This is a genomic window from Streptomyces microflavus (genome assembly GCF_014650075.1).
Lineage (GTDB): Bacteria > Actinomycetota > Actinomycetes > Streptomycetales > Streptomycetaceae > Streptomyces > Streptomyces microflavus.
Genome location: NZ_BMUG01000003.1, coordinates 626,949 through 738,419 on the forward strand (window position 1 = coordinate 626,949; position 111,471 = coordinate 738,419).

At 72.9% G+C, this 111,471-nt stretch carries 113 protein-coding genes and 1 riboswitch (2 of these 114 running past the window's edge); of the genes, 80 read left to right on the forward strand and 33 right to left on the reverse strand.

Annotated features, from left to right (window positions below; genetic code table 11):
* Positions 1-365: the 5' end (the start) of a hypothetical protein gene (locus tag IE264_RS11690; RefSeq protein ID WP_032759201.1), read on the reverse strand. Its footprint begins 901 nt before the window's first position; only the first 365 of its 1,266 coding nucleotides appear in the window; its start codon is at positions 363-365; its stop codon lies off the left edge, out of view.
* A gap of 174 nt (positions 366-539) precedes the next feature.
* Here IE264_RS11690 and IE264_RS11695 point away from each other — a divergent pair, with 174 nt between their 5' ends.
* From IE264_RS11695 to IE264_RS11740, 11 genes are all read left to right on the forward strand, one after another.
* Positions 540-1,520 (forward strand): ABC transporter substrate-binding protein, encoded by a 981-nt coding sequence (locus tag IE264_RS11695; protein ID WP_032759199.1) that lies wholly within the window; start codon positions 540-542, stop codon positions 1,518-1,520.
* A 107-nt stretch (positions 1,521-1,627) separates the two neighbouring features.
* The gene (locus IE264_RS11700) at positions 1,628-2,680 is read left to right on the forward strand and encodes a FecCD family ABC transporter permease (RefSeq protein ID WP_032759286.1); all 1,053 of its coding nucleotides are present in this window, start codon (positions 1,628-1,630) and stop codon (positions 2,678-2,680) included.
* Entirely contained in the window at positions 2,677-3,732 is a 1,056-nt protein-coding gene (locus IE264_RS11705; RefSeq protein ID WP_032759198.1) for a FecCD family ABC transporter permease, read from the forward strand. The genes IE264_RS11700 and IE264_RS11705 overlap by 4 nt, the downstream gene beginning before the upstream one ends.
* Positions 3,733-3,793: 61 nt before the next feature.
* Entirely contained in the window at positions 3,794-4,657 is an 864-nt protein-coding gene (locus tag IE264_RS11710; RefSeq protein ID WP_078657571.1) for an ABC transporter ATP-binding protein, read from the forward strand.
* 65 nt (positions 4,658-4,722) lie between these two features.
* Positions 4,723-4,857, forward strand: a complete 135-nt coding sequence (amiA, locus tag IE264_RS38395) for a streptamidine family RiPP (RefSeq protein ID WP_015613003.1) — start codon at positions 4,723-4,725, stop codon at positions 4,855-4,857.
* 125 nt (positions 4,858-4,982) lie between these two features.
* Positions 4,983-5,825, forward strand: a complete 843-nt coding sequence (locus tag IE264_RS11715; RefSeq protein WP_032759197.1) for a hypothetical protein — start codon at positions 4,983-4,985, stop codon at positions 5,823-5,825.
* On the forward strand, positions 5,822-7,360 hold the full coding sequence (locus IE264_RS11720) for a CocE/NonD family hydrolase (protein WP_032759196.1): 1,539 nt from the start codon (positions 5,822-5,824) through the stop codon (positions 7,358-7,360). The genes IE264_RS11715 and IE264_RS11720 overlap by 4 nt, the downstream gene beginning before the upstream one ends.
* On the forward strand, positions 7,357-8,724 hold the full coding sequence (locus tag IE264_RS11725) for a YcaO-like family protein (protein WP_190167629.1): 1,368 nt from the start codon (positions 7,357-7,359) through the stop codon (positions 8,722-8,724). The genes IE264_RS11720 and IE264_RS11725 overlap by 4 nt, the downstream gene beginning before the upstream one ends.
* A 14-nt stretch (positions 8,725-8,738) precedes the next feature.
* On the forward strand, positions 8,739-10,157 hold the full coding sequence (locus tag IE264_RS11730; protein WP_032759194.1) for a nitroreductase family protein: 1,419 nt from the start codon (positions 8,739-8,741) through the stop codon (positions 10,155-10,157).
* Positions 10,154-11,893, forward strand: a complete 1,740-nt coding sequence (locus IE264_RS11735; protein WP_032759193.1) for an ABC transporter ATP-binding protein/permease — start codon at positions 10,154-10,156, stop codon at positions 11,891-11,893. Before IE264_RS11730 ends, IE264_RS11735 begins: the two co-directional genes overlap by 4 nt.
* The gene (locus tag IE264_RS11740) at positions 11,890-13,749 is read left to right on the forward strand and encodes an ABC transporter ATP-binding protein (protein ID WP_032759191.1); all 1,860 of its coding nucleotides are present in this window, start codon (positions 11,890-11,892) and stop codon (positions 13,747-13,749) included. The genes IE264_RS11735 and IE264_RS11740 overlap by 4 nt, the downstream gene beginning before the upstream one ends.
* On the opposite strand, the gene IE264_RS11745 is transcribed toward IE264_RS11740, so the two are convergent.
* The 3 genes from IE264_RS11745 to IE264_RS11755 form a co-directional block, all read right to left on the reverse strand.
* Positions 13,664-16,195: a SpoIIE family protein phosphatase gene (locus IE264_RS11745; RefSeq protein WP_032759284.1), complete on the reverse strand. Its 2,532-nt coding sequence runs from the start codon at positions 16,193-16,195 to the stop codon at positions 13,664-13,666. The two genes, IE264_RS11740 and IE264_RS11745, sit on opposite strands and share 86 nt — an antisense overlap.
* A gap of 266 nt (positions 16,196-16,461) precedes the next feature.
* Positions 16,462-17,703, reverse strand: coding sequence for a glycoside hydrolase family 26 protein (locus IE264_RS11750; RefSeq protein WP_032759190.1), 1,242 nt, complete (start codon positions 17,701-17,703; stop codon positions 16,462-16,464).
* 123 nt (positions 17,704-17,826) lie between these two features.
* Positions 17,827-19,107 carry a cytochrome P450 gene (locus IE264_RS11755; RefSeq protein ID WP_015613013.1) on the reverse strand — a complete coding sequence of 427 codons (1,281 nt, stop codon included), beginning with the start codon at positions 19,105-19,107 and terminating at the stop codon, positions 17,827-17,829.
* A 214-nt stretch (positions 19,108-19,321) separates the two neighbouring features.
* Here IE264_RS11755 and IE264_RS11760 point away from each other — a divergent pair, with 214 nt between their 5' ends.
* Together IE264_RS11760 and IE264_RS11765 are read left to right on the forward strand one after the other, a co-directional pair.
* On the forward strand, positions 19,322-19,795 hold the full coding sequence (locus IE264_RS11760; RefSeq protein ID WP_015613014.1) for a tyrosinase family oxidase copper chaperone: 474 nt from the start codon (positions 19,322-19,324) through the stop codon (positions 19,793-19,795).
* A 55-nt stretch (positions 19,796-19,850) separates the two neighbouring features.
* Positions 19,851-20,714: a tyrosinase family protein gene (locus IE264_RS11765; protein WP_015613015.1), complete on the forward strand. Its 864-nt coding sequence runs from the start codon at positions 19,851-19,853 to the stop codon at positions 20,712-20,714.
* 67 nt (positions 20,715-20,781) lie between these two features.
* Here IE264_RS11765 and IE264_RS11770 read toward each other — a convergent pair whose 3' ends face one another.
* The 13 genes from IE264_RS11770 to IE264_RS11830 form a co-directional block, all read right to left on the reverse strand.
* Positions 20,782-21,063, reverse strand: coding sequence for a chaplin (locus IE264_RS11770; RefSeq protein WP_032759189.1), 282 nt, complete (start codon positions 21,061-21,063; stop codon positions 20,782-20,784).
* A gap of 139 nt (positions 21,064-21,202) precedes the next feature.
* Positions 21,203-22,351 carry a GNAT family N-acetyltransferase gene (locus IE264_RS11775; RefSeq protein ID WP_032759188.1) on the reverse strand — a complete coding sequence of 383 codons (1,149 nt, stop codon included), beginning with the start codon at positions 22,349-22,351 and terminating at the stop codon, positions 21,203-21,205.
* Complete coding sequence (locus IE264_RS11780) at positions 22,348-23,070, reverse strand: YveK family protein (protein ID WP_015613018.1); 723 nt, start codon at positions 23,068-23,070, stop codon at positions 22,348-22,350. Before IE264_RS11780 ends, IE264_RS11775 begins: the two co-directional genes overlap by 4 nt.
* A complete protein-coding gene (locus tag IE264_RS11785) occupies positions 23,067-24,203 on the reverse strand; it encodes a glycosyltransferase (RefSeq protein ID WP_032759187.1) in 1,137 nt (378 codons plus the stop codon). Before IE264_RS11785 ends, IE264_RS11780 begins: the two co-directional genes overlap by 4 nt.
* The gene (locus IE264_RS11790) at positions 24,200-25,012 is read right to left on the reverse strand and encodes a polysaccharide deacetylase family protein (protein ID WP_032759186.1); all 813 of its coding nucleotides are present in this window, start codon (positions 25,010-25,012) and stop codon (positions 24,200-24,202) included. The genes IE264_RS11785 and IE264_RS11790 overlap by 4 nt, the downstream gene beginning before the upstream one ends.
* Positions 25,002-26,747 (reverse strand): murein biosynthesis integral membrane protein MurJ, encoded by a 1,746-nt coding sequence (murJ, locus tag IE264_RS11795; RefSeq protein WP_032759185.1) that lies wholly within the window; start codon positions 26,745-26,747, stop codon positions 25,002-25,004. The genes IE264_RS11790 and murJ overlap by 11 nt, the downstream gene beginning before the upstream one ends.
* Positions 26,744-28,108 (reverse strand): O-antigen ligase family protein, encoded by a 1,365-nt coding sequence (locus IE264_RS11800; protein ID WP_015613022.1) that lies wholly within the window; start codon positions 28,106-28,108, stop codon positions 26,744-26,746. The genes murJ and IE264_RS11800 overlap by 4 nt, the downstream gene beginning before the upstream one ends.
* 2 nt (positions 28,109-28,110) lie before the next feature.
* Positions 28,111-29,592, reverse strand: a complete 1,482-nt coding sequence (locus IE264_RS11805) for a sugar transferase (RefSeq protein ID WP_032759184.1) — start codon at positions 29,590-29,592, stop codon at positions 28,111-28,113.
* Positions 29,589-30,755 carry a glycosyltransferase gene (locus tag IE264_RS11810; protein WP_032759282.1) on the reverse strand — a complete coding sequence of 389 codons (1,167 nt, stop codon included), beginning with the start codon at positions 30,753-30,755 and terminating at the stop codon, positions 29,589-29,591. The genes IE264_RS11805 and IE264_RS11810 overlap by 4 nt, the downstream gene beginning before the upstream one ends.
* A 326-nt stretch (positions 30,756-31,081) precedes the next feature.
* Complete coding sequence (locus IE264_RS11815; protein ID WP_032759183.1) at positions 31,082-31,684, reverse strand: isochorismatase family protein; 603 nt, start codon at positions 31,682-31,684, stop codon at positions 31,082-31,084.
* A 95-nt stretch (positions 31,685-31,779) separates the two neighbouring features.
* Positions 31,780-32,829, reverse strand: coding sequence for a polyprenyl synthetase family protein (locus IE264_RS11820; RefSeq protein ID WP_032759182.1), 1,050 nt, complete (start codon positions 32,827-32,829; stop codon positions 31,780-31,782).
* Entirely contained in the window at positions 32,826-34,040 is a 1,215-nt protein-coding gene (locus tag IE264_RS11825) for a tetratricopeptide repeat protein (protein ID WP_032759180.1), read from the reverse strand. Before IE264_RS11825 ends, IE264_RS11820 begins: the two co-directional genes overlap by 4 nt.
* Positions 34,041-34,276: 236 nt before the next feature.
* Positions 34,277-34,642, reverse strand: a complete 366-nt coding sequence (locus IE264_RS11830) for a VOC family protein (RefSeq protein WP_015613028.1) — start codon at positions 34,640-34,642, stop codon at positions 34,277-34,279.
* A gap of 245 nt (positions 34,643-34,887) precedes the next feature.
* Between IE264_RS11830 and IE264_RS11835 the strand changes: the two genes are divergently transcribed.
* The 3 genes from IE264_RS11835 to IE264_RS11845 are packed head-to-tail and all read left to right on the forward strand — an operon-like array spanning position 34,888 to position 37,204.
* Positions 34,888-35,568, forward strand: coding sequence for an ABC transporter permease (locus IE264_RS11835; RefSeq protein ID WP_032759179.1), 681 nt, complete (start codon positions 34,888-34,890; stop codon positions 35,566-35,568).
* Positions 35,568-36,239, forward strand: a complete 672-nt coding sequence (locus IE264_RS11840) for an ABC transporter permease (RefSeq protein WP_015613030.1) — start codon at positions 35,568-35,570, stop codon at positions 36,237-36,239. Before IE264_RS11835 ends, IE264_RS11840 begins: the two co-directional genes overlap by 1 nt.
* Positions 36,236-37,204, forward strand: a complete 969-nt coding sequence (locus tag IE264_RS11845) for an ABC transporter substrate-binding protein (protein ID WP_032759177.1) — start codon at positions 36,236-36,238, stop codon at positions 37,202-37,204. Before IE264_RS11840 ends, IE264_RS11845 begins: the two co-directional genes overlap by 4 nt.
* Positions 37,205-37,216: 12 nt before the next feature.
* Here IE264_RS11845 and IE264_RS11850 read toward each other — a convergent pair whose 3' ends face one another.
* A complete protein-coding gene (locus IE264_RS11850; protein ID WP_190167630.1) occupies positions 37,217-38,113 on the reverse strand; it encodes a nitroreductase/quinone reductase family protein in 897 nt (298 codons plus the stop codon).
* A gap of 309 nt (positions 38,114-38,422) precedes the next feature.
* Between IE264_RS11850 and IE264_RS11855 the strand changes: the two genes are divergently transcribed.
* Together IE264_RS11855 and IE264_RS11860 are read left to right on the forward strand one after the other, a co-directional pair.
* The gene (locus tag IE264_RS11855) at positions 38,423-38,638 is read left to right on the forward strand and encodes a DUF2087 domain-containing protein (RefSeq protein ID WP_032759281.1); all 216 of its coding nucleotides are present in this window, start codon (positions 38,423-38,425) and stop codon (positions 38,636-38,638) included.
* Between the two features lie 38 nt (positions 38,639-38,676).
* Positions 38,677-38,880, forward strand: a complete 204-nt coding sequence (locus tag IE264_RS11860) for a hypothetical protein (protein WP_158706565.1) — start codon at positions 38,677-38,679, stop codon at positions 38,878-38,880.
* Positions 38,881-38,920: 40 nt separating this feature from the next.
* On the opposite strand, the gene IE264_RS11865 is transcribed toward IE264_RS11860, so the two are convergent.
* Positions 38,921-40,084, reverse strand: coding sequence for an ABC transporter ATP-binding protein (locus IE264_RS11865; protein WP_032759175.1), 1,164 nt, complete (start codon positions 40,082-40,084; stop codon positions 38,921-38,923).
* Between the two features lie 127 nt (positions 40,085-40,211).
* Between IE264_RS11865 and IE264_RS11870 the strand changes: the two genes are divergently transcribed.
* Positions 40,212-41,507, forward strand: a complete 1,296-nt coding sequence (locus IE264_RS11870) for an alpha/beta fold hydrolase (protein ID WP_032759174.1) — start codon at positions 40,212-40,214, stop codon at positions 41,505-41,507.
* 12 nt (positions 41,508-41,519) lie between these two features.
* Here IE264_RS11870 and IE264_RS11875 read toward each other — a convergent pair whose 3' ends face one another.
* Positions 41,520-42,095: a rhodanese-like domain-containing protein gene (locus IE264_RS11875; protein ID WP_032759173.1), complete on the reverse strand. Its 576-nt coding sequence runs from the start codon at positions 42,093-42,095 to the stop codon at positions 41,520-41,522.
* 152 nt (positions 42,096-42,247) lie between these two features.
* Between IE264_RS11875 and IE264_RS11880 the strand changes: the two genes are divergently transcribed.
* The 18 genes from IE264_RS11880 (at position 42,248) to IE264_RS11965 (ending at position 57,977) form a co-directional block, all read left to right on the forward strand.
* Positions 42,248-42,982, forward strand: coding sequence for a PIG-L deacetylase family protein (locus IE264_RS11880; RefSeq protein WP_032759172.1), 735 nt, complete (start codon positions 42,248-42,250; stop codon positions 42,980-42,982).
* A gap of 89 nt (positions 42,983-43,071) precedes the next feature.
* Entirely contained in the window at positions 43,072-43,671 is a 600-nt protein-coding gene (locus IE264_RS11885) for a helix-turn-helix domain-containing protein (protein ID WP_015613039.1), read from the forward strand.
* A gap of 125 nt (positions 43,672-43,796) precedes the next feature.
* Positions 43,797-44,762, forward strand: coding sequence for an NADPH:quinone oxidoreductase family protein (locus IE264_RS11890; protein WP_032759171.1), 966 nt, complete (start codon positions 43,797-43,799; stop codon positions 44,760-44,762).
* The gene (locus IE264_RS11895) at positions 44,759-45,952 is read left to right on the forward strand and encodes an acyl-CoA dehydrogenase family protein (RefSeq protein ID WP_032759170.1); all 1,194 of its coding nucleotides are present in this window, start codon (positions 44,759-44,761) and stop codon (positions 45,950-45,952) included. The genes IE264_RS11890 and IE264_RS11895 overlap by 4 nt, the downstream gene beginning before the upstream one ends.
* Positions 45,949-47,070: an acyl-CoA dehydrogenase family protein gene (locus tag IE264_RS11900; RefSeq protein WP_032759169.1), complete on the forward strand. Its 1,122-nt coding sequence runs from the start codon at positions 45,949-45,951 to the stop codon at positions 47,068-47,070. The genes IE264_RS11895 and IE264_RS11900 overlap by 4 nt, the downstream gene beginning before the upstream one ends.
* A 145-nt stretch (positions 47,071-47,215) precedes the next feature.
* The gene (locus IE264_RS11905; protein WP_032759168.1) at positions 47,216-47,731 is read left to right on the forward strand and encodes a hypothetical protein; all 516 of its coding nucleotides are present in this window, start codon (positions 47,216-47,218) and stop codon (positions 47,729-47,731) included.
* A gap of 158 nt (positions 47,732-47,889) precedes the next feature.
* Entirely contained in the window at positions 47,890-49,515 is a 1,626-nt protein-coding gene (locus tag IE264_RS11910) for an ABC transporter substrate-binding protein (RefSeq protein WP_032759166.1), read from the forward strand.
* Positions 49,516-49,538: 23 nt separating this feature from the next.
* A complete protein-coding gene (locus IE264_RS11915; protein WP_032759165.1) occupies positions 49,539-50,504 on the forward strand; it encodes an ABC transporter permease in 966 nt (321 codons plus the stop codon).
* Positions 50,497-51,354 carry an ABC transporter permease gene (locus IE264_RS11920; protein WP_032759164.1) on the forward strand — a complete coding sequence of 286 codons (858 nt, stop codon included), beginning with the start codon at positions 50,497-50,499 and terminating at the stop codon, positions 51,352-51,354. The genes IE264_RS11915 and IE264_RS11920 overlap by 8 nt, the downstream gene beginning before the upstream one ends.
* Entirely contained in the window at positions 51,351-52,355 is a 1,005-nt protein-coding gene (locus IE264_RS11925; protein WP_032759162.1) for an ABC transporter ATP-binding protein, read from the forward strand. The genes IE264_RS11920 and IE264_RS11925 overlap by 4 nt, the downstream gene beginning before the upstream one ends.
* Positions 52,348-53,022 (forward strand): ABC transporter ATP-binding protein, encoded by a 675-nt coding sequence (locus IE264_RS11930; RefSeq protein ID WP_032759161.1) that lies wholly within the window; start codon positions 52,348-52,350, stop codon positions 53,020-53,022. The genes IE264_RS11925 and IE264_RS11930 overlap by 8 nt, the downstream gene beginning before the upstream one ends.
* Entirely contained in the window at positions 53,006-53,239 is a 234-nt protein-coding gene (locus IE264_RS11935) for a hypothetical protein (protein ID WP_015613049.1), read from the forward strand. Before IE264_RS11930 ends, IE264_RS11935 begins: the two co-directional genes overlap by 17 nt.
* A 218-nt stretch (positions 53,240-53,457) precedes the next feature.
* On the forward strand, positions 53,458-54,363 hold the full coding sequence (locus IE264_RS11940) for a phosphatidylinositol-specific phospholipase C/glycerophosphodiester phosphodiesterase family protein (protein ID WP_032759160.1): 906 nt from the start codon (positions 53,458-53,460) through the stop codon (positions 54,361-54,363).
* A 117-nt stretch (positions 54,364-54,480) separates the two neighbouring features.
* Positions 54,481-54,675, forward strand: a complete 195-nt coding sequence (locus IE264_RS11945; RefSeq protein ID WP_015613051.1) for a hypothetical protein — start codon at positions 54,481-54,483, stop codon at positions 54,673-54,675.
* A gap of 55 nt (positions 54,676-54,730) precedes the next feature.
* Positions 54,731-55,477, forward strand: a complete 747-nt coding sequence (locus IE264_RS11950) for a hypothetical protein (RefSeq protein ID WP_032759159.1) — start codon at positions 54,731-54,733, stop codon at positions 55,475-55,477.
* A gap of 177 nt (positions 55,478-55,654) precedes the next feature.
* Positions 55,655-57,244 (forward strand): hypothetical protein, encoded by a 1,590-nt coding sequence (locus IE264_RS11955; RefSeq protein ID WP_032759158.1) that lies wholly within the window; start codon positions 55,655-55,657, stop codon positions 57,242-57,244.
* Between the two features lie 71 nt (positions 57,245-57,315).
* Entirely contained in the window at positions 57,316-57,708 is a 393-nt protein-coding gene (locus tag IE264_RS11960; RefSeq protein ID WP_015613054.1) for a hypothetical protein, read from the forward strand.
* Positions 57,709-57,797: 89 nt separating this feature from the next.
* Positions 57,798-57,977, forward strand: coding sequence for a hypothetical protein (locus IE264_RS11965; RefSeq protein WP_015613055.1), 180 nt, complete (start codon positions 57,798-57,800; stop codon positions 57,975-57,977).
* Positions 57,978-58,140: 163 nt separating this feature from the next.
* On the opposite strand, the gene IE264_RS11970 is transcribed toward IE264_RS11965, so the two are convergent.
* Together IE264_RS11970 and IE264_RS11975 are read right to left on the reverse strand one after the other, a co-directional pair.
* On the reverse strand, positions 58,141-58,809 hold the full coding sequence (locus tag IE264_RS11970) for an endonuclease (RefSeq protein WP_032759157.1): 669 nt from the start codon (positions 58,807-58,809) through the stop codon (positions 58,141-58,143).
* The gene (locus IE264_RS11975; protein WP_015613057.1) at positions 58,806-58,988 is read right to left on the reverse strand and encodes a DUF6480 family protein; all 183 of its coding nucleotides are present in this window, start codon (positions 58,986-58,988) and stop codon (positions 58,806-58,808) included. Before IE264_RS11975 ends, IE264_RS11970 begins: the two co-directional genes overlap by 4 nt.
* A gap of 136 nt (positions 58,989-59,124) precedes the next feature.
* On the opposite strand from IE264_RS11975, the gene IE264_RS11980 reads away from it, so the two are divergent.
* A complete protein-coding gene (locus IE264_RS11980; protein WP_015613058.1) occupies positions 59,125-60,330 on the forward strand; it encodes an FUSC family protein in 1,206 nt (401 codons plus the stop codon).
* 132 nt (positions 60,331-60,462) lie between these two features.
* Positions 60,463-60,654, forward strand: a complete 192-nt coding sequence (locus tag IE264_RS11985; protein ID WP_032759155.1) for a DUF6381 family protein — start codon at positions 60,463-60,465, stop codon at positions 60,652-60,654.
* 63 nt (positions 60,655-60,717) lie between these two features.
* On the opposite strand, the gene IE264_RS11990 is transcribed toward IE264_RS11985, so the two are convergent.
* Together IE264_RS11990 and IE264_RS11995 are read right to left on the reverse strand one after the other, a co-directional pair.
* On the reverse strand, positions 60,718-61,725 hold the full coding sequence (locus IE264_RS11990) for a PHP domain-containing protein (protein WP_032759154.1): 1,008 nt from the start codon (positions 61,723-61,725) through the stop codon (positions 60,718-60,720).
* A gap of 134 nt (positions 61,726-61,859) precedes the next feature.
* Entirely contained in the window at positions 61,860-63,167 is a 1,308-nt protein-coding gene (locus IE264_RS11995; RefSeq protein ID WP_373301914.1) for a helix-turn-helix domain-containing protein, read from the reverse strand.
* A gap of 147 nt (positions 63,168-63,314) precedes the next feature.
* Between IE264_RS11995 and IE264_RS12000 the strand changes: the two genes are divergently transcribed.
* Both IE264_RS12000 and IE264_RS12005 read left to right on the forward strand, forming a co-directional pair.
* Entirely contained in the window at positions 63,315-63,929 is a 615-nt protein-coding gene (locus tag IE264_RS12000; RefSeq protein WP_032759152.1) for a hypothetical protein, read from the forward strand.
* Between the two features lie 85 nt (positions 63,930-64,014).
* Positions 64,015-66,627 carry a SpoIIE family protein phosphatase gene (locus tag IE264_RS12005; RefSeq protein WP_051821958.1) on the forward strand — a complete coding sequence of 871 codons (2,613 nt, stop codon included), beginning with the start codon at positions 64,015-64,017 and terminating at the stop codon, positions 66,625-66,627.
* A gap of 89 nt (positions 66,628-66,716) precedes the next feature.
* On the opposite strand, the gene IE264_RS12010 is transcribed toward IE264_RS12005, so the two are convergent.
* Positions 66,717-68,108 carry an FAD-dependent oxidoreductase gene (locus IE264_RS12010; RefSeq protein WP_032759151.1) on the reverse strand — a complete coding sequence of 464 codons (1,392 nt, stop codon included), beginning with the start codon at positions 68,106-68,108 and terminating at the stop codon, positions 66,717-66,719.
* A 484-nt stretch (positions 68,109-68,592) separates the two neighbouring features.
* Positions 68,593-68,747, forward strand: a riboswitch (cyclic di-AMP (ydaO/yuaA leader).
* A 3-nt stretch (positions 68,748-68,750) separates the two neighbouring features.
* On the opposite strand from IE264_RS12010, the gene IE264_RS12015 reads away from it, so the two are divergent.
* Together IE264_RS12015 and IE264_RS12020 are read left to right on the forward strand one after the other, a co-directional pair.
* The gene (locus IE264_RS12015) at positions 68,751-69,599 is read left to right on the forward strand and encodes a transglycosylase SLT domain-containing protein (protein WP_032759149.1); all 849 of its coding nucleotides are present in this window, start codon (positions 68,751-68,753) and stop codon (positions 69,597-69,599) included.
* A 158-nt stretch (positions 69,600-69,757) separates the two neighbouring features.
* Positions 69,758-71,401, forward strand: a complete 1,644-nt coding sequence (locus IE264_RS12020) for a GMC oxidoreductase (protein WP_190167631.1) — start codon at positions 69,758-69,760, stop codon at positions 71,399-71,401.
* A gap of 85 nt (positions 71,402-71,486) precedes the next feature.
* Here the strand turns inward: IE264_RS12020 and IE264_RS12025 are convergent, their stop codons facing one another.
* The 4 genes from IE264_RS12025 to IE264_RS12040 all read right to left on the reverse strand — a co-directional run bounded on the left by IE264_RS12025 (position 71,487) and on the right by IE264_RS12040 (position 77,197).
* Entirely contained in the window at positions 71,487-71,966 is a 480-nt protein-coding gene (locus IE264_RS12025; RefSeq protein ID WP_015613067.1) for a carboxymuconolactone decarboxylase family protein, read from the reverse strand.
* Complete coding sequence (locus IE264_RS12030; RefSeq protein WP_015613068.1) at positions 71,963-73,042, reverse strand: NAD(P)H-dependent amine dehydrogenase family protein; 1,080 nt, start codon at positions 73,040-73,042, stop codon at positions 71,963-71,965. The genes IE264_RS12025 and IE264_RS12030 overlap by 4 nt, the downstream gene beginning before the upstream one ends.
* 122 nt (positions 73,043-73,164) lie before the next feature.
* A complete protein-coding gene (locus IE264_RS12035; RefSeq protein WP_032759146.1) occupies positions 73,165-76,116 on the reverse strand; it encodes a CARDB domain-containing protein in 2,952 nt (983 codons plus the stop codon).
* A 220-nt stretch (positions 76,117-76,336) separates the two neighbouring features.
* Complete coding sequence (locus IE264_RS12040; RefSeq protein ID WP_032759145.1) at positions 76,337-77,197, reverse strand: UbiA family prenyltransferase; 861 nt, start codon at positions 77,195-77,197, stop codon at positions 76,337-76,339.
* Between the two features lie 127 nt (positions 77,198-77,324).
* Between IE264_RS12040 and IE264_RS12045 the strand changes: the two genes are divergently transcribed.
* The 9 genes from IE264_RS12045 (at position 77,325) to IE264_RS38400 (ending at position 83,989) form a co-directional block, all read left to right on the forward strand.
* On the forward strand, positions 77,325-78,377 hold the full coding sequence (locus tag IE264_RS12045) for a type III polyketide synthase (protein WP_032759143.1): 1,053 nt from the start codon (positions 77,325-77,327) through the stop codon (positions 78,375-78,377).
* 66 nt (positions 78,378-78,443) lie between these two features.
* A complete protein-coding gene (locus tag IE264_RS12050) occupies positions 78,444-78,971 on the forward strand; it encodes an isoprenylcysteine carboxyl methyltransferase family protein (RefSeq protein ID WP_032759142.1) in 528 nt (175 codons plus the stop codon).
* Positions 78,968-79,981, forward strand: coding sequence for an NAD(P)/FAD-dependent oxidoreductase (locus IE264_RS12055; RefSeq protein WP_015613073.1), 1,014 nt, complete (start codon positions 78,968-78,970; stop codon positions 79,979-79,981). The genes IE264_RS12050 and IE264_RS12055 overlap by 4 nt, the downstream gene beginning before the upstream one ends.
* 158 nt (positions 79,982-80,139) lie before the next feature.
* Positions 80,140-81,747 (forward strand): MFS transporter, encoded by a 1,608-nt coding sequence (locus tag IE264_RS12060; protein WP_015613074.1) that lies wholly within the window; start codon positions 80,140-80,142, stop codon positions 81,745-81,747.
* Positions 81,731-82,186 (forward strand): VOC family protein, encoded by a 456-nt coding sequence (locus IE264_RS12065; RefSeq protein ID WP_032759140.1) that lies wholly within the window; start codon positions 81,731-81,733, stop codon positions 82,184-82,186. Before IE264_RS12060 ends, IE264_RS12065 begins: the two co-directional genes overlap by 17 nt.
* Before the next feature lie 140 nt (positions 82,187-82,326).
* The gene (locus IE264_RS12070; protein WP_015613076.1) at positions 82,327-82,725 is read left to right on the forward strand and encodes a DUF6221 family protein; all 399 of its coding nucleotides are present in this window, start codon (positions 82,327-82,329) and stop codon (positions 82,723-82,725) included.
* Positions 82,726-82,866: 141 nt separating this feature from the next.
* The gene (locus IE264_RS12075; RefSeq protein ID WP_015613077.1) at positions 82,867-83,244 is read left to right on the forward strand and encodes a DoxX family protein; all 378 of its coding nucleotides are present in this window, start codon (positions 82,867-82,869) and stop codon (positions 83,242-83,244) included.
* Between the two features lie 233 nt (positions 83,245-83,477).
* The gene (locus IE264_RS12080) at positions 83,478-83,681 is read left to right on the forward strand and encodes a cold-shock protein (RefSeq protein ID WP_015613078.1); all 204 of its coding nucleotides are present in this window, start codon (positions 83,478-83,480) and stop codon (positions 83,679-83,681) included.
* 179 nt (positions 83,682-83,860) lie between these two features.
* Complete coding sequence (locus tag IE264_RS38400; RefSeq protein WP_015613079.1) at positions 83,861-83,989, forward strand: LPFR motif small protein; 129 nt, start codon at positions 83,861-83,863, stop codon at positions 83,987-83,989.
* Positions 83,990-84,081: 92 nt separating this feature from the next.
* Here the strand turns inward: IE264_RS38400 and IE264_RS12085 are convergent, their stop codons facing one another.
* Positions 84,082-84,333 (reverse strand): hypothetical protein, encoded by a 252-nt coding sequence (locus IE264_RS12085; protein ID WP_015613080.1) that lies wholly within the window; start codon positions 84,331-84,333, stop codon positions 84,082-84,084.
* A 209-nt stretch (positions 84,334-84,542) separates the two neighbouring features.
* On the opposite strand from IE264_RS12085, the gene IE264_RS12090 reads away from it, so the two are divergent.
* The 11 genes from IE264_RS12090 to IE264_RS38640 all read left to right on the forward strand — a co-directional run bounded on the left by IE264_RS12090 (position 84,543) and on the right by IE264_RS38640 (position 94,057).
* Positions 84,543-84,770: a DUF5133 domain-containing protein gene (locus IE264_RS12090; protein WP_015613081.1), complete on the forward strand. Its 228-nt coding sequence runs from the start codon at positions 84,543-84,545 to the stop codon at positions 84,768-84,770.
* A gap of 7 nt (positions 84,771-84,777) precedes the next feature.
* Entirely contained in the window at positions 84,778-85,893 is a 1,116-nt protein-coding gene (locus IE264_RS12095; protein WP_032759139.1) for a glutamate--cysteine ligase 2, read from the forward strand.
* A gap of 75 nt (positions 85,894-85,968) precedes the next feature.
* Complete coding sequence (locus IE264_RS12100) at positions 85,969-86,532, forward strand: type 1 glutamine amidotransferase domain-containing protein (protein WP_032759138.1); 564 nt, start codon at positions 85,969-85,971, stop codon at positions 86,530-86,532.
* A gap of 194 nt (positions 86,533-86,726) precedes the next feature.
* Positions 86,727-87,809, forward strand: coding sequence for an NADH-quinone oxidoreductase subunit B family protein (locus tag IE264_RS12105; protein WP_032759137.1), 1,083 nt, complete (start codon positions 86,727-86,729; stop codon positions 87,807-87,809).
* A 78-nt stretch (positions 87,810-87,887) separates the two neighbouring features.
* Entirely contained in the window at positions 87,888-89,678 is a 1,791-nt protein-coding gene (locus tag IE264_RS12110) for a nickel-dependent hydrogenase large subunit (RefSeq protein WP_032759136.1), read from the forward strand.
* Between the two features lie 51 nt (positions 89,679-89,729).
* Positions 89,730-90,641, forward strand: a complete 912-nt coding sequence (locus tag IE264_RS12115; protein ID WP_032759135.1) for a NifU-related iron-sulfur-binding protein — start codon at positions 89,730-89,732, stop codon at positions 90,639-90,641.
* The gene (locus tag IE264_RS12120) at positions 90,638-91,288 is read left to right on the forward strand and encodes a DUF5947 family protein (protein ID WP_032759134.1); all 651 of its coding nucleotides are present in this window, start codon (positions 90,638-90,640) and stop codon (positions 91,286-91,288) included. The genes IE264_RS12115 and IE264_RS12120 overlap by 4 nt, the downstream gene beginning before the upstream one ends.
* Positions 91,285-91,935 (forward strand): DUF6084 family protein, encoded by a 651-nt coding sequence (locus tag IE264_RS12125; RefSeq protein WP_032759132.1) that lies wholly within the window; start codon positions 91,285-91,287, stop codon positions 91,933-91,935. The genes IE264_RS12120 and IE264_RS12125 overlap by 4 nt, the downstream gene beginning before the upstream one ends.
* Before the next feature lies 1 nt (position 91,936).
* Positions 91,937-93,382, forward strand: coding sequence for a hypothetical protein (locus IE264_RS12130; RefSeq protein ID WP_032759131.1), 1,446 nt, complete (start codon positions 91,937-91,939; stop codon positions 93,380-93,382).
* Positions 93,379-93,930 carry a hydrogenase maturation protease gene (locus IE264_RS12135; protein ID WP_032759130.1) on the forward strand — a complete coding sequence of 184 codons (552 nt, stop codon included), beginning with the start codon at positions 93,379-93,381 and terminating at the stop codon, positions 93,928-93,930. Before IE264_RS12130 ends, IE264_RS12135 begins: the two co-directional genes overlap by 4 nt.
* Before the next feature lie 22 nt (positions 93,931-93,952).
* Entirely contained in the window at positions 93,953-94,057 is a 105-nt protein-coding gene (locus IE264_RS38640; protein WP_373301915.1) for a DUF6893 family small protein, read from the forward strand.
* Here the strand turns inward: IE264_RS38640 and IE264_RS12140 are convergent.
* Positions 94,033-94,437, reverse strand: a complete 405-nt coding sequence (locus tag IE264_RS12140) for a helix-turn-helix transcriptional regulator (protein ID WP_051821956.1) — start codon at positions 94,435-94,437, stop codon at positions 94,033-94,035. The two genes, IE264_RS38640 and IE264_RS12140, sit on opposite strands and share 25 nt — an antisense overlap.
* Positions 94,438-94,469: 32 nt before the next feature.
* Between IE264_RS12140 and IE264_RS12145 the strand changes: the two genes are divergently transcribed.
* The 13 genes from IE264_RS12145 (at position 94,470) to IE264_RS12200 (ending at position 105,634) form a co-directional block, all read left to right on the forward strand.
* Positions 94,470-94,874 (forward strand): hydrogenase maturation nickel metallochaperone HypA/HybF, encoded by a 405-nt coding sequence (locus IE264_RS12145; RefSeq protein WP_031124940.1) that lies wholly within the window; start codon positions 94,470-94,472, stop codon positions 94,872-94,874.
* Entirely contained in the window at positions 94,858-95,619 is a 762-nt protein-coding gene (gene hypB, locus IE264_RS12150; protein ID WP_032759129.1) for a hydrogenase nickel incorporation protein HypB, read from the forward strand. Before IE264_RS12145 ends, hypB begins: the two co-directional genes overlap by 17 nt.
* Positions 95,616-97,988, forward strand: a complete 2,373-nt coding sequence (hypF, locus tag IE264_RS12155) for a carbamoyltransferase HypF (RefSeq protein ID WP_032759127.1) — start codon at positions 95,616-95,618, stop codon at positions 97,986-97,988. The genes hypB and hypF overlap by 4 nt, the downstream gene beginning before the upstream one ends.
* A gap of 14 nt (positions 97,989-98,002) precedes the next feature.
* The gene (locus IE264_RS12160; protein WP_032759126.1) at positions 98,003-98,338 is read left to right on the forward strand and encodes a HypC/HybG/HupF family hydrogenase formation chaperone; all 336 of its coding nucleotides are present in this window, start codon (positions 98,003-98,005) and stop codon (positions 98,336-98,338) included.
* The gene (gene hypD, locus IE264_RS12165; RefSeq protein ID WP_032759125.1) at positions 98,335-99,462 is read left to right on the forward strand and encodes a hydrogenase formation protein HypD; all 1,128 of its coding nucleotides are present in this window, start codon (positions 98,335-98,337) and stop codon (positions 99,460-99,462) included. The genes IE264_RS12160 and hypD overlap by 4 nt, the downstream gene beginning before the upstream one ends.
* A 73-nt stretch (positions 99,463-99,535) precedes the next feature.
* A complete protein-coding gene (hypE, locus tag IE264_RS12170) occupies positions 99,536-100,525 on the forward strand; it encodes a hydrogenase expression/formation protein HypE (protein ID WP_229887504.1) in 990 nt (329 codons plus the stop codon).
* Positions 100,526-100,747: 222 nt separating this feature from the next.
* Positions 100,748-101,629, forward strand: coding sequence for a siderophore-interacting protein (locus tag IE264_RS12175; protein WP_032759124.1), 882 nt, complete (start codon positions 100,748-100,750; stop codon positions 101,627-101,629).
* Positions 101,630-101,745: 116 nt separating this feature from the next.
* Positions 101,746-101,964: an MbtH family protein gene (locus IE264_RS12180; RefSeq protein ID WP_015613088.1), complete on the forward strand. Its 219-nt coding sequence runs from the start codon at positions 101,746-101,748 to the stop codon at positions 101,962-101,964.
* A 143-nt stretch (positions 101,965-102,107) separates the two neighbouring features.
* Positions 102,108-102,992, forward strand: coding sequence for an alpha/beta fold hydrolase (locus IE264_RS12185; protein ID WP_032759123.1), 885 nt, complete (start codon positions 102,108-102,110; stop codon positions 102,990-102,992).
* A 73-nt stretch (positions 102,993-103,065) separates the two neighbouring features.
* The gene (locus IE264_RS12190; protein ID WP_032759121.1) at positions 103,066-103,614 is read left to right on the forward strand and encodes a nitrobindin family protein; all 549 of its coding nucleotides are present in this window, start codon (positions 103,066-103,068) and stop codon (positions 103,612-103,614) included.
* 92 nt (positions 103,615-103,706) lie between these two features.
* The gene (locus IE264_RS12195; RefSeq protein ID WP_015613091.1) at positions 103,707-104,132 is read left to right on the forward strand and encodes a hypothetical protein; all 426 of its coding nucleotides are present in this window, start codon (positions 103,707-103,709) and stop codon (positions 104,130-104,132) included.
* 140 nt (positions 104,133-104,272) lie between these two features.
* Positions 104,273-104,350 (forward strand): 50S ribosomal protein bL37, encoded by a 78-nt coding sequence (locus IE264_RS38645; protein ID WP_373301916.1) that lies wholly within the window; start codon positions 104,273-104,275, stop codon positions 104,348-104,350.
* 138 nt (positions 104,351-104,488) lie between these two features.
* Positions 104,489-105,634: an AI-2E family transporter gene (locus IE264_RS12200; protein WP_032759120.1), complete on the forward strand. Its 1,146-nt coding sequence runs from the start codon at positions 104,489-104,491 to the stop codon at positions 105,632-105,634.
* 39 nt (positions 105,635-105,673) lie between these two features.
* Here the strand turns inward: IE264_RS12200 and IE264_RS12205 are convergent, their stop codons facing one another.
* On the reverse strand, positions 105,674-106,315 hold the full coding sequence (locus IE264_RS12205) for a TetR family transcriptional regulator (RefSeq protein WP_032759119.1): 642 nt from the start codon (positions 106,313-106,315) through the stop codon (positions 105,674-105,676).
* 330 nt (positions 106,316-106,645) lie between these two features.
* On the opposite strand from IE264_RS12205, the gene IE264_RS12210 reads away from it, so the two are divergent.
* The gene (locus IE264_RS12210; protein ID WP_032759118.1) at positions 106,646-107,560 is read left to right on the forward strand and encodes an AurF N-oxygenase family protein; all 915 of its coding nucleotides are present in this window, start codon (positions 106,646-106,648) and stop codon (positions 107,558-107,560) included.
* A 121-nt stretch (positions 107,561-107,681) separates the two neighbouring features.
* A complete protein-coding gene (locus IE264_RS12215; RefSeq protein WP_032759117.1) occupies positions 107,682-109,334 on the forward strand; it encodes an FAD-dependent oxidoreductase in 1,653 nt (550 codons plus the stop codon).
* A 198-nt stretch (positions 109,335-109,532) separates the two neighbouring features.
* Here the strand turns inward: IE264_RS12215 and IE264_RS12220 are convergent, their stop codons facing one another.
* On the reverse strand, positions 109,533-109,976 hold the full coding sequence (locus IE264_RS12220; protein ID WP_032759116.1) for an SRPBCC family protein: 444 nt from the start codon (positions 109,974-109,976) through the stop codon (positions 109,533-109,535).
* Between the two features lie 138 nt (positions 109,977-110,114).
* Here IE264_RS12220 and IE264_RS12225 point away from each other — a divergent pair, with 138 nt between their 5' ends.
* Positions 110,115-110,270, forward strand: coding sequence for a DUF6131 family protein (locus tag IE264_RS12225; protein WP_190167632.1), 156 nt, complete (start codon positions 110,115-110,117; stop codon positions 110,268-110,270).
* 151 nt (positions 110,271-110,421) lie between these two features.
* Positions 110,422-111,471, forward strand: the 5' portion of a protein-coding gene (locus IE264_RS12230; protein ID WP_015613098.1) for a WGR domain-containing protein. It continues 408 nt past the right edge of the window; 1,050 of the gene's 1,458 nt are visible here — the first part of the coding sequence; its start codon is at positions 110,422-110,424; its stop codon lies off the right edge, out of view.

Consider the following 111,471-nt stretch of genomic DNA (forward strand, 5'->3'; position numbering starts at 1 on the left):
TCGACGGCGGTCAGGAGCCCGGTCCAGGCCTCCTCGTTGCGCCCGAGTCCGGTGGTCACCGCGAGGTGCCGTCCGCCCGGCGCGGCCGCCAGGTGCTCGGCGGGTACGGCGACCGGTATCCGGCGCCGGACCAGGGGCCGGCCCGTGTCGGGGCCGTACGGATCGAGGACCAGCAGCTCGCCCGCCCGGTCGTCCACACAGGCGAGCAGATCGTCCGGGAGGGCGAGGAACCCCGCGTGCTCGGCGAGGTGCCGGTGGTGGAGTGCGGCCCGCTCGTCGCCGTCGGGGAGGTCCAACAGGCTGATCCGGCCCGCGACTTGGTCGGCGACCAGGAGGCGGGGCGGCAGGTGGGGCGGGTGGGGCATGGCGTTCTCCTGAAAACGGTCGGTGGGGTCCAAGGTGCGGCGGGAAGCCTTGGCCCGCTTTATTGGAAATGATAATCATGTGTAAGGTTCCGCTCTGTGGTGGGGATGGCTCCCGGGGCCCCGCCGTCGCACCTGCCTCCTCCCCGGGGCCGTACAGAATCTGAGAGACAGCCGATGCCACGAACCGCACTGAGAGTCCGCCGCTGGGCCGCGATCGCCGTACTGGGAGGGCTGCTGGCCGGCTGCGGCACCACGGACGACGCATCCGGGACCGCCGAACCGGCCGCCGGGGCCGGGCCGAGTACCAGCACCGAGGTGCGGCCCATCGAGGCGGCCACCCGGATCACCGACACCAAGGGCGTCACGGTCTCCCTGGAGAAGCCCCCGCAGAAGATCGTCTGCCTCGTCGCCCTCTGCGACGACATCCTCGTCGAGCTGGGCATGACCCCCACCGCCACCAACTCCGCGGTGCTCGCGAGCCCCGGATTCCTGGGCAAGGAGAAGGCGGCGAAGGTCCCCCTCGTCCCCGGCGGCTTCCTCAGCCCCGAGGTCGAGGCGATCCTCTCCCACCGGCCCGACCTGGTGATCGGCCTGGAGGACACCCACGGCAAGCTCGCCCCCGCACTGAAGGGCGCCACCACCTTCTGGCCCGTACAGCCCGGCTCCTGGCAGGACAGCGTCGGCTACCTGCGGGACCTGGCCGCGCTCACCGGCCGTACGGAGGAGGGGGAGAAGGCCGAGAAGACGTTCCGCACCCGGCTGGCCCGGGCCGAGCAGGCCAGGAGCGACAGGACCGCGCTCATCATCTTCGGCAGCGACGAGAACTTCGGCGTGGCCACCCCCGAGACCGACGTGGCGGCCGGACTCTTCCCGAAGATCTCCCACTACCCCTGGAAGAGCAGAGGAGTCGACGGCTCCTACAGCCTGGAGGAGATCCTCGCGCGGGACGTCGACGTCCTCTTCGTCGAGACGCTCTCCTTCGGCGCACCGGACGGCAGGCTCTCCGACAAGCTCGCCGACAACCCGCTCTGGTCACGGATCCCGGCGGTGAAGAACGGCAAGGTCATCGAGGTCGACTCCGAGGTCTGGGCCAAGGGGCGCGGCACCCGGTCCCTGGGCATCGTCCTCGACGAGGCGACGGCCGCACTGCGGTGAGGCGCCGCACCACGGCGGCGACCGGCCGCACCGCGATGACCGGTCATGGCGCGGAAGCCGGCCGCACATCGGTGACCGGTCGGGCAGCGGGAGCCGGCCGCACCGCGGTGCGGCGGCTGCCCGTGGCGCCGGTCTGCCTGACGGTGGCGGCGGTGGTGAGCGCGGTGTGCGCACTCAGCCTCGGCACGCCGTACGTCCCGCCCGGCAAGCTCCTCGCCACCCTGGGGTCCGACGGCCTCGCCGGGCTCGTCGTCACCGAACTGAGGCTGCCCCGGATGGTGTTGGCCCTGATCGCCGGCGCCTGCCTGGGTGCCGCCGGACTGGTCCTCCAGGAGGCGCTGCGCAATCCGCTCGCCGTCCCCGAGATGCTCGGTGTCTCCTCCGGGGCCGCGCTGGGGGTGGCGGCACCGCTGGTGCTCGCCCTCTCCGTACCGCTCGGCCTCCAGCCCTTCCTGGCCCTGGCCGGGGCCGCGTTCGGCGGGCTGCTCACCCTGGTCGCCGCCGGGTTCGGACGCACCCCGTCGTCCGTGCTGCTGGCCGGGGCCGCCGTCGCCGCCGCGCTCCAGGCCGGGCTGCTGGTGCTCATGGTGATGGCCGACCAGCTCGACCTCCAGCTCATCTACCGCTATCTGCTGGGCAGTCTGTCCGCCCGCACCTGGGACGACGTCACCGGTCTGCTGCCCTGGCTCGCCGTGGCAGTGCCGGCGCTCGTGCTCTGTGTGCCGGTGCTCGGTGTGCTGCGGCTCGGCGACGACGACGCCCGCGCACTCGGCGTACGCGTCGAACGCGCGCGGGTCGCCGCGCTCGGCATCGCCGTCGTCCTGATCGCCCCCGTCGTGGCGGTCTGCGGCCCGGTCGCCTGGGTCGGCTTCCTCGCCCCCCACCTCGCCCGACGGCTGCGCCCCGACGGCGGGGCCGCGGGCTGGCTCGTCCGGTCCGCCCTGTGCGGGGCGGTCGTGGTGCTCTGCGCCGACCAGCCCGCTCGGCTGGCGCTCGCCCCCGTCGAGACACCCGTCGGGGCGTGGACGGCCCTGGTCGGCGTGCCGGTCGGGGTGGTGCTGCTGAAGCGGGGGCGGCGGGCGGTGGCGGGCCGGAGACCCACCGTTGCCGCACCGCCGGTCGACGGGCCCGTGCCCCTCCCGCGGAAGGCGGAGCGATGAGTGTCCTGAAAACCGCGCCCGGCCCGGCCCGGCGGGCATGGCGCTCACCGGCCGTCCGGATGAGCGCCCTGGCGGCGCTGGCCGCACTGGTCGCCTGCGCGGACCTGTTCGCGGGGCGGGGTGTCACGGGCGAGGGGGTACGGGCCGTGCTCCTCGGCACCGGCGATCCGCTGGCCGAACACATCGTCCTCCAACTCCGCCTGCCCCGGCTGCTGGTGGCGCTGGTCGCCGGTGCGAGCCTGGGCGTCGCCGGGCTCGTCCTCCAGTCGGCCCTGCGCAATCCGCTGGCCGGGCCCGAGGTCACCGGTGTCACCCCCGGCGCGGTCCTCGGCGCGGTCGCCGCCACCGGTCTCGGCCTCGCCGGGTGGGACTCCCCGACGGCGGTCGTCGTGGCGGCCTGTCTCGGGGGCTTCGCGGGCGCGGGGCTGCTGTGGCTGCTCGCCGGGCGGGAGAAGGGCGACCCCGAGCAGACCGCCGTGTACGGCGTGCTGGTGTCGGCGGTCCTCGCCGGTCTCACCGCCGTCGTCCTCCTGGTGGCCCCCGGCGAACTCGGCAGCGTCGTCCAGTGGTTGATCGGCTCCACCGAGGGGCGGGTCTGGCAGCACTGGCACCTGCTCTGGCCGTGGGCGGCGGTGTGGGGCGCTGCCGCGTGGCTGCTCGCCGCGCCGCTGACCCTGCTGCGCTGCGGCGACGAACAGGCCTCCGCCGCCGGGCTGGACCCCGGGCGGGGCCGCGCCGCCGCGCTCGTGTGTGCGGTGGCCCTGACGGCCGGAGCGGTCTCGGCCGTGGGGGCGCTCGGATTCGTGGGCCTGCTGGTGCCGCATCTGGCGCTGGCCGTCTTCGGGGCCGACCTGCGCATCGCCCTGCCCGGTGCGGCCCTGCTCGGCGCGGTCGTGGTGTGCGGGGCGGACGCGGCGGCCCAACTGCTGTCCCGGCTGCTTGTGGTGGCGCTCGACGCGGACCGGCTGACCCTGCCGGTCGGCGCGCTGACCACCTTCGTCGGGGCCGGGCTGCTGCTGGTCGTGGCGCGGCGACGGACGGACGAACGATGACGCGGGAGGAGAGGCCGGCATGGCACGTACGAGAGCTGTCACGGCGGACGGGAAGAGCGGCATGACGGAGGCACCGGACGGGATGGACCCAGTGGCGGGACCACCCGACGTGGTCCGGGCGGAGGGGCTCGGCTTCGGATATCCGGGGCGCGAGGTGCTGCGCGGGATCGACCTGAGCATCGGTGCGGGCGAACTCGTCGCCCTCATCGGCCTGAACGGCTGCGGCAAGAGCACCTTCCTCAAGCTCGCCGCCGGACTGCTCACCCCGAGCGCGGGCCGGGTCCTGCTCGAAGGGGATGACGCGGCGCGCCTGCCCAGACGGGCCGCGGCCCGCCGGGTGGCGCTGCTCCACCAGTCGGCCCCGGCCGTACCGGCGCTGACTGTGCGGCAATTGGTCCGCCAGGGCCGTTACGCCACCAGGGGGCCGCTCGGGATGCTGCGGGACGGCGACGACGAGGTGACGGCCCGGGCGCTCGCCGACGTCGGCGTCACCGGCTGGGCGGACCGGCCGGTGGACGCGCTGTCGGGCGGTGAGCGGCAACGGGTCCGGCTGGCCATGGCGCTGGCCCAGGACGCCCCCGTCCTCTTCCTGGACGAGCCCACCACCTATCTCGACCTGCGGCACCAACTGGAGGTGCTCCAGACCGTCGTACGGCTGCGCGCCGAGCGACGGCTCACGGTCGTGATGGTCCTGCACGACCTCAACCACGCGGCGCGGTTCGCCGACCGGATCGTCGCACTGCGCGAGGGACGCGTCGCGGCGGACGGCCCTCCCGGGGAGGTGGTCACGGAGCGGCTGCTGGCCGAAGTCCTGGGCGTGCGGGGGCGGGTGGGGGCCGATGCCGTGGGCGGCTGGCCCGTCTGTTACCCAGATCACCCTCTCGATCCGCTCCAGCTATTGCGGAATGAAAATCATATTCATTAGTGTCTGTGGTGCGGCAAAGAACGGCGTCGCAACCACCCAACCGATCCGAATGGAGGCTTCAACTCATGGAGCACAACAAGGTGTTCAGCCCGATCGCCGACCAGGGCCAGCTCGCCCACCTCTCCGCCACCCACTCGAACGCCCTCGTCGAGAACCCCTTCGACGACGCCGTCGAGGCCGACACCGCGGACGAGAAGTAAGCGGCACCTGCCGCTGAGGCAGGCACCCGCACCTCGCGTGGCGGGCCCGTCCGGGCAACCCCCGGACGGGCCCGTCCCGTTCGCACCACCTGCTCACCCCCGTACCACGCCCAACGGAGGCCACCGTGAACCGCAGTCGACTCGCTCCCGGCGCCGGGATCGTCACCGTCCCCGGTGGCCTGCCCGTACTCCGCACCGCCGAAGGGGAGTTCCTGCGCATCGACACCGGTGGCACGGACCCCGGGGAGCTGGTCGCCCGGCTGACGCCGGGGGAGGGGGTGCACCCGGACCCGGCCGAACTGGTCCGTCTGGTCACGGCGTTCGAGGAGGCCGGGCACGCGGTGACCGAACCCCGCCGCCCCCCGCTCACCGGGCGTACCGTCCACCTCCTGGGCGACCCCCTGCTCACCGAACCGCTCTCCCGGTTCGCCGCGGCGGAAGGGGCCGAGGTCCACCCCGCCACCGCCGACGACGTGGCCGGTCTCGCCGGGCGGCGGGACACCGCCGTGGTCTGGTGCCTCGACTCGCCCGTACCCGACGGGCTCTGGGACACCGCCGACCGGCTGCCCGCCCGCCACACCGCCTGGCTGCGCTGCCACCGCGAAGGCGCCCACACCTGGATCGAACCCCTCGCCTCGGCCCCCGGCGACGTCACCGCCGCCCACGTACGCCGGCGCAGACTCGCGGCGACCGCCGCCCACCGCGAACTCGCCGCCTACTGGGCCGGCCACCGCACCCCCGACACCGGACCGCACCCCACCGAACCGTCCGCCGCCCTGATCGCCGCACTGCTCACCGCCGACCTGATCACCTGGGCGAACGGCGAGCCGCCCCAGGGAGCCGCCCTCCCCGCCCGCCGCCGACTGCGCCGGATCGACCTGCGCGACCTGACCGTCACCGAGCACCCCGTGCTCCCCGTACCGGAGGTCGCCCCGCTGCCCGCCCCCTCCGCGAGGGCCACCGCATGAACCCCGCGACCGCGTACGTCCCCGCCCCGGACGGCAGCCCGCTCGCCACCGACCTCTGCCTGCCGGACGCACCGGGCCCCCACCCCGCCGTGGTGATCAGGACCCCCTACGGCCGCACCGCCCACCACGCCGAGCTGCGCGGCTGGGCGGCCCACGGATTCGCCGCCCTCGCCCAGGACGTACGCGGCCGGCACGGCTCACCGGGAGCGTGGCACCCCTACGGGAAACACGAGGAGGGCGACGGCGCCGCGACCGTGGCCTGGGTGCGCGAGCAGGTGTGGAGCGGTGGCGGCCCCGTAGTCGCCGCCGGTTCCTCCTACGCCGCCCACTGCGCCCTCGTCACCGCGCTCGGCGCCCCCGGTGACGCACGGCCCGACGCCGTCATCGCCGCCGTCCCCGCCCTCGGCCTCGCCGAGACCGCCCGCGAACCTGCGGGGCCCGAACGGCTCCGGGCCCGGGCCGGCTGGTGGGCCGCGCACGGCGACCGCCCGGACTCCGTACCCGACGCCCTGGCCCACGCCCTCGCCGACGACCCCCGGCTCCTGGAACACCTCCCGGTCACCCGGCTGGCCGACCGCCTCGGCCGCGCCCTGCCCTCCTGGCCCGGCCTCTGGGACGAGGGCCCGCGCGGCCGGATCGTCCTGCGCGGCGCCGCCTCCCGCCTCCCGCTCCTCGCCGTCGGCGGCACCCGCGACCCCTTCGCCGAGGACACCGTGGCACTGTGGAGCGGCTGGGGCGGACCCGCCCGCCTGCTCCTCGGCCCGTGGGGCCACCGCCTCACCGCGGACCGGCCCGAGTTCGCGGCCGACCGCATCAACCTCGGTGCGCTGTACGTACGGTGGGCCCGCGCCGCCCTCGCAGGGGCGCTGGAGCCCGAGCGCCGAGGCGTGATCACCCTCGGCGGCAGCGGCCGGTGGCACCGCGTACGGCAGGGCGCCGCACGCGGGCCGGGGGAGGGCTCCACCCGCACCACCACCTGGGCCTTCGGCGCCCCGGCCGGCCTGCGGCTGCTGCACGGAGCCGAGTTCACCGCCGACCCGGCCCGCCCGGTGCGCTCCGACGACCTGGCCGTCCCGGCCGGCAGAGCCCCCGCCGACCGCTGCCTCCTCCTCTCCCCGCCCCTGCCCCGCCCGCTGGACCTGGCGGGGCCCGCCACCGCCCGGATCCACGCCGCCGCCGACACCCCCGGCGCCGACTGGGCCGTACGTCTCACCGCGCTCGACCCGGCCGGGCGTGCGGAGCCGCTCGCCTTCGGCATCGTCCGGCGCGCCGACCCGCCCGGGGAAGCCGTGGAGATCACCGTGCCGCTCGGCACGCTGGGCCGCCGGCTGCCCGCCGGGACCCGGCTGCGCGCGGAGATCGCCGGACACCACTTCCCCGCCCACGCCCGCAACCCGCACACCGGCGAGAACCCGGTGACCGCCACCCGCCTCGCCCCGTCCCGCAGAGCCGTCACGGCCCGGGGCAGCGCCCTGCACCTGACCGCCGTCGCCCGGCGTCGTTACGTCGAGCCCGTACCGGAGATATGCCGTTGACCAGCACCTTGCCCATCGAAGCCCTGGTCGACCCCGTCTGCGGGTTGATCCGCGGTGTCGAGCCCGTCGAGCACCCGGCCGGCGCGCCGCCCCGCTACACCGCCATGACCGCCGAGGTCGCCGACGCCCGACGCCTCGGGGCCTGGCCGGCCGACCGGGTCTCGCTCGGCACCACCTTCGGGGACGCCGAGGGCGCCAGGATCGCCGCCGTCGCCGAGGCCGTGGAACGCTACTGCGGCAACCGCGTCCCGCCGCCCGGCCACCCCGACGCACCCCGCAGGGCCACGGCCGCCGAGCTGACGGCGGAGGGCCTGCGGCTGTACGGGCCCGGGGCGGTGCCCTCGTACGCCTCCTGGCAGCACGAGCGCCCAGGATTCCCGTACGCCGAACTCACCCCCGACACGCCGGCACTCTGGACACCGGGCACGGAGGACGGACGGCCCTGCTGGGCGCCGGTCGCCCTCACCCACCTCAACTGGCGCCAGGGCGAGCTGCGTTCGCTGCCCCGCACCCACCACCTCAACTACGCGGGCATAGCCACCGGCCAGGGCTTCGACGACGCCGTCGAGCGAGGGCTGCTCGAAGTCGTGGAGCGCGACGCCCTGGAGCTCTGGTGGCACCTGGACGGGCCGACCCGGGGCATCGACCCGGCGAGCGTTCCCGGCCTCACCGAGGACCTGGCGGGCGCCGAACTGGACGTCCACATCGTGGAGATGCCCTCCGAGTTCGCCCCCTGCGTGGCCGCCCTGGTCCACGACCCCCGGCGGGGCATCCACGCCGCCGGGTTCGCCTGCCGGTACGACCCGGCGGAGGCGGCCCGCAAGGCGGTCCTGGAGGCCGTGCACACCTGGGTGTTCACACAGGGCGCGGTGGACGCCGACGGCTGGGTCCACCGCTCCGTGGAGGCCGGCCTCTTCGCCCGCGGCCTCTACCTGGACCACCGGGCCGACCGGCGCTACCTCGACGACTGCGGGCCGCAGTTCGCCGCCGTACGCGACCTCGGCGCCCATGTGCAGGTCTGGCTCGACGACCGGATGACCCCCTTGGCCCGACGCTTCACCGAACCCGCCGGAGGTGTCGTCCCCGTCACCGAGGTCGCGCCCGGCAGCAGGTCCACCCTGGACGCGGCGCTCGGCGCGGGCGGCCACCGCGTGATCACCGTGGACCTGACGACCGAGGACGTCGCCGAGACGGCCCTCCGCGTCGCCCGCGTCCTGGTCTCAGGACTGGTCCCCAACGCCCCTGCCGCCTTCGGCTACTTCGGCTGCCCGCGCTTCGTCCGGGCCGCGCTCGACCGGGGCTGGCGCGCCCAACCTCCCACCGGCCCGGCGGACTTCACCCTCGCACCGCCGCCGCACATGTGAAGGAGCGTGCCCGCATGACCCAGGCTCCTCCGGCAGCCGCCAGCTCCCTGCCCCGCGCCCTCGCGGACGCCAGATCACCCCGCGTGCCGAGCACCGCCCCGTACCTGCCGGAGCATCCCTTCCCCTGGGGCGGCCCGGCGCTCTCCCTGGACGGGGCCGGGTCCATGGGTGGAAGGACGGTGGACCTGGAACGTGCCCTGCGGCTGTCGCTCGCCGTACCCCATGGGACGCCGGGCCGGCTGCGGCCCGTCGCCTCGGCCGGCGCCCTCCACCCCGTGCGGGCACACCTGCTCCTCGGCCCGGGCTGCTCGCTGCCGCCCGGACGGTACGCCTACGACCCGCACACCCACCGCGTCCACCCGCGCGGCCCGGCCCCCACCGATGCTCCTCCGGGAGCCGTCGTCGTCCTCACCGTCACCGCCGCCCGAACCGTCGCGCACTACGGACACCGCGCCTGGCCGCTGCTCCTGCTGGACGCGGGCCATGCCGCGGCCGCCCTGGCGCTCGCCGCCGCCCCGGCCGGTGTACGGGTCTCGCTCGACGCGGACGGCGCCGAGCTCTCCGCGGCTGCGGGGCTGCCCCATGCGGCCGAATGGCAGGCGAGTCGGGCCGGGACCGAGCCCGAACTTCCCCTCGCAGCGCTCTGGTTGTCGCCCGCGTTGGGAGCCGTCCCACCGACTGCCGCACTGGCCGCATGGGCCGCGCTGCCCTGCGCCTTCGCCCCGGTGTGGCAGCCGGGCGCCGAGACTACCTCACCGCGTGAACTCGACTCCGCCCGAACCCTGTTGGCGCACATCACGGCAGGACACGGCTCCACCTGGCACCCGGCCCGCCGCCCAGCCCCGGTGACGGACGAGACCCTCCGTACGCGAAGGAGCGCGGCCCCCTCCGCGCTGGCGCACCCACCCGCCCCGGACCTGCTCGCCCGGGTCCTGGCCACCGCCGGGGACACCCGGCCGGACGGCCCCGCCTGGGCCGCAGCGATCGGCGGCGACACCCCGGGGCTCCTCACGGCCGCCGGTCCCCTCGCCTCCGGTGACGCGCGCCCCACCCTGGCCCGCTGGGCGGCGGGCCAGCAGTGGATCGGCACAGCGGGCGCGGTGCTGGTCGCCCACGGCTGCCCCGCCGACGCCCCACCGGCCCTGATCCGCAGCAGCCACCTGGCCGCCGGTTACGCCGCCGGCGTCGCCCAGGCCCACGCCACCGCCCTCGGACTCCGCTCCCGCCCCATCGGCTCCTGGCAACAGGCCGACCTCGGCGCGGCACTCGGCGACGCCCCCGGACACGACTGGATCGTCCACGGCCTGGCCCTCGCCGGAACCCCGGGGGAGGGCAGCCCACCAGGCCACGCCCCTCCAGCCACGTCCACACCACCGGCTCTACCGGCCCCCTCGGCCCCAACGACCCCGTCGGGCAAGGAAGAACACCCATGATGCTCCACCCCGAACTCCTGCGCGCCGCCCGGACCGCCCGCCGCCCCCTCGGCCGGGCGACCGCGCTGCTCGCCGCGGTCACCCTCACCCACCTCGCCCAGGCCGTCCTGCTCGCCGTCGTCCTCTCCCGGATCGCCCAGGGCGACACCTCCGGCCTCGCACCGCTCCTCCTGTCCGTGCTCGCCGTCGTCCTCGTCCGCGCCGCGCTCGGCCGCGCCCAGCGCCTGACCGCCGTCACGGCGGGCGCCGCCGTCCGGATCCGGCTCCGCGACACCCTGCTGGCCCGGCTCGGCGAACTCGGGCCCACCGCGGTCACCGGTGCGCGGGCCGGAGCCGTACGCGCCACGCTCGTGGACGGCGTCGAAGGGGTGGACGCGTACGTCTCCCGCTACCTGCCCCAGGCGCTCATCACCTCCGCCGTCCCGCCGCTGCTGCTCGTCGCCGTCGCGCTCATCGAGCCGTACGCCGCCCTCGCCCTCGGCCTCGCCCTGGTGCTGGCGCTCTTCGGACCGCGCTGGTGGGACCGGCTGCTCGCCCGGCGCGGCAAGGAGCACTGGGACTCCTACGAAGCCCTCGCCGCCGACTACCTGGAGGCACTGCAAGGCATGGCCACCCTGCGTGCGGCCGGGGCCGTGGGCCGGGTACGGGACAGGCTGGAGAAGCGTTCGGCGGCCCTCCACCGCGCGACCGTCGCCAAACTCCGGGTCTCGCTCGTCGACACCGGCCTCACCGACCTCGCCGTGCAGGGCGGCACTGTGGCCGCCGTCCTGGTGGCGTGCTCCTCGGCGGCCACCGGGCGCACCGCCGCCACCGGGACGTACCTCCTGCTCATGCTCGCCTCCGAGTGCTTCCGCCCCGTCCGTGACCTCTCCCGCGAATGGCACGCGGGCTACCTGGGGATCTCTGCCGCCGACGGCATCGCCGCCCTGCGCACCGCCGAACCCGCCGTCGCCGACCGGGGCACGGTGGACGCCCGCTGGGACACCGCGCCCGAAATCCGTTTCACGGACGTCCACTTCACCCACCCGTCGAGCGAGCGTCCCGCCCTGGACGGCATCACCTTCACCGCACCCGCCGGGCGCACCACGGCGATCGTCGGACCCTCCGGTGCCGGGAAGTCGACCCTGGTGAGCCTGCTGCTGCGCCAGCGCGACCCCGACAGCGGCCGCGTCACGATCGCCGGAACCGGGACCGCCGCGTACCGCCTCGCCTCCCTGCGCCGGGGGATCGCCGTCGTCTCCCAGGAGACGTACCTCTTCCACGCCACGATCGCCGAGAACCTGCGCATCGTCCGGCCCGCCGCCACCGACGAACAGCTGCGCGCCGCCGCCCGGACGGCGGGCATCGACCAGGAGATCAGCGCGTTCCCCCAGGGGTACGACACCCTCGTCGGCGAACGCGGCGCCACGCTCTCCGGCGGCCAGCGCCAACGGCTCGCCCTCGCCCGCGCCCTCCTGGCCGACGCACCGGTCCTGATCCTGGACGAGGCGACCAGCGCGGTGGATGAACGGGGCGAGGCCCGGATCGTCCGGGAACTGCTCGCGGCGAGCCGGGGGCGTACCTGCCTCGTCGTCGCCCACCGGCTCGACGCCGTACGCCACGCCGACCACATCGTCGTCCTCGACGGCGGCCGGGTCGAGGAATCCGGCGACCACAGCGGACTGCTGGCGGACGGCGGCGTCTACGCCTCGCTCGTCGCGGCGGGCCGCCCCGCCCAGGAGGAGCACGCCGCATGACACCACCCGAGCCCACGCCCTCCAGGGGGCGCACGCCGCTGTCCCCCCACGACACCGGTGCCCTCCGCTCCCTCCTCCCCGTCCTCGGCGCCCACCGCGCCACCGTCCTGCGCACCTGCCTCGCCGCCCTCGCCGACCAGGCCGCCCTCGTCGTCCTGGTCACCCTCGCCGCGCACACCGTGGGCACGGCGGTCATAGCCCACCGGGCCCCGTCGCCCGGGACCGTCGCCGCACTCATCGGGCTCGTCCTGCTCAGGGCGATCGCCACCTGGCGGGAGATGGACCTCTCGCACGACCTCGCCTACCGCGTCCTGGCCGAACTCCGGGTCCGGGTCTTCGACGGGCTCGCCCGCTCCGCCCCCGCCCGGATCGCGGGGCGCCGCAGCGGCGACCTCGCGGCGACCGCCCTCGGCGACGTGGAGGCGCTGGAGTTCTTCTACGCCCACGCCATCGCCCAACTCCTCGCCTCCGGCCTCGTGTTCGCGGCGGCCGCGACCGTGCTGGGCGTCCTCGGACCGTGGCTGCTCCTCGCCGTCGTCCCCGCCGCCCTGCTGCTCCTGTGGTCGCCGTTGCTGGAGGCGAGGGGCAGGGCCGATCGCGGGGCGCGGACCCGGGCCGCGCTCGCCGAACTCTCGGCGGAGAGCGTGGAGACCGTCGACGGCCTCCGTGAGCTGCTGATGGCGGGCGCCCTGGGCCGCACGCGGGCCCGGCTGCGCTCCGGCGGCCGGCGCCTGGCCCGTGCCCAGCGCGCCGAGCAGTCCTGGGAGACGGGGGCGGGCGCGGCCCGTGACCTGCTCGTCGTCGCCGCTGTCATCGGGGTGGTCGCGGCCGCCGCCCACGCGGCGGGCGGCGGCCGGCTCGACGGGGCGTGGACCCCGGCGGCCATGGCTCTCGCCCTCGGGGCCCTGGCCCCGGTGGCCGAATCGGCGGCCGCGCTGGGCCGGGCGGGCAGCCTGCGCGCCGCCGCCGCCCGGGTCCGCGCGGCGGTGAACGCCCCCGCTGGAGCCCCGGCACCAGCCAGCCCGCTCCCCGCCCCGGCGGGCCCGCTAGGTCTGCGGCTGAGCGGCGTACGGTTCGGCTACGGCGGCGCCCCCGTCCTGGACGGGCTCGACCTGACCGTGCGGCCGGGCGAGACGGTGGCCCTCGTCGGCGCCTCGGGGGTCGGCAAGACGAGCTGCGCCCACCTCCTGGCCCGCTACTGGGACCCGCAGGACGGCACGGTCGAGCTGGTGCCCCAGGCCGCCGCCGACCCCGTCGACCTGCGGGACCTGGCCGAGGACGACCTGCGGGCCGCCGTGTGCGTGGTCGGCCAGGAGGCCCCGCTCTTCCACGGGACCCTCGCCGAGAACCTCCGCCTCGGCGCCCCCGGCGCCACCGACCGGGAACTGGCCGCCGTCGTCCGCATCTGCGGCCTCACCCCCGTCGCCGAGGCCCTGCCCCAGGGCCTGGACACCCCGGTCGGCGAACGCGGCGCGACCCTCTCCGGTGGCCAGCGCGCCCGGGTCGCCCTGGCCAGGGGGCTGCTCGCCCACCCCCGGATCCTCGTCCTCGACGAGACCACGGCCCACCTGGACCACCGGGGCGACGCGGAGCTGGCGCGGGCGCTCACGGCGGACTCCCGGGCCCGTTCCCGTACGACACTGATCATTGCCCACCGCCCCGCGACCGTACGCAGGGCCGACCGCATCGCGGTCCTGGACGGCGGGCGCATCGTCGAGGAGGGCACCTGGGACGAACTGATCCGGGCGGGCGGCGCGCTGACCCGGCTGCTCAGCCGGCAGGGGGAGGCACAGGAGGGGGAGACCCGGCAGGAGACACGGGCGGCGGCGACGGGAGACTCTGCTCCGCCCAGATGATCTTCCCTTGGTGTGTGTACCGGGTGCCCCAGCGGCGGGCGAGCTGGGCGACGAGGAAGAGACCGCGCCCTCCCTCGTCCGTCGTGCGGGCGTGCCGCAGCCGCGGGGTGGTGCTGCTGGCGTCGGACACCTCGCAGGTCAGCACGGACTGCAGCAGCAGCCGCAGTCGTACGGGACCGGAGGCGTACCGGATCGCGTTGGTCACCAGCTCGCTGACGATCAGCTCCGTCGTCATCGTCAGCTCGTCAAGCCCCCACACCTCCAGCTGGCGGGCCACCTTGTTCCGGGTCGCGCCGACGGCCGCCGGGTCCACGGGCACGTCCCACGAGACCAGCCGGTCGGGGCTCAGCGCGTGGGTCCGGGCGAGCAGGAGCGCGATGTCGTCCGGCTGCGGAACGGGCAGCAGCTCCTTGACCACCGCCGCGCACAGCTCGTCCAGCGGCAGCCCTTCCCGCGACACGGCCCGGCCCAGCCGGACCATCCCCTGCTCGACGTCCTTATCGGGGCCCTCGATGAGACCGTCGGTGTAGAGACCGAGCAGGCTCCCCTCGGGCAGCTCGACATCGATGGACTCGAAGGGGAGCCCGCCCAGGCCCAGCGGCGGGCCGAGAGGGAGGTCGGGGAAGCTGACCGCGCCCTCCGGGGTGACGACCACCGGCGGCGGATGCCCGGCCCGGGCCATCGCGCAGCACCGGCTCGCCGGATCGTAGACGGCGTAGAGACAGGTGGCGCCCAGCACCGTCGTGCCGCCCCGGTCCGCCTTCCCGCCCGCGGGCTCCTCCTCGCTCAGCCGCATGACGAGATCGTCCAGACGGGCCAGCAGCTCGTCGGGCGCGAGGTCCATGTCGGCCAGCGTCTGCACGGCGGTCCGCAGCCGGCCCATGGTCGCGGCGGCGCTGATGCCGTGCCCCACCACATCACCGATGACCAGCCCGACCCGGGCCCCGGACAGCGGGATCACATCGAACCAGTCGCCCCCGACGCCGTCCTTCGCGTCCGCCGGGAGATAGGAGGAGGCCACGTCCAGCGCCGTCCCGCCGCGCAAGGTGTGCGGCAGCAGGCTCTCCTGGAGGACCAGCGCCGCCGTGTGCTCCCGGGTGTAGCGGCGGGCGTTGTCCACGCACACCGCCGCCCGGGCCACCAGCTCCCGGGCCGGCGCCACATCGTCCTCGTCGAACGGGACCGGGTTCTGCGACCGCATGAACGTGGTGATCCCGAGGACGGTGTCCCGCGCCCGCATCGGTACGGAGATGAGCGAGTGCAGCCCGAACTCACGGATCCGGGCGGCCCGCTCGGGCTGCTCCACGGCCCACGTACGGCTGTCCGGGTCAAGCATCGGAAGGAGGACCGGGTCTCCGTCGAGAAGGAAGTGGGTGTCGTGCGGCGGCGGTACGAAGTCGACGCTCTCCCCGACCCGCACCACCGCCTCCGGACATCCCTCGCGCACCGAACTCATCCCCATCCGGCGCATCGGCGGCCTGCCGCCCCGCAGCTCCGCGCCGAGCAGCGGGACGCCCGGCCGGTCCCGGCCCAGCGGCGTCTCCAGCAGATCGACGAAGACGAAGTCGGCGAAGCGGGGCACCGCGAAATCGGCCAGTTCCTGGGCCGTCCGCTGGACGTCCAGGGTGGAGCCGATACTGGCCCCCGCCTCGTTGACGAGCGCCAGCAGCCTGCGCGCGTTCCACCGGTCGGTCACGTCCAGCACCATGTAGCCGATGCCGATCCGGTTCCCCTCGGTGTCCGCCAGCGGGAAGAACGAGCTCGAATAGGCCCGCCTGCGGTTCGGGTCGGACCAGCTCCAGCCCAGGTACTCGTAGTCGGTGACCGGTACACCGGTCGCCAGGACCTGCCGCATCAGCCGCTCGATGGGTGCCGCGAGCAGACCGGGGAGTACATCCGCCGGCCGGCGCCCCAGCCGCTGCGCCCGGGGGACCCCGCCGAACCGCTCCAGGGTGTCGTTGAGCCAGATGTAGCGCAGCTCCGGATCCAGCACCGCCATGCCCACGGGCGACCGGGTCAGGAACCCCTCCAGCACCGATCCGTCCACCGTCCACTGCGGGGTGCGCTCCCGCCCGGAGACCAGGAAGCCCTCGCGCCCTGCGATCAGGAAGGAGGCGGAGACCCGTACGTCGACGTCGATCTGCCGGTCGTCCCTGGCACGCAGGGTGATCAGCCCGCTCCATCCCGACCCGCCGCGACTACGGGCGGCGATGGCCGCCGTACGCCGTGGATCCGGGGACCCGGCCAGCAGCAGGGCGGCGGACCGGCCGACCATCTCGGCCGCCGGGTACCCGAGCAGGGCCTCCGCCCCACGGGTCCAGCCGATGACCGTGCCGTCCCCGGCGATCACCGCCACCGCGTCGTCGCTCAGCTGCACGGGGCCCCGCGGATCCGCGGAGGGCAGCGGGCCGGGCCCCGCCGGGGGGCCCTCGTCGGCGGATGCCATGCACCTCACCACCATCTCTAGGTTTCCATGGTCGCGCGTCACTCCCGAGTACGCAGCGCCCCGCTCCCCGGCGGGCCCCGTACGGGCTTTCGCCCGTTCGGCGGCGTGACGCGGCAGGCGGTGTCCCCGTTGGGGGAGTGACAAGCGGTTGCTTGCCCACCTGCCCCCGCGCTGGACCCGTGTGGGTGGACGGCTCCGGCCCCCTGCGAGGGGAGCCGGAGCCGTTTCCATACCCGCGGTCGGTGACGGACTTCCCTGCCGCGCGGTCAGTAGCGAATGCAGAACCTGCGTTCCTTCAGCCACTGGCCCAGCCAGTCCCCGAACGGCACGGCGATGCACCACTGGCGGGTGACCGGCGGCTCGGGATCGGTGGGCGCGGGCTGCACCGACGGTGTGGGCGACGGCTGCACGGCAGGCGGGGCGGACGGGGTCGGCGTCGGGGACGGGCTCGGGGCCGTGGTGGGCGGCGCGCTCGGGGCGGGCTTCACCGGTGCGGCCATCTCGGCGAGCTTCGTCCGGAAGACCCGCGAGGAGCGGGGATTGCTCTTGCACTGCCACACACCGTGCGGGCAGTAGTCCGTGATCGTCTGGTAAAGCGGCTGGTGCCGGTCGATCCAGTCGAGCATCCGCCGCATGTACTCCGGGTTGTCACCGTTGCGGAAGAGCCCCCACTCCGGGAACGAGATCGGCTTGCCGCGCTCCGCCGCGAAGTCGACGTGCTTCTGGAGCCCGTACGGATCGTTGATCTGGTCGTCGAAGGACTCGCCCGGCGGCTGGTCGTAGGAGTCCATACCGATGATGTCGACGACGTCGTCACCCGGGTAGCACTCGGTCCAGGGCACCGCGTCCCGTCCCCGGCTGGGCGTGAAGTCGAACCGGAACTCCTGTCCGGGCACCTCGCGCATCGCCGTCACGATCCGCTGCCAGTACGCTTTCCAGGACGCGGGATCAGGGCCGCAGCGGTGGGTGTAGGTGGTGCCGTTCATCTCCCAGCCGAGCACGATCACCGTGTCCGGCACCCCCAGGGAGACCAGGCGCTCCGCCAGCCTGGTGAAGTGCTGGTCGAAGTCGCCCGCGGCTCCCGACCGCAGCAGGCGGCGCACCTGGGCGTCCGGGACGCGCTCCTCGTTCCGCTCCAGCATCGGCACGTTGAGGACGAACATCCGGTCCTTGTCCGCCTTGCGCCAGGTGGCCCAGGAGTCCAGGAAGTCGGGGGTGCCCTCGATGTTCACCCACAGGTCGCCCGGCAGGTAGGTGTGCCCGACCCGCAGCTCCGCGCCGCCGAGCCAGCGGGACAGATCGGCCATCCGCCGTACTCCGGCCGGCCCGTAGTCCAGATAGGCGCCGTGCGCGGTGGAGCCGTCGCCCCTGCTGCCCTGCGGCCCCGGGGCGGCGCTGTCGACGGAATCGGTGCCCGGCGGCAGCTGGCCCGCGATGCCGCCGCCCGCCAGGAGACTGAGAACAGCCGCGGCGATACACGTGGTGATGAGTCGGCGCTTGGCCGGCATGACTCCTCCTGGCTGCAAGGAAATTCCGGCCGGTTCGGCCCGATGGGGAGAGAGTTTCATCATCCTGCACCGCACGCGAATAGAGCGGGCCATTTATCGTATTCGGCGTTGCGAACGGTCCGTTCAGGTGACGGTGGGGCCGAAGGTGAACGGCAGGGAACCGACGCGGTTGTCGAAATTCGAATCGACCAGCAGGGGATCGCCCGTCCGCCGGATGACGGACCGTCGGGTGAGCAGCTCCCTGAACAGGGCCGTCATTTCGAGCCGGGCCAGGTGGGCGCCGAGGCAGTGGTGCGGGCCGCCGCCCCCGTAACCCAGGTGCGGATTCGGCGACCGGGTGATGTCGAAGAGATCCGGACGGGTGAAAACCGATTCATCGCGATTGGCGGACGCGTAGAGCAGTGAGACTTTCTCGCCGGGAAGAAAGGTCCGGCCGCCCAGCGGGAATTCCGAGACGACGGTCCTGCGGAACTGGATGATCGGCGTCGAATGGCGGACGATTTCCTCCACGGCGCCGCCGATGTACCGGTCGAAGTCCGACCGGAGGAGTTCCTGCTGCTCCGGGTGCCGGTCCAGCAGGGACAGCCCGTGCGCGATCGCGTTACGGGTGGTCTCCACCCCGGCCACGAGCAGCAGCGAGAAGAAGGCGCCGAGGTCCCGCGAGGAGAGCGCCTCGCCGTCGATGTCCGCGCACACCAGCGCCGAGACCAGGTCGTCCTGCGGGTGGCGGCGGCGCTCCCGCGCCAGGCGCGCCATGACGAGCTGCATCCGGGCGAGGGAGGCGGTCCCGCGGCCGGGGATCCGCAGCCTGGCCCGGCCCCGGCGCGCGACGCCCACCTGCTCGGACGCGTGGTCGATCTGCTCCGCGATCCGCGGCCGGTACGCCGCCGGGATGCCCATCAGGTCGCAGATCACCTCCAGCGGCAGCCGTGAGGCCGCCGACGGCATGAAGTCGCCCGGGCGCTCGGAGATCAGCTCGTCCACCAGACGCCCGGCCAGCCGGCCGATGTTCTCCTCGGTGGCGGCGAGCAGCCGGGGGGTGAAGCGACGGGAGATCATCCGGCGCAGCGCCGCGTGCTCGGGCCCGTCCATGTTGACCATCGAATTCCCGAACAGCGCCTTCGCCCAGCCGGCCGGCTCCGGGGTGGTGACCCCCGGAGCGCTGGCGAAGACCTTCGGGGTGCGGCTCGCGGTCAGCACGTCCGCGTGGCGCACCAGGGCGTAGAACGGTCTGCCGGAGGTACGGGCGGTGCCCGGCCGGGGGGTGAACAGTACGGGTGCCTCCAGCTCCCGCAGCCGGGCGAAGGCGCCGAGCCGCTCCGGGCGCGGCAGCCGCCAGAAGGCCGGGTCGGCGAGATCGATGCGTGCCGCACGGTCACCGGACACCTGATTCGGAACGGTCATGTCCATCCACCTCCACGAAGTTCGCCAGGTCATCGTCGGGTCCGGCGCGCACGGCACGGCGCGCGACGCGGTCTCCGGCGCGGATGGCCGCGCACGGTCACGCGTTTGACGGAACGCGGGGGACACCGCACCCGGGAGAACCGATTCACCGCCGTCTCGTTGCCACCATCGCCGGCAACAGCACCTCGGACGAGTCAACGAGAGGCAGTCACCCATGAGCCGAACCACGGATCCGGGCGGCGCACCGCGTGGAGCACGCGGTCCGTCGCGCCGGATCGTCCTGCGTACCGCCTTCACCGCGGCGGTGGCCGGCGGCACCGCCGTGATCCTCCTGCCGCTGCGGGACCACGGGCCGGGCACCGCGCCCGCGCCCGCGAAGGGGCCCGGACACCCCGCCGCCGGGACGGAGGAGTTCGCCGAGATGTACCGGGGCCGGGAGATCCGCGGGAGCGTGACCGTCCTGGTCCCGGCCGGCGGACCGGGCGCCGCGGAGGGCGGGGCCGCCGAACCGGTCACCGAGATCCGCATCGACGGCCGCCCGCTGCACGTCATGCGGCGCGCGGACGGCACCTACCTCAGCGATGTCACGCACTACGAGTCGTTCCCCACGCTCCGCGAGACGGCCCGCGCCGCCGTCGACGAGCTGGGCACCGCCCGGCTCGCGCTCCCCGCCTCGCACCACAGGTGAACCCCGCACCACCCATGAACACCGCACCACCCGTGAACCAGGAGGACCACAGCCGGTGTACACCCGCAAGAACCAGCGCGACCTCACGCGCACCGAGAAGCGGCGCCTCGTCGACGCGATCCTGAAGCTGAAGAGCTCGGGCCGCTACGACGACTTCGTCGTCATGCACCGCGAGTACTACGTCATGGACACGGAGAACCGGCCGCGCCCCGCCCATATGACGTCGTCGTTCTTCCCCTGGCACCGCCGCTACCTGCTGGAGTTCGAGCGGGCCCTCCAGGCCGTCGACCCCGGGGTGAGCGTGCCCTACTGGGACTGGACCCGGGACCGCTCGACGACCTCCTCGCTCTGGGCGGAGGACTTCCTCGGCGGCAACGGCAGGCCCGGCGACCGGCGGGTCACCACCGGACCGTTCGCCTTCGACGCGGGCAACTGGAAGGTGGGCGCCGGGGTCACCGACCAGAACTGGCTCACCCGCAACTTCGGCAGGCCCGGCAACAACCCGGTCTCCCTCCCCACCGCCGACGACGTGGCGCGGGCGCTGAAGGACCCGGTCTACGACACCGAGCCGTGGAACAGCATCAGCACCGAGGGGTTCCGCAACCGGATCGAGGGCTGGGGCATCCACCGGGTGCGCACGGTCGGCAACCACAACCAGGTCCACCAGTGGGTCGGCGGCCCGATGGCCGGGGCCGCCTCCCCCGAGGACCCGGTCTTCTGGCTCCACCACTCGTTCATCGACCTGCTCTGGGACCGCTGGCAGAAGGCACACCCCAAGTCCGCCTACCTGCCGGGCCGTAAACCCGCCGCACCCGGCCGGGACCGCGACTACGTCTTCGGCCTCGACGACCCGATGCCCCCGTGGAACGTCACGCCCAGGAAGCTCCTGGACCACAGCAAGGTCTACCGCTACGCCTGAGCGCACACAGCGGGACGGCCGGCCCCTCCGCGAAGGAGGAGCCGGCCGTCCCGGTGGAACGGGGAGATCAGCGGCCGTAGCCGTAGTCGCCGTTGTCCTCGTGGCCCCCGTCTGCGTTGACGCAGGTGTTGCCGAAGGCCGGGTTGAGCAGCCCGATCACGTTGATGGTGTTGCCGCAGACGTTGACCGGCACGTGGACCGGGACCTGGACGAGGTTGCCCGAGAGGACACCGGGGGACCCGATGGCCGCACCCTGCGCACCGGCGTCCGCGGAGGCCAGGCCGGCGCCGCCGGCGAGGAGGGCACCGGTGCCCGCCATGACAGCGGCGACCTTCGTAATACGCGACATCAGAACTCCTTGTAAGGAAGGGGGGTTGCTGCGGAGCACGAGGCCCGCATGCCCTGACAACGCGTGGGACGCCGAGCGGTAACGGATCAACACCCGGGCGATATCTCCGGTGTTGTCCTACGGCCTGTCGCCGCCCGCCTCACCGCCCGATGACCGGAAGCGTGGTAAGCCGCTCGTGCCAGTCCCGCGCGGCGGGGAACCGGGCCTTCACGGTCTCCACGGCCCGCTCCCGTACCGCCACCTGCGACTCGCGCAGCCGCAGCAGCGGCTCCAGACCCGGGCGGGCCAGCAGCAGCCGCTGATTGACCACCGTGACCGGCTGCCAGTGGTTCTTGTACTGCTCGGCGCCGCGCAGCAGGCTCAGCACCTCCCGGCCGGTGTCCGACGCCTGCTGGGCCACCTCGCGCAGCAGCATGGTCGACACATCGACCTTCCGCTCCCGCAGCCCCGGGTCCGCCCCGTACAGATAGCCGCCCGCCAGCTGCCCGGACTGCAGCGAGAGGTTGGCCGCCACGACCTCTCCGCCCAGCCGGAACTCGGTGACGGCGGCCGTGCCGTCCCCCACCATCCGGCTCACCGACCGGACCAGGTGGTCCGAGAACCTGGCCCGCAGGTGTTCGGGGTTGACCCCCCGGTCGCGCCACTGGAGTTCGTGGAGCCGCAGCAGGGTGCCGATGGCCGCGGGCACCCCGTCCTGCGGGATCTTGCGGGCCTCCACACCCAGGGCCTCGACCCTGCGCAGCTTGGCCCGCAGCCGCTGGCCCCGCGAGCCGGTGAGCCGCGCCACCAGGCCGTCGAGGGGCTGCGCGGGCAGCTCCATGCATGTCGAGTCCGTGAGCCGGCTCCGGGCGCCGGGCCACCGGCCGAACAGCAACTGGGCCGACGCGTCCGGTCGGACCTCCCGCAGATCGACCACACAGTGCCGGGCGGCCCGGTCCAGACCGCGCTGGAGCGCCCCGACCGCGTAACCGGCCTCCTCCTCGTCCAGCAGGATGTCGAAGAAGTCGGAGATCGCCCCGCCCATCGGCACGAGCAGCGGCATCGGACGGTGGACGAGCATCAGCGGGGCCGCCCCGATCAGCCGCCCCGAACGCCGGACCAGAAGGACCCGCAGTCTCCCCTCCTGACCGTAGGAGATCCACCAGGAATGGAGCCACGCGTGACTCTGGAACGGGGTGGCGGTGGCGCAGCGCCGGTGCAGCGCGTCCCACTCCCCGGCGAGTGCGCCGAACTCCCCGAAGTCGCGGCAGAGCGTCACGGTGAGGCTGCCCGCCCGGTCGGCCGTCATCGCACGAGCTCCCGTTCGTCGGCGGTGGTGTTGTCCTCGGCGGCGGCCGGGCCCGGCACCTCGGCGGCGGCCGGTCCGGGCACCTGGGCGGAGACGCTCCAGCCGGTGCGGCGGGGGCGCACCAGCAGGACGAGGCCGCCCAGCAGACCGCCCGCGGCCGTCCCCACGGCGGTGCCCAGCGGCACCGACGGCGAGACCGGCTGGTCCGGCTTCATCGCATGGGTGAACTTGATCAGCTTCACCCCGGTGTCCTTGGAGACATGGCCGCTGCTCACGATCACGGCCTCGATGACCGCGTTGGCGATGTCGGCCGCCCTGCCCGCGTCGTCGGAGGTGCCCGTCACCGCGATCATCGGCGAGTCGGGGGAGGTCTCCGACCGCACCTGGGTGCGCAGTGCGCGCACCGGCTCACCGGCCGCGCCCTGGGCGTAGGAGAGGGTCGCGTCGCTGGTGACGAGACGCCCGTAGGACTGCGCGTAGCCGAGCGCGGCCGAGGGATCCGTCTCCTCCTCGGCGACGGCCATGGCGTAGCTGGTGGCCTCGTACTGGGGGGACGCGAGGAGCCCGTAGGAGAGCCCCGACGCGGTGCCGAGCAGCACACAGACGGGCAGGGGCCACCACGGGGGCATTCTGGTGAGGGCGGTGCGCAGCCGGGCGGGGGAGGTACGCAGCCGGCGCCGCAGGACGACGGATCGCTGCTGCTCGGGAGACTCGGTCATGAAAGGGCTCTCCGGTTCGGTGGGGCGGTGTCGAGGGCGTACGCGTACACATCCATCAGGCGCTCGCTGCTGCGCCGGATGTCGTAGTGGCCGACGGCCCGGGGCGGCGGCCTGCGGTCGGGGCAGGCCTGTATCCGCTGCCGCAGCACGGCGGTCAGCTCGTCGGGGCTCCCGGCGATCCGGGTGGCGCCCGGGGCGTGGGCAGCCGACAGGTCGTCGATGGCCGGGCAGGCGTCGTGGAGCACGGGCAGTCCGGCGGCGAGCGCCTCCACCGCCGCCAGACCGAAGGACTCCTCGCGGGACGTCGACACGAAGGTGTCGACCGCGCTGAGCAGGGCCGGGACACCGGGGACCGGGCCGCCCGCGCCGGAACCGCACTCCCCGAGGAGCCGGATCCGGTCCGCCGCCCCGAGCCGGGCCGCCAGGGCCCGCAGCGCCCCCGCCTCCGGCCCGTCACCGGCCAGCAGCAGCCGGGCCCCAGGCAGTGCGGCGACCGCCCGTACCGCCACGTCGAAACGCTTGCCGGGCACCAGCCGGCCCACGCCGCCGACCACGAACGCGTCGTCGGGGATGCCCAGTGCCGCCCGGACGGCGAGCCGCCGGTCCGGGTCGAAGCGGTAGAGGTCCGCGTCGATGCCGTTGGGCACCAGCCGGATCCGGTCGGCGGGCACCCCCCAGTCCCGCAGCCGCCCGGCGACGGTGGAGGAGACGGCGACGGTGGCCGCGCCGAGCCGTTCGGTGGAGAGGTAGAGGGCACGGATCCCCCGGGTCAGCGGACGGCCCTCGATCTCGGCGCGCCCCAGGGAGTGTTCGGTCGCCACGGCCGCCCGGACGCCCGCGAGGCGCGCCGCGATCCTCCCGTACACACAGGCCCGGTAGAGGTGCGTGTGGACCAGGTCGTAGCGGCCGTCGCGGATCAGCCGGGTCAGCCGTCCGACGGCCGACAGGTCCCGGTTGCCGCGCATCCCGAGGTGGACGACCCGGACGCCGTCGGCCCGCAGCCCGTCCGCCACCGGACCCGGGTTGGTGAGCGTGACCACGTCGCACTCCACCGGCAGATGACGCAGCAGCAGCCGCAACTGCTGCTCGGCGCCGCCTACCCCGAGCCCGGTGATGACGTGCAGCGCCCTCACCGGGGGCCGCCCGCCCGCGCCGGGGACGCGGCCCGGGAGCCCGCGCCGGGGACCGCCCCGTGGCGCAGCCCGTGCCGCAGGTCCTTCGCCCAGAGCCGCACGCCCCGGTCCGCCTGGCTGACATGGGTGCGGGGGAGCGCGAACCGGCTGATCAGCGGCCCGGGTGCCAGCGCGCAGCCGTATCCGTAACCGGCGGAGCCGACGGCGGCGCTCACCCGCCGGTCGAACGTCCCGTACGGATAGCAGAAGCCCTCCGGGAGTACGCCGGTGAGCTCACCGATCAACTCCCGGCTGCGGACCGTCTCGTGGCGGAGCTCCTCGTCCGACAGCTCGGTGAGGTCCTGGTGCAGCAGACCGTGCGAGCCGACCTCCATACCCGCCCCGGCGACCCGCCGGATCTCGTCGAGGGTGAGCAGCGGCTTGCGCGGACCCAGCGGGTCCCACTCGTTGACACCCCCCGGCCGTCCCGGCAGGACGAAGACCGTCGCGGTGCAGCCGTGGACCCGCAGCACCGGCAGCGCCTCCTGGAGGAAGTCCGCGTAGCCGTCGTCGAAGGTCAGCCCGACCAGCCCGCGCCTGCCCGCCGCATGGGCCCGCATCAGCTCCGAGACCCCCACCCCCCGCAGCCCCCTGCCGCGCAGCCACGACAACTGCTCGCCGAGCCGCCGGGGGGAGACCGTGATGCCGTACGGGTCGTCACCGGTGTCGGTCACCGAGTGGTAGGTGAGGATCCACGGCTGACGGCGGGTGTGCGGGCGGAGCCGGGGCGGGGGAGTGCCGGGGCGTTGTGCCGAGGGATCAGCGGCCATCAGTGAACCTCCGTCGGATGAGTGCCAGCAGGGAGACGACCTCGGGCGAGCGCAGGGCCAGCCCGGTCAGGAAGAAGGCGGCGGGGACCAGGACACATCCGGCGGCCAGACTCAGCACGGCGTCGGGGAGGAGGGGGGCGGCCGCCCAGCCGGCGGCCCCGGCCACCAGCGCGGCTCCCGCGAGGCGCCCGAGCGAGACGGCGACCGCCCGGGCCCGGATCGGGACCACCCGGGTGCCCAGCCCCATCAGCAGGAGCAGCGCGGTCGTGCTGATCCCGATCGCGTTGGCCGTGGCGATGCCGTCGACCCCGAAGCGGTACGTGAGCGCGTACCCGGCGCCCGTCGTGACGAGGAGTCCGGTGCCCATCGCGAACGCCGGGAACCAGGTGGGCCGCCCGGACGAGAAGAACGGCCGGCTCAGGGCGCCGACGAGGCAGTGGCCGAGCAGCCCCGCCGCGTAGACCCGCATCACCTGCGCGGTGGCGGCGGTGTCGGCGGTGTCGAACGCGCCGCGCTGGAAGAGGACTTCGATGATCTGGGGCGCGTAACCGAGCACCACCGCCGTACCGAGCAGCACCACCATCCCCGCCAGCGCGAGATCCCGCTCGACCCGCTGCCGGGCCTTCACATGGTTCCCGTCGGCCATCGCCCGCGCGACGACGGGGAACGTCACCGTGCAGATCATCAGCGAGAGCACCATCGGCATCTGCGCGACCTTCTGCGCGTAGTTCAGATGCGAGATGGCGCCCGCCGGGAGCGTGGAGGCCAGGAACCGCTCCACCAGCACCTGCGACTGACGGCTCACCACGAACAGCACGACCGGGGCGAGGACCGCCACCCCCAGCAGGGGAGCGGTGCGCGGGACACGCTTCCCGAGCCGCCGGAAGCGGGGGCGCGCCAGGGGCAGCAGCCGCAGGAAGGTGGGGAGCTGGGTGAGGATCATCAGCAGGCTGCCGACGGCGACGCCCGCGGCGGCCGCGCGCACGCCCCACACCGAGTGCAGCGCCAGCGTCATGCCGATGATGCCGATGTTGTACGCGACGTAGACCCCGGCGGGCGGCAGGAAGCTGCGGTGGGCGCGCAGGGCGGCGCTGAAGTAGCCGGTGATGCCGAAGGTCAGCACGGTGACGGCGGTCAGCCGGGTGCAGTCCACCGCGAGGGCCGGATCGGCCAGCCCGGGTGCGAGGACGCCGACGACCCACGGGGCGCCCGCCATCAGCAGCGCCGCACCGGCCATGAGCCCGACGCAGAGCCGGGGCAGGGTGGCCGCCACCAGCTCCCGTACGGGGTCGGGGACCGGCCCCCCGGCGGCCTCGGCGCCCTTCGCGGCCTCGGCGTCCGCGCGGCGGGTGAGGGCGAGGCTGAACGCCGGGACGAGGAGCAGCGCCATCCCGTCCTCGATCAGCAGGGTGGCCGCCATCTCCGGCACGGTCCAGGCGATCAGGAACGCGTCGCTGGCGTCGCTCGCGCCGAAGTACCGGGCGATCGCCTGGTCCCGCACCAGGCCGAGTACGGCTCCCAGCACGGTCAGCACCGCCGTGGCCGCGGCCGCGCGGGCGAGGAAGGACCCCAGGCCGGGAGGCTCGCCGCTGCCCGCGGGCTCCGGCGGGGTGCCGACGGCCGCGGTCGCCCCGGGGCCGGAACCGGGAGGCTGCCCGGGCCCCGGGAGCAGGGGAGCGGCGGCCTCCTCGCGGGGGAGGGCCTCCGCCTCCGTCCCCGTACCGGTGTCGCTCACGCGGTGCCCGCCTTCTCCGGCTCGGCCAGCGCCCACCAGGCGGCCAGCCCCAGGACCACGCCGCTCAGCACGGTCGTGGGCCCGCCGATGTCGGAGTACAGGAAGTTGACGCTCTGCCAGGTCATCAGGGCGACCGCCACCAGCCCGCAGTCGACGGCCGCATGGCCGCGCGAGCGGGCCCGTACCAGTCGGCGTACGGCGCCGAGCAGGATCGCCGCCCAGCTCCCGACGATCGCGGTCAGACCGATGAGGCCCTGCTCGCTGAGGACGAGCAGATACATGTTGTGCGGCGAGAGCAGCGCCTGCCGGCGGAACGCCTGGCCCGCCCCCGCCGTGTCGCTGCCGGAGGAGAGGCCGATCGAGGCGTGGGTGTCGCGGTGCGCGGGGAACCCCTTGAGGCCGACACCGGTCAGGGGCTGCTCGCGCCACATACCGCCCGCCGCGCTCCACATCGCGTACCGGTCGCTCACCGAGCGGTCGGGCGCCCGGGTCACCTGCGTCACGCTGGCGGCCCGTTCCGCGATCATCTCCGAGCCGATGCCGAACCCGCCGACCAGCACCACCGTACTGGCGCCGAGCACCGCCAGCGAGGTCAGCGCCTGCCTGCGGCCGGTCAGGGCCAGGACGACGAGGAAGGCGGCGGCGGTGGCGATCCACACACCCCGGCTGAAGGAGAGCGCGAGCGGCACGATCAGCGCGACGGCGACGACGGCGGCGCACGGACGCAGCCAGGCCGGGGCGTTGCGCGGGGTCCGCAGCGCACACGCGGCGGCGGCCAGCAGTCCGTAGGCGACGACCGTGGCCATCCCCATGATGTCGCTGGGCCCGAACGTGCCGACCGCCCGGACCTCCTCGCCCATGTACGAGGCGCCGGTCCCGGTGACGTACTGGTGGACCCCCACGACGCCCTGGACGGCGGCCAGGACGACCAGCGCCCCGGCGACGATCCGGAAGCCGTGGACATCCCTGAGCAGGAGGTGGACGGCGGCCGGGACGAGGACGAAGACCTGGAGGTAGCGGACCAGGCCCGGCAGCGCGGCGGCCGGGTCGGCCGCCGTCACCGTCGCCACGGCGAAGCCCACGGCGGGCAGCCCCAGCACCAGGGCGGCGACCGCGCCGAGCGGACGCCGGCGGAGGTACAGCAGCCGCCCCGCACAGACCAGCACCGCGATACCGGAGGCGACATCGGCCGGTCCCACCGCCGGGCCGCCGCCCTCGCCCATGCCGTACGGCAGGGCGGGCAGCAGCACGGTCGCGATCAGGGGGAGCAGCGGCCACCGGCTCCGCCACCCGCCCGGGGACGGGCGGGCAACGGTACGGGCCGGGGCCCCGGGCGCGGGGGCGGTCAGCGTGGTGGCCATGGTCAGCTGCCCCCGAGCCGGAAGAAGGAGCCCACGGTCCGCGCCAGCACGCACGCGTCCTGCCACAGGGACCAGGTCTCGATGTAGCGGTTGTCGAACCGGGCCCGCTCCTCGATCGAGGTGTCACCGCGCAACCCGTTCACCTGCGCCAGCCCCGTGATGCCCACCGGCATCCGGTGGCGGTCCTGGTAACCGGGGTGGGTACGGCTGAACTGCGCTACGAAGAAGGGGCGTTCGGGCCGGGGCCCGACCAGGCTCATGTCGCCGCGCAGGACGTTCCACAGCTGCGGCAGCTCGTCCAGCGAGCTGCGGCGCAGCAGTCGGCCGACGCGGCTCATCCGCCCGTCCGAGGCCACGTTCCAGCGCGTCGCCGACTCCTTGGCGTCGGCGGGCCGCAGCGTACGGAACTTCAGCAGGACGAACGGGCGGCCGTGCCGTCCCACCCGCTCCTGCCGGAAGATGACGCCCGGACCGTCCGAGAGCCGCACCGCCAGCGCGCACCCAGCCATCAGCGGCGCCACCAGCACCAGGCCGGCCCCCGCGAGGAGTGCGTCCATCGCCCGCTTCGCCGCGTGGCTCACGGGCCGGTGCGTGCCGTCCTGGAGCGGGTGGGCGGCGAACCCCCACAGGTGGTCGGGGCGGCTCCCGGCGGGACGGGTGGCGACAGCGGTGTCGCCGGTGACCAGCCACACCCGGCAGCCGTGCCCGGTGAGCAGGGCGAACAGGGCGGCGCCGTCGGGGGTGGCCTCGGGCGGGGCGGTGAACACGGCGTGCCGCACGCTGTTCTGCACGACGGCCCTCCCCACCTCCTGCGGGGTGACCAGGACCGGCAGCGGTACACCGTCCGGCCGCGCCGGGGGCTCCTCGTCCTGTGCGGCGGAGGCGGCGACCCGGCCCACCGGGCGCAGCCCGTACTCGGGGTGGCCGTAGAGCGCCGCCGTCACCTGCCGGGCGACCGGGCCCTGGCCCACGACCAGCGTCGACAGCGGGTTGCGGAGCGCCGCCCGGTGCCGGATCCGGTGCACCACCGCGCGCCCGGCGGCGCACAGCACGGTCTGCGCGGCCGCCGCGTACGCCAGCACCGCCCAGCCGATCTCGTGGTGCGGCGCCCGGACCGCGACGACCTCCATGGTCACGTACCACTGGAGCAGCGCGAGGCCCAGGAGCGCGGGCACTTCGGAGAGCACCGAGGGGGAGAGGCCGATCCGGTAGAGCCCCCGGTAGGCGTGGAGCAGCACCTGGACCACCGCCTGCGCGGCGACCACGGTCCAGGGCCAGCCGGCCGGGGTGCACAGGGCGAACGTGACGGCCAGCGCCGCCGCGTCGGCGCCCAGCAGCTGCGCGGCGGGCCCGAGGCGCACGGTGTTGCGCCCACCGCCGAGCTCCCGCGTACCGCCGTCGCTTCTTCGCGGCGGATGGACCGTGTGGGCCTGTACGGCTGTTGCCTGTCCGGCGCCGGGAACCGGTGCACTCTCCATCGTCATCGCTCGGTGCGCTTCCTCATCGTGGGGCCGGACAGGGAGACAAGTTCCTGGTAGAGACCGGCAACCGCCCCCGCGGTCCGTCGGACGTCGAACGCCGCCCGGGCATGGCGCAGGGCCCGGCGGGACACCGCCTCGCGCAGCCCGGGATCGGTGAGCAGCGCGGTGAGCGATGCCGCCAGCGCCGCGGGGTCCTCGGGCGGTACGAGGAGGTGGTCCTCGTCGCCCGGCGCCACGCTCTCCCGCGCCCCGCTCACATCGCTCATCACCACGGCCCGGCCGCAGGCCATCGCCTCCAGCGGGGCCAGCGCCATGCCTTCCCAGCGGGACGGCAGGACGACGACGTCCGCCGCGTGGATCCACGGCCGTACGTCGGCGCTCGCCCCGGTGAACAGGACACCGGCCGGGGCCGCGTCCTCCAGGCCGGCGCGGTCGGGTCCGTCGCCGACCAGGACCAGGCGCGCTCCCGGTACCCGCATCCGGCGCCAGGCGTCGAGCAGGACGTCCTGGCCCTTCTGCCGGGTCAGACGGCCGACGCAGACGACGAGGGGGGCCTGCGCATCCACCCCGTCCAGCAGCGGCAGCGCGGCCCGGGCCGCGGCGCGGTCGGCGTGCCCGCCGGGGCGGAAGCGGTCGAGGTCGATGCCGTTGTGGATCACCGACCAGCGGGCGGTGATGCCGGCCTCCTGGCCGGTGCGCCGCTCGGACTCGCTGACACACAGGATGTGATCGGCCCAGCGTGCCCCGAACCGCTCCCAGCCCAGGGCCAGTTCGGCGGTACGGCCGGCCACGGCCTCGAAGGACCAGGCGTGCGGCTGGAAGACCGTCGGCACCCGGCCGCGTACCGCGATCCGTCCCGCGAGACCGGCCTTGGCGCTGTGCGCGTGCACCACGTGCGGGCGGCAGTCGCGGACGATCCGCCGCGCGGCCGCGACCTCACCGGCCAGCCGTGGGCCGGGGGCCCGGGTGGCGGACCAGTCCCGGACCTGAGCCCCGGCGGCGGCCGCCCCGAGGGCCAGCGGGCTCCCGGGCGGACAGGCCACCACGGGCCGCAGCCCGGCGCCGGCCTGGGCCCTGACGAGATCGGTGACGACCCGGGCCACTCCGCCGTCCACGGGCTGAACCAAATGAAGGACCGTCAATTGTCTTTCTTCAGTACGACGCATGTTCAGCACGTACGGCTCTCTTCGCTCAATCCGGTGAGTAAAGCCGAAGTGCACTTTGGCAGACATGTGGCGAAATCGTGCGCGTGACTCGCTCATACGACCACCTGGGGATTACTCGCACGATGCCGCTGATCAGGTGGTACGCGCGGCCGTTCCGTGTCCTTACGGAGGCGTCGGAATCAGGCGGCGAAAGGGGGTGCGGGAAGCGGCCGCAGGGGAATTCCGGGGCGCGGCGGCAGAATTGCTCCGGTCAGGTGTCACCCTGTTCGCCGCATCTTGTGGGCGGCCGTTCGCCACAGTACGTGGCAGCGCCATGTGTCTGACGGTCACGCAGTTCTATTGTCGGCAAAGGGCTCCACACGGGTGCCCGCGAAGGTGATGTCCGTGGCGTGGGCGATGACCTCCACCTCGTCGCCGAGGGCCCATTCGGCGACCCGGGACGCCATCGCCGCCGGAACGGCCTCGCTGATTCCCGGGGCAGCGGGGATGTCGTACGTGGCGTGGGCGTCGTGCGGCAGTACGACCCGGTAGTCCAGCGCCAGGGCCCGGCGGGCGGTGGCCAGGACGCACATCTCCGACATCACCCCGCACACGGCGAGCGACCGGGCCCCCGCGGCCGTCAGTGCGTCCTCCAGGGTGGTGCCCTCGAAGCCGTCGTCCTCGGTCTTGCGGATCACGGTCTCCGCCGGGCCGCCGTGGACCGGCAGGTGCAACTCCCACCCGGGGGTGTGCGGTTCGTCGGGCTCCCCGGCGGGCCCGTCGTTCTGCAGGTGGACGACGAGCGCCCCGGCCGCCCGGGCCCGGCGGAGGAGGCCGCCCACCCGGTCCAGCAGCCGGGGCGCGTCGGGCACCGGGTTCCCGCCCGCGACGAACGCCGACTGGAGGTCCACGACGAGCAGCGCCTGTACGGGCGCGGGAAGGGGGTTCATTCCGGCTCCGGCCTTCGTTCGCCGCGGCCGCGGGGTTGCGGCCCGGGGTGCCCATCCTCGCAGTCGGCGGCCCTTCGAAGGCCGCCGGCCCCGGGTCAGCCCGTTCGGTCGATGAGGAAGGGGATCAGGGTGAGCAGGTCCCCGCGCGCGCCCTCGGCGAGCTCCACCCCGTCCAGGCAGGTGCGGGCGGCCCGCAGCTGGTCCCGGGCCTCGGTGACCGCGGCCCGGCGCCCACCCGCCTCGTCCACCAGCTCGGCCGCCCGGCGCACCCCCGCCCCGTCGAGCGGTCCGGGGCCGGTGAGGAGGGCCTCCAGCCGCCGGGCCGCCGGGTGCTCGGACGCCAGGGCCGCGAGGACCGGGAAGGTCTTCTTGAGCCGCCGCAGATCGCTGTGCACCGGCTTCCCCGTGATCTGCGGATCGCCCCAGATCCCCAGCAGGTCGTCCACCGCCTGGAACGCCACGCCCAGGTGCCGTCCCGCCCGGTCCAGCGCATCGGCGACGGGCGCCGGAGCCCCGGCCAGCACCGCGCCCAGAGCGGCGGCGCAGCCGAGCAGCGACCCCGTCTTGTGCGTGGCCATCGCCCGGTACTCGTGCGGCAGGACCGCCTCGCTCCCCGTCCACGGCCGGGACTCGAAGAGCAGGTCCTGCGCCTGACCGTGCACCAGGTCGCCCAGCGCCCCCGAGAGATGGCGCACCGCGGCCGTGCCCGTCGGCCCGGGGACCTCCGTCAGGGTCCGGACGGCCAGCGCGAACAGCGCGTCCCCGGCCAGGACCGCGGGCCCGGTGCCGTACGCCTTCCATACGGTCGGGCGGCGGCGCCGGGTCTCGTCGCCGTCCATGATGTCGTCGTGGATGAGGGAGAAGGTGTGGATCAGCTCGACGGCGACCGCGCCGGTCACGCCGTCCCGGCCGCTGCCCCCGGCGGCCTCCGCGCCGAGCACCGCGAGCGCCTGGCGGACCCCCTTGCCCTGCGAGCCGGGGACCGGGTCGCCGTCGACCCCGCTCCAGCCGAGCGAGAAGGCGGCCGTCTCGGCGTGCCAGGGGTGGAGGCGGCGCACCGACTCCACCAGCGCGGGCCGGACGAGCTCGCGGCACCGGTCCAGTATCTCCGGTGCGGGCGCCTGCCGGGTCGTGGACAGCGTCATCGGACCCGGGCCTCCTCGTGCGGGGCGGCGGAACCGGTGCCGGGCCCGGCGGCTCGCAGCCGCGCGGCTGCCGGTTCTTCGGTGGGCTCCGCCGTTCGCCGCTGCGAGGCGGCGGGTTCTCCGGCGGCCCCGTCGGTTGCGGACAGACCCTCGCCGCGCCCGCCGGCCCCCTCGTGCTCCGCGGCCGGCTCCACACCGAGCTCCGCGTACGCCCGCTCCACCATCTCCCGGGCGTTGAGCAGCCCGATCCGGCTCAGCCTGCCCCGCAGCTCGTCCAGGTCCGCGGCCGTGGCCGCGCGGTCCCGGCCGAGCCGGGCGCGCGCCTTGACCAGGCCCAGGGCCGCCAGCGCCTCGCCCCGGGGTTCGGTCATCGCGCGGAACTCCGTGAGCGCCTGCTCGTAGACCTCGCGGGCCTCCTCGTACCGCCCGGCGCGGAAGAGCACGTTGGCGCGCATCTTGTGGTTGTAGGCCAGGGCGCTGGAGAGCTTCATCTCCCGGCAGGTGACCTCGGCCTCGGCGAGCAGGCCGAGCGCGCGCTCCGTCGCCCCGTCCCGGAGGGAAACGATGTCAGCGATGCCGCGCAGGGCCCAGGCCCGGCCGCGCCGGTCGTCGGCGTCGCCCGCGAGGACGGCCGCCTCCTCGAACATCTCCAGGGCCGAGTCGAGCTGCCCGGTGTTGCGGTGGATCTGCGCGATGCCCTCCAGCGCCCACACCGTGTGGCGCGCCTCGCCCCGGGCGCGGGCCTCGGCGAGCAGCTGCTCATGGAGGGTCGCGACCGTGGCGTAGTCGCCCTGGATGCGCCCGGTCTCGGCCAGTCCGGCGAGCGAGTAGCCACGCGCGACCACGTCCCCGCCGCGCTTGCCCAGCTCGGCGGCGAGCCCCAGCAGCCGGAACGCGAGGCGCAGCGAACCCCGTTGACGCGCCAGCGTCCCCCCGCTCCACAGCGCCCAGGCCATCGCCCCCGTCGCCCCGGCCGAGCGCGCGGCCCGGTAACTGGCCTTCCAGGCCCGGTCGGCCTCCTCGACCTGGCCCAGCCGGCGGTGTGCCTCGGCCACGGCGAGCCCGCTCCGCGCCACCTCCTCCTGGGAGCCGGAGAGTTCGGCCTGTTTCAGATGCCGTACGCCTTCGGCCAGTACGTCGGTCAGAGAGGCGTTCACCGACATCTTGGTGAGCGCGCCCTGGTACTCGGGCGCCAGTGCCTTGGTCTGCATGGGAGCCTTCCGCGCGGTGCCCGGGCCGGTCCGGTGTCCACTATGCTCTATGTGTATACATAGGGTGCATAGTTGGCCGGTTCTCCGAGCCCGGTACAGGTGGGGGCGGACGCCGCCCCTCTCGGGCGGCGAACCGTTCTGTCGGTGATCAAGACGGCAGCGGGGCGCCCAGGGTTGCTCGGACCGCGCAGGACGTTCTCCGGAGCGTCATCCGGGGACAGCCCGGACCTCTGCTGTCAGCGGACGCCCGGCGGCTCGTGCAGGCCGAAGGGGGAGCCCTGGTCGTCGCGGCACAGCTGGAACCGTCCGAACCGGGCGGCGGTCTCCTCGTCGTCGCCGAGGTCGGGACCCTCCAGGCTGCCGCCCAGTTCACGTACCTGCGCCACCGCTGCGGCCATGTCGTCGACCCGGAAGAAGAGGTACGGCCCGGCCCCCGGGTCGCCGCCGTGGACACCCCCCTGTCCGCTGGGCGTCCCGATCGCGTAGCCGCCCTCGCCGGAAGGGCCCGGCTCGAAGTTCCACCCGAACAGCGCCCCGTAGAACGTCCGGGCCTTCTCGGGGTCGTCCACCCCGAGCTCGAAGAAGGAGATCTCACCGGCCATCGCGGGCACCTGCCGTCTCTGCGGGGGCTGTACGCGCGCTGCGGGAACATGCACGCACGCTCCTTCCACGGTACGGCGGCGGACGGGCCCGCGCAGTGCCCGGCGGGGCCGCCAGGCCCTGTCCGGCCTGCTCAGTGCCCGGCGGACGGCACCCGGCAGTCCATGGGCCCCTTCCTGTACGCCGGCACCCCCCGGACGGGCCAACAGGAAGGGCGGTGACCCCCCGGCCGCGCTGGAATGGGCGGGTGACGGCACCCCCGGACGACTGCCTGGCACGCAACGAGTGGATCTGCGGCGCCTACCTCTCCAGCCGCCGGGAGATCCTCTGGGACGCTGCCCTCCAGCACCTCCAACTGACCGCGCTGGCCGTGGTCATCGGGCTCGCGCTCGCCGTCCCGCTGGCCCTCGCCGCCCGTCGCCTGCGCTGGGCCGCCGGTCCCGTGCTGGGGCTGACGACGATCCTCTACACCATCCCCTCGCTGGCGATGTTCTCCCTGCTGCTGCCGGTGTACGGACTCTCCGCCGCGCTCGTCGTCACCGGGCTCGTCCTCTACTCACTGACCCTGCTGGTCCGCAACATCCTCGCCGGGCTGCGGGCCGTCCCCGAGGAGACCCGGCAGGCCGCGCGCGGCATGGGGTACGGGCCCGTACGCCTGCTGCTCGCCGTGGAACTCCCGCTCGCCCTGCCCGCCGCCATGGCCGGACTGCGGATCGCCACCGTCTCCGCCGTCTCCCTCGTCACCGTGGGGGCGATCGTGGGCTACGGAGGACTCGGCAACCTCATCTACTCCGGCATGAACACCTACTTCAAGGCGCAGGTGCTGACCGCCTCCGTGCTCTGCGTCGTCATCGCCGTCGCCGCCGATGTGCTCCTCCTGGGAGCGCAGCGGCTGCTGACCCCCTGGACGCGGAGAGGGGGCCAGTGATGAAGACGCTCTCCGACACCTGGTCCTGGCTCACCACCGCCACCCACTGGTCCGGTCCCGACGGGATCTGGAACCGGCTCGGCGAACACCTCTATCTCACCGTCGTCTGCCTGCTCATCAGCTGCCTGATCGCGCTGCCCGTCGCCCTGGTCCTCGGTCATCTCGGCAAGGGCGGTGCGCTCGCCGTCAACATCTCCAACATCGGCCGGGCCGTCCCCACCTTCGCCGTCCTCGTCCTGCTGCTGCTCACCCCCGTGGGCACGTACGGCCAGTGGTCGACGATCATCGCGCTCGTCCTGTTCGCCGTGCCGCCGCTGCTCACCAACGCCTACGTGGGGATGCGCGAGGTGGACCGGGACGTCGTGCGGGCCGCCCGGGGCATGGGCATGAGCGGCCGCCAGATGCTGTGGAACGTGGAGCTGCCGCTCGCCCTCCCGCTGATCCTCACCGGCGTCCGGATCGCCGCCGTGCAACTGGTCGCCACGGCCACCCTCGCCGCCCTGGCCGGCGGTGGGGGACTGGGCCGGATCATCACCGCGGGCTTCAATCTCGCCTCCACCCCGCAGGTGGTGGCCGGAGCCGTCCTCGTGGCGGTCTTCGCGCTCCTCGTCGAGAGCCTCTTCGAGGCCGGGCAGCGCATCGCGCCCAGCCGGGGGAGGGAGGCCGCATGAGCCTGCTGAGCCTTTTGATCCGCGCCCGCCGGGCCCTCGCCGGGCTCGTCCTGCTCGCTGCCACCGCCTGCACCACCGGCCCCAGTCTGGAGAACCAGGGCGAGGTCACCGCGCCGCCCGGCGACAGCAAGGAGCTGACCATCGGTTCGGCCGGATTCACCGAGAGCGATCTGCTGGCCCAGATGTACGCCCTGCTGCTGGAGCGCGCCGGATACTCCGCCGACATCATCTCCGTGACCAACCGGGAGATCTACGAACCCGCCCTGGAGAGCGGCCAGATCGACGTCGTACCGGAGTACGCGGCGACCTTCGCCGACTGGCTGAACGCCAAGGCCAACGGCGCCGACGCCGCCCCCGTCGGATCACCCGACCTCGCCGCCACCATGAAGGCCCTGCGCGCCCTCGCGGCCCCGCGCGGGCTCACCGTGCTCGACCCCGGGCGGGCCGTCGACCAGAACGCCTTCGCGGTCGCCGCCTCCTACGCGAAGAAGCACAACCTCAGGACCCTGAGCGACCTCGGCCGCGCGAACCTCCCGGTACGGCTCGCGGCGGGCGACGAATGCGTACAACGGCCCTACTGCGCACCGGGCCTTGAGAAGACGTACGGCATCGACATCGTCGCCGTCGACCCCAAGGGCGTCGGCACCACCCAGGCGAAGCAGGCCGTCCAGAACGGTCAGGACCAGATGGTCCTGACCACCACCACCGACGCCACGCTCGACGAGTTCGGCCTGGTCCTGCTGGCGGACGACAAGAAACTGCAGAACGCCGACTACGTGGTCCCTGTCGTCAACCGGGCCCGAGCCGGAAGCGACGGGGTACGCGACGCCCTCGGCCGGCTCAACACCGTCCTGACCACCGCCGACCTGGCGTTCATGAACGAACAGGTCGACAGCTGGCGCAGGCTCCCCGAGGACGTCGCGCGCACCTACCTGGAGTCGAAGAAGCTCATCCCCAAGGGCTGAGCGCTCCGGTTCTCAAGGCCTCGGCGGCCAGGGCACCCCCGCCAGCAGAGGCAGGATCTCGGCCTCCTCGAAGTCGAGGTGGGCGGTCAACTGCTCCGTCATACGGGACAGTTCTCCGCGGAACCGGTCCGGCTCGGCGATGCCGACACCCGCCAGCAGCTCCGCGAGCGCCGACTGCACGGCCGCGATGGTCCGGTGCTCGTCCCGGAGCCGGTCGAAGACATGGCGGAGGTGGGGGTGGTAGCCCTCCATCGCCGGGAACATATGGCCGTCCTCGCTCGTGTGGTGGAACTCCAGCGCCTGGCAGAACGCCAGGCAGCGCTGCCGGATCTGGAGGCCGAGGCCGGGCGGGGGAGGTGCGCCGGCTCCCCGGTGGGCGGCCCTGGCGGCGAAGTGCGCTTCCGTCTCGGCGTGCACTTGGGCCAGTTGGCCGCGCAGCCAGGGGTGGACCTCGGTGAGCTTGTCCGCGAGAGAGGTGACATCGAGGGCCGGTGCCTGCGGATCGGGGAGCTCCAGGACCACGACCGGCAGTGCCCGGCCGGTCGCCGCCTGGTACTCGGCGTATCCGGGGGCCTCGGCCACCACCCGGGCGAAGAGCTCGTCGCGCCGGGGCCCTTCGGCGGGTACGGCGACGGTCTGGAACCCCTCGTCACCCAGCTCCACTTGGACGGTGGGGTGGGCGAGGAGGTTGTGGTACCAGTCGGGGTGGTGCGGCGCGCCGAGGTTCGAGCCGACGACCAGCAGCCGGTCGCCGTCGCGGACGTGGCCGAGCGGGGTGGTGTGCGGCTGCCCGGTGCGGGCGCCGGTGGTGGTCAGCAGGAGGAGGTCGGAGCCGGCGAAGGGGCCGCCGACCTTGCCCGCGTTGGCACGGAACTCATCGATGACGGACTGCTGGAAGGCAGAGGGCATGGGTGTTCTGGGTCTCCCGGAAGAAGGTGTGGACACGGCGCGGCGCGGCGCGCGGGTACGGCCGGAACGGCGGCACGCGCGGTCGCGGAGGCGTCAGATGCGGTGGGCGGTGAGTGAACTCATCACGTCGTCCCTGGAAGAAGGTGCCGGCTTGACCGTCGGCCGGCCCAGATCTCTTTGGCCGACGTCACGCTGCACGCGGACCATTAGAACGAGGACGCCCGGAGCTGTCAACGTGAGGCGGCCGGCCGGGCCCGGCGCGCGGAAAACGCGTTGCCCGCCCGTTCGGAGCCTGTGACGCTCGGGCCCATGCCTGAACAACAGACCCTCCCGCCGCAGCCTTCCGTTCGCCGTACGGACCAGGTCACCGCCTTCTTCTCGCGCGGCCGCTCGTACACCGAGCGGGAGGTCAACGAGGCGCTGCTGACCGTCCACGAGGACTGCTCCGCGCTGCGCCGCCACCTGGTCGTCGCCGGACTACTGGTCCGCCCCCGGGACGGCAGCAGCTACCGGCGCGTGAGGTGACGTGCCGCCCCTGCGGTCCGGGATGAGATCCTGAACCCATGGGGATACTGCGCAACGCGTGCACGCGATGCACGCGACGGGGACGGCTGCGGCGAGGCGTATGCCGCCGGTGCCGGCTGAAGAAGCACGGGGCCGACGCGGCCGATACGGGTACCGACGTGGTGGAGGTCGTGGTGGAGACCGGGGCGCTGGGGGCGATAGGCCGGGTGTTCGGCGCGATCGTCCGCGCCCTGCTCAACTGACAGACCGTACAAGGAACGTATCGACGGCGGCCGGGCCCTCTCACGCGTCCGCCACCGAGTCGAAGTCCACCTCCTCGCGCCCCACGCCCTGCGCGTCCGCGTCCACCGACCGGCGCAGCGCCTCGTGGAGCTTCGCGGGGGTCAGGACCCCGAGGAACCGGGCCCCGTCCAGCACCGCCACCCACCCCGCGTCGTGCTGGAGCATCTCACTGAAGGCCTGCTTCAGCGGGGCCCCGACCGGCACCCACGCCTCCATCCGGCGGGCCAGCTCGCCCACCGTCCCCCGCTCCCCGGCGCTCCGCAGCGCATCCGCCGACACCCAGCCGTGCAGCTCGCCCGTGCCGTTCAGCACCACCGCCCAGCGGGCCCCCGCCGCCTGCAGCCGGTCCGCCGCCACCGGGGCGGGCTCCTCCAGCCGGGCCACCGGCGGCTCCTCCAGGTCCTCCGGCTCGATCGCGGTCACCGACAGCCGCTTCAGCCCCCGGTCCGAGCCGACGAATTGAGCCACGTACGGGGTCGCCGGGGTGCCGAGCACGGCGGCCGGGGTGTCCAGCTGCTCGATGCGCCCCTCCCCGTACACCGCGATCCGGTCGCCCATCCGCACGGCTTCCTCGATGTCGTGCGTGACCAGGAGGACCGTCTTGCGCACCCGCTCCTGGAGGGCCAGGAACTCGTTCTGCAGCCGCTCCCGCACCACCGGGTCCACCGCCCCGAACGGCTCGTCCATCAGCAGCACCGGCGGATCCGCGGCGAGTGCCCGCGCCACGCCCACCCGCTGGCGCTGGCCGCCGGAGAGCTGCGACGGATAGCGCGAGCCGTACGTCTTCGGGTCCAGGCCCACCAGGTCCAGCAGCTCCGCCGCCCGCTCCCGGGCCCGCGCGCGCTTCCAGCCGACCAGCGCGGGGACGGTCGCGGTGTTGTCCAGGACCGTGCGGTGCGGGAAGAGGCCGACCTGCTGGATCACATAGCCGATCCGGCGGCGCAGCTTCACCGGGTCGATCCCGGCGATGTCCTCACCGTCCACCAGGATCCGGCCCGACGTCGGCTCGATCAGCCGGTTCACCATCATCATCGTGGTCGTCTTGCCGCAGCCGGAGGGCCCGACCAGGGTCACCAGCTCACCTTCCGCCACCTCGAAGGAGAGCCCGTCGACCGCCTTCGTACCGTCCGGGTAGACCTTGCCGACCTGCTCGAACCGGATCATGTCCGCACAGTAGGAGCGCCCCGGGCGCGGCGCACACGGACCGGGACTGTCCGGGTCACCCGCCGCTGTGCCGGCCGCCGGTAGCCATGTGCTGAACTGGGCCGGACCCTCGACCCAGGAGCATCCTGTGAACAGCTACCACCAGCCCGGTGTCGTCCTCACCGACCGGCGTTTCACCGTTCCCCTCGACCACAGCGACCCCGGCGGCGAGCGGATCGAGCTGTACGGGCGCGAGGCCGTGGCCGCCGGGCGGGCGGGCGAGGAGCTGCCCTGGCTGGTCTATCTGGAGGGTGGTCCCGGCTTCGGCGCCCGCCGGTTCGTCGGTACGGAGGCCTGGCTCGGCCGGGCGCTGCGCGAGTTCCGGGTGCTCCTGCTCGACCAGCGCGGCACCGGACTGTCCACCCCCGCCAACCGGCAGACCCTCCCGCTGCGCGGCGGCCCGCGCGAACAGGCCGACTACCTGGCCCACTTCCGCTCCGACGCGATCGTCCGGGACTGCGAGCTCATCCGGTCCCGGCTCACCGGCGGTGCGCCCTGGACGGTGCTGGGCCAGTCCTTCGGCGGGTTCTGCGCGGTCCGCTACCTCTCCGCCGCGCCCGAGGGCCTCGCGGCGGTCCTCATCACCGGCGGGCTGCCCTCGCTGGACGCCCACGCGGACGACGTGTACCGGGCCGCGTACCCCCGTATCGAGCGGAAGGTCGCCGCGCACTACGCCCGCTATCCCCAGGACGTCGAGCGGGGCCGCGCGATCGCCGGGTACCTGGCCGAGCACCGTCCCGAGAGCGCCGGGTACCGGCTGACGCCCGAACTCTTCCAGTCGCTCGGCCGCATGCTGGGCGGCGGCAGCGGCAGCCACCAGCTCCACTACCTGCTGGAGAACGCGTTCGTCCGCACCCCGCACGGCACCGAGCTCTCCGACGCCTTCCAGGAGGCCCTGCGCTCCGCGTCCTCGTTCGCCGGGCACCCGCTCTACGCCCTCATCCACGAGTCGATCTACGGATACGGCGAGCGCGCCACCGACTGGTCGGCCGAGCGGGTGCGCGCCGAGTTCCCCCAGTTCGACGCGGCTACGGCCCTGGCCGGCGACGGGCCGGTCCTCTTCACCGGCGAGACCATCCACCCCTGGCACTTCGACATCGACCCGGCGCTGCGCCCGCTGCGCGAGACCGCCGAGCTGCTCGCCCGGCGCACCGGCTGGCCCGCGCTGTACGACCCCGAGCGGCTCGCCGCCAACCAGGTGCCCGTCGCGGCCGCCGTCTACCACGACGACATGTACGTGGACACCGAGCACTCGCTGCGCACGGCGGCGGCGATCCGGGGGCTGCGCACCTGGGTGACGAACGAGTACGAGCACGACGGCGTGCGCACCGGCGGACCGCGGGTCCTGGACCGGCTGCTGGCGATGGTCAGGGACGAGGTCTGACAGGGACGGGCGTCAGCGCTGGAGCGCCTCCAGCGTGGCGTCCAGGTCCGTGGTGCCGGAGCGCGTGGCCTGGTTGTACGGCAGCTTCGACAGGACGGCGGCCATGCCGCAGGTGTTGGTGACGGCCGAGAAGACCAGGCCCGAGCCGATGCCTGCGGAGAGCCAGCGAGCGGCCGGGAAGCGGATGCCCGCGACCAGGCCCGCCACCACCAGCGAACCGGCCGCGAGCCGCACCTGGCGCTCCATGGCCCAGGTGGCGCGGGCTCCCTCGGGCCGGTCCAGGCCGCGGCCGTCGCCCTCCCAGGCGGACGTGCCGCCGGTCAGGGTGGCGGCCTCGATGTCGGCGCCCGCGAGGATCTCGCAGGCCCGGGTCGAACGGACGCCGGAGGCGCACACCACCAGCAGCGAGCCGCGGGCGGAGGCGGACTTCAGGGCGGGCAGGGCGTCGGGCAGCTTGTCGAGCGGGATGTTCAGCGCGCCGGGCACATGGCCTGCGGCGTACTCGCCGGGAGCCCGCACATCGATCACGGTGAACTCCTCCAGACGGGCTGCGGCCTGGGCGGGGGAGAGGGAGGCGGGGCTGGTCACGAGCGGGTTCCTTTCGTCGACCGGGGCTGCGCGCGGGAGGGCTGGGACTCTACACGTGTCCCAGCGTCGCGGAGCGGGCTCACATTCCCCCCGCCTACCCGGAGATCCGCCGGTCACGGGCCCGCCCCGGTGATCGTCGGTAGCCTGCGGGTATGACGCAGCAGCCGCTCGAACCCCTGCCCGCCGACTGGAGCCGCGCCCTGGCCGTGGTCGCCCACCCCGACGACCTGGAGTACGGCGCGGCCGCCGCCGTGGCCGACTGGACCGACGGCGGCCGTGAGGTCGTCTATCTCCTCGCCAGCCGGGGAGAGGCCGGGATCGACACCCTGCCGCCCGAGGAGTGCGCCCCCGTGCGCGAGCGGGAACAGCGGGCGAGCGCCGCCGTCGTCGGTGTCCGCACGGTGGAGTTCCTGGACCACCGTGACGGGGTGATCGAGTACGGCATCGGGCTGCGCCGCGACATCGCCGCCGCCATCCGCCGCCACCGCCCGGAGCTGGTCGTCACCCTCAACCACCGGGACACCTGGGGAGGCGTCGCCTGGAACACCCCCGACCACCGGGCGGTCGGCCGGGCCACCCTGGACGCCGTCGCCGACGCGGGCAACCGGTGGATCTTCCCGGAGCTGACGGAACAGGGCCTGGAGCCGTGGGACGGGGTGCGCTGGACCGCCGTGGCGGGCAGCGACCGGCCCACGCACGCGGTCGACGCGACGGCCGGGTTCGAGCGGTCCGTGGAGTCCCTCCTCGCGCACCGCACGTACATCGAGGCGCTGAGCGACGACGAGCCGGAGACGTACTGCCGGACCTTCCTGGAAGGCATGGTGCGGGCCGAGGCCGACCGGTTCGGCGGGCGTCCGGCCGTCACCTTCGAGGTCTTCGCCCACTGACACCACCGGGCACCACCGGGGGCCCATGACACCACCGGGGACAGCGGAGCGGTATTGACAATCCGGCTTGCCGATTCTGCAATGGGCCCATGAAGGAACACGACCGGGACGATCCGGAACTCGACGCCGTACTCACCGGGGTCGGCCCCCGGCTGCGCCGCCTGCGCAAGGACCGGGGAGTCACCCTCTCGGCGCTCTCCGCCGCCACCGGAATCTCCGTCTCCACGCTCTCCCGGCTGGAGTCCGGCGGCCGCCGCCCCAGCCTGGAGCTGCTGCTCCCGATCGCCCGCGCCCACGAGGTCCCGCTCGACGACCTCGTGGGCGCCCCGCCCGTCGGGGACCCCCGGGTGAGGGCCAAGCCGATCGTGCAGCACGGCCGGACGATGCTGCCGCTGACCGCCCGTCCCGGCGGGCTCCAGGCGTACAAGATGGTGCAGGAGGCGGGCAGCGGCGAGCCGCCGGAGCAGCGCACCCACGAGGGGTACGAGTGGCTGTTCGTGCTCTCCGGGAAGCTGCGGCTGCTGCTGGCCGAGCACGATCTGGTGCTGGAGCCGGGGGAGGCCGCCGAGTTCGACACCCGGCTGCCGCACTGGTTCGGTCCGGCGGAGGACAAGCCGGTGGAATTCCTCAGTCTCTTCGGCCCGCAGGGCGAGCGCATGCATGTGAGGGCGAAGCCGAAGCGGGGCTGAGGGGGCTTCGTGACGGGCCCGCCGGGGTGTTCCCAGATGGGCAAGCGACCGCTTAGTATGCGCCGGAGCAGTGGTAATGCCGACAGCGGCAGCGGTTGCTGCCGACAGTGTTGTGGAGGCCCCTCATGCAGGCATGGCGAGTGCACCGGAACGGCGAGCCGGGCGAGGTGATGAGCCTGGAGGAGACGGACCGGCCCACCCCCGGCGACGGGCAGGTGCTCGTCCGGGTCACCGCGGCGAACGTCAACTTCCCCGACGCCCTGCTCTGCCGGGGCCAGTACCAGGTGCGGCCGCCGCTGCCGTTCACCCCCGGCGTCGAGGTGTGCGGCACCACGGAGGACGGGCGGCGCGTCCTCGCCACCCCCGCCCTGCCGTACGGCGGTTTCGCCGAGTACGTCGTCGCGGACGAGGCGGCCCTGCTGCCCGCCCCCGACGCACTGGACGACGCCGAAGCGGCCGCCCTGCACATCGGCTACCAGACCGGCTGGTTCGGCCTGCACCGCCGCGCCCGCCTCCAGGCCGGGGAGACGCTCCTCGTCCACGCGGCGGCGGGCGGGGTCGGCAGCGCTGCCGTCCAGCTCGGCAAGGCCGCGGGCGCCACCGTGATCGGGGTCGTCGGCGGCCCGGAGAAGGCGGCCGTCGCCCGCGGGCTCGGCTGCGACCTGGTCATCGACCGGCGCAGCGAGGACATCGTCGGTGCGGTGAAGGAAGCCACCGGCGGGCGCGGCGCGGACGTCGTCTACGACCCGGTCGGCGGCGACGCGTACGCCAAGTCCGTCAAGTGCATCGCCTTCGAGGGCCGCGTCCTCGTCGTCGGCTTCGCCAGCGGCAACATCCCGGCCCCGGCGCTCAACCACGCCCTGGTGAAGAACTACTCCATCGTCGGCCTGCACTGGGGCCTCTACAACGCCAAGGACCCCGCCGCCGTCCGCGCCTGCCACGACGAGCTGACGAAGCTGGCCGCCCAAGGGATCGTCAAACCCCTGGTCAGCGAGCGTGTCGCGATGGCCGGAGCGGCCGAGGCCGTCCAGCGCGTCGCCGACGGCACCAGCACCGGCCGGATCGTCGTGCTGCCCGGAGGCGCCCGATGAGCCCCGCCGTCGACGCCACCGAGGTCCGCCGCCGCACCCACGAGCTGCTCGCCGCGCACCCGCCCGCCACCACCGGCCGCACCGACTTCCTCAAGGCCCGCTTCGACGCCGGACTCGCCTGGGTCCACTACCCGGAGGGGCTCGGCGGACTCGACGCGCCCCGCTCCCTCCAGCAGGTCGTCGACGCCGAACTCGCCGCGGCCGACGCGCCCGACAACGACCCGCGCCGCATCGGCATCGGCCTCGGCATGGCCGCGCCCACCATCCTCGGCTTCGGTACCGACGAGCAGAAGCGGCGCTTCCTGCGCCCCCTGTGGGTGGGGGAGGAGGTCTGGTGCCAGCTCTTCAGCGAGCCCGGCGCCGGCTCCGACCTCGCGGCGCTCGCCACCCGGGCCGTCCAGGGCGATGACGGCGACTGGACCGTCGACGGGCAGAAGGTCTGGACGTCCAGCGCCCATGTGGCCCGCTGGGCGATCCTCATCGCCCGCACCGACCCGGACCTCCCCAAGCACCGGGGCATCAGCTACTTCATCTGCGACATGACCGACCCGGGCGTCGACGTCCGGCCGCTGCGCCAGATCACCGGCGAGGCCGAGTTCAACGAGGTCTTCCTCTCCGGCGTACGCATCCCCGACAGCCACCGGCTCGGCCCCGTCGGCGAGGGCTGGAAGGTCGCCCAGACCACCCTGATGAACGAGCGCGTCTCCATCGGCGGCTCCCGCATCCCCCGCGAGGGCGGCATGATCGGCCCGGTCTCCACGACCTGGCGCGAACGCCCCGGCCTGCGCACCCACGACACCCACCAACGCCTGCTCACCCTCTGGGTGGAGGCCGAGGTCGCCCGCCTCACCGGGGAGCGGCTGCGCCAGCAGCTCGTCGCCGGACAGCCGGGACCCGAGGGCTCGGGCATGAAGCTCGCCTTCGCCCGCCTCAACCAGGAGATCAGCGGCCTGGAGGTCGAACTCCTCGGAGACGAGGGCCTGTTGTACGGCGACTGGACCATGGTCCGCCCGGAGCTGGTCGACTTCACCGGACGGGACGCCGGCTACCGCTATCTGCGCTCCAAGGGCAACTCCATCGAGGGCGGCACCAGCGAGGTCCTGCTGAACATCGTGGCGGAACGCGTCCTCGGACTGCCCGCCGAGCCCCGCAACGACAAGGACGTCGCCTGGAAGGACCTGAGCCGATGACCGTGCCCACCCAGCCCCCCGCCACCCCCGACCTGCTCTACTCCCAGGACGAGGAGGACCTGCGCTCCGCCGTACGCGCCCTCCTCGCGGACCGGGCCGACGCGCCGACGGTGATCGCGGCGACCGAGTCCGACACGCCGTACGACCCCCGGCTGTGGGAGGCCCTCGCCACCGGCATCGGCGCCGCCGGACTCCTCGTACCGGAGAAGCTCGGCGGCCAGGGCGCGTCCCACCGGGAGGCCGCCGTGGTCCTGGAGGAGCTGGGCCGCAGCGTGGCCCCCGCCCCGTACCTGACCAGCTCCGTCGTGGCGACCGAGACGCTCCTCGCGCTGGCCGGCGGTGAGGACGGACCGGCCGCGGCGCTCCTGCGCGAGCTGGCCTCGGGCGCCCGTACGGCCGTGCTCGCCGTCCCCTTCGCCACCCCGCCCGCAGGGGCGGACGCGGCACTCACCTCACGGGACGGGACGGTACGCGGCATCGCCGACGCGGCGGCTGCCGACGTCCTGCTGGTGCCGACGCCTAAGGGCCTGTACGCCGTCGGGGCCGCGGCCCCCGGAGTGGCGGTGGAACCTCTCGTACCGCTCGACCTGACCCGCCCGCTCGCCACCCTCACCCTGTCCGGCGCGACCGGGACCCTCCTCGCCGACGCGGTCACGAGCGCCACCGCCGTACGGCGCGGTCTGCTCGCCGGAGCCGGTCTGCTCGCCTCCGAACAGCTCGGGATCGCGGAGTGGTGCCTCGCCGAAACGGTCCGGTACACCCGCGAACGCCACCAGTTCAACCGGCCCGTGGGCTCGTTCCAGTCGCTCAAGCACCGGATGGCGCAGCTCTGGCTGGAGGTCGTCTCGGCCCGCGCCGCCGCCCGCAACGCCGCCGACGCTCTCGCCACCGACAGCCCCGACGCCCCGCTCGCCGTCGCGGTGGCCCAGGCGTACTGCTCGGGCGTCGCGGTCCACGCCGCCGAGGAGTGCGTACAGCTCCACGGCGGGATCGGGATGACGTGGGAGCACCCGGCGCACCTCTACCTCAAGCGCGCCAAGGCGGACTCGGTCGCCTACGGCTCGGCGGGCAGCCACCGCGAGGCCGTCGCGGAGCTGGCGGAGCTGCCGGCTCCGTAGCGCTGGACCACCTCCGGACGCGCCGGTCCGCTCGTCCATTGCGGTGGTGTGCGCGTGCGGGGCGATCCGTTCCGCCCCGGTGGGCGTTTGTCCGTGGGGCGCGAGTGCGCTCGGGCATACGACCGACAAGGGTGTGAGGCAGGCGATGACGGACATGGATCGCAGGAGGGTTCTGCGGCTGACCTCGGCGGCGACCGTCGCCGGGGGACTGGTCGCCGGGGCGGGCGGCCCCGCCCACGCGGCAGGCAGGGCGGACCGCCGGACCGTCCTGACCGGTAGGCGCACGGGCGCGAACATCCCGGACGTCCTCACGGCCGGCGTCCCGTACTTCGTCCGGTACGACCTGATCGACGCACAGGGCGACAGCGTGGGCACCGAGAACGCGCACTGCCTGCCTGTCGCCGTGGGGCTGGACGGCTCGTTCGTCCTGGCGACGCTGGTCCTGAGCCTCGACGACGGCCTGATCACGGCTGCCACGGCCTTCCAGCGGCCGCTTCCCGCCGTGACCGAGTCCCCGGTGAACCCTCAGCCGTGGTCCCACGTCTTCGCGATCACCGGAGGGACGGAGGCCTATGCGGGCGCGGCCGGCTCGATCACGATCGACCACCGGACGAGGGACGAGGACGTGCTCACCATCGACCTGACCGACGCTTCGACGTAGGCGGGCGAGGCCGGTCTCCTCAGCGGCCACCCCCTGTCGTACCGGCCCTGGTAACCACGTCCCGCCTGTCGGGGCGGGGTGTACCAGGGCCTTTTACGTGCTGTTTAATTGCATGTTGTTCGCAATAACAGTCGATCTTGAACAGGGATGTGCAGAGTATGACGGCCCGATCGATACGGGGGGCGGTCGCCGCCACGCTGGTGACCGCACTGTCCCTGACCGCGGCAGCCTGCTCCAACCCGGACAGCCCCACGAACGGTTCCGGGACCGGGACCACCTCGGCCGTCGTCGGCATCGCCTACGAGCCCGACAGCCTGAGCCCGCTGCTCGGCTACGGCAAGGACGGCAACTCCAAGATCTTCGACGGGCTCCTCGCCCTGGACGCGGACATGAAGCTGCGGCCCGCGCTCGCCGCCGAACTCCCCGAGGTCAGCGCCGACGGGCTGACGTACACGTACAAGCTGCGCCCCGGCGTGAAGTTCAGCGACGGCAAGGCGTTCGGCGCCAAGGACGTCGTCTTCACCTACCGCACCATCCTCGACGCGAAGACCAACAACCCCTCCCGCACCGAGCTGGACGCCGTCAAGGACGTCACCGCGCAGGGCGAGGACACCGTCGTCTTCACGCTCAAGTACCCCTACGCGCCCTTCGCCCAGCGCACCGTCCTGCCCATCGCCCCCGAGCACATCGCGGGCAGGCAGGACGTCAACACCGGCGCCTTCACCACCCGGCCCGTCGGCACCGGGCCGTACGTCCTCACCAAGTGGTCCAAGGGCGAGAAGCTCAGCTTCACCGCCAACCCCCACTACTGGGGCGGCGAACCCGAGGTGAAGAAGTTCACCATGGCGATCATCAAGGACGACGACGTGCGCGCCACCCGGCTGCGCTCCGGCGACCTGGACGGCGCGATCCTGCCGCCCAACCTGGCCAAGGGCTTCGAGGACGACAAGGCGAAGAAGACGTACGCCGCGGCCACCTACGACTACCGCACGGTGACGCTGCCCACGCACAACAAGGTCGCCGGTGACACCGCCGTGCGCCGCGCCCTCGACGTCGCGGTCGACCGGCAGACCATGGTCGACGCCATCCTCAACGGCAGCGGCAAGCCCGCCTACGGGCCGGTCCCCACCGACAGCGAGTGGTTCACCAAGGGCACCGAGCGCACCCACGACCTCGCCGCCGCGAAGAAGATCCTGGACGAGGCCGGCTGGATCCCCGGCAAGGACGGCGTCCGGGTCAAGGACGGCGTGCGTGCCGCGTTCCCGCTCTGGTACCTCACCGGTGACAAGCTCCGCCAGGAGCACGCCCTCGCCTACGCCTCCGACGCCAAGAAGGCGGGCATCGCCATCACCGCCGAGGCCGGGACCTGGGAGGTCATCGAGCCCCGGATGAAGCACGACGCCGTCCTCGCGGGCGGCGGCTCGCCCGCCGACCCCGACTTCGACCAGTACACCCTGCTGAAGTCCTCCCTCGCGGGCGACGGCTTCAACAACATGGCCTGGTACGACAACAAGGCCGTGGACGCGGCGATCGAGGCGGGCCGCAGGAGCGGGGACAAGGCCGAGCGCAAGAAGGCCTACGACACCGTCCAGCGCGAGCTGGTGAAGAACCCCGGCTACACCTTCCTCACCCACATCGACCACCTCTACGTCGTCGACAACCGCTTCGGCGCCCTCACCACCCAGGTCGAGCCGCACGACCACGGGCTGGCATCCGGCCCCTGGTGGAACGTCGAGCAGTGGAAGCCCGAAGGCACGGCAGACACGGGAGACACGAAGAAGTGAGCCACCGCCTCCCCTGGGGGCCGATGGCACGGATGACGGGACGGCGGGCCCTGTTCGCCGTCCCGGTCCTCCTCACCGTCACCTTCGGCGTCTTCGCCGTCGCCGCCGCGTCCCCCTTCGACCCCGTCAAGGCGTACACGGGCACCGCGGGCCTCACCGCCTCGCAGGAGAACCTGGACCAGATCCGGGCCAACCTCGGCGTCGACCAGCCGCTCGTCACCCGCTGGTGGAACTGGCTGACCTCGGCGCTCCAGGGCGACCTCGGCGACTCCAGCGTGATGCGCCAGCCGGTAGCCGACGTGATCGCCGAACGCATGGGCTGGTCCGTCCTGCTCGCCGCCTCCGCCTTCCTGATCGCGATCCTGCTCGGCACCGGACTCGGCGTCCTCGCCGCCCGCAGGCCCGGCGGCTGGCTCGACCGGGGCGTCAGCTCCGCCGCGTACACCCTGGAAGCCGCCCCCGCCTTCTGGCTCGGCCTCCTCGCGATCTGGCTCTTCGCCCTGAAGCTGGACGTCCTCCCGGCCGGCGGGCTCACCGACGCCGCCAGCGAGACCGTCACCTTCGGCCAGGTCGCCTCCCACCTGGTCCTGCCCGCCGCGGTCCTCGGGATCTCCCAGCTGCCGTGGTTCTTCCTCTACGTACGCCAAGGGGTCACCGACGCGCTCGCCGAGGACCCCGTGCGCGGGGCGCGCGCCCGCGGGCTGAGCGAGCGCACGGTGCTCCTCGGCCACGCCCTGCGCTCCGGGATGCTGCAGATGCTCACCCTGATCGGCTCCCGCGTCCCCGAACTCATCACCGGCGCGCTCCTCATCGAGACCGTCTTCAGCTGGCCCGGCATCGCCGCCGCCACCGTGGAGGCCGCCACCTCGGTCGACTTCTCCCTGCTCGCCGCGCTCACGGTGCTCGCCACCGCCGCCGTCCTGCTGGGCAACCTGCTCTCCGACCTGCTCTACGGGCTCGCCGACCCCCGGGTGGCCTTCGATGGCTGACACCGCCCTCGCCCACCCGGGCCGCACCACCCGCCGCGTGCGGGTGGCCACCTCCGTGACCGTCGTCGTCGCCGTCGCGCTCGCCGTCCTGATCGTGCCTCCGCTGGCCCAGCTCGACCAGCAGGCCGTCGACCTGTCCAACAAGCTGCACCCGCCCTCCTGGGCCCACCCCTTCGGCACCGACGACGTCGGACGCGACCTGCTGCTGCGCTGTGTCTACGGGCTCCGCGTCTCGCTGCTGGTCGGACTGGTCGCGGCCCTCACCGCCACCGTGATCGGTACGGCGATCGGCGCGCTCGCCGGGTCGTTCGGCGGCTGGCCGGACCGGGTCGTGATGCGGATCGTCGACACCCTGTCCTCCATCCCGCATCTGCTGCTCGGCATCTTCATCGTGGCGATGTTCCGGCCCGGGGTATGGCCGGTCATCATCTCGGTGGCCCTCACCCACTGGATCTCCACCGCCCGGATCGTCCGCTCCGAGGTCCTGTCGCTGCGCTCGCGCCCCTTCATCGACGCGGCCGTCTCCGGCGGTGCGTCCCGGGTCCGGGTCATCGTGCGGCACCTGCTCCCCGGGGTGCTGCCGCAGGCCGGGCTCGCGGCGGTCCTCATGGTGCCGCACGCCATGTGGCACGAGTCCGCGCTCTCCTTCCTCGGGCTCGGACTCCCCGCCCACCAGGCCAGCCTCGGCAACCTCGTCCAGTCCGCGCGCGGTTCGCTGCTCGCGGGGGACTGGTGGCCGACACTCTTCCCCGGCCTCTTCCTGATCATTCCGACCCTCGCCCTGGCGGGACTCGCCGGGGCCTGGCGCGACCGGATCAACCCGCGCCGGAAATCGGAGCTGATGCTGTGACCGCCGACCGTGAAACCCCGGTAACTCCTGTCCTCGACGTCCGCGACCTCTCCGTACGCTTCCGGATGCGCGGCGGCCGGGACATCGCGGCCGTCACCGACGCCCGCTTCTCCGTCGCGCCGGGGGAGTGCCTCGCCCTGGTCGGCGAGAGCGGCTGCGGCAAGTCGGTCCTGGCCTCCGCCCTGCTGGGCCTCCTCCCGGCCAACGCCGAGACCACCGGCAGCGCGGTGCTCGGCGGGGACACCGACCTGCTGACCGCCGGGGAGCGGACCCTCGCCCGTACGGTACGGGGACGGCGCATCGGACTCGTACCGCAGAGCCCGGCCGCCCACCTCACCCCGGTGCGCACGGTCCGCGCCCAGCTGGAGGAGACCCTGCGCGAGCTGACCGGGGTGCGTGGGGCCGCCGCCGTCCGGGACGCGGCGGGGGAGGCCGCCGCCCGGGCCTCGTTCCCGGCCGACCACCTGGACCGCTACCCGCACGAACTCTCCGGCGGCCTCGCCCAGCGCGCCGCCACCGCCCTCGCCCTGATCGGGGACGCCCCGCTGCTGCTCGCGGACGAGCCGACCACCGGGCTCGACCGGGACCTGGTCGAGCGGACCGTGGACGAACTCCGCCGCCACACCGACGAGGGCCGGGCGCTGCTGATCATCACCCACGACCTGGCGGCGGCCGAGCGGATCGCGGACCGGGTCGCCGTGATGTACGCGGGCCGGATCGTGGAGATCGCCGGATCCCGCCCCTTCTTCGGTGCACCCGGACCCCGCCACCCGTACGCCAAGGGCCTGCTCGACGCCCTGCCCGAACGGGACTTCGCCCCCATCCCCGGCATGCCGCCCGAACTCGGCGCGCTCCCCGACGGCTGCGCCTTCGCCGCCCGGTGCACCCGGGCCGACGCCCGCTGCACCGACGAACGCCCGGCCTTCGAGGACGCACTCGCCTGCCACCACGGGCTGACCGGCCGCGCCCACTCCCTCACGAAGGCGGCCGCCGATGCTTGAGCTGACCCGTATCACCGCCGGGTACGACCGCCGCGCCCCGGTCGTCCGCGATGTCTTCCTGAGCGTCGGGTACGGCGAGGCGGTCGGACTGCTCGGCCCCAGCGGCTGCGGCAAGTCCACCCTGGCCAAGGTCGCCGCCCTCCTGCACCGCCCGGACGCCGGAACCATGACCCTCGACGGAACGGTCGTACGCGGCTGGCGGCACCGCGCCCCGCAGGAGCAGCGCACGGCCGTGGGCGTCGTCTTCCAGCAACCGCGGCTCTCCGCCGACCCCCGCCTCAGCCTGCGCGAACTGATCGCCCAGCCGCTCCGGTCCACCGGCCGCCGCCGCGAGGTCCCGGCCCGGGTGGCGGAACTGGCCCCGCTGGTCGGCCTCTCCGAGGAGCTGCTGGAGCGCCGCCCGCACGCGGTGAGCGACGGGCAGCTCCAGCGGGCCTGCCTGGCGCGGGCCCTTGTGCTGCGGCCGGGGCTGCTGATCTGCGACGAGATGACCGCGATGCTCGACGCCTCGACCACGGCCGCCCTGGTCGCCGTGGTGGAGACCTACCGCGCGGAGTCCGGAGCCGCGCTGCTGGCCGTCGGCCATGACCGCGTCCTGCTGGAGCGTTGGTGCGACCGGACGGTCCGCTGGGGCGAGCGGAGCGTGGAGCGTGTCCCGGTGGGGTGACGGCAGCCCCGAAGACCGCGTTCTCGCCGCCCCCGTGGCGCACGCCGACAACGACTCCAACTTCGGGGGCGGTGTGAACGCGGCGAACAACTGGAACTTCACGGCCGCCGCCGTGTGCCTTCAGGAGGTCGCAGTGGTTCCGGTCATGGGCGACTACGTCTCCGACCACGTGAACAACTGTTCCAACGGCAATGTCATCGACCACTCCGGCAGATGACGACGGCGCTCCTGACCGGCCGGGGTCCAGCCACGTGGGTGGCCGGACCCCGGCCAGTTCTCCGTGGGCGTGAAGAAATGCGGGACGTGGTCGACGGGCCGGAGTCCACCGCACCAACTCTTGGCAGGTACCTGATTATTTCACCCTGTGCGGCTCCATACTCATCGCGTCCGGCCCCCTTCGGACGCACCGTCAGCCGACCGCTTCAGGGAGCCCCCATGGCAGTTCCGTCAGCTCCGGCAGCCCCGACCCGCCGCCGCGCCCTCACCGTCACCCTCGCCACCGCGGCCGCCGTGATCGCCGCTCCCGCCGGGGTGGCCGCCGCGTCCCCGGCCGCCGTCGGGCGGCCCTCCGGGCCCCGCCCCCTCCGGCACGCCCACGCGCACAACGACTACCTCCACCCGCGTCCCCTGTACGACGCCCTCGCACACGGATTCACCAGCGTCGAGGCGGACATCTTCCTCGTCGACGGCGAGCTCCTGGTCGCCCACGACCCCGCCGGGCTCGACCCGCGACGCACCCTCGCCGCCCTCTACCTCGACCCGCTACGCGCCCTGGTCCGCGCAGGGCGCGGCAGCGTCCACCCGCACCACCGCGCACCGCTGCAACTGCTGATCGACATCAAGGCCGACGGCGTCGCCGCCTACCGGGAACTCGACCGGCAGCTCGCCCGCCACCGCTCACTGTTCACCCGCTACCACCACGGCCGCGTCCGCCCCGGCGCGGTCACCGCCGTCATCTCCGGCGACCGGGCCGCCCGGGTGCCGATGGAGGCCCAGCGCACCCGCCTCGCCTTCTACGACGGGCGCCTCGACGACCTCGGCGCCGCGTCGCCCGCCTCGTTCACCCCGTTGATCAGCGCGAACTGGACCCAGACCTTCGGCTGGCTCGGTGCCGGCCCCTTCCCCCGCGCCGAGCGCGACCGGCTCCGCACCCTCGTCGCCGCCGCCCACCGCGAGGGCCGTCGCATCCGCTTCTGGGCCACCCCCGACCTGCCGGGCCCGGAACGCGAGGCCGTCTGGAGCGAGCTCCTCGCCGCCGGGGTCGACCACCTGAACACCGACGACCTGGCCGGGCTCGAACGCTTCCTCCGCGCCCGTGCGGGCGCGCCCCGGGCCTCGTAACGCGTCACAGCACGGGAGTACCCGTTCGGCGGACACGCCAGTGCGCCGAACGGCCGCCCCGCTGCGCCACACTGGCGGCCGAATGCCGCAAATCCGGCGCGGCGGAGGAGGTTGGCCATGGTCATTTCGATCTCACTGGTGCTGCTGCTGACGGTCCTGGCGGTGATCTTCCTCCGCAACGGCGGGCTGAAGCTGTCGCATGCGATCGTCTGTGCCCTGTTGGGCTTCCTGCTGGCCAGTACGAGCATGGCGCCGACCATCCACGACGGGATCGGCGCCACCGCCAACCTGGTCAGCGGCCTGCACCCCTGACCTGTTCCGCCCGGGACCGTCCGCGCGGCGCCCGGCGATCCCGCACAATGGGCAGATGTCTTTCCCGCCCCCCGGACGGCACTCGGGCGCCGCCCACCACGAGTACTGCAACACCGGCCTCTGCTGCCGGTGCCAGATGCGTACCTGGACGACGAAAGCGGGCAACGAGCGCCTCTGCGGGCCCTGCGCCGCCTGCTGCCAGGTGTGCGGCCGGGCGCCCGCGCCCCATCTGGACGGGCTGGACGGCGGGGTGTGCGCCGAGTGCCGCGGCCTCTGCGGCCGCTGCAACGCCCCCAAGCGGCACGACGGGTCCTGCGGCTGCGACCGCTGGCGGGAGACCGCCAAGATCAACCCGCGCGGCTATGTCCTCCAGGCGCTGCCGCACCAGCTCCTCCAGGCGCTCGGCGGCCGGGTCCCCAGCACCGTCCACGACCTGATCCACCAGGAGCTGGGCCGCAACCGCAGCGCCGGTCTCCTCCGCGAGCGCATCGAACGCCGCTGGAACCTGCGCTGGGCCCACGCGCTCAACGAGAAGGACGAGGACGGCCGTCGCCGCTGGAGCGCCCAGGACATCGCCGAGCAGCTGCTGATGCCCGGCTCCTGCTCCGACCCGCAGTGCGAGGACGGCCACCTCGTCACCACCGACACCCCGTGCACCCGCTGTCGGCAACCGCTGCACCGCTTCGTCACCTCGGTCGCCGACCACACCGCGACCCCGGAGCACGCCCACGCGGCGGCGGCCCGGATCCGCCGGGCGATGCTGGAGAACCGCTCGCACAGGAAGCCCCCGCCGCGCGGATAGGCGGGCGGACAGGCGGACAGGGGCGCGGATCGGCGTGTTGCGGGGCGTTGCCGCACGTGGCGCGGTGTTGCGGTGGTGTGTCGCGCCCGCGAAACCTCCTGCTTTCCATGGACACCTCAAGGGGCGCGCCCTAACGTCGGGCGGCGGCGCGACCCCCGTCCGTAACCGAGGAGCCCGATGCCCCCGCCGTACCGCCGTGCGCTCACCCGCGTCCTGGCCCTGACGCTCGCCGTCGCCTCCGCCACGCTCCTGGGGCCCGTGGCCCCCGCCGTGGCCGACGACATCCCCAGGGCTCCCGGCCACCGCCTGGTCGCCGACTACCAGGGCGCGCCGGCCACCGCCTCTCCCGTTCCCGGGCAGGCGCCCCCGCAACATCCGTACCTCGCCCCCAACGGCCGCAGCGGCATGCACGCGGACGCTGCGGGCAGCGGCACCCACCCGTACTCCGGGCCGCTCGGCCGGAACCCCGAGGTGGCCAGTGAGAAGATCGCCCCGGTCGGCGGCGAGTGCGCCACCGCCACCTTCGACGCCGCCGGCCGGCTGATCACGGTCTGCGGGACCTTCACCGGCTTCCTCCTCAAGCTCCTCGACCCGCGCACGCTCGACACGCTCGCCGAGTACAAGCTGCCGCAGCGCTCCTCGACCGTCGAGGCGATCACCACGCTCGACTTCACCAAGATCTTCAAGGACACCTCGGGCGGCGCCTACTTCTACCTGGACGACCAGGACCGGGTCGTCCTCGCCGACTCCCGTCAGCACGTCCTGCGGATCGCCCACCGGCAGAAGGCGGACGGCCGCTGGGCGTTCGTCGTCGAGGACGACTGGGATCTCACCGGTCAGGTCCCGCACGACTGCGTGAGCTGGACCAACCTCTTCCCCAGCGGCACCTGTGACCCCGTCACCTCCGTGATGCCCGACTGGCAGGGCCGGATCTGGTGGGTCACCCGGCTCGGCCGGGTCGGTACGGTCGACCCGGAGACCTCCGTCATCCGCTCCGTCCGGCTGGCCGGCGAGGAGATCCAGAACTCCTTCTCCGTGGCCCGGGACGGGGTCTCCATCGTCTCCGACCACGCCCTGTACAGCTTCACGGCCGACCCCGACGGCACCCCGCGGATCCAGTGGCGCCAGACCTACGACCGGGGCACCGGCACCAAGCCCGGCTCGGTGAACCAGGGCTCGGGCACCACCCCGGACCTCTTCGGGACCGGTGGGGAGTACGTGGCGATCACCGACAACGCGGACGACCGGATGAACGTCCTCGTCTACCGCCGGGGCACGGACGTCCCCGCCGACCGCCGCCTCGTCTGCTCGGTCGCGGTCTTCGGCTCCGGGCGGTCGACCACCGACAACTCCCTCATCAGCTGGGGCGACAGCCTCGTCGTCGAGAACAACTTCGGCTACGAGAACCCCACCTCCCTGCTGCTCGGCCGCAGTGTCGTCGGCGGTGTCACCCGCATCGACGTGCGGCCCGACGGCAGCGGCTGCGACACGGTGTGGGAGAGCGCCGTCCGCTCACCCTCCACCGTGCCCAAGCTCTCCACCGCCAACGGGCTGCTCTACTTCTACGAGAAGGAGCCCAACGTCCTCGGCATCGACGCCTGGTACCTGACCGCGGTCGACTTCCGTACCGGTGAACGCCGCTGGCGCAGACTCACCGGCACCGGACCGGCGTACGACAACAACTGGGCGCCCATCACCATCGGCCCCGACGGAACGGCGTACGTAGGGGTCTTCAACGGCATCGTCGCTGTGCGCGACACCGGCTGAGGCGCCGAGGAGCACGCCGGCGGAGCACGGAAGTGCACTCCACCGCACGTGGCGACCGGCGCGCACGCCCTATGCTCGCGGCCATGGAGCAACGGGAAGTCGTGAAGCGCGTGATCGGCATCCTCACAGAGGCGCGCGAAATGCAGCGCCTGCTGGAGGCGGACCTCGAACGGGAAGACCTGGATGCGGGAGCGGGCGCCGTCACCGCCCTGCTGAACGAGACGATGCCCCACATCGCCATCCCCGACGATTTCTCCGTCGAGGAGGTGGTGACCGTGGTCGGGCGCGAGGTCGGCGGCGCGGTCGAGCAACTGGTGAGCGCCTTCACCCTCGCCTTCACCATGCTGGCGCAGGTGCACGACTCGGGGCAGACGGACGTCTCCTCGGCCGATGTCCTCCAGGACCTCGCGCTGCGGGTCGAGGCCGGCGGCCCCGAGGACGAGGACGAGGGCCCGGTGCTCTAGAACCCGTGGCGGCGGCCTCCTGCGTTCTCCGGTGTGCGTAGGCATAGTGGAGGGAGAAGCGTGAATCTCCTCGCGGTACGGAGGCAGCTGTGGGTAAGGGCACCGACATGGCCCGCGCGAAGGCGCGAAGGCTGAAAGGCATGAAGAAGGAGTCGGACGGCATCGCCCTCGGCGACGAGCGGATGAAGGCCGAAGGAAGGCAGGAGCAGGACGCGGCCCGTCGGCAGGAGGAGCGGGCACGCGCACTGCGGGAGGCCTCCGACCGCTGAGGCGGTGGGGCGCCCGTACCGTCGCGTTCAGCGCGTATGGTACGGGCGCCTCTCGCTGTGGTGACGGCGTGCCCCACGCCGTGGTGGCGGGGCGCCTTCGCCGTGGTGGCGGCGGGGTGGGAACCGCCCGTCCGGGCACGCGCCGCCGGGGGCGGCCCGCCCGTCAGCGTTCCCGCGCCGCTTCCCTGACCGCGTCCACGACGTCCTTGTCCAGGGCCGCCCGCACGAGCGCGGCCGCGAACCGTGCGTCGTCGTGCCCCCGCGCCGCCCGGGCCAGCGCGGCGGGGGAGGTGGGCAGGCCCAGGCGCTCGGCCCCCTGCAGCCCCTTCGCCCCCACCCAGGGGCCGGTCTCCGGCCAGAGGGACTGCACCTCGCGTACGAAGATGTCGGCGCCGGCCGGTCCGATGCCCGGGACCCGCCGGAGCCCTTGCAGCAGCCGGTCCCGGTCGCCGTCGACCTCCTCGCGCAGCCGGCGCAGATCGCCGCGCCAGGTGTCCAGGACGAGCTGTGCACCCTCGCCGAGCTGGGTGGCGGTGCGCTCGTCGTAGCGCCGGTAGTGGCCTTCACCCAGCGCGTCCACCCGCTGCTGCCAGGTCGCGTCCACCATCCGGCGCGGGGTGCTCATGCCATGGCCGAAAAGGGCCCGGGCGGCCGCGACGGCGACCGAGGCGCGGATGCGGGCGGACAGCAGGAGGCTCAGCACCAGAAGCTGGTAGAGGGGCTGCGGAGTGTCCTTGAGCCGGATGCCCGCCTCCTCCGCGTACGTCCGGCCGCACTCCTCCACCAGCGCGCCGGCGATCCGGTGCGCCGAGGGCGCGCCCCTCCCGCTCATGCCAGACCGAAGACCCGCGCGGCGAAGAACCCGGCGAACAGCACCGCGCCCAGCACGATCAGGCCGATCCACACGGCCGGGTGCTCCCAGACACCACCGTCCGGGCGCTCCTCGTGGGCGTCGCCGATCGAGCCCTCGGCGGGGGGCGTCTCTCCAGGGGGATTCAGCAGAACAGCCATGGCTCCAGAGTCCCTCCGTCCGGGCCCCGGCGCACGCCGTACAGGCGGGCCCCGGCCCCGCCACCGGTACAGGGCCGTACGGAGGCACCCCGGGGGTGGAGCGCTGCGGACGGGGAAAAGGGGGCACCGTCAAGGAATGCCCGCAGTTTCCGCGCCCGTCATCAAGCTCGTGCAGCGCACCACCGAACCCGCGGGGGTACAGACGCTGCGCTCGACCGCGGCCGCGGTCATCGCCTACTCCGTGGCCGTCTGGGCCCTGCCCGAACCGGCTCCGCTGACCGCGCCCCTCACCGCGCTCCTCGTCGTCCAGGTGACCCTCTACGCCACCCTCACCACCGGCATCCGCCGGGTGAACTCCGTCGTCGTCGGCGTGCTCATCGCCATCGCCTTCAGCTCCCTGGTGGGGCTGAGCTGGTGGAGCCTCGGACTGACCATCTTCACCTCGCTGATGATCGGGCGACTGGTGCGGGTCAACGAGTTCGTCCCCGAGGTGGCGATCAGCGCGATGCTCGTGCTCGGCGTCTCCCAGGTCGCCGACACCGCCTGGGACCGGGTCTGGGAGACGCTCATCGGGGCGGTGGTGGGGCTGCTGTTCAACCTGCTCCTCGCCCCGCCCGTCTGGGTCAGGTCGGCCGGTGTCTCCATCGACTCCCTGGCCACCCGGATGGGCACGATGCTCCGCAGCATGGGCGAGGAGGTGGTGGGGAACAACCCCGTCTCCCGGGCGGCGGCCCGGCTGCACGAGGCCCGCAAGCTCGACCACGACATCGTCGAGGTCGACGCGTCCCTCCGGCAGGCGGAGGAAAGTCTCACCCTCAACCCCAGGGTGAGACAGGGGCTGCTCCACCGGGTGGTCCTGCGTACCGGGCTCGACACCCTGGAGATCTGCGCGGTCGTGCTGCGCGTCCTGTCCCGGACGCTCACGGACCTGGCGAAGGCCCGCACCGAGGAGACGCTGTTCCCGGCCGATGTGGCGGCTCTGCTCCAGGAACTCTTCGGCCAGCTCGCCGAGGCCGTCGAGAGCTTCGCCGAACTGGTCACCACCTCGCTCGCCGCCGACGGCGAGGCGGCGGAGGACCGGCTCGCCGAGGCGCTCGCCCGCAGCCGAGCCACCCGTGACCGGGTGGCCGACCTGCTCCTGGAGGACGTCCAGGAGCATCCGCGCCAGTGGCAGCTGCACGGGGCGCTGCTCGCCGAGATCGACCGGGTGCTGGCCGAGCTCGACATCGACGAACGGACGAAGCGGCTGGGCGAGGAGCTGGACCGGCGCTCCGCCGAAGCCCACGAACGCCACCCCCGGCTGCGTTCGCTGATCCGGCGCCTGAGCCGGGTCACCACGTGACACCTCGCCGGCGGGGTGCGCGGGATGCGGAAGTGTGCGGTCGCTGGTTCGCTGGGGGCAGTGGTCCCTTTTGCCCAGGATGTGCCCGGGAATGTGCCCGGGAATGCCCGAGGATTTCCCCGAGGAGTGGTGATGAGCGGTTCGAACGAGCCCGCCGACCTGGCGCGGCAGATGCGTGAGAAGGCCCAGCAGCTCGCCGAGGCCGCGGAACGCGCGACAGACCCGCAGGAACGGGAGCGGCTGGAGAAGAAGTCCCGGACGATCCGGGACCGGAGCGAGCAGCAGAGCGGGATGGCAGCCGGAGACGTCTACCCCCAGAAGTGAGCAAGCGGCATCGGCCCCTGCGGCTGCTGAACGGTCACCCTTGCGGCTGCTGGAGTGGACGGGTCACCCCGCCCACTCCAGCAGCCGTTCCAGCGGCCAGGCCGTCACCACCCCGTCCGCCGGTACGCCGCACTCCTCGGCCCGCGCGCAGCCGTCGATCTGCCAGTCCAGCTGGCCGGGAGCGTGCGCGTCGGTGTCGATCGCGAAGAGGGTGCCCGCCTCGACGGCCTTGCGGAGCAGGCGGCGCGGCGGGTCCAGCCGCTCCGGCCGGCAGTTGATCTCCACCGCCGTCCCCGCCTCGGCACACGCCGCGAAGACCCGGTCCGCGTCGAACTGCGACTGCGGTCTGCCGCGCCCCGACAGCAGACGGCCCGTGCAGTGCCCCAGCACGTTCGCCTGCGGATGGCGTACGGCGGCCTCCAGCCGCCGCGTCATCGGCGCCGGGTCCATCCGCAGCTTGGAGTGGACGGAGACCACCACCACGTCCAGCTGCTCCAGCAGCTCCGGCTCCTGGTCCAGCGAACCGTCCGGCAGGATGTCGCACTCGATCCCCGTCAGCAGCCGGAACGGTGCCCACTCCTCGTTGAGCCGCGCCACCACCGCCAGCTGCTCCCTGAGCCGCTCGGGTGACAGACCACCGGCCACCGTCAGCCGGGGCGAATGGTCGGTGAGCACCGCCCACTCGTGTCCCAGCTCCGCCGCCGTCCGGCCCATCTCCTCGATCGGGCTGCCGCCGTCCGACCAGTCGGAGTGGAGGTGGCAGTCGCCCCGCAAACGGGACAGCAGCTCCCGGCCCTGCTCGGGTGCGGGCTCGGCCGAGGCCTCCTCCTCCAACCGCTCCAGATAGCCGGGAACCTCACCCGCCAGGGCCTCCCGGATCACCTGAGCCGTGCGGGGCCCGATCCCGGAGACCCGCTCCAGGGTCCCTGCGGCCACCCGCTCGGCCGCCTCCCCGGGGGCCATCGCGGTCACGACCTCGGCGGCCGTCCGGAAGGCCTTCACCCGGTAGGTGGCGGCCTGCGAGCGTTCCAGCAGGAACGCGATACGCCGCAGAGCGGTGACGGGGTCCATCAGCACCTCCGGAGGGGAGCGTCGGCCGCCCCGCAGATCACCCGTCGGGGGCCGCCTGTCACCAGGATGGCCGCAGCGGCGCCGGGACGGCCACCGCACCGCCCCTCACCCGGGACCGGGCGACCCACCGGCCCCTACGGCTCCGCCACCCAGCGCCGGGTCACGAAGTCGTAGTCGTGCACGGGACGCCCCGGCGCCCCGCTCGTACGGAACGGGCGCCCGTCGTCGTCGATCCGTACCGTGCCGGACCGGCCCCCGCTGCTCCACCGCAGCTCCGCGACCCAGCCGCAGTCGCAGCGGGCCGCACGCCCGGTGACCAGGAAGACCTCCGGGTCCGAGGCCGAGACGCGGTACGGGAAGGAGACCGCCGGGATCGGCTCACCCGTGTCGTTGCCCGGGACGGACCGGGCCACGGGGCGCTCCACGTCGAGATCGACGTCGAACATCCGCGGGGTCAGCGCCCCGCCGCACCCGGAGCTCATCCGGTGGACCCGCCCCTCGGCGGGCTCCCGCCGCTCCACCACCCGGATCCGGAGAGCTTCGAGGACGACCGCCCGCTCGTCGGTGCCCTGGAGGGTGATGCGTACGCCGGTCTCGCCCGCGTGCACCGCGCCGAGCGCCGTCGCCCAGGACTCCGCGTCGGCCTCGGCCGGTGGCGGCGGGACAGCTGCCGGGGGTCCGCCCACGAGGTAGGTGTGGCCGCAGCCGTACTTCCAGACGTGGTCGTCACTCGTCCAGGTGAAGGGAGGAGCCGAGGGCCGTGCCACCGGTGGCTGCCGCTCGGGGCGCTGCTGCTGCCGTGAGGGGCCGGCGGAGGCCGCGACCAGGACGAGCGCCAGGGCGGCGACGGTACAGACGGCGAGCGCCTGCACCCACCGGCGTACGGAGGGGGAGCGGGGTGCGTGAGCCGGCGGCCCACCCGCGTACGCGGAACTGTCCTCCTCGCGGTGCACGGCAGCGGCGGCGGGCGGTACGGAGCCGCTGGGGGCCCGCGTACCCGTCGGCGTGCCCCGGCTTCCCCTCGCCGCCGCGTCTGCCCCCGCCTCGGTCACCGCGCCTGCGTCTGCCCCCGCCGCCGCGTCTTCCCCCACCCCGGCGGCCGGGGCCCCTGCCATCCCCGCCTCCTGCCGTTCGACCCGCTCCGCGTCCGCCCGCAGCCACAGGCGGTGCAGTGCTTCCCGCTCCTCTCCCGGGCGGCCGCACAGCCGGGCCAGCCGCTCCACCGGCGCGAACTCCGCCGGTACGGTCTGCCCGGTGCAGTACCGGTGGAGCGTGGAGCCGCTGACTCCGATCCGGCGGGCGAGGGAGGCGTACGTCCGGCCCGAACCCTCCCGCAGCTCCCGCAGCCGCTCCGCCAGCGCCTCCCGTGCGGACCCCTCGCCCGTTCCCCGCTCGCCCAACACCCGCTCGACCTCCCGCGGCCGTCCCAGGGGGCGTTCCACCCCACCGGAAACACCCACGTCACCGGGGGTGGGACGGTTCCGTGCCGGCCGGAACCCGTGTCGTTCTTGTCCCCGCCGGGACGCCCGCCGCAGTCTGGTGCCGTTCCGCCGACCGACTGCTCGACCATCTGAACGGGGAGTTCCACCATGCGCACCACCCGCACGATCCGCACCGCACTCCTGACCGCCGCGGCCGCGGGCCTGGCCGTCACCGCACTGTCCACGGCACCCGCCTCGGCGGCCCCCGTCGCGCCGAAGTTCCTCTCGGCCGGGCAGTGGCCCGCCTCCCTCACCCCCTGGACCGCCGGCCCGGTGCAGAAGGGGCTGCCCGAGGACGGTTCCGCCTGCACGGCGGGAACCACCCCGGCCGCTGGGACCCGCCACCGGGACTTCCGCACCGAGCTGGACACCGGGGCCCGCCAGACGATCACCGTCGCGCCCACCACCGCCAAGGCCAAGGCGCTCGCCGCCGAGCTGCGGACCGCGCTGGCGACCTGCCTGGACCGGCTGAAGGAGCAGGAGCCCGGCCTTGAGGGCGTCAGCCGGTACCACGGCCGGGTGAACGTGGAGGAGGGCGCGCACGTCTACAGCATCGACACGTCCTACCCGGAGGTCGGCTCCACCGACATCGGCCTCCACTCCGTCGGCCGGGACGGCCGCACGGTGACCGTCCTGGAGTGGGGACAGCTGGGTGACCTGGACGGCGCCCCGCTGAAGGGATTCAGGAAGACCACCGGCACCGCCGTCGCCAAGCTGCACTGAGACCGCGTCGGCGGACCGGCCGGCACGGGGTTCCGGCCGGTCCGCCGACGTGCGCCGCCCCCTCTGCGGGGAGCATGCTGGCTGTGTGACCCGGCACGATGCGACCCGGCCCACCCCGTCCCCCGGAAGCGGGGCCGCGGCCGGGCAAGACGACGGCGGCGGCCGAGTACCGGACGAACTGTCCCTCGTACTCGCGCAGGGGGTCGTCAGTGCCGTCGAGTCGGTCGGGGGATACGCCGGAGGCATCTACCTCCGCTCCGGGACGCCCGGACTGCTGCGTCTCGCCGTGCTCGCCGGGCTGCCCGGTCCGCTGTTCCGCCCCTGGTGGCGGATGCACGTGAACCGGCCGTTTCCCGTCTCCGAGGCCTACCGCACCGGGCGGCCCGTGCTGCTCGCCGACGCCGAGGAGGCGATGCGGCGGTTTCCGCAGCTGATGGCGGGGCTGCCGTTCCCGTTCGGCTCGCTGTGGGTCCCGGTCACCGGCCCGCGGGGCCCCATGGGCGTCCTGGCCGTCCTGCGGTCCGCGACCCCGGGTGAGCCGGTCGCCCCCGCCGACGGGGAGCGGCTGCTCCTGCTGGGCCGCCGGCTCGGGGCCGCGCTCGCCGATCTGGAGGCGCGCTCCCTCCCCGTCGTCTGGGAACGGGAGCCGATCCCCGTGCAGCTGCCGGCCGCCCCCGCGCCCCCGGTGCGGGTCGGCAGCTTCGACTGGGACCTGCACTCCGGGGGCCTCACCGCGGACGACGACCTGTGCGCGATCTTCGGCACCGAGCCGGCGGAGTTCCCCGGCACCGTCGACGCCCTCGCCGAACGCCTCGTACCGGAGGACGTGTACGGGCTGTGGGCGCTGGCCCGGCAGGCGGTCGAATCCGCCGACCCGGTTGTCCGCCGGATGCGGCTGCGCGGCCCCGACGGCCGGTACCACCTGCTGGAGCTCTCCGGCCGCTGGACCCACCCGGACGGTGAGGGCAGCGAGAGCCATCTGAGCGGCTTCGTGGTCGACTTCGGCGCCGGACCCGTCATCGCGGAGGCGGCGGACCGGCTGCCCCGAGGGATCGTCTCGCTGGACCGGATCGGCCGCATCACCTATGCCAACGCGCTCGCGGAGGAGCTGCTGGACCGCCCGCGGGCGGAGCTGGTCGGCCACGTCGTGTGGGAGGTCCTGCCGTGGTTCGGGCACCCGGCGTACGAGGACCACTACCGGGCCGCCCTGATCTCCGACGAACCCGTCCACTTCCTCGCCCGGCGGGCCCCGTCCGTCTGGCTCTCGGTCTCGCTGTACCCGGGCCACGACGGGCTGAGCGCGGTGTTCCAGGCCACGGACCAGCCGGCCTACGCACCCGGCTCCGTCACCTCGCCGGGCCTGGGCATCGGATCCACCGCCGACCGGTCGTCCGCGCTCTACCGCCCGGTGGCTCTGGCGATCGCGCTCACCGAGGCCGTCACGGCCCGTCAGGTCTCCGCCGTCGTCACCGAGGAGCTGCTGCCCGCGTTCGGCGGCCGGCAGCTGGCCATCTACCTGCTGAGCGAGCGTCACCTCCACCTCGCCTGGGAGACCGGGTTCCCCCAGGGGTTCCTCGACCGCTTCGACGGGGTCGGACTCGACGTCTCCATCCCCGGCGTGGAGACCTTGACCACCGGCCGGCCCATCTTCTTCGAGTCGATGCAGCGCCTGGCCGACGCGTACCCGGGCATCCCGATGGAGACCGACGTCGGCGCGCGGGCGTTCCTGCCACTGATCGCCTCGGGGCGGCCCGTCGGCTCGTGCATCCTCGGCTTCGACCGGCCGAGGGGGTTCAGCCCGGAGGAGCGCACCGTCCTGACCGCCCTGGCCGGGCTCATCGCCCAGGCCCTGCAACGCGCCCAGCGGTACGACAGCGAATCGGCGCTCGCCCGGGGGCTGCAGGATGCCCTGCTGCCGCACCGGCTGCCGGAGGTCGACGGGGTCGACACCCTCGGGCGCTATCTCTCCGGCACCCAGGACATGGAGGTGGGCGGCGACTGGTACGACGTCATCGAGACCGGCCACGAACTCGCCCTGATCATCGGCGACGTCCAGGGGCACGGCGTCGCCGCCGCCGCGACCATGGGGCAACTGCGCAGTGCGGTAAGGGCGTTCGCCCTCAGCAAGCACGACCCGCAGGAGGTGATGAGCGGCACGAACCGGCTGCTCATCGATCTCGACCCGGGACAGTTCGCCAGTTGCTGCTACATCGCCCTCGACCCGCTGACGGGACGGGCCCGTGCCGTACGGGCGGGCCACCCGCAGCCGTTGCTGCGGCACCCCGACGGCCGGACCGAGGTGCTGGACCTGGCCGGCGGCATCGTGCTGGGCATCGACGGGCAGGCGACCTACCCGGTCACGGAGCTGCGGCTCGACCCGGGCGCGATGCTGGCCCTGTTCACCGACGGGCTCATCGAACGCCCCGGGACCGATATCGACGAGGGCATCGAACGGCTGCGGGCCACCATCGCGGGGATCGGCTCGGTCCCGCTGGCCGAGACGGCGGACCGGGTGATCGAGGAGGCCAGGCAGGCCACGGACCGCCCCGACGACATCGCGATCCTGCTCGCGGACCGCTGGACGCGCATGCCGGAGAAGCTGCCGCCGCTGTCCCGTGACGCCGCCCCGCCAGGCCTGTGGCGGACGTTCCGCGGACCGGGCCCGGGCGGCACGACGAGTGCCCCGGGCCCGGCCTGACGGGTGACGGTCCTGATCCGGACCCCGAGGGCCGCCCGGCCGGGGCCCCGGAGGGCCGCTCGGCCCAGGCTTCGGAGGCCCGTTCGGGCTCAGGCCTCGGAGGGCAGCTCGGCCGGGACGAAGGCGCCGGAGGCGTCCAGCATGCCCTCGCGCTCCACGACCTTGATCCGCTCACGGCCCTGTGCGGCACCGAGCGCCTGCTCGTGGGCGTCCAGCTTGTGCCAGCCCTCCCACGTCGTGTATCGGACGTTCCGGCCTTCCAGGAAGGCCTCGACGGCCTCCGGAGCCGGGGTCGCGGGCTCGGCCAGACGGCCGGCGGCGCGGTCCTCCAGCACGCAGGCGACCGTCTCGTTCGCGTCGCCCTTGGTGTGTCCGATCAGACCGATCGGACCGCGCTTGATCCAGCCCGTGACGTAGACCGAGGCCATGTGCTCGTCACCGGCGATGACGCGTCCGGCCTCGTGCGGGACGGTGCCGGAGGCCACGTCGAAGGGGAGCTTGGGCAGCTCCTCCGAGTAGTAGCCCACGGCGCGGTAGACGCTCTGCATGTCCCAGTCGGTGAACCGGCCGGTGCCCCGGACGTTGCCGGTGCCGTCCAGCTCGGTGCGCTCGGTGCGCAGCGCGGTGACCTTGCCGTCCTCGCCGAGGATCTCGACCGGGGACTCGAAGAAGTGCAGGAAGAGCTTGTGCGGGCGGTCGCCGACATCGCGGATCGCCCAGTTCTCCAGGGTCTGCGCGACCATGTTGGCCTGCTTGTTCTCCCGCCGGGTGGCGATGGAGCCCTCGTCGTACTCGATGTCCTCGGGGTTGACGATGACCTCGATGTTGGGGGAGTGGTCCAGCTCCCGCAGCTCCATCGGGCTGAACTTGGCCTGCGCCGGGCCACGCCGCCCGAACACATGCACCTCCAGCGCCTTGTTCGCCTTGAGGCCCTGGTACACGTTGTCCGGGATCTCGGTGGGCAGCAGCTCGTCGGCCGTCTTGGCCAGGACCCGGGCCACGTCCAGCGCCACGTTGCCGACGCCGAGGACGGCGACCTTCTCCGCGGTGAGCGGCCAGGTGCGCGGGACCTCGGGGTGGCCGTCGTACCAGGAGACGAACTCGGCCGCGCCGTAGGAGCCGTCCAGCTCGATGCCCGGGATGTCGAGCGCCCGGTCCGCCTCCGCGCCGGTGGAGAAGATCACCGCGTCGTAGAAGGACCGCAGGTCGTCCAGGCCGATGTCGTGCGGGTAGCTCACGTTCCCGAAGAGCCGGATCTGCGGCTTGTCCAGCACCTGGTGCAGCGCCTTGACGATGCCCTTGATCCGGGGGTGGTCGGGGGCCACGCCGTAACGGATCAGGCCGAAGGGTGCGGGCATGCGCTCGAAGAGGTCGATGGAGACCCCCGGGTCCTGGCAGACCTCGGATTTGAGCAGCGCGTCCGCAGCGTAGATACCGGCAGGGCCGGCTCCGACAATGGCGACGCGGACGGGGCGTGTCATGGCGTGGTGATCCTTAAGGCGGGCGAACGCGGGCAGGTAACAGCGTACGTCGGAGGTAAGGGTTGGCTTACTAGTCTCCACCACACACCGTAAGCCCTGGCCCCGCGCGGCCTCCGACCCGGCCTACGGAACCGCCCGATAAGTCCGTTTCTCCAGGGCGGTATGGGCGATTTCAGACTTTTAACCCTCTATTCCATAAAGGGCCTATTGGGGCGCTTGGGTAATTTTGACCGTGCCTGTTTCGGCCGCCTCCGCGCGAAGTGGTGAGCGTCACGTCCGAGGGCGCGGACGTGGATCCGGAGGGTTCGGTTCCCTTCTGCGCGAAGAAAGTTGACACCGCGACGGAACGGGCGCGGTCGGGAATTCATGAATTCGATCTTGCGGAGAAAGGTCATCCGGAATTCGGGGCTTGTTCTGTCCGATGCTTTTCGCCTACGGTCACGCTCAATCCGGATGGAACGCCGAATCCTGCCGCCGTCCGGCAAACCGAAACCCACTCACGCACGGCAGGAGCGGGGGAACCAGGTAAGCCGCCGGTCCGGTATCCGGAACGGCTAGGGGTGAAGTCGCAGTCCCTGCGGCCAGACATCTCCCGTCTGAACCCGACAGCTCACCTCGTAGGCGCCGGAGAGGAAATTCCCCATGCCCGCACAGGGTAAGCACCGCCGCACCAAGTCCGTCTCGCTGAGCCGTGGCATCGCCGCCGTGACCACGGGTGGAGCCGTTCTGGCCCTCCCGGTGCTCGGCGCCACCACCGCCTCCGCCGCTCCCGCGCACTCCGTCGTCGCGGAAAAGGCGGTGGCTCCGGTCTCCGTGACCGCCCAGGTGAATTCCGTGACGAAGGCCGCACCCGCCAAGCATTCCGTGGTGGCCGGTGAGACGCTTTCCAAGATCGCCCGTGAGTATTCCGTCAGCGGCGGCTGGAAGAAGCTGTACGAAGGCAACCGGAAGGCCGTCGGCGAGAACCCGAACCTTATTCACCCGGGTATCAAGCTGACCATCGGCGCCAAGGCTGCCGCCCCGTCAGACGCCAAGGCGGGCAAGGCCGCCAAGGCCGCCGCCCCGTCCGCCGGCCGTGCCGCGACGGGGGAGCGCGCCGACCGTTCCGAGCGCACCGCCGCCGCCCCCGTGGCCCAGGCCGCCCCGGCCGCCGCCGCTCCCGCCACCTACTCGAACGATCTGGATGGCTGGATCAAGGAGTCGCTGGCGATCATGGCCGAGCGCGGCATCCCCGGCAGCTACGAGGGCATCCACCGCAACATCATCCGCGAGTCCTCGGGCAACCCGAACGCGATCAACAACTGGGACTCCAACGCGGTCAAGGGCACCCCGTCCAAGGGGCTGCTCCAGGTCATCGACCCGACGTTCCAGGCGTACCACGTGCCCGGCACCTCGACCGACAGCTACGACCCGGTCGCCAACATCACCGCCGCGTGCAACTACGCGGCGGACCGGTACGGCTCGATCGACAACGTCTTCGGCGCCTACTGATCCCTGGAAGCGCCAGGCAGGCATCAGCCCGAGGGGCCCCGGACCGCACGGTCCGGGGCCCCTCGGGCATGCCGGGAAGTTACCCCCAAGTTTCTAGTGACTTACCACGCGATCGACAGTAGAACCTGTTTCACTCTGTCGAGAGTGAGGGATGTCACATGAACGACACTACCCTGCATGAAGGCGCATCCAAAGGCGTCTCCCGTCGAAGATTCATCACAGGAACAGGTTCTCTTCTCGGGGTCGCGGCACTCGCCGGACCCACCACACCCGTCTGGGCCGCGCCCCGGGCGGCAGCAGCCCCGATCGGCTCCGGCGCCCATGTGCCGGTGCTGATCATCGGCACCGGGTACGGCGGCTCCGTGGCCGCACTCCGGCTCGCCCAGGCCGGCACGGACGTGCACATGGTCGAGATGGGCATGGCCTGGGACACCCCCGGCGCGGACGGCAAGATCTTCGCCAACACCACCAGGCCGGACGACCGGTCCTTCTGGCTGCGCACCAAGACCAAGCAGCCGCTCAGCAACTTCCTCGGCTTCCCGATCGACAAGAACGTCAACCGCTACACCGGGATCCTGGACGCCGAGGAGTTCGCCGGCATCACCGTCTACCAGGGACGCGGTGTCGGGGGCGGCTCGCTGGTCAACGGCGGTATGGCCGTCACGCCCAAGCGGGAGAACTTCGCCGCCATCCTCCCGTCGGTGAACGCCGCCGAGATGTACAGCACGTACTATCCGCGCGCCAACGCCGACCTCGGGGTCACCACCATCGACCCCGCGTGGTTCGACTCCGTCGACTGCTACCAGTACGCCCGGGTCGGCCGGAAGCACGCGCAGCGCTCCGGCTTCCCCTTCCTCTTCGTGCCCGCCGTGTACGACTGGGACTACATGAAGCAGGAGGCGGCCGGGACCGTACCCAAGTCCGCGCTGGACGCCGAGATCCTCTACGGCAACAACTACGGCAAGAAGTCGCTCCAGAAGACCTACATCGACCGGATCAAGGCCACCGGCCGGGTCACCATCTCCCCGCTCCACAAGGTCACCACGGTCACCCCGGCCCCCGGCGGCGGCTACACGGTCCTCATCGACCAGCTGAACACCGTCGGCCAGACCACCGTCACCAAGACCGTCACGGCGGACAAGGTCTTCTTCGCCGCGGGCAGTGTCGGCACCAGCAAGCTGCTCGTCGGGCTCAAGGCGACCGGCGCGCTGCCGCTCCTCAACAGCGAGGTCGGCAAGGGCTGGGGCGACAACGGCAATGTCATGTGCGGCCGGGCCAACCACCTCTGGGACCCGACGGGGAAGGTGCAGTCGTCCATCCCCACCGGCGGCATCGACAACTGGGACGCCGGCGGAGCGTTCGCCGAAGTCGCTCCGCTGCCCACCGGCATCGAGACCTGGGCCTCGTTCTACCTCTCCATCACCAAGAACCCCAACCGGGGCCAGTTCACCTGGAACGCGGCGGCGGGGAAGGCGGAGCTGAACTGGCAGACGGCGTGGAAGCAGCCGTCCATCGACGCCGCGAGAACCATCTTCGACAAGATCAACCAGAAGGAGGGGACGATCTACCGCACGGACCTCTTCGGGGTCTACAAGATCTGGGGCGACCACCTCACCTACCACCCGCTGGGCGGTGCCGTGCTGAACAAGGCCACCGACAACTACGGGCGGCTGCACGGCTATCCGGGGCTGTACGTCATCGACGGCGCGCTGATCCCCGGCAACACCAGCGTCAACCCGTTCGTGACGATCACCGCGCTCGCCGAGCGCAACATCGAGCGGATCATCGCCACCGACCTGTAGTCCGGCCGACAGGCGGCAGGGCGTACGGAGAGCCCGGGGCCGGGAGTGCCAACCCGGCGGCCCCGGGCTCCGCCAATGGGTGCGCCTAATGACCCGGCAGGACGCAGACCGCGTCGATCCCCAGCACATGGTTGAGCCGCCCGAAAGCGAGCCAGGAGCCGATGCTCATGGACAGCTCCACGATCTCCACCTGGCTGTAGTGCGCGGTCATCCGCTTCCAGAACGCGTCGTCGAGCCCGTGGTGGTCCAGCGCGTACCGCTCCGCGTACTCCGCCGCGAGCCGGGTCCGTTCGTCGAAGGCGTCCGTCGTACGCCACTCGGTCACCGCCCCGGCGAACTCCTCCTCGACCTTCGCCCCGTCCCGCTCGGTCCGCCAGTCCAGGCAGAACAGGCACCCGTTGATCTGCGCGATCCGCAGCCGTGCCGCCTCGAACTCCCGCAGGCCCAGCGTCGTGTGCTCGTACACGGACATCGAGAACGTGGCGGCGGCCATGCCGATGCCGGGGACCATCTCCCCCCACACGTATCCGATGGGCTCCTGGCCCTCCGGAATGTCGATGATCATGTCGTTCTCCTTCCCAGCCTGCCGACCGCAGGCCGCAGCGGGACGTCGAGTGCGTCGTACAGGCCCGGCTCCGCGTCCACCAGCCAGTCGATGGCCGAGACGAGCCGCCCGACCGCCGTGGCGTTGCCGCCCGCCGACCGGTTCTCGCCCTCGTCGGAGGCCTCGACCGTCACCTCTATACGGGGGCGGCCCTCGATCACCACCCGGTGTGCGCCCACCCCGTCGGGCGGGGTGGGCCAGTCCGGTGCGCACGAGGGGTGGATACGGGTGATGTGCTCGATCACGATGCGGGGCTCCCCGGCCACGATGCCCTGCACCTCGAACCGCACGGCGCCCTGGGTGCCCGCCGCGAACTCACCCATCGTGCGGGTGAGCACCGTCGTCTCCAGCGCCCGGCGGTCGAGCGTCTCGCGGATCTCGTCCAGTTCGACGCCCAGTGCCCGGGCCATCAGGCGTATCTGGCCGCCCCACACCATCGTCGGAACGCTCTCCGCCAGCATCAGCGGCTGGTAGTCCAACGGGTGCCCCATGCCGATCAGGTGGCGTACCGAATCCTCCTGCTCGTACGTGGAGTAGTCGAAGATCTCCTGGCAGCGGATCACGTCCACCTCGGTGCCCAGGCCGCTGACCAGCAGTGGCAGGACGTCGTTGCCCCAGCCGGGGTCGACCCCGGAGACGAAGAGGGAGCCGCCGCCCTCCGCGACGGCGGCCAGGACGGGATCCCGCAGCTCCGGTGGGGCGTTGCGCTGATCGTAGAGCGGATAGAGGGAGGGTGTGACGACCACCGCTCCGGCCCGGATCGCCCGGCCGATGTCGGCCAGCGCGTCGTCGGGGCGGATGTCGCCGGATGCCGCGTAGACCACCGCGCGGGGGCGGCCGGCCAGCACGGCGGTGATGTCGTCGGTGGCCGTGACCCCGAGCGTGCGTCCGACCCCGCCGAGATCGCCGGCGTCGCGGCCGGTCTTCGCGGGATCGTGGACGAGGACGGCGGTGAGTGTCAGTGCCGGATGGGCCTCGACGGCGCGGATCGCCGCGCGGCCGACGTTGCCGGTACCCCAGACAACCGTGGGAATCATGCGCGGAGGGTAGCGGCCGGACCGTGTACTTCCCAGAGCCGCGGCGGGGCCATTTCGGCCGGGAATACAGGTGTTCCCGGGCCGGCGGGTGATCCGCCGGCCCGGGAACCGTACAGCGGGGACTACTGCTTGGCGCGTGCGCCGCTCGGGCTGCCGGTGATCGTGAACTGCGAGCCGGGCTCGATCAGTACATGGCCGTCGCGCGAGTTGGTGATCGTCACGTTGGTCAGCGTCGCGTTGCCGCGGGCGCCGCCCATCGCGAGGATGCCGGAGCCGTTGTTGGACTTGTCGATCCGGACGTTCTCGATCTTGACGTCCTGCATCACGCCGCCACCCGTCTTGAACTGGATGCCGTCGTAGGTGGAGTCGATGATGTCGGTGTCACGGATCGTGACGCCGGGGATGGGCAGGTTCTGCGGGAAGAGGGTGATCGCGCCGAACTCCTGGTCCTCGTTCCAGAAGGCGCCGCCGGTGCGGTACAGGGCGTTGTTGGCGATCAGCGTCTGCCCGGAGAAGGGCAGCGGGTCGTGGTCGGTCGCCAGCATGATGGCCGGGTAGTTCATGGTGTCGGAGATGATGTTGTTCTCGATCTTGTTGCCGTAGCCGCCGTAGATCGCGATGCCGTTGGCGCGCCAGGGCAGCTGGATCGTGTTGTTGCGGAAGCTGTTGTCGTGGCCGATGTCGACGGACTGGTCCTTGACGTACTTGCTGGACCAGACCGCGAGCGCGTCGTCCCCGGTGTTGCGGAAGGACGAGTTGTAGACCGTGGAGTTACGGGTGCCGTTGGCGAAGTTGATGCCGTCGGCGTAGGTGTTGCGGATCCGCATGCCGGTGAACTCGACGCCGTCACCCGGGCCCCAGAGGGCCGGGATGTTGTCGAAGTCGCGGCCCGCCCAGACGCCCACGTTGGCGTGCTCGATCCAGACGTTGCTGATCTTCGTGTCCTTGCCGAAGCGGCCGTTCAGCGCGACGCCGCCCTCGTGGTTGCCGTCACCGCCGCGGATGGTGCCGGAGCCGAAGATCGCGATGTGGGAGATCTTCGTGTTGTCGTCGATGTCGAAGCCGAAGTTGCCCTCGTGCGGGTGGTTGATCCCGCCCGCCTCGTGCGGCGGGGTCAGCGTGTAGAGCTGGGAGTGCCACATGCCCGCGCCCCGGATCGTCACGTCCGAGATGCCCACCTGGTTCCACTGACCCCGGTTCAGCGGGTCGTCGGTGAGGATCTTCTGCTCCTGGCGCCACTGGCCGGCCGGGATCCAGACGCAGCCGATCTCGCCGTTCTGGTTCGCCGTCACCGCGCGCTGGATCGCGGCGGTGTCGTCGATGCCGTCGTTGGCCACCGCGCCGTACGTGGTGATGGAGACACAGCCCGACGGCTGGGACGAGGGCGCCGCCACCTGCTCCAGGTCGATCAGGTCGATGATGTAGAAGGAGGCGTTGTCGCCCGAGTCCCGCTGGAGACGGAACTTGGTGCCCGCCGGGTAGGTCTGGGCGAGCAGGGCGTGCGACTCGTCGAACAGCCGCCGCGCGTCGCCGCCCGGCGTGTTGGTGAGACCCTCCGGGCTGTCGGTGTTCCCGTACAGCCAGCTGTGCTTGGAGGAGAGGTCGAGCTTGCGGACGAACTGGCCGTTGGCGTAGAGGCTGATGGTGGCCTCGCGGCCGCCGCCGCCCGCCGCGTCCGGGATGGAGTTGCGTACGACGATCGAGTTCGACGCGTTGGTCGAGGTGAACTCCACGAACTCACCGGTGGAGTTGAGCCGGACCGACTTGCGGCCGGAGGACTCCGTGGCGAAGTTGGTGTGACCGAAGGTGCGCTCGGCGTCCGACGTCAGCAGCGTGCCCTGGTACGCGGCGTCCTCCGCCTCGTACTCCGTGTACGGCACGGCGGCGCCGCGTCCGACGACGATGGAGCGGGCGAGCACGTTGTTGGTCTCGCTGGTCTCCGCGACCTGGTTCGTCGCGTCGGCCGTGGCGGTCAGCGTGGCTCCGCCGCTCGCCGCCGTCCAGCTGCCGCCGATGGCGACGTTGACCGTGGAGCCGGCCGGGATCGCCGGGGTCGTGCCGTTGAGGGTGGTGGAGCCCACCGTCAGCCGGGTGACGGTGCCCGCGCTCACCGCGCTGGTGCCGCGGTTGTGTACGGCCACGGTGAAGCTGACCGCCGCGCCGACGGCCGGGTTGGACGGGCTGGAGGTGATGGAGCGGACCTCCAGGTCGGGGCCGGGGCTCTGGCCGACCACCAGCGGGGAGGCGGTGGTGCGGCTGTTGTTGGTGTTGTCCGACTCGATGACCGTGTCGGTCGGGTCCACCAGCGCCGAGACGGTGTACGAGCCCTGCGGCCGCTTGCCGACCTGGACCGAGACGGGGGCCGAGGCCCCCGCGGCGAGCGGGCCGACCGGGGCGCTGCCCACGACGACGCCGCCCAGGCTCACATTGACGGTGGTCGCGGCGGAGGGGGCGGTACCGATGTTGCGGACCGTCCCCTGGACCGTGATGTCGTCGGTCTCGGACGGTGCCGAGGGGCTCCAGGACAGGGCGCTCACGGTCAGGTCCGGGTTGGGTGCCGGAGTCCCGAGGACCTGGATCTCCGCGACCTGGGCCCCGGGCGCCCCGGTGTTGGAGAAGAACTGCAGCTGGAGGTCGGCGACCCGGCCACTGACCGGGACTGTCACCGTGTTCTGGTTGGTGGCCGGGTTGAACACGTAGCCGGCGCGGGCCTTGAGCGAGGTGAAGGCGGTGCCGCTCTGCGTCCGGCCGAGCACCTGGAAGTCCTGGGTCCTGGTACCCCAGATCGGGTCGGGGTTCAGCTTGATCACCACGGACTGGAGGTCCGCGTCGGCGCCCAGCTTCACCGTGAGGTTCGAGGGGTGCCCGTTCGACTCCCAGTAGGTGTTCACCTGGCCGTCGTTGGCGTTGACGACGGGGAAGCCGCCGTGCGATCCGCTGGCGGTGACGCTCTTGCCCCGGGCCAGGTCGGTCGGCTCAGCCGCCGCTGCCGAGACGGGCAGAAGGCCGACGGTGACCAGCCCGGCTATGAGCAGGCCGGTGATCGATCTTTCGGTGAGTCGTTTCCATCTCATGCTGTCCTCTGCTTCCACAGGGCGACGGGGGAGGGGGAGGCGTCGTGCTGCCGGGGGAGCACGTGGTGTTCATCGTTATTTGAGTCATGCAGTCAATCTTTTGCGAACTGCGGTTCATAGATTTCTGGTCTGTTTCTGATTTGTCAACGGTTCTCGCATGTTCACGTCATGAGGACATGTCGAATGACGGCCCGTCAGAGAGCTTGCCGAGGAGCCGGGTTCAGGACAGCGCTGTGCCGCGCGCCAGAAGCAGCGCCAGGTCCGCAGCCGCCACGGTCACCGCTCCCGCCAGCGCGGCCTTGTGCCACCACCTGCCGAGCACCGGCCCCAGCAGCGCCGCCGCACCGGCGAGGACGAGGACGGCGGCGGACCGGGCGTCCACCGGACCGGGCGGACCGAGCACCAGGACGGCCGTGGCCGCGAGGAGCGGCACCGGCAGCAGCAGCCGCGTCCCCGTCGAGCCGAGCCGGTGCGGCAGCCCCCGGATGCCGGCGGCCCGGTCCTCCTCGATGTCCGGGAGGGTGTCGCCCAGATGGGCCGCGAACCCGAGCAGCGCTCCGGCGGCAACCGTCCACCACCGCGGCCAGGGCGCGCCCGGCAGGGTGAGCGTCACCGCCGCGGGGAGCGTGCCGAACCCGATCGCGTACGGCACCCAGGAGAGCACCGTCGCCTTCAGCCTCAGGTTGTAGAGCCAGGCGGCGGCGACCGCGGCGAGGTGCACCGTACCGGCGAGAACACCGCAGGCCAGGGAGAGCGGTACGCACAGGACGAGCGCGACCGCCGCCGCGGCCCACACCGCGCGGACCGGGACCACGCCGTCGGCCACCGGCTTCCCCCGCCGCCCGGCGCGGGCGTCGCGCCCCGCGTCGAACGCGTCGTTGCACCAGCCCACCGAGAGCTGGCCGGTGAGCACCGCCACCCCGACCAGCGCGAGCCGCGCCGGGGAGAGGCCCGCACCGACGGCCAGGGCGCAGGCGAGCGCCGTCACCGCGACCACCGGCCCCGGATGGCAGGCGAGAGCGAGACCCGCCGCGCGGCCCGGCCACCGGACCGCCGTCGCGGATGTCCTCGCCCCGTCCATAGCGCCCATCGGGCGAGCGTAAAGACCTGTGGGCCCGTCAACACGGCGGCCGCGCGGTTCCTTTACCGGGAAATTCGGGTCTTTCCGGTCAGGATGGGGCGATGACGTCCCCGACGCAGGAGCCGCAATGACCCGGATCGCCGCGGCCCACGGGGCCCTGCCGCCCCACCGCCACACCCAACGAGAGGTCACCGACATGGTGGCCGACACCTGTCTGCCGCCCGGCGCCGACCGCCGCGTCCTGGACCGGCTCCACGAGAACGCCCGCGTCCGCACCCGGCACACCGTGCTGCCGCTCGACGGATACCGTGACCTGGACGGCTTCGGCGCCGCCAACGACGTGTTCATCCGCTCGGCCGTCGACCTCGGCGGCCAGGCCGTACGCGGCGCACTGCGGGCGGCGGGGCTGCGGCCCACCGATGTGGACCTGCTGATGTTCACCTCCGTCACCGGTATCGCGGCCCCCTCCGTCGACGCCCGGCTGGTGGCCCGCCTCGGCCTGCGGTCCGACGTGAAACGGCTGCCGGTCTTCGGCCTCGGCTGTGTCGCCGGAGCGGCCGGCGTGGCCCGGATCCACGACTACCTGCTCGGCCACCCGGACGACGTCGCCGTGCTCCTCTCGGTCGAGCTGTGCTCCCTCACCTTCCAGCGCCACGACGTGACGCCCGCCAACCTGGTGGCCACCGCCCTCTTCGGCGACGGGGCCGCCGCGGTGGTCGCCCTCGGCGGGCGACGGGCCGTCTCCGGACCCGAGATCGTGGCCACCCGCAGCCGGATGTACCCCGAGACCGAGCACGTGATGGGCTGGTCCGTCGGCTCCACCGGATTCAGCGTGGTCCTCGATCCGGCCGTGCCCGACGTCGTACGCCAGTACCTCGCCGACGACGTACGGGAGTTCCTCGCCGAACACGGCCTCAAACCGAAGGACATCGCCCACTGGGTCTGCCACCCGGGCGGGCCCAAGGTCCTGGAGACCGTCACCGAGGTCCTCGACCTGCCCGACGGGGCGCTCGACGTCACCTGGCGCTCGCTGGCCGACGTCGGCAACCTGTCCTCGTCCTCGGTCCTGCACGTCCTGCGGGACACCCTCGAACACCGCCGCCCCGAACCGGGCACCCCCGGGCTCCTGCTGGCCATGGGCCCCGGCTTCTGCTGCGAACTGGTGCTGCTGCGCTGGTAGGAGGGAGCACGCCGACCACCCGCCCCGCCGGGCACCCTCCGGCCCGCACACGAACTGGAGCGCCGCATGATCTGGTACACCGCCCTGGTGCTCGCCGTCGCCGTCGAGCGCCTCGCCGAACTCGTCGTCGCCCGGCGCAACACCCGCTGGAGCCTGGCCCGGGGCGGCACCGAGGCGGGCAGCGGCCACTACCCGGCGATGGTCGTCCTGCACACCGCCCTGCTCGCCGGGTGCCTGGCCGAGGTCCACCTCGCAGACCGCCCCTTCCTGCCCGCCGTCGGCTGGACCACGGCGGCCGTCGTCGTCGCCGCGCAACTGCTCCGCTGGTGGTGCATCACCACGCTCGGCCCCCGGTGGAACACCCGCGTGATCGTCGTCCCCGGACTGCCCCTGGTGTCCGGCGGCCCCTACCGCTGGCTGCGCCACCCCAACTACGTCGCCGTCGCCGCCGAAGGCATCGCGCTGCCCCTCGTGCACGGGGCGTGGGTGACCGCCCTGGTCTTCACCCTGCTCAACGCCGTCCTGATGGCCGTCCGGATCCGGTGCGAGGACGAGGCGCTGGCCCGCCTCCCGGCGGCGGGCGTACGGGTGTGATCGACATCCTGGTCGCCGGGGGCGGCCCCGCCGGGCTGGCCGCCGCGATCCGGGCCGCACAGGCCGGTCTGGAGGCGGTGGTGGTCGAACCCCGCCCCGCCCCCGTCGACAAGGCCTGCGGCGAGGGCATCATGCCCGGCGGCCTCGCGGCCCTGCACCGGCTGGGCGTGCGCCCGGCCGGACACCCCCTGCGCGGCATCCGGTACACCGACGGCCGGCGCAGCGCGGAGGCGGCGTTCCGGGGCGCGTACGGGCTCGGCGTGCGGCGCACCGAACTGCACGCGGCCCTCCACGCACGGGCCGAAGCCCTCGGCGTACGCATTGTGGAGGGCAAGGTGCGGGAGGTCCGCCAGGGCCGGGACACCGTCACCGCCGCCGGCCTCACCGCGCGCTGGCTCATCGCCGCCGACGGGCTCCACTCGCCGCTGCGGCGCGCCCTCGGCCTCGACCGTCCCGTCCCCGGGCCCGGCCGCTACGGGCTGCGCCGCCACTACCGTCTGGCCCCGTGGACGGACCTGGTCGAGGTCCACTGGTCCCCGTACGGCGAGGCGTACGTGACCCCCGTCGGGGAGCGGCTGGTGGGCGTGGCGGTGCTCAGCCGCGACCGCCGCCCGTACGAGGACCACCTGGCCGCCTTCCCGGCTCTCGCCGCCCGGCTGACCGGCCCCGACGCCACCCCCGTACGCGGGGCGGGGCCGCTGCGGCAGCGGGCGCGGGGACCGCGGGCCGGGCGTGTCCTGCTGGTCGGCGACGCGGCGGGCTACACCGACGCCCTCACCGGGGAGGGCATCGCCCTGGCCGTGGCCACCGCGACGGCCGCCGTCGACTGCCTGGCCGCGGGACGCCCGGAGGACTATCCGGCGCGGTGGACGCGGGCGACGCGCCGTTACCGGCTGCTCACCCAGGCCCTGCTGGGCGTCGCGGACCGTCCCGGAGCGCGCCGGCTGGTCGTAGCCGCGGCCCATCGCGCACCCGCCCTCTTCCGTACGGCGGTCCGCGCGCTCCAGTGAGCGGGCACAGTCCGGTCCGGCCCCCGGGTGACCGAATGGCGGGGCTCCGCGTTCCGTCATAACGTCGATCGGGTGAACGCCCGCGTTCATCCGGCCGACGGAGATACCGACCGCCCCTGTGGGGCGCAGCGCCCTCGGAACGAGAGACGAACCCACCTATGACGGGCTCCCACGCGACACCCGGGAAGACTGCCCGGCCCGATCAGCGGGGCCGGGGCAGCGGACTGGCACTTCTGGTCATCGCCTCGTGCCAGCTGATGGTGGTTCTCGACATCACCATCGTCAACATCGCCCTCCCGCACATCCAGGAGTCCCTGGGCTTCTCCACCGAGAACCTGTCCTGGGTGGTCAACGCCTACACGCTGACCTTCGGCGGACTCCTGCTGCTCGGCGGGCGGCTCGGTGACATCCTCGGCCGCCGCCGCGTCTTCATCTTCGGTGTGCTGCTCTTCGTGCTCGCCTCGCTGCTCGGCGGACTCTCCCAGGAGTCCTGGCAGTTGCTGGCCGCCCGTTCGCTCCAGGGCGTCGGCGGCGCCATCGCCTCGCCGACCGCCCTGTCGCTGATCACCACGACCTTCCGCGAGGGCCCCGAACGCAACAGGGCGTTCGGGGTGTTCGCCGCGGTCTCGGCGGGCGGCAGCGCGATCGGGCTGCTGGCGGGCGGGCTGCTCGTCGAATGGCTCGACTGGCGCTGGGTGCTCTTCGTGAACATCCCCATCGGCCTGCTCATCGCGTTCGCCACGCCCCGCTACATCCGCGAGTCCGAACGCCACCCGGGCCACTTCGACGTCCTCGGCGCCCTGACCTCCACGGTCGGCATGGTGCTGCTGGTCTACGGCTTCATCCGCGCCTCCGAGGACGGCTGGACCGACCCGGTCGCCCTCGGCTCCTTCGCCGTGGCACTGGTGCTCCTGACCCTGTTCATCTTCATCGAGAGCCGCTCCCGCCAGCCGATCACCCCGCTGTGGATGTTCCGCGACCGCAATCGCGCCGGGACCTACGCGATGATGCTGAGCCTGGCCGCGGCGATGTTCGGGATGTTCTTCTTCCTGACGCTCTTCGTGCAGAACGTGCTCGGCTTCAGCCCGCTGCGGGCCGGACTCGCCTTCCTGCCGGTCAGCGCCATCATCGCGGTCGGCGCGGGCTTCGCCTCCCAGCTGCTGCCCCGGTGGGGGCCCAAACCCTTCATGGTGACGGGCGCGCTGCTGGCCGCCATCGGGCTCGGCTGGCTCACGCTGACCGACGTCCACAGCACGTACCTCGGCTCCATCCTCGGCCCGATGCTCGTCTTCGGCCTCGGCATGGGCATGCAGTTCGTCTCGCTGACCCTGATGGCGGTGTCGGGCGTCGCCCCGAAGGAGGCGGGCGCCGCGTCCGGCATCCTCAACGCGACCCAGCAGGTGGGCGGCTCCCTCGGACTCTCCATCCTGGTGACGATGTTCGGCACGGCCAGCCGCAACGAGGCCAAGAACCAGGTACCGGGCTTCCTGGAGCAGGCCACCCCGGCCCAGCTGCTGCAGTTCCGCAGGACCGGGGAGCTGCCACCGCCCTGGGGGGACGAAGTCCTCACCTCCGGTGTCTCCAGCGCCTTCGTCGTCGCGGCCTGCTTCGCCGTCTTCGCCGCCCTGGTCGCCCTGCTGGTCATCCAGGTCCGCCCCTCCGACCTGGCCCGGCTCCAGGGCAGCACATCGCCCGGCCGGGCCGATGCCACCCCCGTACCTCCCGATGAAGCGAAAGGCCCCCACAGCCATGGACTGGACCCTTGAAGTGATCGTGCTCCCGGTGACCGACCTGGACCGGGCACGCGACTTCTACCGCGACAAGATCGGTTTCCACGTCGACATCGACGGCGAGGTGATGCCGGGCGCGCGCGTCGTCCAGCTCACCCCGCCCGGCTCGGGCTGCTCGATCGCCCTGACCGACGGCGTGCCGAACCCGACGGGAGACCCGCAACCGGGCACGTACCACGGCCTCCAGCTCTGCGTCACCGACATCGACGCCGCCCACGCGGAGCTCGTCGCCCGAGGGGTCGAGGTCTCCGAGCCCCAGCGGTACGCCCCCGACGACGGGGCCACGTTCATGTACTTCACCGACCCGGACGGCAACGGCTGGGCCGTACAGGAGTACCGCCGCCGGCTGACCGAACCCCTGCACAAGGTCCTCGCCGACCTCGCCGCGAAGGGGGCCGTGGAGCCCACCGACTGAACCGCTCCGTCCCCTTTGTCGCTCGCACACCCGCCCACCGCCCCACACACTGCCCGCCGCGGTGGATCGTGCCGCCCCGGTCCACGACAATGCTCCCCGTATCACCGCAGTGATCCATGCACACGAGGGAGCAGCATCCAATGGCCGGCAACACAGACATGGTGGCCTTCGTCCGGGCGCGTCTAGCCGATGAGGAACAGGTCGCCCTGGCTGCCGGCGGGGACCGATGGCGGTGCCCGGCCGATGTGCCCGGCGAGGTCCACGACCGCAGGGGCGGCGTCGCGTTCACGGTGCGGGACCAGGGCTTCGACCACCACATCGCCCTGCAGGACCCCGCGCGCACCCTGGAGCGCATCGAGACGCACCGGGTGCTGCTGGGCGAGTACGTCGAGGTCGCCGAGCTGGACACCGACCGCCCGGCCCAGGACTTCCGCTCCGGCCGGGCGGTGGGCCTGGGCTTCGCCGTCCGCCAGCTGGCCGCCGAGTACGCCGGGCACCCGGACTACCAGGCGCGGTGGCTGCCCCGGTTCATCCAGTAGCCACCGTCCATCGACGGACAGCCCGGTTCATCCGACGGACAGGGTCCAACCGGCGGACGGGGAGCGGGCTGCGCCCGGAACCGGTAACTTACTCGCAAGTAAGTCGAGGTTCCGGGCCACCTGACCACGTATGGAGATCCCATGTCCCGCCGGACGCGTTCCCCCCTGCTGCTCGCCGGACTCATGGCGGGAGCGGGGGTGCTCCACTTCGCCGTCCCCAAGGCGTTCGACGCCACCGTGCCCCGGGTCCTGCCCGGAGCGCCCCGAACCTGGACGTACGCGAGCGCAGTGGTCGAACTCGCCCTCGCCGCGGGCATAGCGCACCCCCGCACACGGAGCGCCGCCGCCCGGGCCACCGCGGGCTTCTTCGTCGGAGTGTTTCCGGCCAATGTGCAGATGGCCGTGGACTGGCGCCGACGGCCCCGGCCGCAGCGGGCCGCCGCCCTCGCCAGACTGCCCCTTCAGGTGCCGCTCGTCCTGTGGGCGCGCAGTGTCGCCCGGGGTGCCGACACGCCCTGAACGGGGCGCAGTCGGTGTGGTTCGAGCCAACCGCCGGGAGGAAGATCCACAGCAAAATGGCGTTGCTCTCTGGTGAGGAGTGATCCCGCCGTGTAGCGTCGCCGGAAGATGTCGTGGTTCGCAGTACCTGCCCGCGCCTGGCGCGGGCGTTTTGCTGTGCAGTGCCTGAGAACCAGGGCGATCACCTCCGGGTCCGCGCGGTGCGGATCCGTTTACTGCTGAGAGGTACAGGCATGGCCAGCGGAACCGTCAAGTGGTTCAACTCGGAAAAGGGCTTCGGCTTCATCGCGCAGGACGGCGGCGGCCCCGACGTCTTCGCGCACTACTCCAACATCAACTCCACCGGCTTCCGTGAGCTCCAGGAAGGCCAGGCGGTGACCTTCGACATCACCCAGGGCCAGAAGGGCCCGCAGGCGGAGAACATCACCGCCGCCTGATCCAGGTCGAACGGTTCCTCGGGCCCCCGGGACGCGATGCGTCCCGGGGGCCCGAGGACGTCCGGCGCCCGTCGCCCCGAACGGATCGGCCCGATCCGGTTGGGGCGGCGCGGGCCGGGTACCCGGGGTGTCCCAGCCGAAGATCCCGGAGCTTCCGGGACGAGCAGGAAGGACATCCCATGCTGAAGGCCGTCGCCGATGTGCTGCGATCCGTCGGAGGAGCCATCGCCACCGTGGTCACGCTGCCCTTCCGGGCCCTCGCCCGCCTCTTCGGAGGTGCGTCGAGCACGGCGCGCGGACACCACTGACACGCCTGACACGTACACATGCCCGCGCCCCCGGTCCACGAAAGGACCGGGGGCACGGGCATGTGTACGTCTTGCGCGCCCGTGACGGGCGGCTACCCGGGCGACTCGTCCGGTGTCGGATGCCGCTCGGGGTGCACGCCGGCGTTGCGCGGCTTCTCCCGGCCGGAACCGGCCTCGTCCGGGTCGGGCCCGTCGCCGCTCTCGCGGGCGACCCGGTCCGGCACCGGTATGTCGAGGGGGTCCTCCCCCTCCTGGGTCTGCTGGTCCGGCAGGTCCGCCGGTACGGGGGGCGGGCTGCCGGAAGCCCCGGTGTAGGCGGTGCCTTCCGGCCTGCGGTCGGTCATGAGAGCTTCCTTCCGTGCTGCCCCGGAATGCCCGAGGACGAATCGTTCGTCATGCTGGGTACCCCCTGCCGGGCGAACGATTCACCTGAGGACGGGCGCAGGACACACCTCACACCGGGGTATGGCTCGCCCGGGCGGGGGTACTCGGGGCTGTGCCCCTCCTGGGCACACGACTTTTCTGAGAAGAATCACGCGGAAGGATCACCCGCATGCTGATGGCCCACCCGACGGTGCTGCGCAATCTGGTCGAGCAGTACGAGGCCCTGCGCCTGCTGCACGCGGAGAGCGGCTCCACCGAGGCGCGGCAGCGCATGGACGACGTGGCCTACACCCTGTGCGTCTCGACGGGCACGGGCGATGTCGACAGCGCGCTGGTCGCCGCCCGGCACCGGCTGCCGGGTGCCCGTCCCGAGGACGACTCCGTCCTGTCGGCCTGATCACCTGATGAACACCGAAGGGGCGGGCGCTGTGGTGCGGACCGTGGGCGTGGAAGAAGAACTGCTGCTGGTCGACCCGGAGAGCGGGGAGGCGCGTGCCCTGTCCACGGCCGTGCTGGCCCTCGCCGAGAAGCATGCGGAGGGGGAGTCGGCCTTCGAGCCTGAGCTGCACCGCCAGCAGCTGGAGTTCGCGACGCATCCCTGCCGCGAGATGAGCGAGATAGCCGACGCGGTGCACCGGTGGCGGGCCGAGGCGATCCGCCACGCCGCCGACGTGGGAGCGTCGGTGGCGGCCCTGGCGACCTCGCCGCTGCCGGTCAGCCCGACGATCGGGACGGGCGAGCGGTACAGCTGGATGGCGGAGCGCTACGGGCTGACCGCCCAGGAGCAGCTGACCTGCGGCTGCCACGTACACGTCTCCGTCGAGTCGGACGAGGAGGGTGTCGCGGTCCTCGACCGGGTGCGCGGCTGGCTGCCGGTCCTGCTCGCCCTGAGCGCGAACTCCCCCTTCTGGCAGGCGCAGGACACCCAGTACGCCAGCTACCGCAGCCGGGTGTGGGGCAGGTGGCCCTCGGCGGGGCCCGTGGAGCTCCACGGATCGGCCGAGCGCTACCACGAGCAGGTGAAGGCTCTCGTCGGGACCGGCGTCCTCAAGGACGCCGGGATGGTCTACTTCGACGCGCGCCTCTCGGACACCTACCCCACAGTGGAGGTCAGGATCGCCGACGTCTGCCTGGACCCGTCGGACACGGTCCTGCTGGCCACGCTCGTGCGGGCGCTGGTGGAGACGGCCGCGCGGGAGTGGCGGGCTGGGGAGCCTCCCATGGACACCGAGGTGGCGCTGTTGCGGGTCGCGTCCTGGCAGGCGGCCCGTTCGGGTCTTGACGACCGGCTGATCCACCCCCGCACGCTCCGGCCCGAGCCCGCGGCCGACGTGCTCCAGGCGCTCCTGGCCCATGTGCGGGACGCGCTGGAGGACAGCGGTGACCTCAAGGCCGCGGAGAGGGCGCTGGCCGCCCTGGAGCGACGCGGCAACGGGGCCAGGGTCCAGCGCGAGATCCTGGAGCGGACCGGAAGCCTCCGCGACACCGTCGCGGAATGCGTCCGGATCACGGGGGGATGAGCGCGAACGTACGGACGACACGACCGCATGACATGCACGGCACGACCGCATGACGTGAGAGGAAAGGAGCAGCACATGGCCACCACCGGTCTCGGCGACCGCCGGATCCTGGCGATCGTCACCAACTACGGGGTCGAGCAGGACGAACTCGTCGTCCCCGTGAAGCACCTGCGCGACAAGGGGGCACAGGTGAGCGTGGCAGCGGTCTCCGACGAAGAGATCCGCACCCTGGTGGGCGACCGCGACCCCGGCGACACCGTGCGGCCCGACCTCACCCTGGCGGACGTCGACCCCGCCGCGTACGACCTTCTGCTCGTCCCGGGCGGCACGCTGAACGCCGACACCCTGCGCCTCCAGGACGCCACCACCCGGATCGTCAGCTCGTTCGCGGCCTCCGGCAGGCCGGTCGCGGCGATCTGCCACGGCCCGTGGGCGCTGGTCGAGGGCGGCTACGTCCAGGGCAAGACCCTGACCTCGTACGCGTCGCTGAAGACCGACATCACCAACGCGGGCGGTACCTGGGTCGACAAGTCGGTGGTCCGCGACGACGAGGGCGGCTGGCCGCTGATCACCTCGCGGACGCCCGACGACCTGGACGACTTCCTCCGCGAGATCGACGCGGTGCTCACCGGGTCCTGACGCCCGCCCGACGGCCCCCGCCCGCTCACCGCGCGGCGCGGGGGCCGTCGGCGTGTCCGCGAACGCGTACGCCGGTACGGGTGCGAGGAGGCAATAGGGCCACCGCGCACTTACCGGCCTGGACGCCCTCGGGGTATCCAGGAAAGAGGCTGCCGGCAAGAAGCTCCTGACGCGGGCCGACCCGAGGAGGGCTCATGGACGCCCCGACCGCCACTACGGCCGACACGGACGTACTGGACACACCTCAGGAAGACCCGACGGTTCACATTCTGTGGATCAACGCCGGACTGAGCTGCGACGGGGACTCGGTCTCCCTCACCGCCGCCACCCAGCCGAGCATCGAGGAGATCGCGCTCGGCGCCCTGCCCGGCCTGCCCAAGGTCGCCGTCCACTGGCCCCTCATCGACTACGAGTGCGGGCCCGTTCAGGGCGCCGACAACTTCGTGGAGTGGTTCTTCAAGGCCGACCGGGGCGAACTGGAACCCTTCGTCCTGGTGGTCGAGGGCTCCATCCCCAACGAGCGCATCAAGCCCGAGGGCTACTGGTGCGGCTTCGGTGACGACCCCGAGACCGGCCAGCCCATCACCACCAGCGAGTGGCTCGACCGGCTCACCCCCAAGGCCCTGGCGGTCGTAGCCATCGGCACCTGCGCCACCTACGGCGGCATCCACGCCATGGCCGGCAACCCCACCGGGGCCATGGGCGTACCCGACTACCTGGGCTGGGAGTGGAAGTCGAAGGCGGGCATCCCGATCGTCTGCATCCCCGGCTGTCCCGTCCACCCGGACAACGCCTCCGAGACCCTGCTGTACCTGCTCTACCAGGCCGCCGGCGCCGCGCCCATGATCCCGCTGGACGAGGAGCTGCGGCCCACCTGGCTGTTCGGCGCCACAGTCCACGAGGGCTGCGACCGGGCCGGCTACTACGAGCAGGGCCAGTTCGCCGACGAGTACGGCTCCCCGCAGTGCCTGGTCAAGCTCGGCTGCTGGGGCCCGGTCGTCAAGTGCAACGTACCCAAGCGCGGCTGGATCAACGGCGTCGGCGGCTGCCCCAACGTCGGCGGCATCTGCATCGGCTGCACCATGCCGGGCTTCCCCGACAAGTTCATGCCGTTCATGGACGAGCCACCCGGCGGCCACGTCTCCGCGGCGGCGAGCGGCGTGTACGGCTCCGTCATCCGCCGGCTGCGCCACTTCACCGCGAAGACGGCCGACAAGGAACCGAAGTGGCGCACCAGGACCGACACCATCAAGACCGGCTACCGGCCGCCGTGGTGACCCGCGCCCCCGGGACACCCCGGTGGGGCGCAGGACCAGGGCGAGCGGCACGACCTACCAGAAGGGCGGCGCGGGACCATGGCGACTGCGACCGGCAAACCCGCCGTCGACGCTGACGGCCTCATGGAGATGTCGTGGGACCCGATCACGCGCATCGTCGGCAGCCTCGGCATCCACACCAAGATCGACTTCGCCGCCAAGCGGGTCGCGGAGTGCTACAGCACCTCGTCGATCTTCCGCGGCTACAGCGTCTTCATGAAGGGCAAGGACCCCCGCGACGCGCACTTCATCACCAGCCGCATCTGCGGCATCTGCGGTGACAACCACGCCACCTGTTCCGTGTACGCGCAGAACATGGCGTACGGAGTGGCGCCCCCGCACCTCGGTGAGTGGATCATCAACCTCGGCGAGGCCGCCGAGTACATGTTCGACCACAACATCTTCCAGGAGAACCTGGTCGGCGTGGACTACTGCGAGCGGATGGTCGCCGAGACCAACCCCGGTGTCCTCGAACTCGCGACACGCACCGAGGCCCCGCACGCCGCCGACCACGGCTACCGCACGATCGCCGACATCATGCGCTCCCTGAACCCGCTGGAGGGCGAGTTCTACCGCGAGGCGCTCCAGGTCAGCCGGTACACCCGCGAGATGTTCTGCCTGATGGAGGGCCGCCATGTGCACCCCTCCACGCTCTACCCCGGCGGCGTCGGCACGGTGGCGACCATCCAGCTCTTCACCGACTACCTCACCCGCCTCACCCGCTACGTGGAGTTCATGAAGCGGGTCGTCCCGCTCCACGACGACCTCTTCGACTTCTTCTACGAGGCACTGCCCGGGTACGAGGAGGTCGGCCGCCGGCGCATCCTGCTCGGCTGCTGGGGAGCGCTCAACGACCCGGAGTACTGCGACTTCACGTACGCCAACATGGAGGACTGGGGCCGGCGGATGTTCGTCACCCCCGGCGTCATCGTGGACGGCAAGCTCGTCACCAGCAGCCTCGTCGACATCAACCTCGGCATCCGTATCCTGCTCGGCAGCTCGTACTACGAGGACTGGGCGGGCATGGGCAAGTTCGTGGAGCGCGACCCCCTCGGCAACGAGCTGGACGAACGCCACCCCTGGAACCAGCACACCATCCCGGCCCCGCAGAAGCGGGACTTCGACGACAAGTACAGCTGGGTCATGTCACCGCGCTGGTTCGACGGCACCGACCACCTCGCCCTGGACACCGGCGGCGGCCCCATCGCCCGCCTCTGGTCCACGGCCCTGTCCGGACTCGTCGACATCGGCTACATCAAGGCCACCGGCCACAGCGTGCAGATCAACCTCCCGCGCACCATGACCAAGCCGGAGATGGCGCTGGAGTGGAAGATCCCGCAGTGGTCCAACGCCATCGAACGCAACCGGGCCCGCACCTACTTCCAGGCGTACGCGGCCGCCGCCGCCCTCCACTTCGCCGAGCAGGCGATGGAGGAGGTCCGCGCCGGACGCACCCAGACCTGGGAGCAGTTCGACGTCCCCGACGAGTCGATCGGCGTCGGATTCACCGAAGCGGTACGCGGCGTCCTCTCCCACCACATGGTCATCCGGGACGGGAAGATCGCCAACTACCACCCCTACCCGCCGACCCCCTGGAACGGCAGCGTCCGCGACAGCTACGGCACCCCCGGACCGTACGAGGACGCCGTCCAGAACACCCCCATCTTCGAGGAGAACCCGCCCGAGAACTTCAAGGGCATCGACATCATGCGGGCCGTCCGCAGCTTCGACCCGTGCCTGCCGTGCGGCGTCCACATGTACGTCGGCGGCGGCCGGACCGTCGAGCAGACCCATATGCCGACCGGGCTGAGCGGACTGGCGGGCGGCTGACCCCCGTACGGGACAGGCAGCCGACCCCGTACTCCAGGAAAGGGGCCCACGATGGCGGGAGCCGACCCCGGTGCACGCATCGGTGAACTGCTGGACCGACTGGGACGCGAGGCCGGACCCCAGGCCCGCGAGACGGCCGACGAACTCGTACGCAGCGTCGTCGAGTTCTACGGAGAGGGCCTGGCCCGCACCGTACGGCTGTTGCGCGCCGCCCCGGCCGGATCCGACCCGCTCGCCGTGCTCACCGCCGACGAACTCGTCGGGGACCTGCTGATCCTGCACGACCTGCACCCCGAGGACACCATGACCCGGGTCGGCCGCGCACTCGACAAGGTCCGGCCCTACCTGGGCTCGCACGCCGGCGACGTCGATGTCGCCGGACTCGACACCGAAGCGCCCGAAGGGCCCACCCTGCGCCTGCGGTTGCGCGGCAGCTGCGACGGCTGCCCGTCCTCCACCCAGACCGTGCGCTGGACCATCGAGGAGGCCGTCGCCCGCCTCGCCCCGGAGATCGCCAACATCGAGGTCGAAGGGGTCGCCGAGGCTCCCGCCGCCGGTGGACAGCCCCTGCTGCAGATCCTGCCGCACCCGCCCGCCGACGCCCCGGGCGCACCGCCCCCGGCCGCCGACGGGGAACCGCCCCACTGGCACACCCTCGCCACCCCCGCCCTGCCCGCCCGCGACCACGCCACCCGCGTCGCCGACGTCGAAGGCAACGCGCTCCTCCTGGTCCGGCTCCCCGGCAACCTGTACGCCTACCGCGACCGCTGCCCCGGCTGCGGGGCCGACCTGCGCACCGCGCCCCTGGACGGGGAGTTCCTGAGCTGCGCCGAGTGCGCCGCCCGGTTCGACGTACGGCACGCGGGGCGCGGCGAGCACACGCACCTGGAGCCCCTGCCGCTCCTGGAGGAGGAGGGCGCCGTCCGGGTAGCGCTGCCCGAGCTGCTGGGGGCAGGGCCGTGAGCGCGGGCGTGCTCGCCCAGTTCACCCGGCGGCCGCCACCGCCGGGGGAGCGGTGCGAGCTGTGCGGGGAGCCGCTGCCGGACGGGCACCGGCACCTCGTCGACACCACCCGGCGCTCCCTCAAGTGCTGCTGCCCGCCCTGCCACCTGCTCTTCACCCGGCCCGGCGCGGGCCAGGGCCGCTTCCGGGCCGTCCCGGACCGCTACCTCACCGACTCCGGCTTCGCCCTCGACGGCGACGGCTGGAACCGGCTCCAGATCCCCGTCGGCCTCGCCTTCTTCTTCCGCAACTCCGCGCTCGACCGGTTCGCCGCCTTCTACCCGAGCCCCGCCGGAGCGACCGAGAGCGAACTCGACCCCGCCACCTGGGACGCCGTCATCGGCTCCACCCGCCTCGCCGGGCTGCTCCAGGACGACGTGGAGGCGCTGCTGCTCCACGCCGAGCGGGGAAAGCCCGCGACCTGCACCCTCGTCCCGATCGACGTCTGCTACGAACTCGTCGGCCGGATGAGGCTCCACTGGAAGGGCTTCGACGGCGGGGCCGAGGCCCGCGCGGACATCGAGCAGTTCTTCGAACGCGTCGCGGCCCGCGCGCGGCCGCTGCCCGCCGGGGCCTCCGGTGCGGGGAACCCCGGGGGCGCCCCGTGACCGATCTCGACTTCCGCTGCACCGGCGTACGGCCCGAGCCCTTCGGCGCGAGCCCCACGCTCCTGTTCGACCTGCGCATCGAGGAGCTCGACCACCAGCCCGTGCACGCCGTCGCCCTGCGCTGCCAGATCCGGATAGAGCCGGCCCAGCGCACCTACGAACCGGACGAGGTCGACATGCTGGGCGACCTGTTCGGCGAGCCCAGCCGCTGGAGCAGCACCCTCAAACCGCTCCAGTTCGCCCACGCCTCCATCACCGTGCCCGCGTTCACCGGCACCACCCACGTCGACCTCCCGGTGCCCTGCACCTACGACACCGAGGTCGCCTCCGCCTCGTACTTCCGGGCCCTCGCGCGCGGCGAGATACCGCTGCTGATGCTCTTCTCCGGCACGGTGTTCACCGGCCGCAACGGCTTCCGCGCCGAGCCGATCCCCTGGCACAAGGAGACGTCCTGCCTGATGCCCGTGGACGTCTGGCGGGAGCTGATCGAGTCCTACTTCCCCAACACGGGCTGGCTGCGGTTGCGCAAGGACACCCTCGAATCGCTGCGCCGCTACCGCTCCGCGCGCGCCCTGCCGTCGTGGGAGCAGGTCTTCGAGGAGCTGCTCGCGTCCGCCGAGGCGACTCGGGCGAAGGGGGTGGAGTGAGATGACCGGCCCGGACCTGCTGCCTCCGCCCGGAACCCTCGACGACGCACTCGACCAGGTCCGTACGGTCGCCGACGCCGTCCTCTTCGAGGGGTACGTCCTCTACCCCTACCGAGCCTCGTCCGCGAAGAACCGGATGCGCTGGCAGTTCGGCGTCCTGGTGCCGCCCGCCTGCACGGCACAGGGCGGCGAGTACGCGGAGCAGCGCACCGACATCCTCCTGGAGCCCCGCACCGCCGACCGCCTCCACGCCGAACTGCGCTTCCTGCACGTACGGCGGCGGACCGTCGAACGCCTCGACCCCGACGGCACGTACACCGAGGTCCCCGAACTGGAGCTGCCCGACCGGGTCCTGGTCCCCTGGGACGAGGGCCACGAGGAGCGCATCCGGCTCCACGCGCCCCTCGCCGAACTGACGGGGGAGCAGGCCCACACCCGTACCGTCACCTTCGACCTGCCGCCCGCCGTCGAGCACGAACCCGTGCTGGACGACCGGGGCAGGACCCTGGGACGGCTCGTACGGCGACGGGCGCGGCTGACCGGCGAGGTCCGCCCCGGGATCGAGCAACTCCCCGGCCCCTACCGGGTGTCACGCCTCACCGTCACCGTGCTCAACACCACCGACGCCCCGGCCGGGGACCGGACGACGGCTCTCCCGCACAGCATGATCGGCGCCCACCTGCTGCTCGCCGCCCAGGGAGGCCGCTTCCTCTCCATGACGGACCCGCCCGAGTGGGCCCGCCCCGCCGTCGCGGAGCTGCGCAACGACCGGACCTGGCCCGTCCTGGCGGGCCCGGCGGACCGCGGGGACCTGGTCCTCTCCTCGCCGATCATCCTGGAGGACCACCCCGTCCTCGCCGACGAGAGCCCCGGCCCGCTCTACGACGCCACCGAGATCGACGAGATCCTCTCCCTGCGCACCGCCGCCCTCACCGAGCGGGAGAAGCGCGAGGCACGCGGCACCGACGACCGCGCCGCCGAGGTCATCGACCTGGTGGACTCCATGCCCGAGGCGGTACGGGAGCGGCTGCACGGGGTGATCCGGGGGCTGCGCGAGGTGACGGGGGAGGACACCCCGGCCGCCGGTGAGCCTGTCTGCGGGCTGACCCTCCCGGAAGGCACCGGGCATCCCTGGTGGGACCCGCAGCAGGACCCCGAGGCGGCCGACGCGCCCACCACCATCCCCATAGACGGTGAGGCCGTCGGCCAGGGCTCCCGGGTCCTCCTCACCCCGGGAGCCCGCCGCACGGACGCCCAGGACACGTTCCTGCGGGGCTGCCGTGCCACCGTCGAAGCGGTCGTCGCGGACCTGGACGGGGAGCTGCACCTCGCCGTCGTCCTGGACGACGACCCGGGCACCGACATCCGGCGCCAGCAGGGCCGCTTCCTCTACTTCAAGCCGGACGAGGTGGCGCCGCTGAAGGAGCTGAGGGAGGAGGAGCCATGAGCGGTACGGAGACATCCGGGCGCACGCTCGTCGCCGGGGTCGGCAACATCTTCCTCCAGGACGACGGCTTCGGCGTGGAGACGGTCCGCCGGCTCGGCGCCCTGGACCCGTCCCGCCTGCCGCCCGGGACAGAACTGATGGACGCCGGAATCCGCGGGGTGCACCTCGCCTACCGGCTGCTGGAGGGCTACCGCACCCTCGTCCTGGTCGACCTGGTGAGCCGGGGCTCCCCGCCCGGCACGCTGTACACGATCGACGTCGGGCCGCGGCCCCCGGACACCGGGCACCGGCCCGGCCCGCTCGACACCCACGCGATGGACCCCGCCACCGTGCTCGGCCTGCTGCACGACCTGCACGCCGGGGCGGGCGGCACGCTCCCCGACGAGGTCTACGTCGTCGGCTGCGAACCCCGGGACACGGGCGAGGGCATCGGGCTCAGCCCGCCCGTCGAGCAGGCGGTGGAGCCGGCGGTGGGCCTGGTGCTGGACCTGGTGGCGCGCCGCGCCACCCCCGTACCGCAGCGGAATCCCGTACCGCAGAAGAACTGAGACCACGACGTTGGAGGACAGGATGCACTGGATGTGGATCGGCGTCGCCGCGGGCCTCGCGGCCCTCTACGGCCTCGTCAGAAACCTGCCCGACGCGCGGCGCTACCTGCGCATGCGCCGGATGTAGTCCCCATGCTCCGCGTGGTGCGGGGGCTCGTCCCCGCCCCCGACGTCCTCCAGCTGCACATAGCGCTCGAGGAAGAGATGGAGGGTGCTGTGCAGTTCTCCCAGCCGGACGAACCACAGGGCGAGGTTCATGGCGCCCTGCGGGGTGATGGCGTACACCCGGCGGGCGGGCCCGGAGGCGGAGGCGCACCACTGGGAGGTGACCTCACCGCACTTCTCCATGGACCGCAGCAGCCGGTAGACATGGGCCGACTCGGCTTCCTCCCAGCCGAACGCGCCCAGGCGCTGCACCAGCTGATAGCCGTGACCCCGGCGTTCGGCCAGGAGCAGGAGCAGGACCGGGGTGAGCAGCGCTCGCCGTTCGACCTCGTGACCAGGCATGGTCCTTTCAGGGTAGCGAGGGGGTGAGCGCCGTGCATGAGCTGTCCATCGCGCTGGCCGTCGTCGACCAGGTCGACACCGCGCTGCGGGAACGGGGTGCGGAACGGGTCCCGGTCCGGTCGCTGACCCTTCGGGTCGGGGAGCTGTCCGGCGTGGTGCCCGAGGCGCTGGACTTCTCCTTCGGCGTGGCGGCCGAGGGCACTGCCCTGGCGGACGCCCGGCTGCTGATCGAAACTGTTGAGGGAAGGGCCCGCTGCGAGGGCTGCGGCAGGGACACCGCGACCGGGATGCCCCCGGACCTGTGGTGCGGCGCCTGCGAGCAGGCGATGAGCCTGACCGGCGGGCGCGAACTGGAGATCGCCCGGGTCGTCCTGGAGGACCTGGAGATCCGGCAGGGGGACGACGTACCGGAGGCGAGCCATGTGCCGCACCGTTGACCTGCACCAGGCCGTGCTGGCGAAGAACGACACCAACGCGGTGGAGCTGCGCCGCACCCTGGACGATCGCGGCACCACGGCCGTCAACCTCATGTCCAGCCCCGGCAGCGGCAAGACCGCCCTCCTGGAGGCCCTGCTGACCCGGGCCGTCGCCGGCGGCACCCCGGCCGCCGCCGTCACCGCCGACCTCGCCACCGAGAACGACGCGACGCGCCTCGCCCGCTCGGGAGCCCCCGTACAGCAGATCCTCACCGACGGGCTCTGCCATCTGGAAGCCGGAATGCTCCGGGGCAAGCTGGAGGGCTGGCTGCCCGGAGGGACCCGGCTGCTGTTCGTCGAGAACGTCGGCAACCTCGTCTGCCCCGCCTCCTACGACCTCGGTGAGACCCTGCGCATCGCGCTCGCCTCGGTGACCGAGGGCGAGGACAAGCCGGTGAAGTACCCGGCGGCCTTCGGCCTCGCGCACCTGGTCGTGATCACCAAGACGGATCTCGCGGACGCGGTGGAATTCCGTCGGGACGACTTCCTCAGCGGTGTCCAGCAGGTCAATCCGGGCGTGCCCGTCATCGAGACCTCCGCCCGGACCGGCGAGGGCGTCGACGCGCTGCTGGCCCATGTCCTGCGGGCGGCGGACGGCCGCGAGACCCATACGCCGGTGCTCGCGCGACAGCACGAGAAGCACCTGCACCACCACGACACTCCTTCCGCCGAGCACTCCCACGCCCCCGCCGGAACCCCGCGATGACCGCGACGGAACCGGCACCCCCGCCCACGGCGACCCCGCAGCACCGGGTCCGCCGCCACCTCACCGTGCGCGGCGCCGTCCAGGGCGTCGGATTCCGTCCGTTCGTCTACACCCTGGCCGAGGAGCACGGACTCACCGGCTGGGTCACCAACGACGCCGACGGTGTCGTCACGGAGGTCGAGGGACCGGCGGCGGCGGTGGACGCCTTCACCGACGCGATCGGGACCCGCGCACCCCCGCTCGCCGTCGTGGAATCGGTCGAGCCGCACCCCGTGCCCGCCCTGAACGACGGTTCCGGCTTCACCATCCGCCCCTCCGCTCCCTCCGGCACCGGCCGCACCCTGATCCCGCCGGACACCGCGACCTGCGACGCCTGCCTCACCGAACTCGCGGACCCGGCCGACCGGCGCCACCGCCACCCGTTCATCACGTGCACCCACTGCGGCCCCCGCTTCACCGTCGTGACCGGCCTGCCCTACGACCGGCCCCGCACCACCATGGCGGGCTTCCCGATGTGCCAGGACTGCGCCCGCGAGTACGCCGACCCCGCCGACCGCCGCTTCCACGCCCAGCCGATCGCCTGCCCGGCCTGCGGCCCCCGCCTCACCCTCCGCCGGGGCCCCGAGGACCCGGGTGCACTGCACGGGGACGAGGCGCTCGCGGAGGCCCGCCGGCTGCTGGCGGCCGGGGCGGTGGTCGCGGTGAAGGGGATCGGCGGCTACCACCTGGCCTGCGACGCGGGCGACCCCGCCGCCGTACGCACCCTGCGCAAGCGCAAGAACCGGGGCGGCAAGCCCTTCGCCGTCCTCGCGGACTCCCTGGAGACAGTCCGGCGCCTGGCCAGGGTCGACGAAGCCGAACGCGACCTCCTCACCGGCCCCCGTAAACCGGTCGTCCTGCTGCGCCGCCACGCCTCGCCGTCCGCCGACGTGGCGCCCGGTGTCGCCCCCGGCAGCCCCGACCTCGGCGTGATGCTCCCGTACACCCCGCTGCACCGCCTCCTCCTCGGCCTGCCCGGCGACCCGCCGGGGCCGCCCGTCCTCGTCATGACCAGCGGAAACCGCTCCGGCGAGCCGATCGTCACCGACGACGCCGAAGCCCTGGCCCGGCTCGACGGTCTCGCCGACGCCTGGCTCCAGCACGACCGGCCCATCCACGTGCCGTGCGACGACTCGGTGGTCCGGATCTGCGCCGGGGCCGAACTCCCCGTCCGCCGCTCCCGCGGCTACGCCCCGCTGCCGCTCGCCCTGCCCCTGCCCGTCCACCCGGCCCTCGCGGTCGGCGGCGATCTGAAGAACACCTTCTGCGCCGCCGACGACCGCTACGCCTGGCTTTCCGCCCACGTCGGCGACATGGACGACCTCGCCACCCTCACCGCCTTCGCCAAGGCCACCGCCCACCTCACCGAGCTCACCACCGTCACCCCGCGCCTCCTCATCGCCGACCGCCACCCCGGCTACCGCTCCACCCAGTGGGCCCGCCGCACCGCCGAGGCGCGCGACCTCCCCCTCCGCCAGGTCCAGCACCACCACGCCCATGTCGCCTCCACCATGGCCGAGCACGGCCTCGACGGCACCGCCCCCGTCATCGGCGTCGCCTTCGACGGCACCGGGTACGGCGACGACGGGGCGGTCTGGGGCGGCGAGGTGCTCATCGCGGACTACGACGGTTTCCGGCGCTTCGCCCATCTCCGTTACGTACCCCTGCCGGGCGGGGACGCAGCCGTCCGCAACCCGTACCGGATGGCGCTCTCCCACCTGCGCGCCGCCGGAGTGCCGTGGTCGGACCGACTGCCGTGCGCCGCCGTCGCCCCGCCCGGCGAACGGCGTCTCCTGGCCCGCCAGCTGGAGCGCGGGCTGAACTGCGTCCCCACCTCCAGCATGGGCCGCCTCTTCGACGCGGTCTCCTCGCTCGCGGGGATCTGCCACCGGGTGGAGTACGAGGCCGAGGCCGCCATGCGCCTGGAGAACGCGGCGCTGTACGACAACGGGCGCGGGCGCGCGTACAGGTTCATCCTGGGAGCAGAGCCGGGCGGGCCGGAGACCCCCCTGATCGCCGACCCGTCACCCGTCCTGGCCGCCGCCGCGGCGGACGTCCTGAGCGGTGCCCCGGCCCCGGCGGTGGCCCGCCGCTTCCACCGGGCGGTGACCGGCCTCGTCCGTGACGTGTGCGCGGTGGCCCGGCAGCGTACGGGCATCGCCACCGTGGCCCTGACCGGAGGTGTCTTCTGCAACGCCCTGCTGACGGAGGGCTGTTCGGCCGGCCTCGAAGAGGACGGCTTCACCGTACTGAGACACCGCAAGGTGCCCCCCAACGACGGCGGGCTCGCCCTCGGACAGCTGATGGTCGCCGCCCGGACGAAGGAGTGAGGGAGGAGAGCGCCATGTGTCTGGCCGTACCCGGCCGAGTGCTGGAGATCGAGGAACGCGACGCCACACGGATGGCCAAGGTCGACTTCGGCGGCGTCGTCAAGGACGTCTGCCTGGAGTACGTCCCCGACATGCAGGTGGGGGACTACGCCATCGTCCACGTCGGATTCGCCCTGCAACGGCTCGACGAGGAATCGGCGCGCCAGACCCTGGAACTCTTCGAGAACCTCGGAGTCCTGGAAGAGGAGTTCGGCGACCACTGGGGCAAGGCGGCGAAGGACGCGGGCACCGAACGCCCGGTCGGAACCGAGCTTCCGGCCGAGAGCGCCGAGAAGGAGGCGCGGTCATGAAGTATCTCGACGAATTCAGCGACCCGGTCCTCGCGAAGCGGCTCTTCGACGACATCCGGGCCCTCACCACCAAGCCCTGGTCCCTGATGGAGGTCTGCGGCGGACAGACGCACTCGATCATCCGCCACGGCATCGACCAGCTGCTCCCCGAGGAGATCCGGCTGATCCACGGCCCCGGCTGCCCGGTCTGCGTCACCCCGCTGGAGATCATCGACAAGGCCCTGGAGATCGCCTCCCGCCCCGACGTGATCTTCTGCTCGTTCGGCGACATGCTCCGCGTCCCGGGCAGCGGCCGCGACCTGTTCCAGGTCAAGAGCGAGGGCGCGGACGTACGGGTGGTCTACTCGCCGCTGGATGCTCTGCGCATCGCCCAGGAGAACCCGGACAAGGAGGTCGTCTTCTTCGGCATCGGCTTCGAGACGACCGCCCCGCCCAACGCGATGACGGTCTACCAGGCGAAGAAGCTCTCCATCCCCAACTTCAGCCTGCTGGTCTCCCACGTACGGGTGCCCCCGGCGATCGACGCGATCATGAACTCGCCGGACTGCCAGGTCCAGGCGTTCCTCGCCGCCGGACACGTCTGCACGGTCATGGGCACCAAGGAGTACCCGGAGCTCGCCGCACAGCACGAGGTCCCCATCGTGGTCACCGGCTTCGAGCCGCTGGACATCCTCGAAGGCATCCGGCGTGCCGTACGGCAGTTGGAGGCGGGCGAGCACAGAGTCGAGAACGCCTACCCGCGCGCCGTCAACGAACAGGGCAGCCCCGCCGCGCAGGCGATGCTGGCCGACGTCTTCGAGGTCACCGACCGGTCCTGGCGCGGCATCGGGATGATCCCGCAGAGCGGCTGGCGGCTGTCGCCCAAGTACCGGGAGTACGACGCCGAGCACCGGTTCTCGGTCACCGGCATCGAGACCGAGGAGTCCACGGTCTGCCGCAGCGGCGAAGTCCTCCAGGGCCTCATCAAGCCGCACGAGTGCGCCGCCTTCGGCAAGGAGTGCACCCCGCGCAACCCGCTCGGCGCCACCATGGTCTCCAGTGAGGGCGCGTGCGCCGCGTACTACCTGTACCGGCGGCTCGATGTTCCGGAGAAGACCCCCAAGGAGGCGAGTTCCGTTGGCTGACATCGCCCCCGCCCCCGCCGACTTCTCCGGCTGGACCTGTCCCGCGCCCCTGCGCGACCACGAACGCATCGTCATGGGCCACGGCGGCGGCGGAACGCTCTCCGCCGAGCTGGTGGAACACCTCTTCGCCCCGGCCTTCGGCAGCGACGTACTCGCCGAACTGGGCGACTCCGCGCACCTGACGATGGGCGGCGCCAAGCTCGCCTTCTCCACCGACTCCTTCGTCGTCCGGCCGCTGTTCTTCCCCGGCGGGTCCATCGGAGACCTCGCCGTCAACGGGACGGTCAACGACCTGGCCATGGCCGGGGCCGTCCCGGCCTACCTCTCCTGCGGCTTCATCCTGGAGGAGGGCGTCGAACTCTCCGTCGTCGGCCGGGTCGCCCAGGCGCTCGGCGACGCCGCGCGCACCGCCGGAGTGACCGTCGCGACCGGCGACACGAAGGTCGTCGACGCCGGACACGGCGACGGGATCTTCATCAACACCGCCGGGATCGGGCTGGTCCCCGACGGCGTCGACATCCGCCCGCAGCGCGCCGCTCCCGGTGACGCGGTGCTGGTCAGCGGGCAGATCGGCGTCCACGGCGTCGCCATCATGAGCGTGCGCGAGGGGCTGGAGTTCGGCGTCGAGATCCAGAGCGACACCGCCTCCCTGGCCGGAATGGTCGCCGACATGCTGGCCGCCTGCCAGGACCTCCATGTCCTGCGCGACCCCACCCGGGGCGGCCTGGCCACCTCGCTCAACGAGATCGCCGGAGCCGCCGGAGTGGGCATCACCCTGGACGAGCGGTCCCTCCCCGTGCCCGACACCGTCGCCAACGCCTGCTCCTTCCTGGGCCTCGACCCCCTGTACGTCGCCAATGAGGGCAAGCTCGTCGCCTTCGTACCGCCCGACCACGCCGACGCCGTTCTGGAGGCGATGCGCGCCCACCCGCTCGGCAAGGAGGCGGTGCGGATCGGGAGCTGCGTCGAGGACCACCCCGGCATGGTCGTGGCCGCCACCGGCCTCGGCGGCACGCGTGTGGTGGACATGCCGCTCGGTGAGCAACTGCCGCGTATCTGCTGACACGCGGTATCGAACACCGCACAGAAGAAGGTTAGGCTGTCCTAAGTCGAATCGGAGTCGTCCTGAGGCGAGAGGGCTGATCCGGGCCGGGTGGTCGCCTCCGTGTGCGCCGCACCCCGTCCCGGGTGGAGCCCCGCCACCCGTGGCCGTGTCCGATGGACGTATCCGCGTCCTGTCGCCCCCGCGACCAGGCCGACCACCGCGTACGAAGGGGCAGTGCCCATGACGATCCACCGAGCCGTCGTCGCCCGAGTCCAGCCGCTCACCCCGACCATGACCCGGGTCACGCTGCACGGTGAGGGGCTCGCCGGTTTCGAGTCGACCGGGGCCGGCGACGAGTACATCCGCCTCTTCTTCCCGCACGGCCCGGACCGCGGTGACGTCTCCCTGCCCATCACCACGGAGAAGGGCTGGGAGACCCCGGAGGGCCAGCCTGTTGCCCCGATACGGACGTACACCGTGCGGGCGGTGCGCCCGGAGGCCGGTGAGATCGACATCGACTTCGTGCTGCACGACCACGGCGTCGCGTCGACCTGGGTGGCCGGCGCGCAGCCCGGGGACGTCCTCGGCGTGAACGACCCCACCGGCCTCTACAGCCCCCCGGACGACCTCGCCTGGCAGGTGCTGATCGCCGACCAGACCGGCCTGCCCGCCGTGGCGCGGCTGCTGGAGAACACCCCGGACGACGTCGCCACCCGCGTGGTCGTCGAACTGCCCGGCCCCGAGGCCGTCCAGCCGCTGCCCGGCACCAAGGTGACCTGGACCTACGGCGGCAACGGCCACGGAGCCAGCCGGCTGGCCGAGCTGGTGAGCGCCGCGATCCCGCCCGGCACGGACCTGGCCGGCGGCTACGTCTGGGTCGCGGGCGAGACCAACGCGCTGCGCACCGTACGCCGTTACCTCCGCAAGGAGCTGGGGCTGCCCGCCACCCGGTTCAAGGTCGTCGGCTACTGGATCCCGGACGCCGACAGCTGGAACGAGCGGTACGAGGCCCTGCCCGACGCCGTGCGCGCCGAACTGGTGGCCCTCTGGGACGACCCGGTCGACGACGAGGAAGACCTCACCATCCGGTACGAGGCGCGCCTCAGCGATCTCGGGCTGTGAAGCCGCTCCTTGGTGCGCAAGGGAGTTGGGGGATTCGCCGCGTCAACTGAGAGCGTGGTGGGTAAGATCGCTGTCATCGCAGTAAAGGTAGCCTTGCCTAAGGTCGAGGAGGATCGGTGACCAACCCGTTCGAGGACGAGAACGGCACCTACCTGGTGCTCGTCAACCACGAGGGGCAGCACTCCCTGTGGCCCGCCTTCGCGGAGGTGCCCGCCGGCTGGACCGTGGTGCACCCGGAGGACACCCGCCAGGCCTGCCTCGACTACGTGGAGGAGAACTGGACCGACCTGCGGCCCAAGAGCCTCACGGAGAGCATGGCGGCCGATCCGGCATGACCCTTTCCTGAAACCGCCGCACCCGGTGAAGGCCCATGGCCCGAGCCGTCGCGGAACGCCCGAGGGGGCCCCGGCACCGGCCGGGCCCTCCTCGGCGACCGGACCACGGGCGACACCAAGGACAGCGAGGTCCGACCCCCGCCATGCCCACCGCATCCCTGAACGGCATCGACCTCGTCCACGACGACTCGGGCGGCGACGGAGCGCCCGTGGTGCTCGTCAACGGCACCGGCGCCAGCCGCACCGCCTGGCGCGCCCACCAGGCCCCCGCCCTGCTCGACGCGGGCTACCGGGTGGTCGCCCCGGACAACCGGGGCCTCCCGCCGAACGTGTCACCGCCCGGCGGCATCACGCTGGAGACCATGGCGGCCGACCTGGCCGCCCTGATCGACCACCTCTCCCTCGCCCCCTGCCGGATCGTCGGCTTCTCCTTGGGCGCCGCCGTCGTCGGCGAACTCCTCCTCACTCGGCCCGAACTCGTCGCCCAGGCGGTGCTGATGGCCGGCCGGGCCCGCCCCGACACGTTCGGCTCCGCCCTCAACCGGGCCCGCCGTGAACTCCACGACAGCGGGGCCGACGTCCCCGCCTCGCACCGCGCCGTCTTCTCGGCCCTGTGCTACCTCTCGCCGCACACCCTGAGCGATCCGCAGAAGTCGCGGGACTGGCTCGATGTCTTCACCTTCGCGGCGGGGGCGAGCGGACCGGGCGTCCGCGCGCAGTACGACGCCATGGGCGACACCGACCGGCTGCCCAGGTACGCCACGATCGACGTCCCGCTCCTGTGCATCGGCTTCGCCGACGATGTGATGGTCCCGGCGACGGCCACCCGGGAGATCGCCGACACCGTTCCGGGCGCCCGCTACACCGAGATCGCCCGCGCCGGCCACTTCGGCCATCTGGAACGACCGGCGGAGGTGAACGCCGCCCTCCTCGACTTCTTCGCGGAACTGCCCGCCCGGCCCGTCCGCCGCGAACGTCCCACCGGCACCGTCCGCGTGGACGGAAACGCGCTGCCGACCCAGCGCTGACCCCCGAGGGAGGTGAGGTACGCCTAGGCTGCCACCGGCCAGACGTACCGGTACCGACCCAGGAGTACGCCCCATGTCCGTCCCCGCCCCGCAGCACCCGTATCCCGATGCCTTCCGACCGGACGATGCGCCGGCGCCGCACCCGCTCCTCGCACCGGTGCTCGGGCTCCTGGGCACCTGGGCGGGGAACGGGAGGGGCGGATATCCCACGCTCGACGACGAGTTCGGCTATGCGCAGGAGCTCACCTTCAGCCACGACGGACGCCCCTTCCTCCACTACGTGTCGCGCGCCTGGCTGCTCGACGCCGACGGCCGCCCCCTGCGGCCCTCGGCCCGGGAGGGCGGCTGGTGGCGGCTGCAGCCGGAGGGGCGGGTGGAGGCGCTGATCACCCAGCCCACCGGCATCGCGGAGATCGCGGTCGGCCGGGCCGCCGACGGCACCGTCGACCTCGCCACCCACGAAGTGGCCCTCGCCCCCACGGCCAAGAAGGTCGACGCCACCCGCCGCCGCTACACCCTCACCGACGAGGACACCCTCACCTTCGTCCACGACCTCGCGGCGGTCGGACAGCCCCTGCAGCACCACCTGTCGGCGCAGTTCCGGCGGTACGACAAGGAGTAGCGCCGGACCGACGGGGCATAGATCGGATTTGCATACCGACGGTCTTGTGGGGCATATGGACAGGACAACTTTTGGTAAGGAGTTCGTATCCGATGTCCATGCCCAGTTACCCTCAGCAGCCGAACGCGGACCATGTGCAGTACGGCGCGCAGTACGGCGCTCCGGAACCCGCCAGGAGCAACGGGTTGGCGGTCACCGCGCTCGTCCTGGGTCTGCTCGCCATCCTCTTCTTCTGGACGGTCGTCGGAGGACTCCTTCTCGGCCTCCTCGCGGTGGTGTTCGGCATCCTCGGGGCGCTCCGCGCCCGCCAGGGGCGGGCCCCGCGCAAGGGCATGGCGATCGCCGGTGCCGTCCTCGGCGGACTCGGGCTGATCGGCGGGGCCATCGTCCTCGTCATCGGCATATCCGTCGTGAACTCCGGCTCGTTCCAGGACTTCGAGGACTGCATGCAGAGCGCGAACAGCTCGGCCGAAGAGGACCGCTGCGCCGAGGACTTCGGCGAGAACCTGTTCAAGTGACCTCGAACGGCGGGACGGCGGTTTGCGACCGCGGCCCGAGTTTGTGACGGTAGGGGCGGGGAGTGGTCTTCCTCACCACCGGACCCGACGGTCCGGAGGATCATGTGTGCCCAACCGAGCAGAGGGAAGAGGAGGGTTCGATGTCCTCGAAGCGACGTCGTAAGAAGAGGGCCCGCCGCAAGAACGGCGCCAACCACGGCAAGCGCCCGCAGAGCTGAGGCCGGTCCGGGGGTCCGGGGGGCAGCACCGCACGGTGCTGCCCCCCGGACCTGTTCCGGGCGTTCGCCGAGCGCCCGCCGGACCCTTCGTGCCCCACGGATGTGGGGGAGCGGCCGGAGCACTCATAAGGTGAGCCCATGTCTGCCACGTTGAGCTCCGAAAAGACCGCGGCCGCGCTCCGTAGATCGGCACGCGTCTCGGTCGAACTGCTGCTGGTCCTGTTGATGGCCGCCGTCGCCCTGTGGCTTCTGGGCCGGACCTGGTCGGTGGTCTGGCCCCTCATAGTGGCTCTGCTGCTCACCACCCTGACCTGGCCGTTCGCCCGCTTCCTGCGCCGCCGAGGATGGCGGCCCGCACCGGCCGCGGCGCTGGTGACCGTGCTGTTCCTTCTGGTCGGCAGCGGTGTCATCGCGCTTATCGCGGTGCCGGTCGCCTCGCAGTCCGGCGAGCTGGCCGACGGTGTCGTCGAAGGCATCGGAAGGCTGCGCGACTGGGCAGCAGGGCCGCCGCTGAACATCAGCGACGCCCAGATCACGGGCGCCTTCGACTCCGCCGTCGACCGCATCGAGAACAGCGCGGGAAGCGTCGTCAACACCGCGGTCACCGGGGTGAGCACCGTCTTCAGCGGCTTGATCACCGCGATTCTGGCCCTCTTCCTGATGTTCTTCTTCCTGAAGGACGGCCCCCGCTTCCTCCCGTGGCTCGGCCGCCAGCTGCCCGGCCGCCTCGCCACCGACGTCCCCGTTGTGGCCGAACGCTGCTGGAACACGCTCGGTTCGTTCGTACGGTCCCAGGCGTTCGTGGGCCTGCTGGACGCCGTCTTCATCGGTATCGGCCTGTGGATCCTGGACGTTCCCCTGGTGCTGCCGCTGGCGGTGCTGACGTTCGTCTCCGCGTTCGTGCCCATCGTCGGTGCGGTCTTCGCCGGTTTCGTCGCGGTGCTGATCGCGCTGGTCTCCAACGGCCTGACGGACGCGCTGATCGTGCTGGCGATCATCATCGCTGTGCAGCAGCTGGAGGGGAACGTCTTCCAGCCCATGATCCAGAGCCGCGGACTCGGCCTGCACGCGGCGGTGGTCCTGCTGGCGGTGACGCTCGGCGGCAGTCTGGCCGGAGTCGTGGGAAGCCTGCTCGCGGTCCCGGCGGCGGCGCTGATGGCCGTGATCTGGAACTATCTGCGCGAGCAGCTCAGCGACCCGCTGGAGGGGCCGGAACAGCAGGACCGGGAACCGGAGCCGGCCCCGGGCGGCGGCCCCGACGCCGACGCCCCTGTTCCCGCCTGACGCGGTGCGGCCGGGCCGCGGTGGCCTGCGCCCCGGGTCTCACCTCGGCCGGGCCGCACCTGCGGGGCGTGGCGCGCCCAGGCGCAGCCGGCTGAGGACGGCCGGGCGGGCGAGTCCGGGCATGGTGAGGGCCCACATGGCGCTGACCTGCTGGTGCAGGCCGTCCCGCTCGGCCAGGGCGAGGGAGAGCATCTGTACGCCGCTGTAGCAGCCCACGATGGTCCGGGAAGCCTCTACGGGTTCGACGTGGTCCTGGAGTTCGTCGGCCGCGCGGGCGGATTCGAGGACGGCGGTCACGGCTCCCAGCGGGCCCGCGTAGCTCTCGGCGGTCTGGTAGGGGCCCGGCTCGATCGACAGGCGTACGGCGGCCCGCAGGACGGGGTCCTCCAGGAGGCCGGCCGTGTAGTGGTGGCTGATGTCGATCAGGGCCTGGAGCCAGAACTGGGGAACCGGCCCTGATGCCGTCTGCTCGGCGACCTGCTGGAAGTACGTGTTCTGGTGGGCCAGGATCGCGTCGCCGACCTGTTCCTTGGAGTCGAAGTGGTGGTAGAAGCCGTCGCGCGAGACCTGGGCGAGGCGCTGGATCTCGGGTGTCGCCGCGCCTGTGTAGCCGTCCCGGGCGATGATCACACCGGCGGCCTCGATGATCCGCTGAACGGTCTGCTCCTCGCGGTCCTGCATCCTCACGCCTCCCTGGGCCGCGTCCGACGCTACCCGGAGCGCGGCCGGTACGCCCCCCGGTGCTGGGCCGGGTGCCAGACACCGGCGTACTCCAGCGACCCGGTTCCGCCTCGCGGAACGACGCGGCGTGGAGAGCTCGTACAGATTCCCCGCACGGGTCTAGGCCCGCACCCCGCCCTTGCTATACCTTGCGTCTAATAAGCTTGCTAGACACGGCGTCTAACAAGTGGGGGCGGCGCACGGCGGCCACATGGATCCCATCGGGCGGGAACGCGATGGGGCAGCGGCCGGGCGGCCCCGGGTCGATCTCTCGAGTCAAGGAGCCGCACCATGTCAAGCAGCACCGTTCGGCCGGAGGACCAGGACCGGCTCGCCGAGCAGGACGTCGCCCGACGACTGCTCGACTCGGCCGCCCAACTGTCGTACGACCCGGCCACCCAGGTGGACTGGGAGACCCCGCTCGACCCCGACCACCACGGTGCGAGCCCCGAGTGGTCCACGCTCTACGGCACCGCGTACTGGAACGAGTTGACCGACGCCCAGCGCAAGGCGCTCACCCGTCAGGAAGCGGCGTCCGTCGCCAGCACGGGGATCTGGTTCGAGATGATCCTCCAGCAGATGGTGCTCCGCGACATGTACGCCAAGGACCCGACCGACCCCCGGTTCCAGTGGGCCCTCACCGAGGTGGCCGACGAGTGCCGCCACTCGATCATGTTCGCCCGGGGCGCCGCGAAGCTGGGCGCACCCGCCTACCGGCCGCGCCGCCCCGTGGTGGAGCTGGGACGCGCCTTCAAGACGCTGGCCTTCGGCGAGGCGGCCTACGCGGCGATACTCGTGGCCGAGGAAGTCCTCGACGTGATGCAGCGCGACTGGATGCGGGACGAGCGGGTCGCACCCTTCGTCCGCACCATCAACAACATCCATGTCGTGGAGGAGTCGCGGCACATGAAGTTCGCCCGCGACGAGACCCGCAAGCGGCTGCGCGACGCGGGCGCGGTACGGCGCCGGATCAACGCGATCGTGGTGGCGATCGCCTCGTACTACATCGTCACCAGCATGGTGAACCGGGACGTCTACGCGAACGCCGGTCTGGACTCCGCCCGCGCCCGCGCCGAGGCCAGGGCCAACGAGCACCACAAGTCGCTGATGCGCTCCAGCTGTTCGGGGCTGATGGAGTTCCTGGCCTCGGCCCGGCTGCTGACCCGGCCGGCCCTGTTCTTCTACAGGCGCGCCTCGCTGATCTGATCCGGGCCGTACGCCCCACGGCCGACGACCCGGGCGGAGGACCCGCGCCGATGATCCGCACTGAGGACCCGCGCCGAGGATCCCGCGCCTGCGTTCCCCGACCACGACCCGAGACGACGAGATGACCTACGCCATCACCCAGACCTGCTGCTCCGACGCCACCTGCGTCGCCGTGTGCCCCGTCAACTGCATCCATCCGACCCCCCAGGAGCGGGCGTTCGGCAGTACGGAGATGCTCTACGTCGACCCGGAGACCTGCATCGACTGCGGGGCCTGCGCCGACGCCTGCCCGGTCGACGCGATCTTCCCGGTGGACAGCCTCTTCGGGGCGCAGAAGGAGTACGCGGCCATCAACGCGGCCTACTTCGAGGACCGGGAGCCCGAACCCGCCCCCGCCGGGCCGAACTTCCACGCCTGGGGCGAGCCCACCTTCGAGCGCGGCCTGCCCTCCGACTTCGCCCCCATCCGGGTGGCGGTCGTCGGCACAGGACCGGCCGGCATGTACGCCGCCGAGGACCTGCTCCTGCACACCAACGCCGAGGTGACCCTGGTCGACCGGCTGCCGGTGGCGGGCGGCCTCGTCCGCTACGGCGTGGCGCCCGACCACCCCGCGACGAAGAAGGTCGGCGAGACCTTCGCCCGGTTCCACTCCCACCCCCGGGTGCGGATGCATCTGGGCGTCGAGGTCGGCAAGGACATCACGGCCCAGGAGCTCGCCGCGCACCACGACGCGGTGATCTACGCGGTCGGCGCCTCCACCGACCGCAGGCTCGGCATCCCGGGGGAGGAGCTGCCCGGCAGCTCCTCGGCCACCTCGTTCGTCTCCTGGTACAACGCCCACCCGGAGGTGGCCCCGGAGTCCGTGCGCCTGACCGCGGAACGCGTGGTCGTCGTCGGCAACGGCAACGTGGCCCTGGACGTCGCGCGCATCCTCGTCACGGACCCCGAGGCGCTGGCCGCCACCGACATCGCCGACCACGCCCTCGCGGCGCTGCGGGAATCGAAGGTCCGCGAGGTGGTCCTGCTGGGCCGGCGCGGACCCGAGGACGCGGCCTGCACCGCCTCCGAGCTGCTCGCCCTGAAGCACCTGCCGGGTGTCGGCCTGGTCGTCGACGACCACGACCCGCGGACCGGCGCCGCGATCGAGGCGGCTGCTCCGGGAGGGAAGGCGGCCCTGCTGCGGGACGTGGAGCGCCGGGCGGTGGACTGGTCACGTCCTCCCGCGCCCGGGCGGCGCATCGTCTTCCGCTTCCACTCCGCCCCGGTGGAGGCGCTCGGGGAGGACTGCGTCACAGCCGTGCGCGTGACGGCCGGGCCTGGGGAGAAGGACATCCAGGCGGGCCTGCTGCTGCGGGCGATCGGCTACCGGGGCGTGGCCGTGCCGGGCCTGCCCTTCGACGAGGCGTCCGGGACCGTACCGCACGAGGCGGGCAGGGTGAGCGGTACGCCGGGGACGTACGTCGTCGGCTGGATCAAGCGCGGCCCCTCGGGCGGCATCGGCGCCAACCGCACCTGCGCGGCCGAGACCGTCGGAACGCTGCTGGCCGACGCCGTGGCGGGCGCCCTGACCGCCCCGGCCCACCCGCCGACGGCGTTCCGCCGCCTCGCCCGCAGCCGCGGCGGTCATGTCGTCGACGCCCGGGGGCTGGCCGCCATCGACCGGGCCGAGGTGGCCCGCGGCCGCGACCACGGCCGCCCGCGCGTCAAGCTCGGCACGGTGCCCGCCCTGGTGGCGGCGGCGAAGGGCCGCCGCCGCTGGAGGACGCCGAGCTGATCCGCCCGCGCAGAGCCGAGGCCCCACCGGTCACCGACCGGTGGGGCCTCAGCGGTTCGTGCAGACAGGAGGGGAGCGCCTGCATGAACTCGGGTCAGGGAGTCTCGTACCCACTGCGCGCCGGATTGCACCTGGGAGCGCCTGTGGGACGCGGCACAGGGGCTCCGCGGCCGGGCAGCGGGTATGCCCGGCGGCGGGTCAGCGGATTTCGGAACTGCCTCCGGCCGCTGTCAGTTCGGCCAGCTTCTGGAATTCACCCAGGTCGTAGTTGGCCAGGGCCGAATCCAGATTTGTGAGAGCGCCGAGGTGTTCCAGGAAACCCTGGGGGTCGTATTCGATCTGGAGCGCGACCCGGCTGGAACGGTCGTCGAGCCGGTGGAACGTGACCACCCCGGCGTGATGGACCCCCTCGGTCGTCCTCCAGGCGATGCGGTCCTCCGGCACGACCTCCGTCAGCTCCGCGACGAACGCCTTGTCCGCCCCGGGCAGCGACAGCTGCCAGGCGAAACGCCGCTCGTCCAGCGGGTCGACCCGCTGCACGTGGCTCAGGAACCTCGGCCACTGGGTGACATCGCTCCACAGCGCCCAGGTGACGGCGACCGGGGCCTCGATGTCGACGGTCTCGACGAGTGAGGAGGACATGCACAACCACCTTGCTTTCCCTCGGATGCGGCTTGCGCCCTCTGGTACCCGCATCCTCTCCGGCCACGCGGAGCCGACCGACGGAAAATCTTTATGAGGCGCATACTCGGAGATAGTCGGCATTGTTTGGAGGGCTCCATGATTATCCTCGGTGTCATTCTCCTGGTGATCGGCCTGATCGCCGGCATTTCCATCCTCTGGACCATCGGGATCATTCTCGTGGCCATCGGTCTGGTGCTCTGGGTCCTGGGGGCGACGGGCCGCGCGGTGGGCGGAAGGCGCCACTACTGGTAGCCCCCGGGGAAGGAACCCGCACACCGCATGATCGCCGCCGCCGCTCCCGTACGGGGGACGGCGGCGACGCGTTGTCAGTGGCACCTCCTACGGTGTGGAGCAGTGAGACCCGCCGGAACGGCCGCGGGTCCGCCCTGGGGAGGGGTCTGCCATGTCTGCCGCGTCCACCGTGCCGACGACGACGTATCTGGAGCTGTCACAGGAAGGCGCCGGTGCGCACAAGTTCTACGAGGTGACCGTCGACGGCCTGGTGGTGACCGTGCGGTACGGGCGGATCGGCGCCGGCGGGCAGACCCAGACGTCGACGTTCGCCACGCTCGCCAAGGCGCAGGCGGCGGCAGCGAAGAAGGTGGGGGAGAAGGTCCGCAAGGGATACGCCCCGGCCGTCCCCGGTCAGCGTGCGCCCAGGTCGGTGACCCGCCGCCAGGTGACGTCCGCCCCCTCCACCGCGCGGGCCGTGGCGCCCGTGCTGTGGCGGTTCCGTACGGGCTCCTCGGCGTTCGGCATCCACGTGGACGACGAGCAGTGCTGGGTCGGCAACCAGGCGGGCGATGTCTACACCCTGGACCACGAGGGCGGCGTCCTCGCCCGCTTCAGCCTCCCCGACGGCGTGAAGTGCCTGGTCGCCGACGACTTCTGGATCTACGCGGGGTGCGACGACGGCCGGGTCTACGACCTCTCCTCCAAGCTGCCGTTCGCGGCGTACGACATCGCGGCCGACGTCGACATCTTCTGGCTCGACATCCACGAGGGCCTGCTGAACGTCTCCGACCGCGACGGCCGGCTGACCGTCATCGACCACGAGGACGAGCACCAGTGGGCGCGCCGCAGCCAGGGCGAGCACGCCTGGATGGTCCGCGCCGACGACCGGGCGGTCTACCACGGCCACCACCGCGGCGTCACCGCCTACGCCCCGGACGGCGGCGGCGAGTTGTGGCACACCCCCACCCGCGGCGGCGTCCTGTTCGGCTGGCAGGAGGACGACGCGGTGTACGCCGGGACGGCGCACCGGGCGGTCCAGCGGTTGTCGAAGGCGACCGGCGCGATCGAGGCCACGTACGCCTGCGACAGCGCGGTGTACTCCTGCGCCACCTCGCCCGGCGGGCGGTTCGTCTTCGCGGGCGACGCCTCGTCCTCCGTGTACTGCTTCGACCAGAACGGCACCCGCCTGTGGAAGCTCGGTACGGGCGGCGGGTCGGCG

What these genes read in the sequence shown, in the direction of transcription:
- IE264_RS11695 (WP_032759199.1), top strand. Translation starts at nt 540, where the DNA reads ATGCCACGAACCGCACTGAGAGTCCGCCGCTGGGCCGCGATCGCCGTA.
- IE264_RS11705 (WP_032759198.1), top strand. Translation starts at nt 2,677, where the DNA reads ATGAGTGTCCTGAAAACCGCGCCCGGCCCGGCCCGGCGGGCATGGCGC.
- IE264_RS11710 (WP_078657571.1), top strand. Translation starts at nt 3,794, where the DNA reads ATGACGGAGGCACCGGACGGGATGGACCCAGTGGCGGGACCACCCGAC.
- amiA (WP_015613003.1), top strand. Translation starts at nt 4,723, where the DNA reads ATGGAGCACAACAAGGTGTTCAGCCCGATCGCCGACCAGGGCCAGCTC.
- IE264_RS11720 (WP_032759196.1), top strand. Translation starts at nt 5,822, where the DNA reads ATGAACCCCGCGACCGCGTACGTCCCCGCCCCGGACGGCAGCCCGCTC.
- IE264_RS11730 (WP_032759194.1), top strand. Translation starts at nt 8,739, where the DNA reads ATGACCCAGGCTCCTCCGGCAGCCGCCAGCTCCCTGCCCCGCGCCCTC.
- IE264_RS11735 (WP_032759193.1), top strand. Translation starts at nt 10,154, where the DNA reads ATGATGCTCCACCCCGAACTCCTGCGCGCCGCCCGGACCGCCCGCCGC.
- IE264_RS11740 (WP_032759191.1), top strand. Translation starts at nt 11,890, where the DNA reads ATGACACCACCCGAGCCCACGCCCTCCAGGGGGCGCACGCCGCTGTCC.
- IE264_RS11745 (WP_032759284.1), bottom strand. Translation starts at nt 16,195, where the DNA reads ATGGCATCCGCCGACGAGGGCCCCCCGGCGGGGCCCGGCCCGCTGCCC.
- IE264_RS11750 (WP_032759190.1), bottom strand. Translation starts at nt 17,703, where the DNA reads ATGCCGGCCAAGCGCCGACTCATCACCACGTGTATCGCCGCGGCTGTT.
- IE264_RS11755 (WP_015613013.1), bottom strand. Translation starts at nt 19,107, where the DNA reads ATGACCGTTCCGAATCAGGTGTCCGGTGACCGTGCGGCACGCATCGAT.
- IE264_RS11760 (WP_015613014.1), top strand. Translation starts at nt 19,322, where the DNA reads ATGAGCCGAACCACGGATCCGGGCGGCGCACCGCGTGGAGCACGCGGT.
- IE264_RS11770 (WP_032759189.1), bottom strand. Translation starts at nt 21,063, where the DNA reads ATGTCGCGTATTACGAAGGTCGCCGCTGTCATGGCGGGCACCGGTGCC.
- IE264_RS11775 (WP_032759188.1), bottom strand. Translation starts at nt 22,351, where the DNA reads ATGACGGCCGACCGGGCGGGCAGCCTCACCGTGACGCTCTGCCGCGAC.
- IE264_RS11780 (WP_015613018.1), bottom strand. Translation starts at nt 23,070, where the DNA reads ATGACCGAGTCTCCCGAGCAGCAGCGATCCGTCGTCCTGCGGCGCCGG.
- IE264_RS11790 (WP_032759186.1), bottom strand. Translation starts at nt 25,012, where the DNA reads ATGGCCGCTGATCCCTCGGCACAACGCCCCGGCACTCCCCCGCCCCGG.
- IE264_RS11800 (WP_015613022.1), bottom strand. Translation starts at nt 28,108, where the DNA reads ATGGCCACCACGCTGACCGCCCCCGCGCCCGGGGCCCCGGCCCGTACC.
- IE264_RS11805 (WP_032759184.1), bottom strand. Translation starts at nt 29,592, where the DNA reads ATGACGATGGAGAGTGCACCGGTTCCCGGCGCCGGACAGGCAACAGCC.
- IE264_RS11810 (WP_032759282.1), bottom strand. Translation starts at nt 30,755, where the DNA reads ATGCGTCGTACTGAAGAAAGACAATTGACGGTCCTTCATTTGGTTCAG.
- IE264_RS11815 (WP_032759183.1), bottom strand. Translation starts at nt 31,684, where the DNA reads ATGAACCCCCTTCCCGCGCCCGTACAGGCGCTGCTCGTCGTGGACCTC.
- IE264_RS11820 (WP_032759182.1), bottom strand. Translation starts at nt 32,829, where the DNA reads ATGACGCTGTCCACGACCCGGCAGGCGCCCGCACCGGAGATACTGGAC.
- IE264_RS11825 (WP_032759180.1), bottom strand. Translation starts at nt 34,040, where the DNA reads ATGCAGACCAAGGCACTGGCGCCCGAGTACCAGGGCGCGCTCACCAAG.
- IE264_RS11830 (WP_015613028.1), bottom strand. Translation starts at nt 34,642, where the DNA reads ATGGCCGGTGAGATCTCCTTCTTCGAGCTCGGGGTGGACGACCCCGAG.
- IE264_RS11840 (WP_015613030.1), top strand. Translation starts at nt 35,568, where the DNA reads ATGAAGACGCTCTCCGACACCTGGTCCTGGCTCACCACCGCCACCCAC.
- IE264_RS11845 (WP_032759177.1), top strand. Translation starts at nt 36,236, where the DNA reads ATGAGCCTGCTGAGCCTTTTGATCCGCGCCCGCCGGGCCCTCGCCGGG.
- IE264_RS11850 (WP_190167630.1), bottom strand. Translation starts at nt 38,113, where the DNA reads ATGCCCTCTGCCTTCCAGCAGTCCGTCATCGATGAGTTCCGTGCCAAC.
- IE264_RS11855 (WP_032759281.1), top strand. Translation starts at nt 38,423, where the DNA reads ATGCCTGAACAACAGACCCTCCCGCCGCAGCCTTCCGTTCGCCGTACG.
- IE264_RS11860 (WP_158706565.1), top strand. Translation starts at nt 38,677, where the DNA reads ATGGGGATACTGCGCAACGCGTGCACGCGATGCACGCGACGGGGACGG.
- IE264_RS11865 (WP_032759175.1), bottom strand. Translation starts at nt 40,084, where the DNA reads ATGATCCGGTTCGAGCAGGTCGGCAAGGTCTACCCGGACGGTACGAAG.
- IE264_RS11880 (WP_032759172.1), top strand. Translation starts at nt 42,248, where the DNA reads ATGACGCAGCAGCCGCTCGAACCCCTGCCCGCCGACTGGAGCCGCGCC.
- IE264_RS11885 (WP_015613039.1), top strand. Translation starts at nt 43,072, where the DNA reads ATGAAGGAACACGACCGGGACGATCCGGAACTCGACGCCGTACTCACC.
- IE264_RS11890 (WP_032759171.1), top strand. Translation starts at nt 43,797, where the DNA reads ATGCAGGCATGGCGAGTGCACCGGAACGGCGAGCCGGGCGAGGTGATG.
- IE264_RS11895 (WP_032759170.1), top strand. Translation starts at nt 44,759, where the DNA reads ATGAGCCCCGCCGTCGACGCCACCGAGGTCCGCCGCCGCACCCACGAG.
- IE264_RS11900 (WP_032759169.1), top strand. Translation starts at nt 45,949, where the DNA reads ATGACCGTGCCCACCCAGCCCCCCGCCACCCCCGACCTGCTCTACTCC.
- IE264_RS11905 (WP_032759168.1), top strand. Translation starts at nt 47,216, where the DNA reads ATGACGGACATGGATCGCAGGAGGGTTCTGCGGCTGACCTCGGCGGCG.
- IE264_RS11910 (WP_032759166.1), top strand. Translation starts at nt 47,890, where the DNA reads ATGACGGCCCGATCGATACGGGGGGCGGTCGCCGCCACGCTGGTGACC.
- IE264_RS11915 (WP_032759165.1), top strand. Translation starts at nt 49,539, where the DNA reads ATGGCACGGATGACGGGACGGCGGGCCCTGTTCGCCGTCCCGGTCCTC.
- IE264_RS11920 (WP_032759164.1), top strand. Translation starts at nt 50,497, where the DNA reads ATGGCTGACACCGCCCTCGCCCACCCGGGCCGCACCACCCGCCGCGTG.
- IE264_RS11930 (WP_032759161.1), top strand. Translation starts at nt 52,348, where the DNA reads ATGCTTGAGCTGACCCGTATCACCGCCGGGTACGACCGCCGCGCCCCG.
- IE264_RS11940 (WP_032759160.1), top strand. Translation starts at nt 53,458, where the DNA reads ATGGCAGTTCCGTCAGCTCCGGCAGCCCCGACCCGCCGCCGCGCCCTC.
- IE264_RS11945 (WP_015613051.1), top strand. Translation starts at nt 54,481, where the DNA reads ATGGTCATTTCGATCTCACTGGTGCTGCTGCTGACGGTCCTGGCGGTG.
- IE264_RS11950 (WP_032759159.1), top strand. Translation starts at nt 54,731, where the DNA reads ATGTCTTTCCCGCCCCCCGGACGGCACTCGGGCGCCGCCCACCACGAG.
- IE264_RS11955 (WP_032759158.1), top strand. Translation starts at nt 55,655, where the DNA reads ATGCCCCCGCCGTACCGCCGTGCGCTCACCCGCGTCCTGGCCCTGACG.
- IE264_RS11960 (WP_015613054.1), top strand. Translation starts at nt 57,316, where the DNA reads ATGCTCGCGGCCATGGAGCAACGGGAAGTCGTGAAGCGCGTGATCGGC.
- IE264_RS11970 (WP_032759157.1), bottom strand. Translation starts at nt 58,809, where the DNA reads ATGAGCGGGAGGGGCGCGCCCTCGGCGCACCGGATCGCCGGCGCGCTG.
- IE264_RS11975 (WP_015613057.1), bottom strand. Translation starts at nt 58,988, where the DNA reads ATGGCTGTTCTGCTGAATCCCCCTGGAGAGACGCCCCCCGCCGAGGGC.
- IE264_RS11980 (WP_015613058.1), top strand. Translation starts at nt 59,125, where the DNA reads ATGCCCGCAGTTTCCGCGCCCGTCATCAAGCTCGTGCAGCGCACCACC.
- IE264_RS11985 (WP_032759155.1), top strand. Translation starts at nt 60,463, where the DNA reads ATGAGCGGTTCGAACGAGCCCGCCGACCTGGCGCGGCAGATGCGTGAG.
- IE264_RS11990 (WP_032759154.1), bottom strand. Translation starts at nt 61,725, where the DNA reads ATGGACCCCGTCACCGCTCTGCGGCGTATCGCGTTCCTGCTGGAACGC.
- IE264_RS12000 (WP_032759152.1), top strand. Translation starts at nt 63,315, where the DNA reads ATGCGCACCACCCGCACGATCCGCACCGCACTCCTGACCGCCGCGGCC.
- IE264_RS12010 (WP_032759151.1), bottom strand. Translation starts at nt 68,108, where the DNA reads ATGACACGCCCCGTCCGCGTCGCCATTGTCGGAGCCGGCCCTGCCGGT.
- IE264_RS12015 (WP_032759149.1), top strand. Translation starts at nt 68,751, where the DNA reads ATGCCCGCACAGGGTAAGCACCGCCGCACCAAGTCCGTCTCGCTGAGC.
- IE264_RS12020 (WP_190167631.1), top strand. Translation starts at nt 69,758, where the DNA reads ATGAACGACACTACCCTGCATGAAGGCGCATCCAAAGGCGTCTCCCGT.
- IE264_RS12025 (WP_015613067.1), bottom strand. Translation starts at nt 71,966, where the DNA reads ATGATCATCGACATTCCGGAGGGCCAGGAGCCCATCGGATACGTGTGG.
- IE264_RS12030 (WP_015613068.1), bottom strand. Translation starts at nt 73,042, where the DNA reads ATGATTCCCACGGTTGTCTGGGGTACCGGCAACGTCGGCCGCGCGGCG.
- IE264_RS12035 (WP_032759146.1), bottom strand. Translation starts at nt 76,116, where the DNA reads ATGAGATGGAAACGACTCACCGAAAGATCGATCACCGGCCTGCTCATA.
- IE264_RS12040 (WP_032759145.1), bottom strand. Translation starts at nt 77,197, where the DNA reads ATGGACGGGGCGAGGACATCCGCGACGGCGGTCCGGTGGCCGGGCCGC.
- IE264_RS12045 (WP_032759143.1), top strand. Translation starts at nt 77,325, where the DNA reads ATGACCCGGATCGCCGCGGCCCACGGGGCCCTGCCGCCCCACCGCCAC.
- IE264_RS12050 (WP_032759142.1), top strand. Translation starts at nt 78,444, where the DNA reads ATGATCTGGTACACCGCCCTGGTGCTCGCCGTCGCCGTCGAGCGCCTC.
- IE264_RS12060 (WP_015613074.1), top strand. Translation starts at nt 80,140, where the DNA reads ATGACGGGCTCCCACGCGACACCCGGGAAGACTGCCCGGCCCGATCAG.
- IE264_RS12065 (WP_032759140.1), top strand. Translation starts at nt 81,731, where the DNA reads ATGGACTGGACCCTTGAAGTGATCGTGCTCCCGGTGACCGACCTGGAC.
- IE264_RS12070 (WP_015613076.1), top strand. Translation starts at nt 82,327, where the DNA reads ATGGCCGGCAACACAGACATGGTGGCCTTCGTCCGGGCGCGTCTAGCC.
- IE264_RS12075 (WP_015613077.1), top strand. Translation starts at nt 82,867, where the DNA reads ATGTCCCGCCGGACGCGTTCCCCCCTGCTGCTCGCCGGACTCATGGCG.
- IE264_RS12080 (WP_015613078.1), top strand. Translation starts at nt 83,478, where the DNA reads ATGGCCAGCGGAACCGTCAAGTGGTTCAACTCGGAAAAGGGCTTCGGC.
- IE264_RS38400 (WP_015613079.1), top strand. Translation starts at nt 83,861, where the DNA reads ATGCTGAAGGCCGTCGCCGATGTGCTGCGATCCGTCGGAGGAGCCATC.
- IE264_RS12085 (WP_015613080.1), bottom strand. Translation starts at nt 84,333, where the DNA reads ATGACCGACCGCAGGCCGGAAGGCACCGCCTACACCGGGGCTTCCGGC.
- IE264_RS12090 (WP_015613081.1), top strand. Translation starts at nt 84,543, where the DNA reads ATGCTGATGGCCCACCCGACGGTGCTGCGCAATCTGGTCGAGCAGTAC.
- IE264_RS12095 (WP_032759139.1), top strand. Translation starts at nt 84,778, where the DNA reads ATGAACACCGAAGGGGCGGGCGCTGTGGTGCGGACCGTGGGCGTGGAA.
- IE264_RS12100 (WP_032759138.1), top strand. Translation starts at nt 85,969, where the DNA reads ATGGCCACCACCGGTCTCGGCGACCGCCGGATCCTGGCGATCGTCACC.
- IE264_RS12105 (WP_032759137.1), top strand. Translation starts at nt 86,727, where the DNA reads ATGGACGCCCCGACCGCCACTACGGCCGACACGGACGTACTGGACACA.
- IE264_RS12110 (WP_032759136.1), top strand. Translation starts at nt 87,888, where the DNA reads ATGGCGACTGCGACCGGCAAACCCGCCGTCGACGCTGACGGCCTCATG.
- IE264_RS12115 (WP_032759135.1), top strand. Translation starts at nt 89,730, where the DNA reads ATGGCGGGAGCCGACCCCGGTGCACGCATCGGTGAACTGCTGGACCGA.
- IE264_RS12130 (WP_032759131.1), top strand. Translation starts at nt 91,937, where the DNA reads ATGACCGGCCCGGACCTGCTGCCTCCGCCCGGAACCCTCGACGACGCA.
- IE264_RS12135 (WP_032759130.1), top strand. Translation starts at nt 93,379, where the DNA reads ATGAGCGGTACGGAGACATCCGGGCGCACGCTCGTCGCCGGGGTCGGC.
- IE264_RS38640 (WP_373301915.1), top strand. Translation starts at nt 93,953, where the DNA reads ATGCACTGGATGTGGATCGGCGTCGCCGCGGGCCTCGCGGCCCTCTAC.
- IE264_RS12140 (WP_051821956.1), bottom strand. Translation starts at nt 94,437, where the DNA reads ATGCCTGGTCACGAGGTCGAACGGCGAGCGCTGCTCACCCCGGTCCTG.
- hypB (WP_032759129.1), top strand. Translation starts at nt 94,858, where the DNA reads ATGTGCCGCACCGTTGACCTGCACCAGGCCGTGCTGGCGAAGAACGAC.
- hypF (WP_032759127.1), top strand. Translation starts at nt 95,616, where the DNA reads ATGACCGCGACGGAACCGGCACCCCCGCCCACGGCGACCCCGCAGCAC.
- IE264_RS12160 (WP_032759126.1), top strand. Translation starts at nt 98,003, where the DNA reads ATGTGTCTGGCCGTACCCGGCCGAGTGCTGGAGATCGAGGAACGCGAC.
- hypD (WP_032759125.1), top strand. Translation starts at nt 98,335, where the DNA reads ATGAAGTATCTCGACGAATTCAGCGACCCGGTCCTCGCGAAGCGGCTC.
- hypE (WP_229887504.1), top strand. Translation starts at nt 99,536, where the DNA reads ATGGGCCACGGCGGCGGCGGAACGCTCTCCGCCGAGCTGGTGGAACAC.
- IE264_RS12175 (WP_032759124.1), top strand. Translation starts at nt 100,748, where the DNA reads ATGACGATCCACCGAGCCGTCGTCGCCCGAGTCCAGCCGCTCACCCCG.
- IE264_RS12185 (WP_032759123.1), top strand. Translation starts at nt 102,108, where the DNA reads ATGCCCACCGCATCCCTGAACGGCATCGACCTCGTCCACGACGACTCG.
- IE264_RS12190 (WP_032759121.1), top strand. Translation starts at nt 103,066, where the DNA reads ATGTCCGTCCCCGCCCCGCAGCACCCGTATCCCGATGCCTTCCGACCG.
- IE264_RS12195 (WP_015613091.1), top strand. Translation starts at nt 103,707, where the DNA reads ATGTCCATGCCCAGTTACCCTCAGCAGCCGAACGCGGACCATGTGCAG.
- IE264_RS38645 (WP_373301916.1), top strand. Translation starts at nt 104,273, where the DNA reads ATGTCCTCGAAGCGACGTCGTAAGAAGAGGGCCCGCCGCAAGAACGGC.
- IE264_RS12200 (WP_032759120.1), top strand. Translation starts at nt 104,489, where the DNA reads ATGTCTGCCACGTTGAGCTCCGAAAAGACCGCGGCCGCGCTCCGTAGA.
- IE264_RS12205 (WP_032759119.1), bottom strand. Translation starts at nt 106,315, where the DNA reads ATGCAGGACCGCGAGGAGCAGACCGTTCAGCGGATCATCGAGGCCGCC.
- IE264_RS12210 (WP_032759118.1), top strand. Translation starts at nt 106,646, where the DNA reads ATGTCAAGCAGCACCGTTCGGCCGGAGGACCAGGACCGGCTCGCCGAG.
- IE264_RS12215 (WP_032759117.1), top strand. Translation starts at nt 107,682, where the DNA reads ATGACCTACGCCATCACCCAGACCTGCTGCTCCGACGCCACCTGCGTC.
- IE264_RS12220 (WP_032759116.1), bottom strand. Translation starts at nt 109,976, where the DNA reads ATGTCCTCCTCACTCGTCGAGACCGTCGACATCGAGGCCCCGGTCGCC.
- IE264_RS12225 (WP_190167632.1), top strand. Translation starts at nt 110,115, where the DNA reads ATGATTATCCTCGGTGTCATTCTCCTGGTGATCGGCCTGATCGCCGGC.